This window comes from Pseudomonas sp. BIGb0164 (assembly GCF_024810135.1).
In the GTDB taxonomy this organism is placed as follows: domain Bacteria; phylum Pseudomonadota; class Gammaproteobacteria; order Pseudomonadales; family Pseudomonadaceae; genus Aquipseudomonas.
This window is the reverse complement of sequence record NZ_JANUEA010000001.1, coordinates 115,344-230,686: the sequence shown is the minus strand read 5'-3', so window position 1 is coordinate 230,686 and position 115,343 is coordinate 115,344. Positions and strand designations below refer to the sequence as shown.

91 protein-coding genes and 1 pseudogene (2 of these 92 cut by a window edge) are annotated in these 115,343 nt (G+C 63.1%); 50 read left to right on the top strand and 42 right to left on the bottom strand.

The window, feature by feature from the left end; genetic code table 11:
- On the top strand, window positions 1–357 hold the 3' end of the coding sequence (locus M2394_RS00920) for an ABC-F family ATPase (protein ID WP_259171301.1). The gene continues 1,230 nt to the left of window position 1, outside the view; 357 of the gene's 1,587 nt are visible here — the last part of the coding sequence; its start codon lies off the left edge, out of view; it ends in the stop codon at window positions 355–357.
- Window positions 358–597: 240 nt separating this feature from the next.
- Entirely contained in the window at window positions 598–1,773 is a 1,176-nt protein-coding gene (locus M2394_RS00915; protein ID WP_259171300.1) for an MFS transporter, read from the top strand.
- Here the strand turns inward: M2394_RS00915 and M2394_RS00910 are convergent.
- Both M2394_RS00910 and M2394_RS00905 read right to left on the bottom strand, forming a co-directional pair.
- Window positions 1,767–2,804, bottom strand: coding sequence for a dienelactone hydrolase (locus M2394_RS00910; RefSeq protein WP_178924555.1), 1,038 nt, complete (start codon window positions 2,802–2,804; stop codon window positions 1,767–1,769). The genes M2394_RS00915 and M2394_RS00910 overlap by 7 nt on opposite strands.
- Window positions 2,805–3,033: 229 nt before the next feature.
- On the bottom strand, window positions 3,034–3,645 hold the full coding sequence (locus tag M2394_RS00905; RefSeq protein WP_259171298.1) for an FMN-dependent NADH-azoreductase: 612 nt from the start codon (window positions 3,643–3,645) through the stop codon (window positions 3,034–3,036).
- A gap of 232 nt (window positions 3,646–3,877) precedes the next feature.
- Between M2394_RS00905 and M2394_RS00900 the strand changes: the two genes are divergently transcribed.
- The gene (locus M2394_RS00900) at window positions 3,878–5,068 is read left to right on the top strand and encodes an MFS transporter (RefSeq protein ID WP_259171297.1); all 1,191 of its coding nucleotides are present in this window, start codon (window positions 3,878–3,880) and stop codon (window positions 5,066–5,068) included.
- Here the strand turns inward: M2394_RS00900 and M2394_RS00895 are convergent.
- A complete protein-coding gene (locus M2394_RS00895; protein WP_259171699.1) occupies window positions 5,034–5,930 on the bottom strand; it encodes an AraC family transcriptional regulator in 897 nt (298 codons plus the stop codon). The two genes, M2394_RS00900 and M2394_RS00895, sit on opposite strands and share 35 nt — an antisense overlap.
- A gap of 188 nt (window positions 5,931–6,118) precedes the next feature.
- Here M2394_RS00895 and M2394_RS00890 point away from each other — a divergent pair, with 188 nt between their 5' ends.
- From M2394_RS00890 to M2394_RS00880, 3 genes are all read left to right on the top strand, one after another.
- On the top strand, window positions 6,119–7,492 hold the full coding sequence (locus tag M2394_RS00890) for an NAD-dependent succinate-semialdehyde dehydrogenase (RefSeq protein ID WP_259171296.1): 1,374 nt from the start codon (window positions 6,119–6,121) through the stop codon (window positions 7,490–7,492).
- Window positions 7,493–7,555: 63 nt separating this feature from the next.
- The gene (locus tag M2394_RS00885) at window positions 7,556–8,464 is read left to right on the top strand and encodes a LysR substrate-binding domain-containing protein (RefSeq protein ID WP_178924550.1); all 909 of its coding nucleotides are present in this window, start codon (window positions 7,556–7,558) and stop codon (window positions 8,462–8,464) included.
- Complete coding sequence (locus tag M2394_RS00880) at window positions 8,461–8,814, top strand: MmcQ/YjbR family DNA-binding protein (RefSeq protein ID WP_259171295.1); 354 nt, start codon at window positions 8,461–8,463, stop codon at window positions 8,812–8,814. The genes M2394_RS00885 and M2394_RS00880 overlap by 4 nt, the downstream gene beginning before the upstream one ends.
- 664 nt (window positions 8,815–9,478) lie before the next feature.
- Here M2394_RS00880 and M2394_RS00875 read toward each other — a convergent pair.
- A complete protein-coding gene (locus tag M2394_RS00875) occupies window positions 9,479–9,862 on the bottom strand; it encodes a DUF1294 domain-containing protein (protein WP_176998142.1) in 384 nt (127 codons plus the stop codon).
- Complete coding sequence (locus M2394_RS00870) at window positions 9,859–10,689, bottom strand: undecaprenyl-diphosphate phosphatase (RefSeq protein WP_178924546.1); 831 nt, start codon at window positions 10,687–10,689, stop codon at window positions 9,859–9,861. The genes M2394_RS00875 and M2394_RS00870 overlap by 4 nt, the downstream gene beginning before the upstream one ends.
- Window positions 10,690–10,899: 210 nt before the next feature.
- On the opposite strand from M2394_RS00870, the gene M2394_RS00865 reads away from it, so the two are divergent.
- From M2394_RS00865 to M2394_RS00850, 4 genes are all read left to right on the top strand, one after another.
- Window positions 10,900–12,534, top strand: coding sequence for a methyl-accepting chemotaxis protein (locus M2394_RS00865; RefSeq protein ID WP_178924544.1), 1,635 nt, complete (start codon window positions 10,900–10,902; stop codon window positions 12,532–12,534).
- Window positions 12,535–12,699: 165 nt separating this feature from the next.
- Window positions 12,700–13,263 carry a nicotinamide riboside transporter PnuC gene (gene pnuC, locus M2394_RS00860; protein ID WP_176998139.1) on the top strand — a complete coding sequence of 188 codons (564 nt, stop codon included), beginning with the start codon at window positions 12,700–12,702 and terminating at the stop codon, window positions 13,261–13,263.
- Window positions 13,260–13,793 carry an AAA family ATPase gene (locus M2394_RS00855; protein WP_178924559.1) on the top strand — a complete coding sequence of 178 codons (534 nt, stop codon included), beginning with the start codon at window positions 13,260–13,262 and terminating at the stop codon, window positions 13,791–13,793. The genes pnuC and M2394_RS00855 overlap by 4 nt, the downstream gene beginning before the upstream one ends.
- Window positions 13,790–14,920, top strand: coding sequence for an NAD(P)/FAD-dependent oxidoreductase (locus M2394_RS00850; RefSeq protein ID WP_259171292.1), 1,131 nt, complete (start codon window positions 13,790–13,792; stop codon window positions 14,918–14,920). Before M2394_RS00855 ends, M2394_RS00850 begins: the two co-directional genes overlap by 4 nt.
- Here the strand turns inward: M2394_RS00850 and ggt are convergent.
- Entirely contained in the window at window positions 14,914–16,638 is a 1,725-nt protein-coding gene (gene ggt, locus M2394_RS00845) for a gamma-glutamyltransferase (protein WP_176998137.1), read from the bottom strand. The genes M2394_RS00850 and ggt overlap by 7 nt on opposite strands.
- A gap of 159 nt (window positions 16,639–16,797) precedes the next feature.
- Between ggt and M2394_RS00840 the strand changes: the two genes are divergently transcribed.
- Complete coding sequence (locus M2394_RS00840; protein ID WP_259171290.1) at window positions 16,798–17,445, top strand: TetR/AcrR family transcriptional regulator; 648 nt, start codon at window positions 16,798–16,800, stop codon at window positions 17,443–17,445.
- A gap of 121 nt (window positions 17,446–17,566) precedes the next feature.
- On the opposite strand, the gene M2394_RS00835 is transcribed toward M2394_RS00840, so the two are convergent.
- The 4 genes from M2394_RS00835 to M2394_RS00820 form a co-directional block, all read right to left on the bottom strand.
- Window positions 17,567–21,091: a molybdopterin-dependent oxidoreductase gene (locus M2394_RS00835; protein ID WP_259171289.1), complete on the bottom strand. Its 3,525-nt coding sequence runs from the start codon at window positions 21,089–21,091 to the stop codon at window positions 17,567–17,569.
- Between the two features lie 5 nt (window positions 21,092–21,096).
- Window positions 21,097–21,579, bottom strand: coding sequence for a (2Fe-2S)-binding protein (locus M2394_RS00830; RefSeq protein ID WP_178924536.1), 483 nt, complete (start codon window positions 21,577–21,579; stop codon window positions 21,097–21,099).
- Window positions 21,580–21,722: 143 nt separating this feature from the next.
- A complete protein-coding gene (locus M2394_RS00825) occupies window positions 21,723–22,157 on the bottom strand; it encodes a MarR family winged helix-turn-helix transcriptional regulator (RefSeq protein ID WP_178924534.1) in 435 nt (144 codons plus the stop codon).
- 176 nt (window positions 22,158–22,333) lie between these two features.
- Entirely contained in the window at window positions 22,334–23,386 is a 1,053-nt protein-coding gene (locus M2394_RS00820; protein WP_178924532.1) for a 2,5-dihydroxypyridine 5,6-dioxygenase, read from the bottom strand.
- Window positions 23,387–23,693: 307 nt separating this feature from the next.
- Between M2394_RS00820 and M2394_RS00815 the strand changes: the two genes are divergently transcribed.
- The 6 genes from M2394_RS00815 (at window position 23,694) to M2394_RS00790 (ending at window position 29,678) form a co-directional block, all read left to right on the top strand.
- Entirely contained in the window at window positions 23,694–24,827 is a 1,134-nt protein-coding gene (locus M2394_RS00815) for an FAD-dependent monooxygenase (protein ID WP_176998131.1), read from the top strand.
- Entirely contained in the window at window positions 24,824–25,627 is an 804-nt protein-coding gene (locus tag M2394_RS00810; protein ID WP_259171285.1) for an alpha/beta fold hydrolase, read from the top strand. Before M2394_RS00815 ends, M2394_RS00810 begins: the two co-directional genes overlap by 4 nt.
- Window positions 25,628–25,638: 11 nt before the next feature.
- The gene (locus M2394_RS00805; RefSeq protein WP_259171283.1) at window positions 25,639–26,391 is read left to right on the top strand and encodes an Asp/Glu racemase; all 753 of its coding nucleotides are present in this window, start codon (window positions 25,639–25,641) and stop codon (window positions 26,389–26,391) included.
- 11 nt (window positions 26,392–26,402) lie between these two features.
- Window positions 26,403–27,035, top strand: coding sequence for an N-carbamoylsarcosine amidohydrolase (locus M2394_RS00800; RefSeq protein ID WP_178924528.1), 633 nt, complete (start codon window positions 26,403–26,405; stop codon window positions 27,033–27,035).
- Between the two features lie 228 nt (window positions 27,036–27,263).
- Window positions 27,264–28,574 carry an MFS transporter gene (locus M2394_RS00795; protein WP_178924527.1) on the top strand — a complete coding sequence of 437 codons (1,311 nt, stop codon included), beginning with the start codon at window positions 27,264–27,266 and terminating at the stop codon, window positions 28,572–28,574.
- 27 nt (window positions 28,575–28,601) lie between these two features.
- On the top strand, window positions 28,602–29,678 hold the full coding sequence (locus tag M2394_RS00790) for a nucleoside hydrolase (protein ID WP_259171280.1): 1,077 nt from the start codon (window positions 28,602–28,604) through the stop codon (window positions 29,676–29,678).
- 42 nt (window positions 29,679–29,720) lie between these two features.
- Here the strand turns inward: M2394_RS00790 and metC are convergent, their stop codons facing one another.
- From metC to M2394_RS00740, 10 genes are all read right to left on the bottom strand, one after another.
- Complete coding sequence (metC, locus tag M2394_RS00785; RefSeq protein WP_259171279.1) at window positions 29,721–32,414, bottom strand: cystathionine beta-lyase; 2,694 nt, start codon at window positions 32,412–32,414, stop codon at window positions 29,721–29,723.
- Window positions 32,415–32,441: 27 nt separating this feature from the next.
- Complete coding sequence (locus M2394_RS00780) at window positions 32,442–33,089, bottom strand: glutathione S-transferase family protein (RefSeq protein WP_259171277.1); 648 nt, start codon at window positions 33,087–33,089, stop codon at window positions 32,442–32,444.
- 214 nt (window positions 33,090–33,303) lie between these two features.
- A complete protein-coding gene (locus M2394_RS00775) occupies window positions 33,304–33,897 on the bottom strand; it encodes a cysteine dioxygenase (RefSeq protein ID WP_178924519.1) in 594 nt (197 codons plus the stop codon).
- 16 nt (window positions 33,898–33,913) lie between these two features.
- Window positions 33,914–34,738 carry an amino acid ABC transporter ATP-binding protein gene (locus M2394_RS00770; RefSeq protein WP_178924517.1) on the bottom strand — a complete coding sequence of 275 codons (825 nt, stop codon included), beginning with the start codon at window positions 34,736–34,738 and terminating at the stop codon, window positions 33,914–33,916.
- The gene (locus tag M2394_RS00765; protein WP_259171275.1) at window positions 34,725–35,408 is read right to left on the bottom strand and encodes an amino acid ABC transporter permease; all 684 of its coding nucleotides are present in this window, start codon (window positions 35,406–35,408) and stop codon (window positions 34,725–34,727) included. Before M2394_RS00765 ends, M2394_RS00770 begins: the two co-directional genes overlap by 14 nt.
- Entirely contained in the window at window positions 35,398–36,123 is a 726-nt protein-coding gene (locus tag M2394_RS00760; RefSeq protein WP_259171274.1) for an amino acid ABC transporter permease, read from the bottom strand. The genes M2394_RS00765 and M2394_RS00760 overlap by 11 nt, the downstream gene beginning before the upstream one ends.
- Complete coding sequence (locus M2394_RS00755; RefSeq protein WP_259171273.1) at window positions 36,120–37,322, bottom strand: aminotransferase class I/II-fold pyridoxal phosphate-dependent enzyme; 1,203 nt, start codon at window positions 37,320–37,322, stop codon at window positions 36,120–36,122. The genes M2394_RS00760 and M2394_RS00755 overlap by 4 nt, the downstream gene beginning before the upstream one ends.
- A complete protein-coding gene (locus tag M2394_RS00750; RefSeq protein WP_178924509.1) occupies window positions 37,319–38,740 on the bottom strand; it encodes an FAD-binding oxidoreductase in 1,422 nt (473 codons plus the stop codon). The genes M2394_RS00755 and M2394_RS00750 overlap by 4 nt, the downstream gene beginning before the upstream one ends.
- Window positions 38,733–39,539 (bottom strand): transporter substrate-binding domain-containing protein, encoded by an 807-nt coding sequence (locus M2394_RS00745; protein ID WP_178924507.1) that lies wholly within the window; start codon window positions 39,537–39,539, stop codon window positions 38,733–38,735. The genes M2394_RS00750 and M2394_RS00745 overlap by 8 nt, the downstream gene beginning before the upstream one ends.
- A gap of 2 nt (window positions 39,540–39,541) precedes the next feature.
- Window positions 39,542–40,363 (bottom strand): transporter substrate-binding domain-containing protein, encoded by an 822-nt coding sequence (locus tag M2394_RS00740; RefSeq protein ID WP_178924505.1) that lies wholly within the window; start codon window positions 40,361–40,363, stop codon window positions 39,542–39,544.
- A 243-nt stretch (window positions 40,364–40,606) separates the two neighbouring features.
- Here M2394_RS00740 and M2394_RS00735 point away from each other — a divergent pair, with 243 nt between their 5' ends.
- Window positions 40,607–41,458: a LysR substrate-binding domain-containing protein gene (locus M2394_RS00735; RefSeq protein ID WP_025858264.1), complete on the top strand. Its 852-nt coding sequence runs from the start codon at window positions 40,607–40,609 to the stop codon at window positions 41,456–41,458.
- Between the two features lie 804 nt (window positions 41,459–42,262).
- On the opposite strand, the pseudogene M2394_RS00730 reads toward M2394_RS00735, so the two are convergent.
- A pseudogene (locus M2394_RS00730) lies at window positions 42,263–43,616 on the bottom strand (PLP-dependent aminotransferase family protein).
- 133 nt (window positions 43,617–43,749) lie between these two features.
- On the opposite strand from M2394_RS00730, the gene M2394_RS00725 reads away from it, so the two are divergent.
- From M2394_RS00725 to M2394_RS00705, 5 genes are all read left to right on the top strand, one after another.
- On the top strand, window positions 43,750–44,226 hold the full coding sequence (locus tag M2394_RS00725) for a carboxymuconolactone decarboxylase family protein (RefSeq protein WP_178923014.1): 477 nt from the start codon (window positions 43,750–43,752) through the stop codon (window positions 44,224–44,226).
- On the top strand, window positions 44,219–44,659 hold the full coding sequence (locus M2394_RS00720; protein WP_259171271.1) for a GNAT family N-acetyltransferase: 441 nt from the start codon (window positions 44,219–44,221) through the stop codon (window positions 44,657–44,659). The genes M2394_RS00725 and M2394_RS00720 overlap by 8 nt, the downstream gene beginning before the upstream one ends.
- On the top strand, window positions 44,656–45,249 hold the full coding sequence (locus M2394_RS00715; RefSeq protein WP_259171270.1) for an FMN-dependent NADH-azoreductase: 594 nt from the start codon (window positions 44,656–44,658) through the stop codon (window positions 45,247–45,249). Before M2394_RS00720 ends, M2394_RS00715 begins: the two co-directional genes overlap by 4 nt.
- Window positions 45,250–45,308: 59 nt before the next feature.
- Window positions 45,309–46,460, top strand: a complete 1,152-nt coding sequence (locus M2394_RS00710) for a MalY/PatB family protein (RefSeq protein WP_178923020.1) — start codon at window positions 45,309–45,311, stop codon at window positions 46,458–46,460.
- Between the two features lie 87 nt (window positions 46,461–46,547).
- On the top strand, window positions 46,548–49,895 hold the full coding sequence (locus M2394_RS00705) for a hypothetical protein (RefSeq protein ID WP_259171269.1): 3,348 nt from the start codon (window positions 46,548–46,550) through the stop codon (window positions 49,893–49,895).
- A 66-nt stretch (window positions 49,896–49,961) separates the two neighbouring features.
- Here M2394_RS00705 and M2394_RS00700 read toward each other — a convergent pair whose 3' ends face one another.
- Both M2394_RS00700 and M2394_RS00695 read right to left on the bottom strand, forming a co-directional pair.
- Window positions 49,962–54,059: a hypothetical protein gene (locus M2394_RS00700; protein ID WP_259171268.1), complete on the bottom strand. Its 4,098-nt coding sequence runs from the start codon at window positions 54,057–54,059 to the stop codon at window positions 49,962–49,964.
- 462 nt (window positions 54,060–54,521) lie between these two features.
- Window positions 54,522–54,737: a molybdopterin-binding protein gene (locus tag M2394_RS00695; protein ID WP_003173733.1), complete on the bottom strand. Its 216-nt coding sequence runs from the start codon at window positions 54,735–54,737 to the stop codon at window positions 54,522–54,524.
- Window positions 54,738–55,069: 332 nt separating this feature from the next.
- Between M2394_RS00695 and M2394_RS00690 the strand changes: the two genes are divergently transcribed.
- Genes M2394_RS00690 through M2394_RS00680 form a run of 3 tightly spaced genes read left to right on the top strand, consistent with a single transcriptional unit; the run spans window position 55,070 to window position 57,577 of the window.
- The gene (locus tag M2394_RS00690) at window positions 55,070–56,026 is read left to right on the top strand and encodes an aliphatic sulfonate ABC transporter substrate-binding protein (protein WP_259171267.1); all 957 of its coding nucleotides are present in this window, start codon (window positions 55,070–55,072) and stop codon (window positions 56,024–56,026) included.
- 10 nt (window positions 56,027–56,036) lie between these two features.
- Complete coding sequence (locus M2394_RS00685; protein ID WP_259171266.1) at window positions 56,037–56,864, top strand: ABC transporter permease; 828 nt, start codon at window positions 56,037–56,039, stop codon at window positions 56,862–56,864.
- Window positions 56,861–57,577: an ABC transporter ATP-binding protein gene (locus tag M2394_RS00680; RefSeq protein ID WP_178923028.1), complete on the top strand. Its 717-nt coding sequence runs from the start codon at window positions 56,861–56,863 to the stop codon at window positions 57,575–57,577. Before M2394_RS00685 ends, M2394_RS00680 begins: the two co-directional genes overlap by 4 nt.
- A gap of 84 nt (window positions 57,578–57,661) precedes the next feature.
- Here the strand turns inward: M2394_RS00680 and M2394_RS00675 are convergent, their stop codons facing one another.
- From M2394_RS00675 to M2394_RS00660, 4 genes are all read right to left on the bottom strand, one after another.
- Window positions 57,662–58,588: a FecR domain-containing protein gene (locus M2394_RS00675; protein WP_259171265.1), complete on the bottom strand. Its 927-nt coding sequence runs from the start codon at window positions 58,586–58,588 to the stop codon at window positions 57,662–57,664.
- Window positions 58,585–59,103, bottom strand: a complete 519-nt coding sequence (locus M2394_RS00670; RefSeq protein ID WP_259171264.1) for a sigma-70 family RNA polymerase sigma factor — start codon at window positions 59,101–59,103, stop codon at window positions 58,585–58,587. The genes M2394_RS00675 and M2394_RS00670 overlap by 4 nt, the downstream gene beginning before the upstream one ends.
- A gap of 92 nt (window positions 59,104–59,195) precedes the next feature.
- Window positions 59,196–59,813 carry an LpxA family transferase gene (locus M2394_RS00665; protein ID WP_259171263.1) on the bottom strand — a complete coding sequence of 206 codons (618 nt, stop codon included), beginning with the start codon at window positions 59,811–59,813 and terminating at the stop codon, window positions 59,196–59,198.
- A gap of 42 nt (window positions 59,814–59,855) precedes the next feature.
- Window positions 59,856–60,932 carry a sigma-54-dependent Fis family transcriptional regulator gene (locus tag M2394_RS00660; RefSeq protein ID WP_178923036.1) on the bottom strand — a complete coding sequence of 359 codons (1,077 nt, stop codon included), beginning with the start codon at window positions 60,930–60,932 and terminating at the stop codon, window positions 59,856–59,858.
- Window positions 60,933–61,322: 390 nt separating this feature from the next.
- On the opposite strand from M2394_RS00660, the gene M2394_RS00655 reads away from it, so the two are divergent.
- The 6 genes from M2394_RS00655 (at window position 61,323) to M2394_RS00630 (ending at window position 70,215) form a co-directional block, all read left to right on the top strand.
- Window positions 61,323–62,390, top strand: a complete 1,068-nt coding sequence (locus M2394_RS00655; RefSeq protein ID WP_259171262.1) for an ABC transporter substrate-binding protein — start codon at window positions 61,323–61,325, stop codon at window positions 62,388–62,390.
- 14 nt (window positions 62,391–62,404) lie between these two features.
- Entirely contained in the window at window positions 62,405–63,631 is a 1,227-nt protein-coding gene (locus M2394_RS00650; protein ID WP_178923040.1) for a lipase family protein, read from the top strand.
- Between the two features lie 12 nt (window positions 63,632–63,643).
- Window positions 63,644–64,849, top strand: a complete 1,206-nt coding sequence (locus M2394_RS00645; protein ID WP_259171261.1) for an LLM class flavin-dependent oxidoreductase — start codon at window positions 63,644–63,646, stop codon at window positions 64,847–64,849.
- Between the two features lie 4 nt (window positions 64,850–64,853).
- Window positions 64,854–66,410, top strand: coding sequence for an ABC transporter substrate-binding protein (locus M2394_RS00640; RefSeq protein WP_178923044.1), 1,557 nt, complete (start codon window positions 64,854–64,856; stop codon window positions 66,408–66,410).
- Between the two features lie 141 nt (window positions 66,411–66,551).
- The gene (locus M2394_RS00635) at window positions 66,552–69,113 is read left to right on the top strand and encodes a TonB-dependent receptor plug domain-containing protein (protein ID WP_259171260.1); all 2,562 of its coding nucleotides are present in this window, start codon (window positions 66,552–66,554) and stop codon (window positions 69,111–69,113) included.
- Between the two features lie 19 nt (window positions 69,114–69,132).
- Window positions 69,133–70,215: an LLM class flavin-dependent oxidoreductase gene (locus M2394_RS00630; protein ID WP_259171259.1), complete on the top strand. Its 1,083-nt coding sequence runs from the start codon at window positions 69,133–69,135 to the stop codon at window positions 70,213–70,215.
- Between the two features lie 221 nt (window positions 70,216–70,436).
- On the opposite strand, the gene M2394_RS00625 is transcribed toward M2394_RS00630, so the two are convergent.
- The 7 genes from M2394_RS00625 to M2394_RS00595 form a co-directional block, all read right to left on the bottom strand.
- Entirely contained in the window at window positions 70,437–72,212 is a 1,776-nt protein-coding gene (locus tag M2394_RS00625) for an ABC transporter ATP-binding protein (RefSeq protein ID WP_259171258.1), read from the bottom strand.
- A complete protein-coding gene (locus M2394_RS00620) occupies window positions 72,209–73,018 on the bottom strand; it encodes an ABC transporter permease (protein ID WP_259171257.1) in 810 nt (269 codons plus the stop codon). Before M2394_RS00620 ends, M2394_RS00625 begins: the two co-directional genes overlap by 4 nt.
- Complete coding sequence (locus M2394_RS00615) at window positions 73,015–74,073, bottom strand: ABC transporter permease (RefSeq protein ID WP_259171256.1); 1,059 nt, start codon at window positions 74,071–74,073, stop codon at window positions 73,015–73,017. Before M2394_RS00615 ends, M2394_RS00620 begins: the two co-directional genes overlap by 4 nt.
- Window positions 74,066–75,622, bottom strand: coding sequence for an ABC transporter substrate-binding protein (locus tag M2394_RS00610; RefSeq protein WP_259171255.1), 1,557 nt, complete (start codon window positions 75,620–75,622; stop codon window positions 74,066–74,068). Before M2394_RS00610 ends, M2394_RS00615 begins: the two co-directional genes overlap by 8 nt.
- Window positions 75,623–75,625: 3 nt before the next feature.
- The gene (locus M2394_RS00605; RefSeq protein WP_178922649.1) at window positions 75,626–76,813 is read right to left on the bottom strand and encodes an LLM class flavin-dependent oxidoreductase; all 1,188 of its coding nucleotides are present in this window, start codon (window positions 76,811–76,813) and stop codon (window positions 75,626–75,628) included.
- Between the two features lie 138 nt (window positions 76,814–76,951).
- Window positions 76,952–77,683, bottom strand: coding sequence for a class II aldolase/adducin family protein (locus M2394_RS00600; RefSeq protein ID WP_259171254.1), 732 nt, complete (start codon window positions 77,681–77,683; stop codon window positions 76,952–76,954).
- A 15-nt stretch (window positions 77,684–77,698) separates the two neighbouring features.
- Window positions 77,699–78,742: an ABC transporter substrate-binding protein gene (locus tag M2394_RS00595; RefSeq protein WP_259171253.1), complete on the bottom strand. Its 1,044-nt coding sequence runs from the start codon at window positions 78,740–78,742 to the stop codon at window positions 77,699–77,701.
- Between the two features lie 302 nt (window positions 78,743–79,044).
- On the opposite strand from M2394_RS00595, the gene M2394_RS00590 reads away from it, so the two are divergent.
- From M2394_RS00590 to M2394_RS00525, 14 genes are all read left to right on the top strand, one after another.
- Window positions 79,045–80,277, top strand: a complete 1,233-nt coding sequence (locus tag M2394_RS00590) for an acyl-CoA dehydrogenase family protein (protein ID WP_259171252.1) — start codon at window positions 79,045–79,047, stop codon at window positions 80,275–80,277.
- Between the two features lie 156 nt (window positions 80,278–80,433).
- Window positions 80,434–82,200: an ABC transporter ATP-binding protein gene (locus tag M2394_RS00585; protein ID WP_259171251.1), complete on the top strand. Its 1,767-nt coding sequence runs from the start codon at window positions 80,434–80,436 to the stop codon at window positions 82,198–82,200.
- Complete coding sequence (locus M2394_RS00580; RefSeq protein ID WP_259171250.1) at window positions 82,193–84,019, top strand: ABC transporter ATP-binding protein; 1,827 nt, start codon at window positions 82,193–82,195, stop codon at window positions 84,017–84,019. Before M2394_RS00585 ends, M2394_RS00580 begins: the two co-directional genes overlap by 8 nt.
- A 1,072-nt stretch (window positions 84,020–85,091) precedes the next feature.
- Window positions 85,092–86,243 (top strand): LLM class flavin-dependent oxidoreductase, encoded by a 1,152-nt coding sequence (locus tag M2394_RS00575; RefSeq protein ID WP_259171249.1) that lies wholly within the window; start codon window positions 85,092–85,094, stop codon window positions 86,241–86,243.
- A 20-nt stretch (window positions 86,244–86,263) separates the two neighbouring features.
- A complete protein-coding gene (locus tag M2394_RS00570; RefSeq protein WP_259171248.1) occupies window positions 86,264–87,313 on the top strand; it encodes an ABC transporter substrate-binding protein in 1,050 nt (349 codons plus the stop codon).
- 108 nt (window positions 87,314–87,421) lie between these two features.
- On the top strand, window positions 87,422–88,480 hold the full coding sequence (locus tag M2394_RS00565; protein ID WP_176999103.1) for an ABC transporter substrate-binding protein: 1,059 nt from the start codon (window positions 87,422–87,424) through the stop codon (window positions 88,478–88,480).
- Between the two features lie 371 nt (window positions 88,481–88,851).
- Entirely contained in the window at window positions 88,852–91,092 is a 2,241-nt protein-coding gene (locus tag M2394_RS00560; protein WP_178923008.1) for a TonB-dependent receptor, read from the top strand.
- 212 nt (window positions 91,093–91,304) lie between these two features.
- A complete protein-coding gene (locus tag M2394_RS00555; protein WP_259171247.1) occupies window positions 91,305–93,770 on the top strand; it encodes a TonB-dependent siderophore receptor in 2,466 nt (821 codons plus the stop codon).
- 259 nt (window positions 93,771–94,029) lie between these two features.
- Window positions 94,030–94,782 (top strand): ABC transporter permease, encoded by a 753-nt coding sequence (locus M2394_RS00550; RefSeq protein ID WP_176999100.1) that lies wholly within the window; start codon window positions 94,030–94,032, stop codon window positions 94,780–94,782.
- A 9-nt stretch (window positions 94,783–94,791) separates the two neighbouring features.
- Window positions 94,792–95,553, top strand: coding sequence for an ABC transporter permease (locus M2394_RS00545; protein WP_259171246.1), 762 nt, complete (start codon window positions 94,792–94,794; stop codon window positions 95,551–95,553).
- An 11-nt stretch (window positions 95,554–95,564) separates the two neighbouring features.
- On the top strand, window positions 95,565–96,353 hold the full coding sequence (locus M2394_RS00540) for an ABC transporter ATP-binding protein (RefSeq protein ID WP_259171245.1): 789 nt from the start codon (window positions 95,565–95,567) through the stop codon (window positions 96,351–96,353).
- Between the two features lie 113 nt (window positions 96,354–96,466).
- On the top strand, window positions 96,467–97,426 hold the full coding sequence (locus M2394_RS00535; protein ID WP_259171244.1) for a threo-3-hydroxy-L-aspartate ammonia-lyase: 960 nt from the start codon (window positions 96,467–96,469) through the stop codon (window positions 97,424–97,426).
- A gap of 136 nt (window positions 97,427–97,562) precedes the next feature.
- Complete coding sequence (locus M2394_RS00530) at window positions 97,563–98,816, top strand: dicarboxylate/amino acid:cation symporter (RefSeq protein ID WP_259171243.1); 1,254 nt, start codon at window positions 97,563–97,565, stop codon at window positions 98,814–98,816.
- A gap of 7 nt (window positions 98,817–98,823) precedes the next feature.
- A complete protein-coding gene (locus M2394_RS00525) occupies window positions 98,824–99,204 on the top strand; it encodes a RidA family protein (RefSeq protein ID WP_176999095.1) in 381 nt (126 codons plus the stop codon).
- Here M2394_RS00525 and M2394_RS00520 read toward each other — a convergent pair.
- Window positions 99,192–99,818, bottom strand: a complete 627-nt coding sequence (locus M2394_RS00520) for a transcriptional regulator (RefSeq protein WP_178922998.1) — start codon at window positions 99,816–99,818, stop codon at window positions 99,192–99,194. The genes M2394_RS00525 and M2394_RS00520 overlap by 13 nt on opposite strands.
- Window positions 99,819–99,888: 70 nt before the next feature.
- Between M2394_RS00520 and M2394_RS00515 the strand changes: the two genes are divergently transcribed.
- Together M2394_RS00515 and M2394_RS00510 are read left to right on the top strand one after the other, a co-directional pair.
- Window positions 99,889–100,992, top strand: coding sequence for a DSD1 family PLP-dependent enzyme (locus M2394_RS00515; RefSeq protein WP_259171242.1), 1,104 nt, complete (start codon window positions 99,889–99,891; stop codon window positions 100,990–100,992).
- Between the two features lie 255 nt (window positions 100,993–101,247).
- On the top strand, window positions 101,248–102,642 hold the full coding sequence (locus M2394_RS00510) for a sodium:solute symporter family protein (RefSeq protein WP_259171240.1): 1,395 nt from the start codon (window positions 101,248–101,250) through the stop codon (window positions 102,640–102,642).
- Between the two features lie 135 nt (window positions 102,643–102,777).
- On the opposite strand, the gene M2394_RS00505 is transcribed toward M2394_RS00510, so the two are convergent.
- From M2394_RS00505 to M2394_RS00475, 7 genes are all read right to left on the bottom strand, one after another.
- Window positions 102,778–104,391 carry a GMC family oxidoreductase gene (locus M2394_RS00505; RefSeq protein WP_176999091.1) on the bottom strand — a complete coding sequence of 538 codons (1,614 nt, stop codon included), beginning with the start codon at window positions 104,389–104,391 and terminating at the stop codon, window positions 102,778–102,780.
- Window positions 104,392–104,417: 26 nt separating this feature from the next.
- Complete coding sequence (locus M2394_RS00500; protein ID WP_178922990.1) at window positions 104,418–105,635, bottom strand: mandelate racemase/muconate lactonizing enzyme family protein; 1,218 nt, start codon at window positions 105,633–105,635, stop codon at window positions 104,418–104,420.
- Window position 105,636: 1 nt separating this feature from the next.
- Window positions 105,637–106,947 (bottom strand): nitrate/nitrite transporter, encoded by a 1,311-nt coding sequence (locus tag M2394_RS00495; protein ID WP_259171239.1) that lies wholly within the window; start codon window positions 106,945–106,947, stop codon window positions 105,637–105,639.
- 76 nt (window positions 106,948–107,023) lie between these two features.
- On the bottom strand, window positions 107,024–108,448 hold the full coding sequence (gene aldA, locus M2394_RS00490; RefSeq protein ID WP_178922987.1) for an aldehyde dehydrogenase: 1,425 nt from the start codon (window positions 108,446–108,448) through the stop codon (window positions 107,024–107,026).
- Window positions 108,449–108,570: 122 nt separating this feature from the next.
- The gene (locus tag M2394_RS00485; RefSeq protein ID WP_259171238.1) at window positions 108,571–110,016 is read right to left on the bottom strand and encodes a mechanosensitive ion channel family protein; all 1,446 of its coding nucleotides are present in this window, start codon (window positions 110,014–110,016) and stop codon (window positions 108,571–108,573) included.
- Window positions 110,017–110,182: 166 nt separating this feature from the next.
- Window positions 110,183–111,049: a pirin family protein gene (locus M2394_RS00480; RefSeq protein ID WP_259171237.1), complete on the bottom strand. Its 867-nt coding sequence runs from the start codon at window positions 111,047–111,049 to the stop codon at window positions 110,183–110,185.
- Window positions 111,050–111,125: 76 nt separating this feature from the next.
- Window positions 111,126–112,331, bottom strand: a complete 1,206-nt coding sequence (locus tag M2394_RS00475; RefSeq protein WP_259171236.1) for a multidrug effflux MFS transporter — start codon at window positions 112,329–112,331, stop codon at window positions 111,126–111,128.
- Between the two features lie 101 nt (window positions 112,332–112,432).
- Between M2394_RS00475 and M2394_RS00470 the strand changes: the two genes are divergently transcribed.
- Entirely contained in the window at window positions 112,433–113,539 is a 1,107-nt protein-coding gene (locus M2394_RS00470) for an efflux RND transporter periplasmic adaptor subunit (RefSeq protein ID WP_259171235.1), read from the top strand.
- Window positions 113,540–113,541: 2 nt separating this feature from the next.
- A protein-coding gene (locus M2394_RS00465) for an efflux RND transporter permease subunit (RefSeq protein ID WP_259171234.1) crosses the window boundary here: on the top strand, window positions 113,542–115,343 show its 5' portion. It continues 1,282 nt past the right edge of the window; the window shows 1,802 of its 3,084 coding nt (coding positions 1–1,802); the start codon lies at window positions 113,542–113,544; its stop codon lies off the right edge, out of view.

Genomic DNA, 115,343 nt, shown 5'->3' with positions numbered 1-115,343 from the left:
GGCGAGCAGATGATCCGTGGCACCCTGGGCCGCATGTTGTTCTCCAACGACGAGATCCAGAAGTCGGTGAAGGTGATTTCCGGTGGTGAGCAAGGCCGCATGCTGTTCGGCAAGCTGATCCTGCAAAAGCCGAACGTGCTGATCATGGACGAACCGACCAACCACTTGGACATGGAATCCATCGAAGCGCTGAACCTGGCGCTGGAGAACTACCCGGGCACGCTGATCTTCGTCAGCCACGACCGTGAGTTCGTGTCGTCCCTGGCCACTCGCATCATCGAGTTGAGCGCCACCGGCGTGATCGACTTCAGCGGCACCTACGACGACTACCTGCGCAGCCAAGGCGTGGTGTTCTAAGCACCGCCCGCTGCACACAAAAAGCCCCGTCCATTGTGACGGGGCTTTTTATTGGCCATTTATTGGCAACATAAACCCCGTAGAAGCCCGCTTGCGGGCGATGGCGATCTTGCGGACGCCATCGCCCGCAAGCGGGCTGCTACAGGTTCAAGGTTTGCGCGAGTTTAATCGTTAGGCAGCTTCCTTTTATTTCCGCCCCTTGCCATCATGCCCTCACCGCCCGCCCGCGAACGAGTTCCCATGCCTGCCGCCGCCCCCAGCTCCCTGTCGATCACCCTGCAGATCGTTTCTATCGTCTTCTACACCTTCATCGCCTTCATCTGCATCGGCCTGCCGATTGCGGTGATCCCGGGCTACGTCCACGAGCAACTGGGCTTCAGTGCCGTGGTCGCCGGGGTGACCATCGGCTCGCAATACCTGGCCACCCTACTCAGCCGCCCGATGGCCGGGCGCATGTCCGACAACGTCGGCACCAAGCGCGCCATCGTGCTGGGCCTGGCGGGCATTCTGCTCAGCGGTGTGCTGACGTTCCTGGCAACGCTGGTGCAAAGCGCACCGACCTTGAGCCTGGGCATCCTGATCGTCGCCCGCCTGTTGCTCGGCGTGGCCCAAGGCCTGATCGGCGTGGGCACCATCAGTTGGTGCATGGGTGCGGTCGGCGCCGAGCACACCGCGCGCTCGATTTCCTGGAATGGCATTGCCTCCTACGGCGCCATCGCCATTGGGGCGCCGCTGGGTGTTGTGATGGTGGCCGAGTACGGCTACACCAGCCTTGGCATCGCGTTGTCGGTGCTGGCAGCCTTGGGCCTGATGCTGATCCGCAACAAGCCGTCGGTGCCGGTGGTGCGTGGCGAGCGGTTGCCGTTCTGGGCCGTGTTCGGACGTATTGCGCCGTTCGGGGCCAGCCTGTGCCTGGCCTCCATCGGCTACGGCACCCTCACCACCTTTATCACGCTGTACTACCTCAACCGTGGCTGGGCGGGCGCGGCGTACTGCCTCACGGTGTTTGGCGTGTGTTTTATCCTGTCACGGCTGGTGTTTATCTCGGCCATCAGCCGTTTTGGCGGGTTCAGGGCGGCGATTGCCTGCATGACCATCGAAACCCTGGGCCTGACCCTGCTGTGGCTGGCGCCGTCCACCGGCGTCGCGCTGATCGGCGCCGGGCTGACAGGCTTTGGTTTGTCGCTGGTATACCCGGCGCTGGGCGTGGAAGCCATCAAGCAAGTGCCCAACAGCAGCCGGGGCGCGGGGTTGAGCGCCTATGCCGTGTTCTTCGACCTCGCCCTGGCGATTGCCGGGCCGTTGATGGGGTTTGTGGCGCTGAACCTGGGTTACGGTTGGATCTTTTTCTGCGCTGCGGTGCTGTCGGTCACGGCATTGGCCGTGACCGTGCTGCTCAAGCGCCGCGCTTACTGATCGGCCGTCTGCAACCCGGCACGGGTCGATTGACCCAAGGTGTGAGTGAAGAAGCGCCCGGCCTCTGATACCAGGTCGCGGTGAATGCCTTCGCGGTCAACCCCGTCGGCATCGGTGCAGATCGCCGGCATCGCGGCCAGTTGGTCGCTGTCACACGGCGCCATGAACACGAAGTGCCCTGCCCCGGCCAGCAGTTTGAAATCTGGCGGCTCCGGCAGTTTGCGCGCCAGGGCGGCGGCGTTTTTATCCACGGCAACCAGCTTGTCGCCGTCGCCGCTGTAGAGCAGCACCGGCACGTGCACATCGGCCAGGGTGTGGCGGCCGAACATCAGGCTCAGCGGCGCCATCAGCATCAGTGCGTGAATGCGCGGGTCGGCTTGCGGTTGCAGGTCGTCACGGTCGACCACCAATTCGCCTTTGGTGGTGCAGGCATCTCGGTCTTCCGGGCGTTCCTGGCAATAGCGACGCAGGCGATCAAAGTCAGGCTTGGCCCCCGCCAGGATCAGCGCGGTTTCGCCACCGGCCGAATAGCCGATCACCCCCACCTGATCAACGTTGACGAAGGGTGAGAGCATCGGGTCGCCCAGGGTGGCGGTAATGGCTTCGGAAATCTGGATCGGCCGCCCGTACAGGTTGCTGACCGTGCCCAGGCGGCTGTGGTCCTTGTAGTTGTCGCCAGGATGCAGCACCGCCACCACCACAAACCCCTTGCGCGCCAGGGACGTGGCCAGGTCATGCAGGGCCAGCGGTGTACCGGTATTGCCGTGGGACAGCATCAGCATCGGGAAGCGCCCGATGGCGACCTTGGAGTCTTCAGTAGCCGCGACGTGGTAAGGGCCCAGTTGGGTGGAATGTTGATCGTCGGTGGACGGATAGAACGCGATGGCCTTCATCGGCTGCAAATCCAGCGGATCAAGGAACGTCATGCGGTGGAAGCCCACACTCCAATGCGGGTGCGGCGCTGGGGCGGCGTGCACTGAAATCAGGCCACCGAGCAAGGAAAGTACCAAAACAGCACAAAGACGCATCATGAGGATGTCCACCTTTGCTGCATTAAAACCGGCATGTCTGTTTGAAAAGTCCATGGTTCAAGGTGCTCGTACCGGGTGGTAAACCCATGACTGCATAACCTGGGCCAAAGTAGAGACAGCGGGTAAACGAAAAAACTCCGTACTCCGGTCGTGTTCAGGTGACCAGAATACAGAGTTTAGGCGCCCGGCTTCAGATTGAAACCGAGCAAAGGCGAAATTTACACAAGCCTTACGCGGCGGCGAACAATTGTTCGCTGATAAGTACGTTGGCGTCGCTCAGGGCTTTGCTGCGCACTTCATCACCGTAGGCCAGGCCTTGGGCGCGGACGAATTCGATGTCGGTGATGCCCAGGAAACCAAACACCAGCTTCAAGTACTCTTCATGGCCGACGTTGCTCGGCTGGCCAGCGTGCAGGCCACCGGCGGTGGACACGATGATCAGCTTTTTGCCACCGCACAGGCCTTCAGGGCCGGCTTCGGTGTAGCGGAAGGTCTGACCCGCCACCGCGATGCGGTCGATCCAGGCCTTGAGTTGCGAAGGCACCGAGAAGTTGTACATCGGCGCACCGATCACCACGGCGTCGGCGGCGATGAATTCGGCCAGGGACGAAGCGCTCAGTTCAGCCTCGTGCTTTTGCACGGCATCGCGCAGTTCGGCGGCAGTGCCCAGGGCGCCCAGGGTCAGACCGGAAAAGTGGCTGATACCTTCGTTTGCCAGGTCACGGTAAGTCACGCTCACACCTGGCTCTGTGGCTTGCCAGGCCTTGACCACGCCTGCGCTGAGCTGGCGGGACGCCGAGTTGTCGCCGAGGATGCTGGAATCGATGTGCAACAGTTTCATGCGGGATCTCCAAGTGAGGATCGCCACTGGGCGATCAATTGAGGTTGATCCTACACATGAACCCAATAAACGATTAGACCACTCAAACGCGACTGTTTGTCCTGCCAGCAGGACAATCCGATTTCAGCCCTGATCCAATCCCACCGGTTTCTTGCCCAATCCTCTGCGGCGCTGGATTTCACTCGCGCCACGCGGCATTCTCGCCGCACATTTGCCAGCCACCGGGCCTGCCATGCACGCGAACTCCCCCGTCCTGACCAAGGGCCTGACCCTGCTGCTCGCCATCTGCTGCGGGTTTTCGGTTGCGACCATCTACTACAACCAGGCGATGCTGCCGCTGATAGCCACCAGCTTCGACGTCACCACCGCCCATGTCGGCCAGATCGCGATGCTCACCCAGCTCGGCTACGCCAGCGGCCTGCTGCTGTTTGTGCCGCTGGGCGACCGCATCAGCCGGCGCACGCTGATCCTGGCCGTACTGTGCCTGAACTTCATCAGCCTGCTGGCCTCGGCCTCGGCGCCCTCGTTTACCTGGCTGCTGGTGGCGAGCGGGCTGTTGGGCCTGTCGGGCATCAGCGCCCAGGTGATCATCCCCGCCGCGTCCGACCTCAGCGAGCCGGCGCAAAAAGGCGCGGTCCTCGGCTTGATGGTCAGCGGGCTGTCCGCCGGAGGTCTGCTGGCGCGGACCGTCAGCGGCGTGGTCAGTGGCTGGCTGGGCTGGCGCGGCATGTTTGCCCTGGCGGCAGCCTTGGACGTGCTGCTGTTTATCGCAATCCTGACGCGCATGCCGGTGTCCATCTCCACCAGCAAACTGGCCTACGGCGCCTTGCTCAAATCGTTGTGGGGCCTGGCCCGGCAGCACCCTACCTTGCGCCTGTCGGCCCTCAAGGCGGGCCTGGTGTTTGGCGCATTGAACGTGTTCTGGGGCTCGATGGCGGCACTGCTGGCCTTGCCGCCCTATGGCTTCTCCAGTGCACAGGCGGGCTTGCTGGGGCTGTCGGCGATCGTCGGCATCCTCCTTGCCACCACCATCGGCCAACAGACCCGTCGCCACAGCCAGCTATTGGAATGGGTGGGCATCACCACCGTGCTGGTGGCCTTTGTACTGATCTACGCCTTCGGCCCCAGCGGCTGGTGGTGGCCGATCCTCATCGCGGCGACCTTCCTCGACCTGGGCAACCGCATCAACCAACTGGCCAACCAGACCCGCGTGCTGGCGCTGGAACCTTCGGCCACCAGTCGCCTGAACACCGTATTCATGGTGGTCTACTTCATCGGCGGCGCCCTGGGCTCCGCGGCCGGCGCCTTCGCGTCGCAGCACTACGGCTGGCAGGGCCAGGCGCTGACCGGCGCGGGGTTTGCCGGGCTGGCCCTGCTGATTACCCTGCTCAGTGGGACGACACGTAAATCGATGACGTCGTAGGCGCCGGCAGTGCGTAGGTGCGCTTCATCCACTGGATCTCGTCCAAGGGCGTTCGCCCGAAGAAGCGCTTGAACTCGCGACTGAACTGCGAGGCGCTTTCATAGCCGACCCTGGCACAGGCAGCGGCGGCCGTCATGTCGCTGCGCAGCATCAACAAACGCGCCTGGTGCAGGCGCGTGGACTTGAGGTACTGCATCGGCGACGTGTCGGTGACCGTGCGAAAGTGCGCGTGAAAGCTCGGCACACTCATCATCGCCTCAGCCGCCAGCGCTTCCACATCCAGGGGCTGGTGATAGCACGCATGGATCTTGCGGATCGCCCGCGCCACCTTACCGAACTGCCCCTGGCGATTGAGCGCAGCCCGCATCGAGCCGCCCTGCTCCCCCGTGAAAATCCGGTAGTAGATTTCGCGCATCAAGGTCGGCCCCAATATCTGCGCCTCCATGGGCACGCTCATCACCTCCAGAAAACGCAGCAATGACTCACTGAGTCGCTCATCCATGGGCGAGGAATACATACCCCGGGGCTTGGCCTGCGGGAGTTCGGGGAAGTCATCCAGCGCCAGCATCAACTCGGCCGCCAGGGTGAAGTCCAGCCGCAGGTACACCGCCAGCATCGGTTCCGCTTCACTGGCCTCGGTTTCCATGGTGAACGGCACCGGCACGGACACCACCAGGTAATGATGGGCGTCGTACAGGTAAATGTCGTCGCCCAAATAACCGCTCTTGCGCCCCTGGCACACGATCACGATGCCCGGGTCGTACAGCACCGGCACGCGGTGCAGCGGTCGGTTGGAGCGTAGGAAACGCACGTCATCCAATACGGTCAGGTTATAGCCTTCAACAGGCGCCAGGGCGCCCATCAGTTCGACAATTCGCTGTGTACGACCCACGGCGGCGGCTCCTCTGCAAAGCCACACAGTACTGCGCCAGAGGTGGCTGGCGCTACGCACTCATAGGAATAGGCAATCAGCACATTGGAATGGATATTCGCCCAGACCGCGCTTTTCCGTAGCCTGAAACAGCACTTTCAGCCCACGGAGATTCCCCCATGCTTATCGTCTACAACCCTGCAACCGGTGAAGAAATCGGCCGCGTGGCCAAGCACTCTGCGGCCGAGGTGAAGGCCGCCGTCGACCGCACCTGCGCCGCGTTCCCCGACTGGTCCGGCAAACTCGCCAAGGAGCGCAGCGACATCCTGCGCCGCTGGCACGACAGCGTGAAGGCCGACAAGGAAGCCTTCGCCGAACTGCTGTGCCGTGAAAACGGCAAATGCCTGAGCGAAGCCCGTGGCGAGATCGACTACGGCCTGGGTTTCATCGAGTGGTACGCCGAAGAAGCCAAGCGCGTCTACGGCGACACCATACCTACCCACGACCGCAACGCCCAGGTGATGGTCACCAAGGAAGCGGTCGGCCCGGTGGCGGCCATTACGCCCTGGAACTTCCCCTTCATGATGATCACCCGCAAGGTCGCCACGGCACTGGCGGCCGGATGCACCATGGTGATCAAGCCCGCCGAGGACACGCCGCTGACCGCGCTCAGGCTGCTGGAATACGCACGCAACGCCGGCATCGGCGAAGGCGTATTGGAAGTGGTGGTGGGCGACCCCAAGGAAATCGGCCCGATCCTCACCGGCGACCCGCGTATCCGCAAGATCACCTTCACCGGCTCCACCGCCGTGGGTAAGTTACTCGCCGCGCAATGCGCCGCCACCGTCAAGAAGATGACCCTGGAACTGGGCGGTAACGCACCCTTTATCGTGTTCGACGACGCCAACCTGGACGACGCCGTACAAGGTTTGGTGAGCGCCAAGCTGCGTAACTCTGGCCAGGTGTGCATCTCGCCCAACCGCATCTTTGTGCAGCAGGGCATCTTTGAAGCGTTCACCGAGCGCCTGAAGCAGGCGGTCGCCGCGATTGAAGTGGATCAGGGCCTGCGCGAAGGCTTTGTGGTCGGGCCACTGGTCAATCAGCTGGGTTTTGACAAGGTGGTGCGCCTGGTGGAAGACGCCAAGGCTGCCGGCGCCACCGTACTCATGGGCGGCAAGCCCCACGCCAAAGGTGGCCTGTTCTACGCGCCGACGATCATCACCGGCCTGGGGGATGACTCGCCGCTGGCCACCCAGGAGATCTTCGGCCCGGTGTTCGCCCTCTATTCTTTCAACGAGGAAGAAGAAGTGATCGAGCGTGCCAACAGCACCGAGTTCGGCCTGGTGGCCTACGCCTACACCTGCGCGCTGGGCCGTTCGTTGCGCCTGTCTCGCCGGCTTGAGGCGGGCATGGTGATTCTGAACTCGGGCTCCGTGGGCACCGCCTCGATTCCGTTCGGCGGCATCAAGCAGTCCGGTTATGGCCGCGAAGGCAGCTATTACGGGATCGAAGAGTACGTGCACGTGAAGTATGTGTTGATGGCCGGCATGTAGGGGCTGGATTTGCCCGTGCCACACGCGGATAGTTCGTCCCACTGACAGGACACTGGGTTGATCATGCAAGACCTCAACGACCTCTACTATTTCGCCAAAGTCGTGGAAGCCGGTGGCTTTGCCGCTGCCGGCCGCCTGCTGGGCATTCCCAAATCGCGGTTGTCGCGGCGCATTGCCGAACTGGAAGAACGCCTGGGCGCCCGCCTGCTGCAACGCACCACCCGTCAACTCACCCTCACGGCCGTCGGCGAACGCTACCTGCGCCACTGCCAGGCGATGTTGCTGGAAGCGGAAATGGCCGACGAGGCCGTGGCCAGCATGTCCAGCGAGCCCCGTGGACGGTTGCGGGTCAGTTGCCCGGTGGGTATGGCCCAGCACATGTTGCCGGAAATGGTCGCGGGTTTTCTCGCCGCCCACCCGCTGGTGCAACTGGAAATGACCCTGGTCAACCGCCGCGTCGACCTGGTCGCCGAAGGCATCGACGTGGCCCTGCGGGTTCGCGAGCTGGGCGATGAAGACCCGTTGCTGGTGACCAAGCGCCTGCGCCAGGCCCAAACCTTATTGGTCGCCAGCCCCGCGGTTCTAAAGGGACGGCAGATCAACACCCTGGAAGATCTCAAGCAACTGCCGGTGCTCGGCGCGCTGGAGGCCGACCGCCTGGTTCACCTGCGCCTGATCGACCCCCAAGGCAATGCCGAGGACCTGTCGATGGAGGCGCGCCTGGGCATCGACGACTTTATCGTGCGCAAGGCCTGCGCCCTCAAGGGCCTGGGGTTTACCGTGTTGCCGATGATGTACTGCGAAGAAGAATTGGCCAGCGGCGCGTTGGTACAACTGCTGCCCGAATGGTCGTCGCCGGGCGGCTGGCTACAGGCGGTGTACCCACATCGCCGTGGCGTGCTGCCGGCCATTCGCGCGTGGATCGATTACCTGGAAGAGGCCTTCAAGGGCTGTGGAGATCGCTTGTTATGAAAATGACCGAGACCCAAGTCGCGGCGTTCTGCCTGAGTTTGCCCGGTGCTCGGGAGGACTATAAATGGGGCGGTGTGCGGGTGTTTTCGATTGCTGGCAACAAGATGTTTGCCTTGCAGAACTTGCGGGGGGAGTCGTTGGCGTTCAAGGTGGACAAGGAGTTGTTTCTTGGGCATGTCGACCGGCCGGGGATTCATCCGGCGCCTTATTTGGCGCGGGCGCAGTGGGTGATTATGAATACGCCGTATCCGCTGGGGGCTGAGGAGTTGCGGGGGCTGTTGCAGCGGTCTCATCAACTGGTGGTGAGTAAGTTGCCCAAGCGGACGCAGGTGGGGTTGCGCCTGGAGTGAGGGGGGCTGACAGGCGATGGCTTTCCAACTGCCGCCCTGCGATCAAACATGTGGGAGCTGGCTTGCCTGCGATGGCGGTCTCACGGGGTACATATCCATTTCTTCGGTAACGGCGGCTTATGGTTCCGCTTTTACAGCGGCTCACTTTTGAAAAGCCCAAAAGTAAGCAAAAGGCTCTTGCCCCAACACTCGGCACCTCGCCTAGGCTCGGTGTGCCCGTAATCCGACAGTGATTTGGGGGGCCGCCGCCACGCGCCATCCATGGCGCGGGGCGGCTAAGCCGGCGTCCTGCCGGCTTACCCCCCAAATCCCTGTCAGATTCCGGCCAGCGTGTTTGACGGGGCGCCTAAGATCAAAATCAAGATCAAAAGCAAGAGCACAGCGGCCTGACAGCCGGCTTGAGTGGTGTGGAGCAAAGGCAAAGGCAAACGCGGTCCACTGTAGGAGCCGGCTTGCCGGCGATGCTCATCAACGATGACGCGAGCCCTCACTGTGGGAGCTGGCTTGCCTGCGATGGCATCAACCGGGTATGCCTGATTCACCGAGGTGCCTGCATCGCCGGCAAGCCAGCTCCTACAGGTATCTGCTTTAGATCCAACCACTCATCAAGAGCAGCTCGCTTCGCATCGTGGTTACGGTTGCGGTTGTGGTTGGGGGCTAGTGCCTAGAGGACTGACAGCAGCGTGCCGCCCAGGAACAGTTGGTCCAGCCAGAACACTTGGTGCAACAGCACGATCACCCAGAACAGCACTTGGTAAGACACTTTACGCGTCTTGTGCCGGAAGACTTGCTGGGCGAGCAGCGCGCCCGGCCAGCCGCCTGCCAGTTCGACGGCGTGCAGGATGTTTTCCGGGGTGCGGCGGCCTTCGGTCTGGGCCTTGCGCTTGTCGTTCCAGTACATCAGGAACGCCACCACGCTGACCACGCCGTAGGCCGCGAGCGGGATCAGCGTTTCGCCGCGATGCCAGAGCAAGGCTGAGCCCAGCAGCGGCGCGGCGCACAGCAGCACGAAGATCAGCGCCTTCAGGCGTGGGTGCTGGATGTTCATGGCTTGACCGCTGTCCAGTCGATCCAGCCGAACTGCCAGGTGGCCAGGATCACCAGGCCGAACGCGATGCGGTACCAGGCAAAGGCCGCGTAGCTGTGGCTGGCGATGAACTTGAGCAAGGCCTTGACGGCGATCATTGCGAAGATGAACGAGGTGACAAAACCAATGGCGAACACCGGCAGGTCATCGGGCTGGAACAGGTGGCGGTACTTGTAGCCCGAATACACGGCGGCACCGACCATGGTCGGCATGGCCAGGAAGAACGAGAACTCGGTGGCGGTCTTGCGCGACAGGCCGAACAGCAGGCCACCAATGATGGTCGCACCGGAACGCGAGGTGCCCGGGATCATGGCCAGGCACTGGGCAAAGCCCACCTTGACCGCGTCTTTCCAGGTGATGTCGTCCACGGTTTCGGCGTGTACCGCATGCTGGCGGCGCTCGGCCCACAGCATGATCACGCCGCCGACGACCAGCGCCGTTGCCACGGTGATCGGGTTGAACAGGTAGTGCTTGATCAGGTCGGCAAAAATCACCCCCAGTACCACCGCCGGCAGTACCGCGATGATCAGGTTGACCGTGAAGCGCTGGGCAGTGCGCTGGGTCGGCAAGCCGGTGACCACGTCGAAGATCTTGCGCCGGAACTCCCAGACTACGGCGAGGATCGCGCCCAGCTGGATGATGATATTGAACGCTTCGAAGCGTTCGCCGCCGAAGCCGATCAGGTCGGCGACGATGATCTGGTGGCCGGTGCTGGAGATCGGCAGGAACTCGGTCAGCCCTTCCACAACGCCCAGTATCAATGCCTGTATGGCGGTCCAAATGTCCATGTTTCTCCCAAAGGTGGTGCGTATTTCTAATGATTCAAAGAGGCGAGCGCTTCTTCAGGCGCGGCGTTGATAATCAACGCCGGCGTGCAAAAATTGCGTGAAAAATCAGGCGGTACTCAGGTTTTCCGATTGCAGGCCGAAAGCCTATCAGACAAGCCGGAAATGTCGATGCAGCACCCACAATTATAAAAAGCACGGAGTGACAGGACCATGAACAGTTTGCGCAGCATGTCGATCAGCCGTCGTCTCTGGCTGATCCTGATCGTCGCCGTGTTGATGCTGTTGACCCTGGGCCTGCTGATGCTCAAGCAGATCCACGGCGACCTCTACCAGGCCAAGCGCCAGCAGACCCAGCACGTGGTGCAGACGGCCAGCGGCGTCCTCGCCTATTACCAGAACCTCGAAAAGACGGGCGTGCTCACCCGCGAAGCCGCGCAGAAACAGGCGTTGAGCGCCGTGCGCGGCCTGCGCTACGACCACGACGACTACTTTTGGATCAACGACCTCACCCCCGTGATGATCATGCACGCCGCCAACCCCAAGCTGGACGGCCAGAACCTCTCGGCCATCCGCGACCCGGACGGGTTTGCGGTGTTCAACGAGTTCGTGATCCTGGCCAAGGCCAAGGGCGCCGGCATCGTCAACTACCGCTGGCCGAAGCCGGGCGCCGAAGCGCCGGTGGAGAAAACCTCGTACATCCAGCTGTTCGAACCCTGGGGCTGGATCATCGGCTCTGGCGTGTACGTGGACGACGTGCAGGCCGAGTTCAAGGGCCAGGTGTGGAAAGCCTCACTGATTGGCCTGGGCATTGCGCTGGTCATGGCCTTGCTGGTGACAGTGATCGCCCGCAGTATCGTCAACCCGTTGCAGGCGGCGGTGAATGCCATGGGCAATATCGCCAGCGGCGAAAGCGACCTGACCCGCAGCCTGGACACCCACGGCAATGATGAGGTGACCCAGCTGTCCCGGCACTTCAACAGCTTCACCGCCAAGCTGCGCCAGGTGGTGGGCCAATTGCAGGTGTGCGCCAACGCCCTCGGGCAGTCCTCTACCGAGCTGGGCACCAACGCCAGCCAGGCCCACGACCGCAGCCAGCAGCAGTCGCAGCAGATGGAACTGGTGGCCACCGCCATCAATGAAGTGACCTACGGCGTGCAGGACGTGGCGAAAAACGCCGAGCACGCCGCCAGCGAAATGCGTGACGCCCAGGCCCAGGCGCAGCAAGGCCAGGTGAACATCGACGGCAGCCTGCAGCAGATCGACCAGCTCTCGGGCACCATCAGCCAGGCCGTAGAGGTGATCCGCACCCTGTCCAGCGAAAGCACACAGATTGGCGGCGTACTCGAAGTGATCCGCTCCATCGCCGACCAGACCAACCTGCTGGCCCTCAACGCCGCCATCGAAGCGGCTCGCGCCGGCGAGCAAGGCCGGGGGTTTGCGGTGGTGGCCGATGAAGTACGCCTGTTGGCCCAGCGCACGCAAAAGTCCACCGCCGAGATCCAGGTGATGATCGAGCGCCTGCAGGGGCACTCGGAAGCGGCGGTCAAGGTGATCAGCGACAGCCACAGCGCGTCGCAACTGACCATCGAACAAGCCGGCCAGGCCGGGGCCAGCCTCAATGCCATCGGCCAGGCGCTGCGCAACCTCAACGGCCTGAATGCCTCGATCGCCAGCGCCACCTTGCAACAGGCCCACGTGGTCGAAGACATCAACCAGAACGTCACCCAGGCGGCGGGCCTGTCCCACAGCACCGCGTTGGCGGCAGAACAATCGAGCGTCGCCAGCGCGCACCTGCGCGGCCTCAGCGAACAACTCGATGGCCTGCTGCGCCAATTCAAAATCTAATCTGCAGTGAGCGGGCTTGCCCGCGCTGGGCTGCGTAGCGGCCCCAAAAAAATGGGAGCGCTACGCACTCCAGCGCGGGCAAGCCCGCTCACTACAAAGCCAATGCCTAAGCCTATCTTCTTTGGTTACAATCAGCGCCCTCTTCGTCTCCCCTAAGGAACCGCCATGTCCGGGCTTGAACTGTTCGCCGCCGCCCTGGGGGTGATCGCTGTCTGGCTGACGGTCAAACAGAACCCCTGGTGCTGGCCTATCGGCCTGGTGATGGTGCTGCTCTACACCTGGATATTCTTCGACGTAAAACTCTATTCCGACATGCTGCTGCAAGTGGTCTATGCCGCGCTGCAGGTTTACGGCTGGTGGCAGTGGACCCGCGCCGGCGAGGTCAAGCAGGGTCGCCAGGTGACCAGCCTCGGCTGGCCGGCGATCATGACCAGCCTGGCCGTGGGTGCGGCCGGCAGCCTGTTGTTGGGCGCGGCCATGGCCCACTGGACCGACGCCGCTCAGCCCTGGCTCGACGCCGCCCTCACCGGTTTCAGCCTGGTCGCGCAGATGTGGATGGCGCAGAAACGCGTGCAATGCTGGCCGCTGTGGATCGCGGTGGATGTGATTTTCGTCGGCCTGTTCCTCTACAAAGGCCTGTACCTCACGGCCGCGCTCTACGCGCTGTTCACCGTGATCGCCGTGCAGGGCTGGCGTGAATGGCGCGCCGACCCGGCGCTGCGCGCATGAAGGTGGTGGTACTGGCCGGCCCCGAGTCCAGTGGTAAAAGCTGGCTGGCGGCGGAACTGCAAGCGCATTTTGGCGGCGTGATGGTCGGCGAATACGTGCGCCACTTCATCGACCAACATCAGCGCGACACCACCCTGGCCGACATCCCTGACATTGCCCACGGCCAACTGGCCTGGGAAGATGCCGCCCGCGCCAGGCAGCCCGGCCTGCTGATCCTCGACACGCACTTGCTGACCAACAAGCTGTGGAGCCAGACCCTGTTCGGTGACTACCCGAGCTGGCTCGACAGTGAGCTGCTGGCGCGGCACTACGACCTGCACCTGGTGCTGTCCCCCGAAGACGTAGAGTGGACCGCCGACGGCCAGCGCTGCCAACCGGAGCTGGCGGACCGCCAGGCGTTTTTCCAGGGCAGCCTGGACTGGATCGAGCAGCATCAGCAGCCAGCGCTGGTCATTCGCGGCAGCTGGGAAGCGCGTCGCGCCACTGCGTTCAAAGCCGTTGAACAACTCCTTGCCGAGGCGCCTGCATGACTCACCCACTGCGTATCGCCATCGTCGGCGGCGGCCCTGGCGGCCTGACCCTGGCGCGTATCCTCAGCCGTCACGGTGTGGCCGTCTGCGTATTCGAACGTGAAAGCGGGCCGCTGGAGCGCCCGCAAGGTGGCACGCTGGATCTGCACGTGGAGTCCGGCCAGTTCGCGTTGCAACAAGCCGGCCTGGACGATGCCTTCATGCGCATCGCCCGCTATGAAGACCAGGGATCACGGCTGATGGACCATCACGGCCAACTGCTGTTTGAAGACCCGAACCCCGAGGCGGGAGACCGCCCGGAAGTCGACCGCACGCAATTGCGCCAGATCCTGCTGGATTCCCTGCCCGAGGGTTGCGTGAAGTGGGGCGTGAGCATCAACCATGCCAGCCAGGGCGATGACCAACGCTGGACGCTGCATCAAGGCGACCGCCATCACGGGCCTTTTGACTTGGTGGTGGGTGCCGACGGGGCCTGGTCGAAAATCCGCCCGTTGTTGTCGCCTTATCAGCCGCAGTACAGCGGGTTGACCTTTATTGAATTCAACATCGATGACGCCGACCTGAGGCACCCACTCGCCGCCCGCCTGGTCGGTCGCGGCACGCTGCAGGTGGCCGGCGAAGCCCGCTCGATCATCGTGCAACGCAACGCCAACGCGCACCTGCGCGGCTATGCGATCTTCCGCGTGCCTACGGATTGGGCGGCAAACACAATTGATTTGTCCCACGCGCCTTCGCTGAAAACCCAATTCCAAGGCTGGCACCCAGACGTGCTGGCGCTGTTTGACGCCGCCAGCCCCACCCTGCTCGTCCGTCACATCCACGCCCTGCCCGTCGGCCATCGCTGGGCTCATCGGCCCGGGTTGACGTTGATCGGGGATGCGGCGCACTTGATGTCGCCGTTTGGCGGCGAAGGGGTGAATGCTGCGATGCTCGATGCTGCCGAACTGGCGCAGCACCTGCTGGAGACACCTGACGGCTCGAAAGCCGTGCAGGCGTATGAAAACCACATGTTCGAACGGGTGATGCCGGCAGCCCAGGGCAGCGCCGAGGGCGCTGCCCTGCAGCTATCCCATGACAGCGTGGCGCTGTCCCTGGCCCACCTGCATCAACACCTCACGCCTCAGTAACCCAGGGACAAACCGGTGTTGCGACGCGGGTCGTTGGCGCCGTAAAAACGGTTGTTACCCACCGGCTTGCCACCCAGGGACGGTGCGCCCACCAGGATCGCGGCCAAGTGGTTAGCGTCCTGCGGGCCGGCGAACTTGTGGCCCCAGCTTTCGAGGATCTTCTGGGTGTCCGGGCTGACCGCGAAGGTTTCCAGGTTGGTGGTTTCAGGCATCCACTGCTGGTGGAAACGCGGCGCGTCCACGGCTTCCTGGATGTTCATCTTGTAGTCGATGACATTGAGGATGGTCAGCAAAGTGGCTGTGATGATGCGGCTGCCACCCGGCGTACCCACCACCATCACGGCCTTGCCGTCCTTGGTCACGATGGTCGGGCTCATCGACGACAGCGGCGCCTTGCCCGGGGCGATGGCGTTGGCTTCGCCCTGGACCAGGCCGTACATGTTCGGCACGCCGACCTTGACGGTGAAGTCGTCCATTTCATCGTTGAGGATCACGCCGGTCTTGCTCGCCATCACGCCTGCACCGAACCAGTCGTTGAGGGTGTAGGTGACCGAGACCGCATTGCCCCACTTGTCGACGATGGAGTAGTGGGTAGTGTTGTTGCCTTCATGGGGCGACACGCCGGGCTTGATGGCTTGGGAATCGCCGGCCTTCTGCGGTTCGATGGCGGCGCGCAGCTTGGCGGCGTAGTCCTTGTCCAGCAGGTGGGCAATCGGGTTCTTCACGAAGTCCGGGTCGCCGAGGTAGCTGTTACGGTCCACGTAGGCGTGGCGCATCGCTTCGATCTGGTAGTGCAGGCCTTGGGCCGAGTGGTAGCCCAGGTCGGCCATCGGGTAGCCTTCGAGGATGTTCATGATCTGGCAGATCACTACGCCACCGGAGCTCGGAGGCGGCGCCGAAACCACGTGGTAGCCACGGTAATCGCACTCGATGGGCGCCAGCTCACGGGTTTTGTACTTGTCCAGGTCAGCCTGGGTGATGATGCCTTTGCCGGCTTGGCTGGAATCCACCAGCGCCTTCGCTACCCAGCCTTTATAGAAGCCATCAGTGCCCTTGGCAGAGATTTCCTTGAGGGTCTTGGCCAGGTCTTTTTGCACCAGCTTCTGGCCCACCTGCATCGGTTGGCCGTTGTGCAGGAAGATCCCGCGCATGTCCTTGTCTTTTTCGAACTCGCCGGTGGCGGTGTGCAGCAGGTCGATATCACCCTGCTCCAGGGCGAAGCCGTTTTCCGCCAGCTTGATCGCCGGGGCAATCACCTGGGCGCGCTTGAGGGTGCCGTATTTGCTCAGGGCCAGTTCCATGCCGGACACGGTGCCAGGCACGCCCACGGCCAAATGGCCCTTGGCGCTCAGGCCGTCAATGACCTTGCCGTCCTTGTCCAGGTACATGTCGGCAGTCGCCGCCAGCGGGGCTTTTTCGCGGAAGTCGAGGAAGGTCTTGCGCCCGTCGGCCAGTTGCACGGTCATGAACCCGCCACCGCCCAGGTTACCCGCCGCCGGGTACACCACGGCCAGCGCATAGCCCACGGCGACGGCCGCATCCACCGCGTTGCCGCCGGCCTTGAGCACGTCCACACCCACATGAGTGGCCAAATGCTGGGCAGTCACCACCATGCCATTTTCACCGGCCACCGGGGCCTGGGAAGCGGCTTGCACACCACTGACCGTCAACACCAGGGCAGTGGCAATCAAGGTACGGCTGAAGGGTTGGTATTTCATCCATGGCTACTCTATTTATTGAGGTGCACCAAAATAGCCCGTTCAGGATCCAATCCCCAGCGCAATGGCGTTTTTATTACAGAACTTGTCGGTCACAGAACGGCCGAAAAAATGCCCATGCTATATTTCGCGCCCTGACTGTCGCGCAAGGCGTTCCCCATGGTGATCAAGAAGACCGGCATTCGTGCCCAACAGGCGGACCAGACACGTGCACGCATCCTGCAGGCGGCAGTCAAGGTGTTCGCCCGCGACGGGTATTCCGGCGGCCGTGTCGACAGCATTTCCAAGGCGGCCGACTCCAACGATCGCATGCTGTATTACTATTTCGGCAGCAAGGAACACCTGTTCGTCTGCGTGCTGGAACACATCTACGAGCAGTTCAACAAAGCCGAAAGCAAGCTCAAGCTCGACCTCAATGCGCCAGTGCAGGCCTTGCGTGATCTGGTGGGGTTTATCTGGAACTACTACGTCAAGCACCCGGAATTCGTGGCGATCCTGAGCATCGAGAACCTGCACCAGGGCAAACATGCGCAGCAGTCCGGCGAGATGCGTCGGTTGTCAGGTGAGGCGGTTGGCGTGTTGCGGCCGATCATCGAGGCCGGCCAGGCGCAAGGTGTATTTCGCCAGGACGTGGACCTCAAGCACGTGTATCTGATGATTGCCTCGCTCTGCTACTTCTATAACTCCAACCGCCACACCCTCAGCTCGTTCCTCGGTGAGGACCTGACAGACAAGGGGCAGCAGCAGGATTGGCTGGCCTTCATCACCGACCTCGTGCTGCGCGGCGTCACCCCGATTTCCCTGTAGAAACCGAATCCAAATGTGGGAGCGGGCTTGCTCGCGAATGCGGTGTATCAGTCTCTGGAGCTGTTGACTGACCCTCCGCATTCGCGAGCAAGCCCGCTCCCACAGTATTAACCGCGGCGTGTCAGTGAGTGCCGGGATTGGCCCGCAGGTGCGCCACCTTCTGCTCCAACCCCTGCCACTGCGGCGCATTCGGCGCAAATTGCCCGCGCAGGTACGCCGCCAGATCCGCCACCTGGCTGTTGGACAAGCTGTCCTTGAACCCCGGCATGTACCCCAGGTCCTTAGTCGCCGGGTTGCTGATGCCTTGCAGGATCACCTTGATCAGGTTGTCCGGCTGGTCGCTGTGCACGTTGGTGTTGGTGGCCAGTGACGGGCTCACCCCAAACAGTTTCGGCCCCAGGCCATCGGCGTGACAGGCCTTGCACGAGCCTTCGAACACGCGTCGGCCATTCGGGTTTGGCACCGTCGTCGCGACGCTTTGCGCTTGGGCTGTCGCTTCGCCATTGAGCGACGCCAGATACACCGCCATCGCCCGGATATCCGCCTTGGGCAGTTTCGACAACTCACTCACCACCGGCCCCATCGGCCCGGCCGCCACGCCATGGGCGTCCGAGTACCCCGTACTCAGGTACGTGAACAACTGATCCTCGGTCCACGGCGTCGGCGCCTTGGACAACCCGGTCAAGGCCGGCGCCTCCCACCCATCGACCATGCCACCGGCAAGGAACGCCTTGCCGCCCTTCTCCGCGCCCATCAGGTTGCGCGGCGAGTGGCACGCCGCGCAGTGCCCCAGGCCATTGACCAGGTAATTGCCGCGATTCCATTGCTCACCGCGCTCCGGCTGCACGGTGATTTCGCCGCGCCTTAAATTCAACGCGTTCCACCCTGCCATCAACGGCCGGATATTGAACGGGAAGCGCATGGCATTCGGCGTCGGCGCCTGGCTCACCGGTGCCTGGCTCATGAGGTAGGCATACAGCGCCTGCATGTCGGCATCGTTGATGTTGCGAAACGCCGTGTAGGGAAACGCCGGGTACAGGTTGCGCCCATCGCGGCCAATGCCGTCACGCATGGCCCGCTCGAAGGCCGGGTACGACCAGGCACCAATACCGGTCTTTACGTCCGGGGTGATATTGCTGCTGTATAGCGTGCCAAACGGCGTTTCCATCGCCAGCCCACCCGCATTGGTCGCACCACCCGGCGCCGTGTGGCACACCGCGCAATCGCCAACGGCGGCGAGCAAGCGGCCGCGTTCCAGGGTGGCCTTGGACCAGGTGCCGGCAGCGGGCGGGGCAATCGGCGCGATCTCACTGTGAAAGGGCCAGGCCGTGGCCGCCAAGGCGCCTAAGGTGGCGAACAGCGCCCCAAACCACCACTTCTTGCGTTTCTGCGGCGACTTGGCCGGTTCGCCCAACGTGCCGGCATTCAGCGCCGCCAATACCCGTTCCGGGGTGATCGGCAACTCACGAAAACGAATGCCGGTGGCGTCATAGATCGCATTGGCAATCGCCGCCGCACTGGGCACCGACGCCGATTCGCCCGCGCCCATGGGCGGCTGGTCCTGGCGCGGCATCATCAGCACGTCGATCTTCGGCACTTCCGGAAAGGTCAGGATCGGGTAACCGCCCCACTCCTTGCTCGCCACCGTCGACTCTTCAAAGGTCACCCGTTCCTTCAGCACGCGGCTGGTGGACTGGATCACATTGCCGTGGATCTGATGCTGCACCCCGGCCGGGTTGATCATCATCCCCGAGTCATGCCCGATCACCACCCGCGTCACCGACACGTCGCCGGTGTGCTTGTCGATGGCCACATCCGCCACCCAGGCCGCCCACGCCGCGCCAAACCCCGGGAACTTGCTGTGGATGTAGCGCGCATAGGCAAAGCCGCGACCGCGCAGCAGGTGGTCCTCGTTGGCGGTTTGCATCGGCGCGGTGCGCGGCGACCAGTTCGCACGCTCGGCGGTGGATTTCACCAGGTCGATGGCGCGCTCGTCCTTCAGATAGCGCAGGCGGTACTCCACCGGGTCGACGCCGGCGGCAAAGGCCAGTTCGTCGATATAGGATTCATGGGCAAAGGTATTGGGCAATGCCGACACCCCGCGCATCCACGACGCGCGCACGATGGGCGCCATGTCGTTGATGGTCACGCGCATGTGGTCGATGTCGTAGGGCGGGATCGAGGTGCGGTCGCCCATCTCGAACATCGCGGCGACTGGCTCTACCCGACCGGTCAGCAGCAACGCCAGGGTCGGCGCGCCGTTGGAGGGGTAGCTGGTTTCGAAGTCGTAGGCGGCGATGCTGCCATCAGCATTCAGCCCGCCGTCCACCTCCATCAATTGCGCCGTGCCCTTGGGCTCCCACAGGTGTTCCTGTTCGCGGGTCAGTTGCACGCGCACCGGTTTGCCGACGGCACGGGACAACAACAAGGCATCGGCGCACACATCATCGGCGCAGTTGCGCCCATAGCAGCCGGCCGCTTCCATGCGGATCACGTCGATCAGCCCTTCCTCGCACTCCAGCAACCACGCCAGGTCGGCGCGCAACAGGTGCGGGTTCTGACTGCCCGACCATACCCGACTGCCCGCCGGCGAATAGTCCGCCACGCCGCAAGAGGGCCCGATCGAGCCGTGCATCTGATAGGGCCACAGGTAACTGCGCGGCATGCGCTGGCTGGCGCCGGCCAGTGCCTCGTCGACATTGCCCTGATCGAGCACCGTGCGGCGGACCCGTGGGTTGTCGCGGATCGCCTGCTCCACGTCGCTCATGTCCGGCAAGGCGTGGTTCCAGGGCTTCCAGTGCACCTGCAGTTCATGGGCCGCCTTGATCGCCTGCTCTTCACGCAAGGCCACCACGCCGACAAAGTCGCGGATCACCACCACGGCGACGATACCCTGAATATGCGCGATGGAGGCCTCGTCCACGCTCAGCAGGCTATTGCCGACAAACGCCCCGCAATCAAGCCCCGCATACGGCGGGCGCACCACCCTGCCGTGGAGCATGCCGGGCACGCGCATGTCGTGCACATAGGTCAGCTCGCCGGTGGCCTTGCCGGGGATGTCCACTCGCGCAGCGCCCTTGCCGACCAAGCGGTAATCCTCGATGGCCTTGAGTGGCGCATCACCGCTGATACGCAGTTGATCGTGCTGGCCGCTGACCAACTCGCCATAGGTGGTGGTGCGTCCGTCTGCGGCGTGGATCACACCGGCTTCAACCTTGAGACTGCCCGTGCTCACGCCCCAGCGCCCTGCCGCCCGTGCCAATAGAAAACGCCGCGCTTCGGCTGCGGCGTTGCGCAACGGGATGGCGGAAATCTGCAAGGTCGCACTGGCAATAGTTGCCCCCTGGTTGGGCACGCGCTCAGTGTCGCCGAGCACCATCTTGACCTGCTCCAGCGCCAGGTCGAGTTCTTCGGCAACGATTTGCGCCAGCGACGTACGAATACCGGTGCCCAGGTCCACATGACCGTTGAAGGCATAGACCAGGCCGTCATCGTTCACGGCGATAAACAGCCCCAGTTCCTTGGGCTTCACCGTCGGCGTGCCGCCCTTGGCCACCGGCCCCGACGGCGGCAACACGTCATCGACGATCAACAACACACCGGCCTTAGCCAGCCACTGGTCACGGGAAAGGGTCGTGTCGGTCATGCTCATCAATCCACCGTCATGAGGCGAGCGGCACGCAGCACCGCACGCAGGATTTCGATATGGGTGCCGCAGCGGCAGAGGTTGCCCGAGAGTTCATTGCGCACCTCGGCCTCGCTGGGGTTGGGGTTGCGGTCGAGCAAGGCCTTGGCGGTCATGATCATGCCGTTGAGGCAGTAGCCGCATTGCGCGGCCTGCTCGTCGATAAAGGCCTGCTGCACCGGGTGCGGCGCGTGGCGTGTGCCCAAGCCTTCCAGGGTGACGATCTGGCGGCCCACCGCGCCCGACAACGGGAATACGCAAGCCCGTGCGGCTACGCCGTCGATGATCACGGTGCAGGCACCGCACTCGCCCAGGCCGCAGCCGTACTTGGGGCCGTTGAGTTCCAGGTCATTGCGCAGCACCAGTAACAGCGGGGTATCCGCCATGGCGCTGACTTCGCTTGTTTGGCCGTTGACCTCAAGCGCTACCGTGATGTGCTGGCTGATCATTCGCTTCGCCTGTGCCAATTGGTGAAGTGGTCACTACACGAAACAGCCAAAAAAAAGCGTCGCGGACCTGGGGCCTCGCGACACACTTGGCTGGTGAAGTGGCTACTACATCAACTCAGAGCAAAAACGGTGCCAGTACCGGCTTATTCCTGTGGGTCGTCGATCATTTTGCGCAGCAGGAACAGCATCGCCACGCGTTCGGCGGGGTTGAGGTTACTCAGGGTCAGTTCGCTGATCTGCGCAGCACGCGGCGCGGTCTGGCCCACCAGTTCGGCGCCGGACGCCGACAAGTCCACCACCACCTTGCGCTTGTCCTGGGGGTCAGGCTCCAGGGTAATCAGCTCCTTGGCCTTGAGCCGCTCGACGATGCCGCGAATGGTCGCCTGGTCGACGGCAGTGGCCTTGACCAGCTCGGTCAGCGAACTTGCACCGTGATCGCGCAGGGCACACAGGGTGACGAACTGCACGGCGGTGAGCTGGGAGTCACCGACATTCTGCTGGAAAATCGCGAGGTGGCGCTGGTAGGCCTTGCGCAGCAGGTGGCCAACTTGCTCGGAAAAGATGTAGGAATCAGGCACGGCGGGCTCGGGAGGTAGCGGGCGATGGGGAGGCATATTACCTCATACACCTGCCAGAACGCTTTTACTGTGGCGAGGGAGCTTGCTCCCGCTGGGCTGCGCAGCGGCCCCATCTTTTAGGGCCGCTTCGCGCCCCAGCGGGAGCAAGCTCCCTCGCCACAGAAGCAGGGGGATGTTTAGCGAGCCAGGGAGGCTGCGGGGGCAACGACGTCACCGGCGATTACCACAGCCTCGTCGTCCAGATACACATCGCAGTGACGCAGCGGAATGTCCATATGGCACGGCGTCTTGCGTGTGCCGCCGACTTCAGTGTTCGGCCCGGTGGAGAACAGGAAGTTGCCATAGAACGCCCGCGCGTCCATGCACATGCCGTCGTTCTTGTCGTGCAGGCCCATGGCCGTCCACTGCGCCCGTGGCTGCAGGCCCCAGCCAATATGGGAGATGCCGTACACCTCGGGATCGTTGAAGTACTTCATGTAGTCGCGCAGGTACTCGGCCTCGAAGCCGCCGTGGATCCTGGTGATAAAGCCCTTCTCGATCTCCAGGGTGATCTTCTCGCGGGTGTAGGTCTTGAACGGCAGCAGGATGTCGCCGATATCCAGCACCAGCACGCCCTCGGCGGTTTCCTCGTTGGGCCACGAGAACAGGAAGCCGCTGGGCCAGTGGTCCCAGCGCCCCGGCTCATCGGCAAAGCCGTACTCAGTCACCGACGGGTATTGCCCCAGGGCGGCGCGGAAATCACTGCCGGCGCGGGATTTGACGTGGATCGAGCGGGCCTTTTTCAGCAACTGCTCCGCCGCCAGAACGCGCACCTTGTCTTCCTCGGTGGGCAGCATGCGCGCCAGCACTTCCGGGGGTTCCACGGCCAGCAGGATGCGCGTGCCGGTCTTGAGGATCTGCTCCTGCTCCGGCGAGTGCAGCAACATCATGGTGTCGACGATCAGATCCGCCGCCTCCAGAGCACGCTGGGCGGCGAGGTTGCCGGTGAGCGCGGTGTCGCCGCAGTAGGCGGTCATGTCATTGCCCATCGCCTTGGGATGATTGAACGACGGCAGCTCCACCGCATACACCTTGGCCCCCAGCCGCTGGGCGGCGTCCATGGCGGCACGCACGGTGCGCGGGTCGGAGTAATGGCTCTTGAGCACGGCGACGCTCTGGGTCGGGTCGACCTTCGACAGCTTCAACACATGCTCGAACATCTGGGTCAGTTCGCAATCGCTTACCGGCATTTTCCTGTCTCCTGTGGGGCTGCACCAAGTTCAAGCACCGCGCTTCACTCTAGTGCACTTTTATAGCGTATACGCCAATTACTGACGATAAGACCTGAATTGCAGGCTGACTGCAAGCGCCGCGCCAAAACGTTACTAATCCACACAAACCCACTATTTAATGGCTACAACGCGTTACACAGGATAAATATGGCCAAAAAATAAATTTTCAGACGCGGGCTTCCCATTTCAAAAAATGAGCGTATACACTTTAAAAACCTTGCGGACAGACGCCGCCAAAAATCAAAAAGAGAGAGGATCACGCCCCATGGGAAGCACACAGAAAATCGCCATCGTCGGCGCCGGCCTTGGCGGTGCCGCAGCCGCCACCCTGTTGCAGCAAGCTGGCTTCGATGTGGACATCTACGAGCAAGCGCCAGAATTCTCCCGGCTGGGTGCGGGGATCCACATGGGTCCCAACATCATGAAAATCTTCCGCCGCATGGGCATCGAAAAGCAGCTGGACCTGATGGGCTCGCACCCCGAGCACTGGTTCAGCCGTTGCGGCGAAAGCGGTGATTACCTGTCACGCATCCCCCTCACCGGCTACGGCGCGTCCTACATCACCGTGCACCGCGGTGACCTGCATGCCCTGCAGATGTCCACCCTCAAGCCGGGCACCCTGCATTTCAACAAGCGCCTGGAAACCCTCGAAGAAACCGACACCCAGGTGCGCCTGACCTTCGCCGATGGCGAGGTGACCTACGCCGACATCGTGATCGGCGCCGACGGCATCAACTCCAAGATCCGCGAAGAACTGCTGGGCGTGGAAAAACCGCTGTACAGCGGCTGGGTCGCGCACCGGGCGCTGATCCGTGGCGACCAGTTGGCCAAGTACGACCTCAAGTTCGAAGACTGCATCAAGTGGTGGACCGAAGACCGCCACATGATGGTCTACTACACCACCGGCAAGCGCGACGAGTACTACTACGTGACCGGCGTGCCCCACGCCGAATGGGACTTCCAGGGCGCCTTCGTCGACAGCAGCCGCGAAGAGATGTTCGACGCCTTCAAGGGCTACCACCCCACCGTGCAGGCGCTGATCGAATCCACCGAAAGCGTGACCAAATGGCCGCTGCGCAACCGCAACCCATTGCCGCTGTGGAGCCGTGGTCGCCTGGTGCTGCTGGGCGACGCCTGCCACCCGATGAAACCGCACATGGCCCAGGGCGCCGGCATGGCCATCGAAGACGCTGCCATGCTCACTCGCTGCCTGCAGGAAACCGGCATCAGCGACTACCGCACCGCATTCCAGCTCTACGAAGCCAACCGCAAGGAACGTGCATCCCGCGTGCAGGCCGTGTCCAACGCCAACACCTGGCTGCGCACGCAAGAAGACCCGGCCTGGGTCTACGGCTATGACCTGTACGCCCAGGAGCTGAAATCGGGGGTGGCCGCGTGAGCACCTTCCTCTACGGCGGCAACGTCCAGGCCAATGGCATCCGCCAGCACTACCTGCGTTACGGCGGCAAGGGCCCGGCATTGCTCCTGATCCCGGGCATCACCAGCCCGGCGATCACCTGGGGTTTTGTGGCCGAGCGCCTCGGTGCGCACTACGACACCTACGTGCTCGACGTGCGTGGGCGCGGCCTGTCGTCCACCGGCCCCGAGCTGGATTACAGCGCTGAGACCTGTGCCGACGATATCGGCGCGTTTGCCCAAGCGCTCAACTTGGACAACTACCATCTGGTCGGCCACTCCATGGGCGCGCGCTTTGCCGTGCGCAGTGCGGTCAAGCACCCCCAAGGCGTGAACCGCGTGGTGCTGATCGATCCACCGGTGTCCGGTCCCGGCCGCCGTGAATACCCGAGCAAGTTGCCGTGGTACGTCGACTCCATCCGCCAGTCGCTGGTCGGCATGGATGCGGAGGCGATGCGCGCCTTCTGCGCCACCTGGACCGAGGAACAACTGCAATTGCGCGCCGAATGGCTGCACACCTGCTTCGAGCCGGCCATCGTGCGCGCCTTCAATGATTTTCACGACGTCGACTTCCATCAAGACCTGCCCCACCTCAAGGCCCCTGCCCTGTTGATGGTGGCCGGGCGTGGCGGCGTGATCCTCGATGAAGACGTCGCCGAGATTCAGGACCTGCAACCGGCGATCCACGTGGTTCGCGTGGCCAACGCCGGGCACATGATTCCGTGGGACGACCTCCAAGGCTTCTTCGACGCCCTGGGCGACTTCCTACCCACCGAACAATAAGGGAAACCACCATGCTCAAGCCTTACCGCATCGGCCAGATCGTGCCGAGCTCCAACACCACCATGGAAACCGAGATCCCGGCGATGCTTACCGCACGCCAGGCCATCCGCCCGGAGCGCTTTACCTTTCACTCCAGCCGCATGCGCATGAAGCAAGTGCGCAAGGAAGAGCTGGCGGCGATGGACGGCGAGTCCGACCGTTGCGCCGTCGAGCTGTCCGACGCCAAGGTCGACGTGCTGGGCTACGCCTGCCTGGTGGCAATCATGGCCATGGGCCTGGGTTATCACCGTAACTCCGAGCAACGCCTGCGCAAGGCCACCGCCGACAACGACGCCAACGCCCCGGTGATCACCAGTGCCGGTGCGTTGATTGAAGGCCTCAAGGTGATGGGCGCCAAGCGCATCGCCATCGTTGCGCCGTACATGAAGCCGCTCACCGAGCTGGTGGTGAACTACATCCGCGAAGAAGGCTTTGAGGTGGTGGACTGGCGCGCGCTGGAGATCCCCGACAACCTCGAAGTGGCCCGCCACGACCCGGCCAACCTGCCGGCCATCGTCGCTAGCATGAACCTGGAAGGCGTTGACGTGATCGTGCTGTCTGCCTGCGTGCAGATGCAATCGCTGCCGGTGGTGGCCAAGGTCGAGGCGCAAACCGGCAAACCGGTGCTGACCGCTGCCATCGCCACTACCTACGCCATGCTCAAGGCCCTGGACCTGGAGCCCATCGTGCCCGGCGCCGGCGCACTGCTCTCCGGCGCTTACTGAGGGGCTTTGTGATGAACGAACAATCCGCCGACGCCAACTACCAGGGCGTATGGGGTAATCGCATCGGCTTTGGCAAAAAGGCCGCGCTGCTGATGATCGACTTCATGCAGGGCTACACCACCGAAGGCGCACCGCTGTTTGCGCCAGGCGTGGTCAGTGCCGTGGCCGAAAGCGTCGAGCTGTTGGCCACCGCGCGTAAACATGGGATTGCGGTGGTGCACACCAATATCCGCTACCATCCCGGCCATTTCGTCGATGGCGGGATCTGGGTCAAGAAGGCCCCGGTCATGAAAGACATGGTCGAAGGCAACCCGCTCGCCGCGTTTTGCAGCGAGGTGTTGCCCCAGGCCGATGAAGTGGTGATCACCAAGCAGTATGCCAGCGCGTTTTTTGGCAGCAGCCTGGCCCCGATGCTGCACGCCCAAGGCATCGACACCGTGGTGCTGGCCGGCTGCTCCACCAGCGGCTGCATCCGCGCCACGGCGGTGGATGCCGTGCAACACGGGTTTCGCACCATCGTCGTGCGCGAGTGCGTCGGCGATCGACACCCGGCTCCCCATGAAGCCAACCTGTTCGATATCGACAGCAAGTATGGCGACGTGGTGAGCAAGCAGGAGGCGATGAGTAAGTTCAGGGAGCAATAAGACGCTATTAGGAACTGCGCCATAGAGCGTGGTCCTGAAAAAAACTGAGGGCCCATTGGAATGCAATCTAATGTGGGAGCGGGCTTGCTCGCTCCCACACTGGATCACCTCCAGCAGGACCCCCTCAGTCTTCTGACACTGCCTTTGGAAGTCGCTTCTACAGCACTCCGAAGTGCTGGAACAAAGCGGCCGTATAAAAACCATAAGTCACCGCCAGGAGACACCCCAATGCCCATTGCGAATGCAGCGCCCGCGACCACCGTCGCCGACCCCGTCACCACGCTCTATCACAAGATCACCTGGAAGCTGATTCCGTTCCTGTGTTTCTGTTACCTCGCGGCCTACCTGGACCGTATCAACATCGGTTTCGCCAAGCTGCAGATGCTCGACCAACTGCACTTCAGCGAAACCGCGTTCGGCCTCGGCGCCGGGCTGTTCTTCGTGGGCTACATCATCTTTGAAGTGCCAAGCAACCTGGTGCTGGAGCGGGTGGGCGCGAAGATCTGGATCGCGCGCATCATGATCACCTGGGGCCTGCTGTCGGCCTGCACCATGCTGGTCACCTCCACCACCCAGTTCTACATCCTGCGCTTTTTGCTTGGCGCCGCCGAAGCGGGTTTCCTGCCGGGCGTGCTGTATTACCTGACCACCTGGTTCCCCACCCACCGGCGCGGGCGCATCATCGCGCTGTTCATGATCGGCCTGCCGCTGTCCAGCGTGATCGGCGGCCCGCTGTCCGGCTGGATCATGGGCCACTTCGACCAGATGGGCGGCCTGCGCGGCTGGCAGTGGTTGTTCCTGATCGAGGCTGTGCCCAGCGTGTTGCTCGGCGTGCTGACCTTCTGGGCCCTGCCCAACACCTACCAGCAGGCCAAATGGCTGTCGGATGAAGAAAAAGCCCTTCTGGAAAGCGAACTGCGCAAGGACGAGGCCGACGCCACCGGCAGCAAGCACAGTTTTCGCGACGGCTTCTTCAACCTCAAGGTGTGGATGCTCGGCGGTATCGACTTCTCGATCCTGCTCAGCGCCTACGCCATGGGTTTCTGGATGCCGACTTTCATCCGCAATGCCGGCGTGACCGACACCTTCCATATCGGCGTGCTCACCGCGCTGCCGAGCATCGCGGCCTTGCTGGGCATGCTGCTGATCGGCGCCAGCTCGGACAAACACCGCGAACGCCGCTGGCACATCATCGTGCCGTTCTTCATCGGCGCGGCGGCCATGGCCACCAGCACCTTCTTTACCCATAACGTGGCGGCCACGGTTGCGCTGTTCGCCATCGCCTCGGCCGCGATCATCGGCGCGGTGCCCGTGTTTTTCAGCCTGCCGGCCACCTTTCTCAAAGGCACCGCGGCTGCCACGGGCTTTGCCCTGGCCTGTTCGGTGGCGAACATTGCCGGCTTGGTGAGCAACTCGTTGATGGGCGTTGCGATCGACGTCACAGGCAGCAGCGCCGGTGCCTTGTGGTTTTTCGCGGGCTGCCTGATCCTCAGCAGCTTCCTGGTCATCGCCTTGCCGGCGAAACTGGTGAACCGTTGACAACAATAATTTTTCGGATGAATCACCATGCAAGGCTTCCTGAAACGCTGTGCGCTGCTCGTTGCGGTCGGTTTATGTGCCGGTACCGCGCAAGCTGCTGAAAAGGTCATCTTCGACACCGACTTCAACGTGCTCAACGATGACGGCCAGGCCTTCATCATGCTCGCCCAGCTGCATGCGCAAAAACGCATCGAGTTGTTGGGCATGACCCTGGTCAGCGGCAATGCCTGGGTCGACCAGGAGCAGGTTGACGCCCTCAAGGCCGTGGAACGCATGGGCGTGGAAAAACAGGTGGGCGTCTATTCCGGCGCCGCCTACCCGCTGCTGCATGACTACGCCACCTACGAGGCAGAAAAAACCCTGTTCGGCGCGGGCTGGCCGGGGGCGTTCAAGAACCCTCGCCCGACCTCACCGTCGCAGTTGATCGCGCCACCGGACGGCCTGGCCACCCACACCCAACTGCGCAGTGAGACCGCCGCGCAGTTCATCGTGCAGAGCGTGCGGGCCAACCCGCACCAGGTGACGATCCTCGCGGTCGGCCCGCTGACCAACATCGCCCTGGCCATTCGCTCGGCGCCGGACATCGTGCCGCTGATCAAGCGCATCGTGTACATGGGCGGCGCGCTGGAGATCCCGGGCAACACCACGCCAGCGGCGGAGTTCAACTGGTGGTTTGACCCGGAGGCCGCGAAGATCGTGTTGCGCTCACCGATCGAACACGTGATTTTCCCCAACGACGTGTGCGAGAAAGTCACCTTCGACAAGGCGGTGTACCAGCGCGTGATCGCCAAGAAAGGCGCGATTGCCGACCTGTACAAACATGAGTTCGGACCGCTGTTCGACAAAGACCCGGGCTACCACAGCTTTACGTGGGACAGTTTGCCCGCGCTGTATCTGGTCAACCCGCAGATCGTCACCGAATCCCGCGACCTGTGGGTAGACGTGGACGCCACCTTCGGCGCTGACTACGGCCGCGCACTGGGCTACAAGAAAGGCGCGCCGGTGGGCACGCAAAAAGCCAAAGTGGTGTTCGGCGTAGACCAGAAGCAATTCTGGGATGGCTACGTCAACCTCGTGACGCTGCCAACACCGGTCAAACACTGACCGGCCTGATCGCTCCCACCGGGCGTGGGAGCGATCTTTTTTTCAGCCTGCCGCCGCAAACCCGCGCTGCAAATCCTCGATCAATGCCGCCACGTCCTCCAGCCCGATGTGCAGGCGCACCACCGGGTTCAGCCCGCGATCGGCTGCACTGTCGCGGTCCTGGGTATCGGCCACGGTGACCAGGCTTTCATAGCCGCCCCACGATGCGCCCAACCCGAACAGCTGCAAGCCGTCGATCAACCGCTCGACGTACGCCGCGTCTGCATTGGCCAGCTCAAACGACAACAACCCATTGCTGCCGGTGAAATCCCGTCGCCACAACGCATGCCCTGGGTGCTCCGGCAACGCCGGATGGAACACTCGCTTGACCTGCGGTTGCGCCTGCAACCACTGGGCGATCTCCACCGCGCCGCGCTCATGCACGTCCAGGCGTGACGCCAAGGTGCGCGCGCCCCGCAACACCAGGTAAGCATCGTCGGCACTCACCGCGTTGCCAAAGGTGTCACTCATGCGGCCCAACGCCGGCCAGGCCGCTGCGCTGGTGCACACGCTGCCCATCATCACATCGCTGTGGCCGCCGAGGTATTTGGTGAGGGCCATGATCGAGATGTCCGCGCCCAGCGCCAGCGGGCGATACAGGTAGCCCGCACCCCAGGTGTTGTCGACGGCCAGCAGGATATTGCGCGGTTTGCACAAGGCCGCAATCGCCGGCAAGTCGCACAATTCATACAACAACGAGCCGGGCACTTCGGCGTAGACCAGCCTTGTGTTGGCTTGCAATTGCGCTTCGAGCCCCTTTCCGTCCGGCGCAAAATAACTGACTTCAATGCCAAACGGCTGCAGGAACTCCCGGGCCAGCTTGCGCACCGGGGAGTACACCGCGTCGGTGATCAACACGTGATCGCCTGGGCGCAGATAAGCCAGGAATACCTGGGCTGCCGCAGCCAGGCCGGTGCCATAGAGACGCGTGCGATAGCCACCCTCCAACTCGGTGACCAGGTCTTCCAGGGCATGGGAGGTGGGGTTGCCCCGAGCACCGTAGGTCAGTACGCGTTCACTGTCGCGGCGGGCGCGGGCATCGCGCATCTGGGCGAGGTTGTCGAACAGCACCGTGCTGATACGCGTGACCGGCACGTTGACCGCACGGCCACCCTGGCCTTTTTCCGTGCGGGCGGCGTGGATCAACCGGGTACGCACACGGGACGTCGGCACCAGCGGCTTGAGGCTGGCGATTTCCGCCGGACTCATCTGTGCCAGCAAACCGATTTCCCAGGCCAGGTACTGGCGCGCGGCGTCCTTGTTGCCGCTGTGGCGGTCGTGGGTGAAAAACAGGAAGTCGATGCACTGCGCGTCCGGCGGGTTCTGCGGGTCTTCACTCACCGGCAGGCCGGCGGCAGCCCAGGCGGCAAAACCACCGTCGAGCAGTTTTGCGTCCAAGCCAAGGGCTGCAAACGCTGCCAGCGCCGGATCATCAGCCACCAGCACCAAAGGGCGCTGGTCGGCGTTGAGCAGTGAGCGGATCGACCAGCGCGAGCCTGGGATATGCCCCTTGCGGTACACCATGCTCGGGCGCAGGTCGATCAGGTTGACTTCACTCAGCTCAAAACCGTGTGCGCTGATCAGCGGCAAAGGCTCGTAAGCCACCGGCGCCTGCACCGGCAAGGCCAGGCCACTGTCGATCCCGCCGCTCAGCACATACGCCTCATGCCCCAACTGACGCAACCAACTGGCCACGATTGGCGCGCGAATACCATCGCTGTCGAACAGCACCACCCGGGCCTGGCGCACGCCGATGTACAGGTCGGTGGACTGGATCAACTGCCCGCCCGGCGTGTGTTGCGCGCCGGGCAAGGTGCCTGCGGCAAACTCCTCGGCGGTGCGCACATCACACAGGAACAGGCTGCGCCCGGCGTCATCGGCCCATTGCCGCACCTGCTCCGCCGACACGCTCACCACCCCCGCCCGCTGTGCCAACTGCTGCGCGGCGTGGCGCTGCGCAGCCAGATCGCTGCTGACCGCGTCGGCGTAGCGTCGGGTGCTGCCGTGCTCCAGCTGGAAATCTTCCAGGTACCAGCCCTGGGTGCCGTTTTCCAGGGCGTAGACCGGGTTCTTCACGCCCAGGTTGATCAGCGTCTGCGCGCCGATGATGCTGCGGGTGCGCCCGGCGCAATTGACCACGATGGGTGTGCTGTCGTCCGGCACCAAGTCGTGCACGCGGTAGCCCAGCTCACCGTTCGGGCAGCAGATGGAGCCGGGGATGGTCATCTTGCGGTATTCATCGAACGGCCGCCCGTCCAGCACCACCAACGGCTCACCACGGGCCTGCCACTCGGCCAGTTGCCGCGCCGTGACGTGGGGCGTGTGGCTGGCCTCTTCCACCAACTCGCCAAACGCCTTGGACGGCACATGCACGCCCGCAAACAGCTGCAAACCCGCCGCCTGCCAACCGTCTGCGCCACCCTCCAGTACATGCACCCGGCGGTAGCCCAAGGCGTGCAGGCGCTGTGCGGTACGTGTGGCCACTTCGCCCTGGTCCTGATCGTAGATCACCAGGCGCACCTGGGGGTTCGGCGCCAAACGGCGCACTTCCAGCTCCAGGCGGCTATAGGGCAGGTTCACCCCGTGGAACAGATGGGCTTCGCCGTACTGCCCGTGTTCGCGCACGTCGAATACGGCGATTTCCTGCCCGTCGAACAGCCATTGCTGCAGTTGACTCGGGGTGATGGTCTGGCTCATGGAAGTCCCAACAAAGTATGAAATGAGTTACTGCAACGCCAACGAGCGCTCGCCCGCCGCCACGTCGCGGCCCTTGGCATAGGCGCGCTGCACCGCCGGCCGCGCCTTGATGCGCTCACGCCAGGCCTGGATGTGCGGGTAGCCCGCCAGGTCCTGGCCTTGGCGCAGCGGCTGGATCCACGGGAAGATCGCCATGTCGGCCACCGAATACTCACCCGCCACGTAGGGCACTTCGCCCAGGCGCTGCTCCAGCACGCGGTACAAGCGGGTGGCTTCGGCATTGAGCAGGTCGAGGGCGAACGGAATCGGCTCCGGCGCCTTCTCCTTGAACAGCTGCAACTGGCTCAGGTATGGGGTGATGTGCCCCACCTGCCAGAACAGCCATTCCTGCACCTTCTGCCGCTCGGCAGTGCCGGCCGGAGGCAAGAACTGCCCGGCGCTGTCAGCCAGGTAATTGAGGATCGCGCCGGATTCGAACAGGCTCAGCGGCCCCTCGGGGCGATGGTCGACAATCGCCGGGATGCGCCCGTTGGCACTGATGCGCTGGAAGTCCGCGTGCTTCTGCTGGCCTTCGCGGATGTTCACCGGCACCAGTCGGTACTCGACACCCAGCTCTTCCAACAGGATGCCGACTTTCAAGCCGTTTCCCGTGGGCCAGTAATACAGATCAATCATAAAAACTCCCTCGGACGAACGCCGATCATGCTGTGGAAACGGGCTTTTGTGGCGAGGGAGCTTGCTCCCGCTGGGCTGCGCAGCAGCCCCAACACAGGCACCGCGTTTTTCCAGTTGAAAATCAATCGCAGGGTTCAGGGCCGCTACGCGCCCCAGCGGGAGCAAGCGCCCTCGCCACAGAAAGTGCTCCCACCGTTAATGGGTGGCATGCTTATCAATAGGCTTTGATGGACGGCGCCATTTGCGAGGCGTTGTAGTTGAGGATGCGTCCGTCCGCTTCCACGCCATACCGGCCGTTCAGCGATTCCAGCGGCAAGCCGTACAAGTGGAAATGCAGGGTCGCCTGCTCGCCTTCCACCTTGATGCCGTGCAGGTCTTCACCGAGGAACGAGATCGACGTACCGGGCTGCACGATCACTTCCTTCTCCAGGCTCAGGGTGGTGAAACCAGGCTCGCGACCTTCGTCACTGCGGGTGTAGACGTAGTTGATCTCCTGGCCTTCGATGGCACTGATGATCGCCCAGGTCTCGTGGTTGTGCGGGATCGTGCTTTTGCCCGGCAGCAACGAGTTGAGGTACAGGGTCGGCGTGTCGCCGTCGTCATTCAGGCGATAGCGAAAGGCCGTGCTGCCCTGCCCCGGCACCGGCGCGGGGAATTCGTCGAAGTTGAACAGGTCACGGCGTTCGGCCAGGGCTTCCAGCAGACTGACGATTTCCACCAGGGCCGCACGGTCTACGCCGCGCTGATTGATCACGCGGATCTGCTGCAAGAACGCTTCGATCACGTCGGCACGGTTTTCGGTACTCATCACGCATTTCCTCTTATCAGACAGACAGGCTGTATCGGCTCAAATTGGTCAACAGGTACGGGTCGTGGGCGATGGGGCCACGGCGCCCCGAATCGCCCAGGGCATGGCGCAGGAACGTCTGGGTGCGTTCGCTGGCCGGGTGCTGGAAGATCTGCTGCGCGCTGCCATGCTCGACGATCACGCCGTTTTCGGTGAAATACACCACGTCGCTGATCTCTTCGGCGAAGCGCATTTCATGGGTGACCAGCACGCAGGTCATGCCCTCTTCAGTCAGTTCGCGGATGACGGTCAGCACTTCGCCGACGGTTTCCGGGTCCAGGGCAGAGGTCACTTCGTCGAACAGGATCAGCTCCGGGCGCATCGCCAGGGCACGGGCAATCGCCACGCGCTGTTGCTGACCGCCGGAGAGCTGGCCCGGGTAGGCGTCGGCCTTGTGTTCCATGCGCACTTTGGCGAGCAACGCCCGTGCGTCTTTCTCGGCATCGGCACGGCTGCACCCCAGTACCTTGCGCGGGGCGATCACCAGGTTTTCCAGCACCGACAGGTGCGGGAACAGGTTGTACTGCTGGAACACAAAGCCCACGCGCTTGCGCAACTCGATGCGCTGGGCTTCCTGGGCCAAGGTGTCGACCTGGGTCTGACCCACGCGAATGCTACCGCGCTGGGGCTGCAACAACCCGGTGATGCAACGCAGGATCGTGGATTTGCCCGAGCCCGACGGGCCGATGATCGACACCGCCTGGCCGCGCTGCACGTCCAGGTCGATGCCCTTGAGCACCGGGTTGGCGCCGAACGACAGGTGCACATCCCGCAGGCTCACCAAGGGTTCAATAGAAGGCATAACGGCGCTCCAGGTGTTGGGTCAGGCGGGAAATCGGGTAGCAGTAGGCAAAGAACAGCACCAGCAGGCTCAGGTAGATCACCACGGTGAAACCGGTCATGTTCACCGTGTTGCTGGCGATCTGCGCGGTGTCGATCACGTCATGCACGCCCACCAGCGAAGCCAGCGCGGTGCCCATGGTCACCACCGCATACAGGTTCATCCACGGCGGCAACATGCGCTTGAAGCACTGCGGCAGGATGATCGAACGGAACAGCTGGCCCCGGGTGAACGCCAGTGAACGCGCAGCCTCCCACTGGGTACTGGGGATCGAGCCGATGGCGCCGCGAAAGATCTCCGCCACGTTGGCGCTCGCCGGCAAGGCCAGGCCGAGGGTGACCTTGACCCAATCGGGGAACGACACATAGCTGCTGCCAATGTGGACCTCGAACGGGAACACGTAAGTGGTGAAGTAGATCAGCACCAGCCAGGGCGCATTGCGAAACACCTGCACCCACAACCGCGCAACACCGCCCAACGGCGACAAGGCCAGCGCGCCGATCAACAGGCCGAGCACCGAGCCCAGCCCGATCGCCACCACGCTGATCAAGATGTTCTGGCCAAAACCGGCCACCAGTGCCGGCGACCATTGCAGCAATGCCGACAGCACCGGGAATGAATCAATGGCCATAGCCGGGCATCCTCAGGCGCGCTTCCAGCCAGCGCCCCACACAATTGACGGTAAAACTCAGCAAGCCGAAAAAGCTCAGGATCAGAATCATCAGCTCCAGCACGTTGTCACTCTGGGTCCAGATCATGATCGCCGCGTAGGTGATGTCGCCCACCGCAATCGCCGAGGCCACGGCGGTCATCTTCACCAGGTCGATCAGGTTGTTGATCAGCGACGGCAAGGCAAAACGCAGGGCCAGCGGTAACTGCACGTTCCATAGCAACTGGCGGTTGCTGAAGGCCAGGGAACTGGCGGCCTCCAGGGTTACGGCGGGCACCGCTTCAATACCGGCGCGCAAGGCTTCGGCATGGAACGCGCCCTTGTGCAGCGAGATCACGATGACCACCCAGGCGAACGGCGTGAGTGGGTTGGCGGCGCCGACGGCCTGGGTCAACAGCATGTTCAACACCAGGAACGCGCAGTACAGCTGCACCAGGGTCGGCGTATTGCGCGTCACCTCCACGAACACCCGCGCAGGCTTGGCCAGCCACGGGTTGCCCGACGTCAGCATCGCTGCCAGGCCGGTGCCCGCCAGCAGGCTGCCGATGATGGTGAACACACAGAGCAAGCCGGTGGTCCACGCGCCCTGTACCAGCGTGCCGCGCTGGTAGGCGTCGAGCAGGAAGTTGTAGTTCAGGCCAATGCTTGCAGCCCAGTGGACGAACGCCTCCATCATTGCAATTTCTCGCAGGCAGCGGCGATGCGCCGCCCGGCTTCGGCCACGCTGTCGGTCGCGGTGGCAATGGACAGGCGAAACCACGGCGACAGGCCGTAGGCACTGCCCGCCACACCGGCCACACCCTCTTCCAGCAGCCAGGCCACGACATCCTCATCGTTGTCGATGCGCTCCCCGTCGGGACGATGACGCCCCAGCAGCCCGGCGCAGCGCACGAACACAAAGAAGCCGCCCTGGGGTTCCAGCACCTCCAGACCTTCGACGGTTTCAAGGGTGTTGACCAAGATGTCACGGCGCAACTGGTAAGCCGCAACTTGCTCAGCGAGGAAACCCAGCCCACCGTTGTAGGCGGCCAACGCCGCCGCCTGCCCCACCGATGAAGCCCCGGAGGTGGATTGGGATTGCACCACGGCCATCGCGTCGGTGAGGTGTCTGGGCCCGGCACCGAAGCCGATGCGCCAGCCGGTCATGGCGTAGGTCTTGGACACACCGCCCACCAGCAAGCTGCGCGGCAGCAGGTCCGGCGCCACGTTCAACAGGCTTTGGGGTGGATGCCCGTCAAAGCGAATGTGCTCGTACAGCTCATCCAGCAGGACCAGCACCTGGGGATGGCGACGCAGTACCTGCGCCAACGCGCGCAACTCGGCTTCGCTGTACACCGCGCCGCTGGGGTTGCCCGGGCCGTTGAGGATCAGCCAGCGCGTGCGCCCGGTGATGTGCTGTTCCAACTGGGCCGGCCGCAATTTGCAGCCCTGCTCCAGCCCGCATTCGATGAACACCGGCTCGCCGCCGTTGAAGCGCACGCTGTCAGGGAACGACGGCCAGTACGGGGTGGGCACCAGCACTTCATCGCCGTCATCCAGGGTGGCGGCAAACGCATTGAAGATGATCTGTTTGGCGCCGTTGGCGATCACGATGGACGACAACGGATAGTCCAGGCGGTTTTCCTCGGCCAGCTTGCGCTGCACCGCCAGGCGCAACGCCTTGACGCCCGGCGTGGGCGTGTATTTGGTCGCGCCCGCCGCGATGGCCGCATAGGCGGCCTGTTTGATGTGCTGCGGCGTATCGAAATCCGGCTCGCCGGTGGTGAGGTCGAGGATATCGCGCCCGGCCTCACGCAATTCGGTGGCACGGGACTTGGCGGCCGCGTTGGCCGACAGCGACACCCGCTGCACGCGCCGGGACAGGCGTACGGTCATGGCTGCACCTCAAGGACTTTGCCGGGATTGAGCAGGTTGTGCGGGTCGAGGGCCTGTTTGATGCGACGCATCAGATCCAGCTCCACCGGGCTTTTATAACGGCTGAGCATGCCGACCTTGCGCTGGCCGATGCCGTGCTCGGCGCTGATCGAACCACCATGGGCATGGGCGCTGTCGTGCACCAGGGCGCTCAGCTCGGCGTAGTGAGCCATGTGCGCCTCCACCGTCGAATCCAGCGGATGGGCCACGTTGTAGTGCAGGTTGCCGTCGCCCAAATGGCCGAACGTGAAGTTGCGCACACCGGGGAAATGTTGCTGCAGCAACGCGTCGGTATGCGCGACGAACGCCACCACCTGTGAAATCGGCACCGAGATGTCGTGCTTCATATTGCGCCCGGCGCGCTTCTGCGCCTCGCTCATGTTCTCGCGCAACAGCCACAGGGCTTCGCTCTGGGCGAGGCTTTCGGCGATCAGTGCGTCGCTCAACAGGTTGTTTTCGAAGGCATCGCCCAGCACCCGCTCGAAGGCTTCCCGTGCCTGACTTTCGCCGTGGTTATCCGAGAGTTCGATCAAGGCGAACCAGGGTTGGCCGGCGTTTTTGAACGGTTGCGGGCCGTCGGGGAACTGCTCGCGCAGCAACGCCAGGCAGTCTGCCGTGAGCAATTCGAACGCTGTGAGGCTCGCGCCAAACCCCGCCCGGGCATGGGACAGGAACGCCACGGCCTGGGCCAGCTCATCAAAGGCCAGAAACGCCGTGGCCTGGGCCTTGGGCAGCGGGAACAGCTTGAGGGTGGCCGCCGTGATAATGCCCAGGGTGCCTTCGCTGCCGATGTACAGGTCACGCAGGTCGTAGCCGGTGTTGTCCTTGCGCAAGCCGCGCAGGCCGTGCCAGATCTCGCCTTCGGCGGTCACCACTTCCAGGCCCAGGGTCAACTCGCGGGTGTTGCCATAGCGCAGCACGCCGGTGCCGCCTGCATTGGTGCCAAGGTTGCCGCCCAGGGTGCAACTGCCCTCGGCGCCCAGGCTCAGCGGGAACAGGCGATCGGCATCACGGGCCACCTGCTGGACGTTTTGCAGGATGCACCCGGCCTCCACGGTCAGGGTGTCGTTGTCGGTGTCGATGTTGCGCACGCGGTTCATGCGGTCGAGCAACAACAAGACCGAACGCCCGCTGGCATCCGGCGTGGCGCCGGCCATCAGCCCGGTATTGCCGCCCTGCACCACGATGGGCGCTTTCAACGCCACGCAGGCGCGCACCACCGCCGCGACTTCTTCGGTGTTGGCCGGATGCACCGCCGCGATCACCTGGCCGGTGTAGCGGCCTTGCTTATCGGTGAGGTAATGCGCGGCCTCTTCAGAGGTTTGCACATGGGCCGCGCCGAGCAGGTGTTGCAAGGTGGCGAACAACGCGTCACTCATGGCTGTACTGCTCGTGCAAATCACGCAGGGCCTGGGACGGTGCCATGCCGGTGCGCTCGCCCAGGGCGATCAGGAAACCGCTCTTGTGCCAGTCACGCACGATGGCATCGAGCTTGGCCTGGGTGTCGTGTTCGCCCTTGCGAATCCAGATCACCGATTTGGACGGAATCAGGTCCCCCGGCAGCGGGATCTCATAACCGGACCATTCGGCATCACTGAGCAACGCATGCAGGGTCGGGCTGACGTGCACCGCCGCCACGCACCCGTTGCCGCGCAACGACAGCAGCGATTCGGACTGGCTGCGGAACGCCTTGATCTGCGCGCCGTAGGTCTCTTGCAGCGGCTTGATGAAGTTGCTGCCCTGGGACACGCACACCGGCTTGTCCTTGAGGTCGGCCCACTGCGTGATCCCGGCGCCTTTGCGAATCAACGCCGCGCCGCCGACTTCTTCATACGGCGTGGGCACGTAGTCGAGGATCTCGGCGCGCTCTTCGGTGAACTGCATGTTGGCGATCAGGATGTCGACCTTGCCCTGCTGCAGGAACTGCACGCGGTTGGGCGCCAGCACGGACACCGTCTTGGTCTCGACGCCCAGCGCCTGGCCGATGCCCTTGGCCAACTCCACGTTGTAGCCCAGGTGTTCACCGGTCTTGGGGTCGAGGGTGCCAAACGGCGGGCCGCTGAGGATCACGCCCACGCTGATGGCGTGACGCTGCTGAATCTTGTCGAGGGTGGCATCGGCGTGGGCGAAGCCGGCGCACAAGGCCAGGCCGAGTGCGGCGAAGGTTTTGAAGTGCATGCTCAGGCGCCCTTGAACTGTTTTTGCAATTCCACCAGCGCCGGCGACGCGGGGCTGATGCGGTTACGGGTCTGGGCTTCGATCAGCCAGCCGCTGCGGTGCAGTTCCTTGACGATCGGGTCGAGCCTGGCCTGGGTGTCGCTCTCGCCGCGACGGGTCCAGATCACCGACGGCGCCGGGTTCAGCTCCGGGCTGATGGCGCGGTAGTCCTTCCATTCCGGGCTGTCGTTGATCAGCGGGTTGACCAGGGTGGAGTCATGCACGGCGGCCACGCAGTTGTTGCCACGCAGGGCCAACAGCGATTCGGACGAACTCTTGAAGGCTTTGATCTGGGCGCCGAATTCGGTCAACGGCTTCACGTAGCTGCTGCCCTGGGACGTGCACACCGGCTGGTCCTTGAGGTCTTCCCAGCGAGTGATCTTGCTGTCCTTGAGCACCGCGGCGGTGCCCCCGATGCGGTAGAACGGCGTGGGCACAAAGCCGAGAATTTCACCGCGCTCGGCGGTCCATTCCATGTTGGCGATCAGCAGGTCGACCTTGCCCTGTTGCAGAAACTGCACGCGGTTGGCCGGCAGTACCGGTACCAGTTGCACCTGCGCCTTAAGCTGACGCCCCAATTCATTGGCCAGGTCGACGTTCAAGCCCTTGGGTTGCTGGGTGCTCGGGTCGATGCTGCCGAACGGGCCACCGGACAGCAGCACGCCAACCACCAACACATGGCGTTGCTCGATCTTGTCCAGGGTCGCATCGGCCTGCGCCGCCACACTCGCCCCCAAGGCCACTGCCGTGCCCAGGACCCTCGGCAACCATTTCTTGAACATCATTGGACTTCCCCCAGGCTAATGATCGGCGTACCCCGACCTGATGAAGGGGCATGCTAGGGAGAGTGCGGGGGCAACGGAAATGCAAATATCTCATATCGTTATAACTTGCCGTGTATGGGCAACCTCGTATTCAGGCATAACCCATGTTTTATTGGACGCTGTAAAAAACCGCTTCAACAACACATTAAAATCTGTAATGTTTAACTTCACGCCCTTGATATAAAAACGCCTCTGGAAATGGCCATGTCGACCCTCGATCTCGAACTCCTGCGCACCTTTATCGCCGTGGTCGACCACCACAGCTTCGCCGAAGCCGGCACGCACTTGGCGCGTACCCAGTCTTCCGTGACCCAGCACATGCAACGCCTGGAACAGCAAGTGGGCGTGAGCCTGTTTGAAAAACGCGGCCGGCAGAAACAACTGACCGAACCGGGTTTGCAGCTGTTGCGGCATGCGCGGCAGATGCTGTCGCTCAATGACGACGCGTTGAATTCGTTGCGTGAGAGCAGCTTGAGTGGGGTGCTGCGTATTGGTTCGCCCCATGACATTGCCGACACGATTTTGCCGCCGATCCTCAGCCACATCGCCCGCTCGGCACCGCGCTTGCGGCTGGAGATTGATGTGGGGCGCAGTCCGTTTTTGATGGATGACTTGCACCGGGGCAAGGTGGACATGGTGATTTCCACGCGCTCGGATCCGAACCTTGAGGGGTTTGCGTTGAGGACGTCGCCGGTGTGGTGGATTTGTTCGGCGCAGTACATTCACCAGCCGAGTGAGCCGTTGCCGCTGATTCTGGTGGATGAGCCGAGTATTTATCGGCGGTATGCGTTGGAGGCGCTGGAGCGGGCGAATATCCCGTGGCGCCAGGCGTATCTGGCGTCGAATTTGATCGGGATTAAAGCGGCGACTCGGGCGGGGTTGGGGGTGACGCCGCGGAGTATGGAGATGCTGGGGCCGGATATGCGGGTGTTGGGGGAGACGGATGGGTTGCCGCGGTTGCCGGAGGTCACGTATTACCTTTGGATTCGGCCGAATACGGCGAATCCGATTGCGCGTAAGGCTTATGATTTGATTCGGGGGAGTCAGGGGTTGTGATTGGGGGTATATCCGTTTCTTCGGTAACGGCTACTTATGGTTCCGCCCTTACGGCGGGTCACTTTTGAAAAGAGCCCAAAAGTAACCAAAAGGCTCTTGCCCCAACACTCGGCACCTCGCTCACGCTCGGTGTACCCGTAATCCGACAGTGATTTGGGGGGCCGCCGCCACGCGCCATCCATGGCGCGGGGCGGCTAAACCGGCATCCCTGCCGGTTTACCCCCCAAATCCCTGCCGAATTCCGGCCAGCGTGTTTGACGGGGCGCTTAAGATCAAGATCAAGAGCAAAAGCACAGCGGCCTGACAGCCGGCTGGAGTGGTGTGGAGCAAAAACAAAGGCAAACGCGACCCACTGTAGGAGCCGGCTTGCCGGCGATGGTCGTCAACGATGACGCAAAAAAACCAGGCAAAACGCTGAGCCTCACTGTGGGAGCTGGCTTGCCTGCGATGGCATCAACGCGGTGTACCTGTTTCTCCGAGGTGTCTGCATCGCCGGCAAGCCGGCTCCTACAGGGGAATGCGATCAACAAACGCTACCGGTCGGCTACCAGGCCGCCGCGTCTGCTCTTGATTTTGATCTTAGGCGCCCCGTCAAACACGCTGGCCGAACGCAGGCTTGAATCCGTGGGTAACCCGGCAGGACGGCGGCCCACGGATTCAAGCCGGAGTGAGGGCATGCCGAGCCTAGGCGAGGCACCGAGTGTTGGGGCAAGAGCCCTTTTGGTTACTTTTGGCTGGGCCGGCATTCCGGGCTCTTTTCCAAAAGTGACCCGCCGTAAGGGCGGAACCAATAGCGGCCGTTACCTAAATTCCGGATATACACCCCCCAATAACCCCCTTCAAAACCAAAACAACCGAATCAGCCTCCCCAGCCGTACACAAATTGGTAAACCCCATCAACACCCCCTGCCCACCCCGACAACGCCTGCACCCCCAACCCCGCCTTACCCGCCGCCCGGGCCACCACCTCATCGGGCACGTCCACCAACAACCGCGCCAGCAAGTTAATCCCGCCCGCCTGCTCATCCACCCGCAGAAACTCCGCACAATGCGCCTGCAACGCCGCCACCAACCACCCGCGCCGTTGCGCATACAACTGACGCATCTTCTTCAAATGCCGCGTGAAATGCCCCTGCTCCAGAAAGTCCGCCGCCGTCAGCTGCAGCAATTGCGCACTGCGCTGCTGCAACACCCGGGCGCTGCGTTCAAAGGGTTCGACCAGCGCCACCGGCACCACCAGATACCCAAGGCGCAACCCCGGAAACAGCATCTTGCTGAAGCTGCCCGCGTAGATCACCCGGTCATCGGCATCCTGGCTCTTGAGCGCCGCCAGCGGCTGGCCGCGGTAGCGGAACTCACTGTCGTAGTCGTCCTCCACCACCCAACTGCCCTGCTCCCGCGCCCAGCCAAGCAGGGCCTGACGGCGCGCCGGACTCAGCGCCACGCCCAGGGGGCTCTGATGCGCCGGTGTGACAATCGCCAGCCGCGCCTGACGCTCACGCTGCAGACCCTGCTCAACATCCAGCCCGTCTTGATCCACGGGCACCGGCACCAGCGCTACGCCTTTGTGCTGGAGCAACTGTCGCGCATGCAGATACCCCGGGTCTTCGAACCAGCAACGCTGCCCCGCCATCTCCAGTGCATCGCACAACAAGGCCAGGCCGCCCGAATACCCCGCGCACACGAACACCTGGGACGGCGCGCACTCCACGCCGCGGTACAGCGCCAGGTAGCTGGCGATGGCCACGCGCAGGGCCTGCACGCCACACACATCGCCCATGGCCAAACTGTCGGCGTCGGTGCGCCGCACTTGCTGGGTGACCAGCCGCGCCCAGAGTTTGCGCGGGAAGGCATCCAGTGCCGGCAGGCCCATTTGCAGGGGGCGCGGGCCGGAGGTGACAGGTGCCGACACCGGCACGCTTTTCAATGCCACCTGCGCCAGCGATTCGGCAACCACCGTGCCGGCCTGCCCACGGGCTTCGAAAAACCCTTCGCTGACCAGCAACTGGTACGCCGTTTCCACCGTGCCTCGCGCCACCTTGAGTTCCTGGGCCAATGCGCGCACCGACGGCACGCGCTCGCCGGGGCGCAGTTGGCCCTGGTCGATGGCCAGGCGAAAACGCCGGTAGATTTCCTGGTACTTGGGCAGTGACGACATCGCAATCGGGCTCGGCGGTAAGACAAGGCGAAGTCTGATCATGTCCCAACCCACTTGTCCAATCATGCCCCTGTCGAGCACCGCACCGGCCACCGAAAATGGCGCATCCCCTGACGAACACAAGGATCGCACCATGAAACACCGCCTCGATTACGCCCTGGCCGCCCCTGCCGGCTACAAAGCCCTGGGTTCGGTACACAGCTATGTCCACGGCTGCGGCCTGGAAAAAGAACTGATCGACCTGGTGTACCTGCGCGTCTCGCAGCTCAACGGCTGTGCCTACTGCCTGGACGCCCACTCCCGCGACTTGCTCAAGCTGGGCGTGAGCCTGGAAAAAATCATGCTGCTGGCGGCCTGGCGCGAAGGCTTGCCGCTGTTCACACCGCGTGAACAGGCCGCCTTGGCCTGGGCCGAAACCGTCACCCACGTGGCACAGACCCAGATTCCCGATGCCGACTACGCAGAGGCCACGGCAGTGTTCAGCGAGAAGGAAATCGCCGACCTGACCCTGGCGATTGCCCTGATGAACGCCCTGAACCGCGTCGCCATCAGCTTTCGCAAAGTGCCGGCGGCGATCAAGGCGCACCTGGAGAACCTGAACGATGAATGAGCACGTCAAATTCACCCCCATGGAAACCGAAGCCGACTGTCTCGCCAGCTTCGCCGTGATGCAGCAGCTGCGCCCGCACCTCACGGATGCGCCAGCATTTGCCAAGCAAGTCCAACGCCAGCGGGAGAACGGCTATCACCTGCTGGCCGCCTGCGAGAACGGCAAGGTCATCGGCCTGATCGGCTACCGGCACACCGAGAACACCCTGTATGGCCGCTTCATCTATGTGGATGACCTGGTGGTAGACGCCGCGCTGCAACGCCGGCGCCTGGGGGAACAACTGCTCGAGCGCGTACGCGAGGAAACCCGCGCCCTGGGTTATCGCTACCTGGTCCTGGACACCGGCCTGCACATGGTCCTGGCGCAGCGTTTCTACTTCCGCCAGGGCTTGTTGCCCAAGGGCCTGCATTTTTCCCAGGACCTGAACCAATGACCCGCGCCCTGCTCCTCAGTTTCAGCCCCCACGGCAAGGCCGCGCACACCTTCAAGCTGGCTCGGGCCTTTTTAAGCGACTTGGTGCCCGGGGCTGCGGTCATCGAGCGCGACTACGGCGGCCAAGCGCTGCCACCGCTGACCCGCGAGTACGCCAATGCATTGACCAGCACGGGCGGGCTGAGTGGAAACGCCACGGCCTTGTCAGAGCAGTTGATCGTTGAACTGGAGGCCTGCGACCTGCTGATCATTTGCACCCCAGTGCACAATTTCACCGTGCCGGCCGCGCTCAAGGCCTGGGTCGACCATGTGGTGCGCATCCAGCGCAGTTTCACGGTCAACGAACAGTTTGAAAAAGTCGGCCTGCTGGACGACCGGCGCACCTTTGTGCTGGTCAGTTCCGGCAATTCGCGCAAGGGCCATGAACCGGACTTTCTCACGCCCTACATGACCGCCATCCTCGCGACGGTAGGCATCCGCAGCGTGGAGTTCGTTTACCTGGGCGCCATGGTGCGGGGTGAAGATGCGGTCAAACGGGCCGTCGAGCAGGCCCATCGGCAACTGTCGGAGGCAATCAGCACTGGCCTATAAAATTAATGGCGCTAGAATCGGCGCCATTCTTTGCCCGCCTCCCTGACACGAGCCCCTCCATGAGCTTTGATTTCGACACGATCCACCCTCGCCTCGGCACCGGCAGTACCAAGTGGAACCGTTACCCGCAAGACGTTTTGCCGATGTGGATCGCCGACATGGACATCGCCGCGCCACCCGCCATTCTGCAGGCACTGCACGCGCGCCTCGACCAGCAAGTGCTGGGCTACAGCGTGGCCGGCCCGGATGTGCGCGACGCCATCGTCGCGGACCTGTGGGCCAAGTACGCCTGGCGCGTGTTGCCCGAGGAGCTGTTGTTCCTGCCCGGGGTGGAGCCCGGTTTCAACATGGCCCTGCATGCCTTTGTGCAACCGGGCCAGCCCGTGGTGCTGCAAACCCCCAACTACCGTCCGATCCGCCTGGCGCCCGGTCACTGGAACCTGCCGCGCATCGAAGTGCCGTTCGAGTTGATCGACGGCGAATACCACACCCCGCTGCCCGCAATGCGCGAAGCACTCAAGGGCGCCGGCGCGCTGCTGCTGAGCAACCCGCACAACCCCATGGGCAAGGTTTTCCCCCGCGAAGAGCTGCAAGCCGTGGCCGATGCGTGCCTGGAAAACGGCGCACTGATCATCAGTGACGAAATCCACGCCGAGCTGTGCTTCGACGGCCGTCGCCACATTCCTACCGCCAGCCTCAGCCCAGAGATCGCCCAGCGCACCATTACCCTGATGTCGGCGAGCAAGGCCTACAACGTGGCCGGCCTGAAGACCTGCTTTGCCGTGGTGCAGAACGCTGAAATTCGCGAGCGCTTCAACAACGCACGCTGTGGCATGGTCGACAGCGTCAGCCCCCTGGGCCTGGAAGCCACCCGCGCCGCCTACAGCCAGTGCGGCGAATGGCTGGACGCGCTGGTGCAGTACCTGCAAGCCAACCGTGATTACCTGTTGAACGCCGTGCAGACCCGTTTGCCAGGCGTGGTGATGCACGCGCCACAAGGTACTTACCTCGCCTGGCTCGATTGCAGCGCCCTGGGCCTGGACGACCCGCAGCAGTTCTTCCTCGAACAAGGCAAAGTCGGCTTGAGCGCCGGTATCGAGTTTGGTGATGACAGCCAACAATTCGTGCGCCTGAACTTCGGCTGCCCACGGGCGATGCTCGAAGAAGGCCTTAAACGCATGGAGCAGGCCCTGCGCCACCGCCAGGCCTAATTCACAACTTTTCGCAACGAGTGCCCAACCCCTGCTGTTACTGTTTTTACCGCTACGTCCCACCGGTAACAGTAGGAGTTCCATGGCATGACGACACAGCCCCTCGATCGCGCGTCCGACCCCAAAGCCCTTCCCCGCACGCCGCCCAAATCCGGCGCGGCGTTCCATGTGCTGCTCAAGAACAGCGCCAACAAGAAGGTCGAGGCCCAGGACAAGACGCCGTCGGGGCTCGATGCCAGCAAGCAGCAAGGCTATGAGCTGGCCGCCAAGGACGCCACGCCACCGCCGGCCCTCGCCGACTACAAGGCCATCGGCCCACCCGACGAAGTCGGGCCCGGGCTGATCCGCTATGAAACCCAGGACGGCAAGAAAGTCATCGTCAGCGAGCACGACAGCCCGGAACTGTTCAAGCAGGTCAGCGAAGACTTCAAGGCGCTCTCCGGCGTGGTCGCCAGCCAGAATGCCGGCTATCAAAGCCTGGGCGGCGATGCCACGGCCCCGGAAAAACTCGCCGACTACAAATCCCTCGGCCCACCGGATGAAACCGGCCCGGGCGTGATCCGCTACGAGACCCAGGACGGCAGCAAGTTCGTCGTCAGCCAGCGCGACAACCCCGAAGCGTTCCAGAAAGCCAAGAACGACTACGAAAGTTTCATGGGCCTCTCCAGCAGCGAAGATGCCGGCTACAAGCGCGCCAGCGACAACGAAGTGTGGCCGCCCTACGCCGGCACCACCGTTGGCCCCGAAGACGAAGTGGGCCCGGGCCTGATCCGCTTTGAAAGCAACGGCCAGAAAATGGTCGTGGCTCGCGACGACAACCCCAAGCTGTTCGACTACCTGGCAGGCCTGCACGAGGTCTACACCCACCCGGACAAAAAAGCCGTGGTCGAAGGCGAACTCAACAACGGCGCGGTGCTCGCCGATGCCAACACCCCGGTTCCAGGGCTGAACGACTACAAGACCTTCAGCTGGAACAACGACCAGAAAGACAGCATCCTCACCTACGAACTGCACGACGGTACCAAGGTGGTGGTGTCGTCCGACGTCAGCCCCGAGCTGTTCAAGAGCGTCGCGACTGCCCATGACACCTGGGACAAGATCCACACCAGCGAAGACGCCGGCTACAAGCTGGCCGGGCCGAATGACTTCCTGAAAAACACCGACATCACCTTCGGCTCACCGGATGAGCTGGGTGACGGCCTGATCCGCTATGAAACCAGCGAAGGCAAGGTCATCGTGTCCAAGGAACTCAGCCCGCAGCTCTACGACGACGTCAAGGCCAAGTGGGACGCCTTCAGCGCCGGCGCGGTGGACGACACCCGCAGCAAGCACAACCTGCCCAAGGCCGGCGACCTCGATGTGCTGAACATGGACACCGGCGTGCACGCCGATGAAAAGGACGACAAGTCGCCAACCCTCAGCGTCAGCGAACTGGCCACCACCCAGTTGATCGACACCTACCGCGCCGGCGTCAAGGACGGCTCGATTCCCAAGGACGACCCACGGGCCAAGCTGGTCCGCGCCCTGGAAGCCCAGGCCGCCTACCAGAACGGCCATGGCATCACCGGCTATGAAGAAGCGCGGCGCCCGTTCAACACCACGTGGCGCGAGTTCGATGACAAGCAGACCGAGCTGACCTCGGCCGACATGCACGACATCATCGATGGCAAGGCAGTGCAGCAACAGATCGGCGAGCTGTTCAAAGACCCGACGGTGCAGGCCGACTACAAGGCAAAGATGGACGACGCCATCAACAAGCTGCCGAACAAGGACGAGATCAAGCAGAAGCTGCTGGACCTCACCGCCAACCCGGACTACGTGCTGTACCTCAAGGACCTGCAAGACCAGGGCAAGACCTCCGAGGCGCAAAAGGACCTCAGCGACACCCTCACCTCGCTGTCGCTGTTCGACCCCGAAGCCGCGAGCAAGGCCGCACAGAACATCCAGGCCGACGGCTTGACCACCGACCTCAACGCGATCCTCTCGGACCCGAGCAAGATCTCCGACGAGAACAAGGAACTGGCGACCAAGGACCTGTTCGGCCTGCTCAAGGGCGTGCTCAAGGGCACCCTGCTCGACCTGCCGCGCCGCTCCCAGGAAACCCTGGAGAAATTCCTCAACGAAGGCCTGCAAGGCAAGGAGAAATCCGCCGCCGTCACCAAGGCCCTGGAAGAACTCGGCGAGGTGTACAAGAACAACGGTGCGATCAGCGAAGCCGACCTCAAGACCGCCCTGAGCAAACCCTATATCCCGGTGGCCGATCGCGGCATGCTCGGCGAGGTGTTCCACACCCTCAACAGCAAGGGCATCCTCGGCTCCCTCGGCGCCGGTGTGACGATGTTCTCGGCGATTTACCAACTGGTGGGCAAAGGCGGCAAGCTGGGTGAGACCCCGGCCCAGCGCATGACCATCGCCAAGGACTTCCTCAGCTTTGCCGGCGGCTCCAGCCACTTTGTGCGCCTGGGCGACAAGATCGGCGAAACCCTGGGCAAAGGCGGCCTGGTGGACTTCCTCGGGCTGGACAAGACCCTGCCGGAAATCTGGGGCAAGAACGGCCTGCAGGAGCCGAACTTCGAATTCCGCACCAGCGAACTGCCCACCGAGGTCAAGAACAAGATCGCCACCGCCCTGGACGCCGTGCCCGACAGCCAGTACGACGGCATCTCCAAGCTGTTCGGCGAAAGCGACAAGGCCGTCACCGAAGCCACCGAAGGCCTGGCCACCCACCTGGATGACGGCCTGGCCGCCGCGGGCGCGGCCAAGCTGGGCGCGTCCAAGTCAGCCAAGATTGCCGGTTCGGTGATCAAGGTACTCGGCCCGGCCACGGACATCGCCGGGGGGTTTGCCGATATCGTGTTGGGCGCCCTGGCGATCAAAAGCGGTGTCGACAGCAAAGACCCATTGGCCCAGGCGGCCGGCGGCCTGCAAGTGGCGGGCGGTGCATTCGGCGCCTCGGCCGGGGTACTGGGTGCCGCCGCACTGTTTGGCGCAGGCACGGCGGCGGCGCTGACCGGGCCGTTGTTCCTGGTGGGTGTGGTACTGGCGGTGGTGGGTGGGATCATCGGCTACTTTGTCGATCACAACAAAAAGCAGAAGGCCACCGAGAAAGAAAACGACTGGTACCGCGACCTGGCCGGCGACGGCCTGCTGCAGGACAACTGGGCCGATAAGGTCGAGTACGCCCACTACGAAATCCACCACTACGGCGGCCGCGACGCGCCGACCGACGACAGTATCTTTCGCTTCCAGCAATCGGAATGGGAACACTTCGACGAAACGCCGCAAAAAGGTGGCTCGTCGAGCAACCGGTTGGACGGGGGCTTGCACAAGCACTACGAAGACCCGAACACGCCGCCCAAGCAACTGCCGTCGGACGCTCCGCCGGAGAAACCGCAACCTCACCCACCGGGGGGCAGCGGCGCAAAAATCATCTGACCGGCCTGCACATGGCCATTGACTGGCTGGCACCTTGGCGAGGTGGCCAGCCAGCTGATGGAGCTATCAGGCCGCTGGCAGCGACTCAGGCTTAGACGTATCAGCCTGGATTGTAAGGCTGTTCACCTGCAGCGTTCGGTCCGCGGAGCCGTCTCGACGCGGTGCGTTGATCACCATCATCACCCCGTCGTTGGTGATGAACACAGGTCGGGCCTTATTGTCCTTTGCATCACTGGAGAACGCCCTCGTAAAAAGCAGCGTTCGGCTGTTCCCCGGCGTGCCGTCACTCACATCAACCGACAAATCACCCGTACTCGACACACGCCATCCGGAGATCTGTGCCGCGCTGTAGTCGAGTTTGACGACACTGCTGGCGGGGTCGTCGATCACCACCTTCCTGTACCCTTTGTTCACGATGTAGGTGTTGTGCCCGCCTTCTCCCGTAATGTGGGCACCGCCCTGCACACGCACAACGTTCGCGCCTTTGCCGGTGAACACCACATCCTTTTCACCGTTGAGGGTGAACAGGTTGTTCTCATCATTGCCCTGGATAAAGCTTTCCCCGCCCTCCACCGTACTCACGCTGGAAAACGATTGAAAATGCGCGATTTTCTTCACCCCCTCCGTATTCGAATCCTCGGTTTTGACCGAGATCGTATTCGTCTTGAAGTTAATCACGTGGCCTGCGTATCGAGCGGTTTTATCCTGCCCGTCTTCCTTGTACGACGTTGTTAATGCACCGGAAAATGCCAAGGTATTACGACCACCGTGACCATCGAGTGATGTTTGCCTTGGGCTGGTGCCGTCCTTGGCGGTCGTCGAACCCACTTGCTCGGCCTGCGACAACGTCTGACGGGCATCGGCGTTAAACACCACCGTATCGTCGGCGTCCCCGCCGTTAATGGCCTTTTTGCCGCCGCCCATCAAAAAGTAATTGGGCTTGGACTTGATACCCGTCACCCAATCATCGCCACCACCCAGATCCCACAGCGTGGTCTTATGCTCTCCGGGCACACCCTCTACGGCAATGACAGACTTGCCGTTCCATGAGTTGAACGTACCTGAAATATGGTCATTCCCGCCCGCGGCTTCAACCTTAGTGACTTGGCCCGGCACACTGATCTGGTGCAGCAACCAGGTAATGGGCGAATACCAGAGCGCCGGCGTCAGCGGGACCGTACCCGGCACCTGCTTGGCCTCGACATCTGTTGAGCCGATCACCACCCGCTCAAACTGTTCTTTGCCCGGGCCGTCCAGAAACGCTTGGTAGCGGGCCCTGTTCTGCTGCTCGTATTCGGTGCTGTATTTCTTTTCCAGGTAGGGTTTCATCACATCGAATCCTGGCTCAAAACCCAGGAATGATTTAACGCCGGTGACGAATTTCTGCCCTCCCGTCAGCGGTGTGTATTTCTCAATGTCTTCTACGGTACGCACAGCCGTATAAATCATCTGCGCAGTCATCAAGACCCCCGCCACAATCAGCCCCGCCGGCCCTGCAGCACTGGCGCCCGCCAGAAACGCAGTGCCCAGGACGATCGATGTCGTCGCGCTGGCAATCGAAAATGCACCGTTGACGTAATGGTCTTGAGCCTGTTTCCCGGTGCTTTCACCTGCATCTTTAAAGGATTTGACGGCCTGGTAGATGTCAAAGGGAACACTGATGACCAGGCCGGCCCCACCCCCGACCTTTCCTATCATCTTGCCGACGCTGGACGCTTTGAAGCCAAGTACCGAAGGCCCCATCTTGCTGGCGGTATGTTGCGCCACCTTGTTCAGGCCAGCTTCGACCCCCATCCCGACATAATCGGATGCCACCGCCCCAAGGCCGATTGCACCCCCTGTTGTATCGCCTTTCTGAAGGCTCTCGATAGAACTGCGCAACCCTTGATACGTGCTGAAAGCCCGAAATCCAAGCCCGGCGGCATTCGTTTTTGCCCCGGGCTTGCCAGTCGCTGGCGGGGAAAAAAAATCGGCGGGCATTGGTTTCCCGCTACGCACCAGATCACGTACTGCCGCGGATCGCTGTGATGTTTCAGCGACAAACTTCTGAAGCGTGTCAGGAACGAGCCCGCCATCGCTGCGAGTCATCAAAGGGGCGTCAGTGGGACTGCGATTGGCCGCCAGTTCGCTGACAATGTTTGCCATGCGTTCAGCGTCTTCAGGCGGCGCCGATTGCAGGTACGCCAGGAGGCGGGTGTAGTCGATCTGCACCTTACCGGTTGTATGTCCCTGCGAATCAGGGACCATTGCACCTACTACCGGCTTGCCGCCAACCTGTACCCCCATTTGGTAAAGCTCGGCGCGACTGACGTCCATCTCGCCAACGCGGATTGGCGGTTGGCTGGCGTCCTGGGCTTGCAGGCGCTTGAGTTCAGCGTCGCCCTCTCTGGAGAATGTATTGCGTCCTTGGGGTGCGGCCGGCGCTGACTTATCCGTGCTTGGCAACAACAAGTTTTCGACCGCGTTTCGGGTATTGCTGTGCAAACGCACCCCATAGAGACGCGCGGTATAGGCGCCCTCTACCACTTGGCGTGGATTGGCGTGCGAACTGACCGGCGCGCCATCCACCAACTTCAGAAACCCGCCGGAATCACCGTTGTAATGACCCAGCATGCCGAGTTTTCCGAGCAGCAACGCCGCTTGTTTTGCGGTGATTGGAGCGTCGCCGTTGCGTTGAGCCTGGCGACCCACTTGATCCGCGACAGTGCCGCCTTTGGCCGCAGGAGGGTTGAAGAAATCATCACCGACAATCAAAACAGGAGGACGCTTCATAAACAACTGCGTTTGCGGTCGACTACCGGGTTTGGCAATGATGACATTGATGGTCGAACCCAGTGACTTCACCACACCTGGATCACTTTGCTGAAGCTTGAGCAACGCGGCTGTTATTGCGTCGGTCACGTGCTGTGACTGGTCAGGCCCCATACTGAGATCGCGAGCCATATTGAACTCGATGCCCTGAATAACAGCGCTCTCAGATTTCTTGTATTTCCCCAGTTTATCGATAACCAGATGAGCCCGCTTTTGTTCCATACGCTCAAAGGCATAGGGGTAGTCAGCCGGCCCGCGCGCCTCATTGATTGCAGCGATCAACTTCTGCTCCAGTTCGATCATACGAGGCGAAAGCGCGCTGCCTGGATGATGGCGCATAAAACGCCTTACAGCGGCCACCGCCTCTATCGCTTTATGAAACTGCGACATCCCCTTGGAGCTATGCACGTGTTTCAACTCATACGAAACTCTGTTGTAGTCGGTCATCTCGGCAGAAGATGGCCCTGCTCCCTGAAACGTCAGATTTTCCGCCGTTGGAACATGTGAAACATTGATAATATTGAGAGTATCCAGCCCACTGAGAGGAGCGTTGTACATAAATCTTATATCGTTTGACGCGCCAGAAAGGGCTGGCAGGTGATCAGGATTAAATACACTTATTTTGTACAGAGGTTTTCCGCCACTCTGAAATTCTGTCTCCAAAGAACCCTTCAGCGCGGGGTGTTCAAATATCTTTTTCAGTCCTTTTTTAAAGCTTTCTTTGGAAGAGAACATAGTAAAACCAAAGTTCGGATCGAAGAAGTAGTAGGCGTGCTGTCCTTGGGGATTGACAATGACACCTGCTGTCACACGGTGACCGCCAGTGCTGATCAAGAGTGTCTTGGTGGTGGGCGAGTTGATCAGTTCCGAGGCGATGGCGGCAGGAGGCACAAACTTCGTGGTCTTCGAATCATGCGCAACATCGGGATCTGTAACGACCGCGTGTACTTGAGCCAGTTTCTTGAAAAACGCCAGGGACTCAGGCGCATCCGGATCCGCAAGCGCCTGATAGATGTTACCCAGAAAGATATGCTCTTTTCCCTCGGCTATCGCCAGCGACATTAAGTGAGATATCCCTGCACATTGCCCTGGGGACAACTGGTTGATGACCCGCAGATAGAATCCCTGGGACATCGGCGTTACTTTTACACCCTCACCCGTCATTATTTTCGTAAACAGATTGACATCTTCAAGTCTTTCGTTACCCAGTCGCTTTTCAATCATAAACTTCAAAGCACCCATCTGCTCCGGAGTGAACGACGGGGCCAGGCTCAGCCGCATAAGCTGAATATTGCTCATGTCCTTGAAATAACCCGGCAACACGACAGCAAAAGGGTTGTTGTAACCGTTCATGAACGACTCATAGTTGAGCCCCGACTTAGCCTGGCTGACCTTGCTGATAAAATTCGCAGGCACGTCGTGATCCGGTATAAAAACAGGGGGCGGAGTAGCCGGCAGGTCGGCAGTATTAGGAAGTTGCCTGCGCGTACGCTTATGGGTGGCGTCACCCGCGTGTTCATTGGGGGGAAAAATGGGAATATGACGCGAGCCGGTTGCCGAGGGGTTTAGGTGCATAAGTGTCCAAACTAAAGATATATAACCTTGCCCTCCCTGCAACATGAATCCCTGGCCTAAACATACAAAATGGCAAAGGGCGTCAATGTAAGGATTATCTGAACAATGCTATTTACAACGCGCCCAATAAGTTCCCAGTTAATTTATTATCAAGCATTGCGCTTGTGAGCATGATGCAGAAGGTAATAACTTTGGAAAAGAACAGCGGGAAACCGGCTGGCCGGCTCCCTGTTCAGATACCTACAACTTGGCGATGGACACTTCAGTGGACTTCACAAAGGCAATCACCTCACTGCCCACCTTCAATTCCAGGTCACGCACCGAGCGGGTGGTGATCACCGAGGTCACGATCCCGGACGCGGTCTGCACGTCGATCTCAGACACCACCTCCCCCAGCAGGATTTCCTTGATCACGCCCTTGAACTGGTTGCGCACATTGATCGCTTTGATGGTCATGTCGGCTTTCCTTTTGGCTGTTGGGTCAATCCGCACGAATGCGCAGGCCCTCAAAATGCGCCAACGCTGAAGACATTAAAAGGAATATATAACTCTTTATTTATTCTTAATGGATATATAAGCACTGTTCGCCTATCAACAGTGGATCAACACTCTGCCCTGTTCCATCACAGTACGTTCAGCGTAAAACCCCGCAAATGCGCCTCCGCGCGAGCTGGCACAGAGACTGCATATTCCTATAAGGCATGATGGAACATGCCGTTTCAGTTTTCTGAATATAAGAAAAGCCTTCTCTCAACGCCTTGTTCGCTTATGTAACCCGGAGCTGTTCCATGACCCTCTTCACCACACGTTTACTCGGCGCGTGCGCCCTCGCCCTGTGCCTTCAACCCCAGGCATTTGCCGCAGAAACCGACCCGGCCCAAGTCAATCTGGATTACGCCTACTACTCGCCCGTGAGCCTGGTGCTCAAGCATTTCGGCTGGCTGGAGCAGGCGCTGCCGCAGACCAAAGTCGGCTGGGTACTGAGCCAGGGCAGCAACCGCTCGCTGGAGTACCTCAACAGCGGTGGCGTGGACTTCGCCTCGTCGGCCAGCCTGTCGGCGGTGTTGAGCCGCGCCAATGGCAGCCCGATCAAATCGGTGTACGTCTACAGCCGCGCCGAATGGACCGCGCTGGTGGTACGCAAGGACTCGCCACTCAAAAGCGTCAACGACCTCAAGGGCAAGAAAATCGCCGCCACCAAGGGCACCGATCCGTACCTGTTCACCCTGCGCAGCCTGCAAAAAGCCGGGCTGAAAAAGGACGACGTGGAACTGGTGCACCTGCAACACCCGGACGGCCGTACCGCGCTGGAGAAAGGTGACGTGGACGCCTGGGCCGGCCTCGATCCGCACATGGCCGCCAGCGAAATCCAGGCCGGTTCGCGCCTGCTGTACCGCAACAAGGACTTCAACAGCTACGGCGTGGTCAGCGTCACCGAGAAGTACGCCAAGGAGCACCCGCAGACCATCACCAAAGTGCTCGGTGCCTACGAAAAAGCCCGCGACTGGGCGGTGAAGCACCCGGATGAGTTCGCCAAACTGCTCGCCGACGAGTCCGGCCTGCCGCTGGAAGTGGCCAAACTGCAGTTGTCGCGTACCGACCTGAGCACGCCCTTCCTGAGCAGCAAGGATGTGGTGGCGTCCAAGGCCGCCGCGCCGATCCTGGTGTCCGAAGAATTGGTGCGCAAAGGCGTGAATGTGGACCAGGTGATCGACCAGTTGATCGACACCTCGTTCGGCCATTAAGGAGCGCGTGATGACAGGCAAAACCCAAGCACTGCCGCTTGCCGCGTCGGTGGTGATTAACCGCAGTGCGTGGCCGCGCCGCCTCAAGGGCCTCGTGTTGCCGGCATTGATCCTGCTGGTGCTGGAGGTGGTGGTGCGTGTGGGTTGGCTGCCGTCGTACCAGATGCCGGCGCCCAGTGAGGTCGCCACGACACTCACTGACCTCGCCGAAGGTGCGTTGTGGAAACACATCAGCGCCAGTCTGTTACGGGTGTTGCTGGGCTTTGTCATCGGCGCAGGGTTGGCCCTGGTGTTTGCCGCCTGGGTCGGCCTGAGTCGCGAGGCCGAAGCCTACCTGGAACCGACCTTCGCCGGGCTGCGCTCGATCCCGAGCCTGGCCTGGGTGCCGTTGTTGCTGCTGTGGCTGGGGATCGATGAAACCTCGAAGATCGTGCTGATCGCGATTGGCGCGTTTTTCCCGGTGTACCTCAACGGCGTGGCGGCGATCCGCGACATTGATCGCAAGCTGGTGGAGGTCGGGCAGATGTACGGTTTCAGCAGACGCCGGCTGGTACGGCGGATCCTGCTGCCGGCCGCCCTGCCCGGCCTGTTTACCGGGTTGCGCAGCGGCTTGAGCCTGGCGTGGATGTTCCTGGTGGCCGCCGAGTTGATCGCGGCCACCAAGGGCCTTGGGTATTTGCTCAGTGACGGGCGGGAAACCTCACGGCCAGACATCGTCCTGGCAGCCATCATCGTGTTGGCGGTACTCGGCAAGATCACCGACGGCCTGCTGGCAGCGCTGGAAAAACGCTGCCTGGCCTGGCGCGACACCTTCAATGGCCAAGGAGCAGAGCAATGAGCAGCCAACCGTTGTTGCAGATCCATGTTCAACGCAAAAGCTTCGCCACCACCACCGTGCTCAAGGATGTGCGCCTGGCCTTGCAACCGCGTGAGGCCGTCAGCCTGCTAGGCCCCAGTGGCTGCGGAAAAAGCACACTGTTGCGGATCGTGGCCGGGTTGGAGCAGGACTATCAGGGAGAACTGCACAGCCCCGAGGGCGAGGTCGCGTTTGTGTTCCAGGAACCCCGGCTGATGCCTTGGCTCACGGTGGAACAGAACATCGGCTTCAGCGACGACGACCGTTACGACAAAGCCTGGGTCACCCAACTGATCGAGGAAGTCGGCCTCACGGGCTTCGCCCAGGCGCTGCCCAAGGCGTTGTCCGGTGGCATGGCGCAACGGGTAGCCATTGCGCGCGGCCTGTATTCACGCCCGCAGGTGTTACTGCTGGATGAGCCGTTCAGTGCGGTGGATGCGTTTACCCGCATGAAGCTGCAGGACTTGCTGCTGCAACTGGCGGCGCACCATGCCATCGCGTTGTTGCTGGTGACCCATGATGTGGATGAGGCGCTGTATTTGAGTGATCGGGTGCTGGTGATGGACAACCGACCGAGCAGCATTCGTCAGGAACTGGCGGTGGACCTGCCACATCCGAGGGATCGGCGCGACCCGTTGCTGGCCCAGCTCAAGGCATTGTCCCTGACCGAGCTGCAACGTGCCCACGTCATCTGACCCACCCCTGTAGGAGCCCGGCTTGCCGGCGATGGGGCCCTTGAGGACACCATCGCCGGCAAACCGGGCTCCTACGAGGTTGTATCAGGCCAGGGATTTGCGGGGGGTCAGGGTGACCCAGTAGCGGGTACGTGCGTGCACTTCCAGGCCGAGGGTAGAGGCCAATAAAGTGAGAATGCGATCCGTGTCATCCAGGCGAAAGCTGCCCGTCACCCGCAGCGTTTCCAGGCTTGGGTCCCAGCGCAACACGCCCGGGCGATAACGCTCCAACTCGCGCAGGAAGTCACCCAGCGTCTGGTTCTGCGCCGTCAGCACACCGTCACGCCAGCCCAGTTGCGACAGGTCAAACGGTGCCCACGCGCCCAGTCCGCCGGCATTCAGCGACGCCTGCTGCCCCGCCTGCAACGTTGCCATTTGCCCATTCAAGTCGCGCACCTGCACGGAACCCTTGAGCACTGACACCCGGCAACCCGCAGCCAGTTGCCGCACGCAAATGTCGGCCTCCCTCACCTCCAACTCGCCGTAGCGCGTGCGCAGCGTCATCGCTGTTGGGCCCGGCACGGTCAGCGCCAGTTCACCGTCCACCAGGGTGATACGGCGCTGCGCCAAATCCACATCCACCGCCGTCGCGGTATTGAGCTGCAAGCTGGCCCCATCCGCCAATGGCAGGCGCTTGCGCTCGCCGATGGCGGTATGCAGGTCGGCACGCCAGGTCTCGATGGGCAATTGGCGGCTGATCAACCAGGCTGTCGGCACCAGTGCCGCCAGGCCCAGCGCACGCTTGAGCACGGCGCGACGCCCAGGTTGCGGGCGGTCGAGGCTGGCCATCGCCAGCGCCGGGGGCAAGTCGTTGAAACGCTGGCGCAAGGACTGGGCTTTCTGCCAGGTCTGTTCGTGCTGGGGGTGGCTGTCGCGCCATTGCTGCAAGTTGGCGTGATCGCCTTCGGTGGCTGCGCCGGATTCCAGCAGTGCCAGCCATTGCGCAGCGGCGCGGGCGACGTCGCGGCTCACAGGTCCACCAGCAAACAATGCTCGTAGGCCTGGGCCATGTAGCGTTTTACCGTGCGTTCGGACACCTCCAGCCGCTCGGCAATCTCGCGATAGCCCAGGCCTTCCAGTTGGCTCCACAGGAACGCACGGCGCACCAGGCTCGGCAAGCCGTCGAGCAATTCGTCCAGAGCTTGCAGTGTTTCCAGCACCAGCCAGCGTTGTTCCGGCGACGGCACGCAGGCATCAGGAAGGCTCGCCAGGGCGTTCAGGTAAGCCTGTTCGAGACTGCGCCGTTGATGAAAATTCACCAGCAAACGCTTGCCGACTGTCACCAGGTACGCCCGGGGCTCCTGCATCTGCGCGACCGGTTGAGCACTGGCCAGCACCCGCAGGAACGTATCTTGGCTCAGGTCCGCCGCATCCCAGGCGTTGCCCAGGCGGCGTCGCAACCAGCTTTCCAGCCAGCTGCGATGGTCGCGGTACAGGCTCGACAGCGTATGTTCCGGAGCGTGGGTCGAGGCAACAGCATCATTCATGGCAACAGACCTGCGCGGCGCGAGTGAGTCTCAAATGAGATTCATTCTATTTAATAACGCGCCGGCACACCATGCCCTTTTCAACATTGCGTTTAGGCAGACACCTCTGCATCGAACACTTGCCCGCGTCCCACCACACGTTCAGGCGCCAGCACGGCACCGGGCGCCAACACCGCATTGGCGCCGATGCGGCATTGATCACCGAGCAACGCGCCAAACTTGTCGCAACCGGTACGCTGCAAGTGCCCGTCGACGCGCACCAGCACTTCCTTGTCTGCGCGCTCATTGCGGTAGTTGGCAACGATGCTCCCGGCTTCCAGGTTGATGCCATGGCCCAGCACCGAATCGCCGACAAAGTTGAAATGCGCCAGCTTGCTGCCACGGAAGACAAAGGAGGTTTTCAGTTCGGCGCCAGGGCCGATGATGCACTGCGCGTCCAGCCAGCAGCCGCCACGCAACAACGAGCCACTGGCGATAAAGCACTCGGCGCCGATGATCAACGGTCCCTTGAGCAAGGCACCCGGCTCCACGATGGCCGTGCGGTGAACCGCCACGTCGCCGTCGATGTGGTAGTCATCAGCGGGCAACTCGGCGAGCAGTTGGCGAACGATCACCGGTGCCTGGGTGACCAGCGCCCAGGGCGCAAGGTCTGCCCACGGCGCCAGCGCAGAGGTGGAAAAATCGGCAATAAAGTCACTCAGTCGGATCAACGTTGAACCCTCCAGTGGTGAGAGAAGTTCGAAAACCTAGCATTACTGGCCGTCGAGTAATACCGGCTTGCCCAGCTCGCCGATTTTTTCCAGGCGGGCGCGCACGATGTTGCGGCTGATATTGAGCAGGCGCCCCGTCTGCAATTGGTTGCCGTGGCAGTAGCGATAGGCCGCGCGAAAGATCGTCTCTTCGATGTGCTCGTACAGGTCCGGGATGTTCTGTTCGAACAACGCATTCAATGCGCCTTCCAAGTCCACCGGGCCGCTTAACGCCAGCGGGGCATGACTGGCCTCCTCCTGGCGAATGCCCGAAGAACGCATGTCCACCAGGTGCAAATCCGCTGGCTGCACCCACTGGTTACGGCACACCAACAGTGCGTGGTGGATCGCGTTTTCCAGCTCGCGAATATTGCCCGGCCAACTGTGTTCGAGCATCTTGCGCTCGGCCTCAATACTCAGGCTCGCGCGGTTGTAACCCAGGCGCTGGCAGTGTTCCTCCAGGAAGAATTCAGCCAGGGGCAGGATGTCCCCTGGGCGTTCGCGCAAAGGTGGCAGGCGGATGGTTGCGACGTGCAAACGGTAGAACAAGTCCTCGCGAAAATGCCCCGCTACCACGGCGTCGGCCAGGTTGACGTTGGTCGCGGCCACCAGCCGTACATTGATCGGAATCGGCGTGCGCGAGCCCAAGCGCACCACTTCGCGCTCCTGCAACACGCGCAGTAACTTGACCTGCATGTTCAGGGGCAAATCGCCGATTTCATCGAGAAACAAGGTGCCGCCATTCGCCGCTTCGAACCAACCGGCCTTGTGGGTGGTAGCGCCAGTGAAGGCGCCCTTTTCATGGCCGAACAGTTCACTTTCCACCAGGGTTTCGGCGAAGGCGCCACAGTTGACCGCCACAAACGGTTCGCGTCCGCGACGGCTCAGGGTGTGGATGTGCCGCGCCACCAACTCCTTGCCGGTGCCGGTCTCGCCGATGATCAAGGTGTTGGCTTCGCTGGGGGCCAGGCGCTCAATGCGCGCCAGCAATTCCTGGGAGCGCGGGTCCTTGAAGACCAGCACGGTGGCACGCACCGACTTGGTCAATTCACGGGCATTGGGATGGGTGATCAGCGACATGGTGCATTCCTGGCAGTAAAAGCGCGTGCTCAATAGTGCATGAACTTTTCTAGACCATTTAATTATAAATTAATATTTATATATTCCCTGATCGAATATACCAACAACCCAACACCCCGCTGCTGCTGGAGCAGCAATCAGCCAGCACTTGCGTGTTTGCTCACCAGCAACACGGGTGGGGCGGCCCCCTGTCCGAATCGCTGAAACCCTTGCCCTACACGGGCTAGAGCGGTTGTGACAGCGCCTGGCATGCAATCTGCTCTCTCCCTCCCAACACGATTCCCCCTGTAGGAGCCGGCTTGCCGGCGATGAGGCCCTTAGGCCTTGCAGCCTCATCGCCGGCAAGCCGGCTCCTAGAGGGGATCGCTCATTCAGGTAGGGAGAACACCCATGAAAAACGTTTGGCGCAAGAGCATCGCGGTGCTGTTCGGGGTGCTGGCATTCAGCGCAGTCCACGCAGACCCGGCCTCAGTAAAAATCGCCATCGTCGCCTACACCCAAGGTGGCAAACCGGTGTTCGGCGGCATCGCCGGGCGGGTGATCGAGGACGGTTGGCTGGAGGCGCAACTGCGTGAACGCGGGGTGAAGCTCGAATGGATCGCCCTGCCCCACGCCGGCGCCGGCCCGCAGATCAACGAAGGCTTCAGCAACAACAGCCTGGACTTCGCCGTACGCGGTGACTTGCCGTCTGTGATCGCCGGCGCCGGCGGCGTGCCGGGCAAGTTGATCGTGCCCGGTGGCAGCGGCAACAACATCTACCTGGTGGTGCCCGAAGGCTCCAGCGCCAAGACCATCGAAGACCTCAAGGGCAAGCGCCTGGCGCTGCACCGTGGCCGGCCGTGGGAGTTCGCGTTCAGCAACTTCCTGGCGAGCAAAGGCCTGACCCTCGACGACTTCAAGATCGCCAACCTCAACCCGCAGGTTGGCGCCGCTGCCGTGTCGGCAGGCAAGGTCGATGCCGCCGTGCTGCTCAGCGAGGCTTATGCCCTGGAAGACAAGGGCGTGGGCAAGATCATCTGGTCGACCAAGCAAGGCAGCAACGACTGGCGCCTGGTCTCTGACCTGTGGGGCACCGAGGCGTTCGTGAAGCAGCACCCGGACATCACTCAGTTGCTCGCCACCGCCTGGGTCAAGGCGGCGTGGTGGATTTCCCAGCCGCAGAACCAGGACGCCTATTACCAACTGTCTTCCCGCGCCGGCACCGCCGAAAGCGTGCTGCGCCGTGACGATCAAAACGACCCGGTGGCCTGGAAGGAACGCTGGGCACCGAAAAGCGATGCGCAGCTCAAGGCCCACTACCAGGCGCTCACCACCTATGCCCTGGCCAACCACCTGATTCGCGACACCTACGACATCGGCCCGTCACTGGCCACCGGCTTTACCCATCAGGCGCTGATCGACCTGAAACTCACCGACTACTGGCCGGCCCTGCGTGGCCAGGTCAGCACCCATCCGTAATAGGGAATTCGATAATGAAACTGCCGCACTCCTTTGCCTTCGGCCTCAGCATCCTGGCCTTGTCCATGGGCGTCTTCGCCGCCGACGCCTACGCGCCAAAACCCGACCCGCTGCAGGGCGATGGCCGTGTCTCAGCGTTCTACACCTGGGACAAAGCCATCCCGGCCACCCCCGGCAAACTGCTGCGCAGCGAGCCGCTGGACAAGACCATCAGCCTGGCCAACGCCGCCAGTGCCCAGCGCATTCTGTACACCTCCACCAACGGCATCGATAACAAGACCCCGGTCGTGGTCTCCGGCGCGCTGTTCCTGCCCAAGGGCACGCCGCCCAAAGGTGGCTGGCCGGTGGTGAGCTGGGGCCACGGCACCGTAGGCGTGGCCGACGTGTGCGCCCCGTCGTGGCAAGGCCGTTCGTACCGCGATGTGGAATACCTCAACCGCTGGCTGGCCGAAGGCTTCGCCATTGTCGCCACCGACTACCAGGGCCTCGGCGTTCCCGGCGGCCACCCGCTGCTGAACAGCCGCATGGCCGCCTACGGCATTCTCGACGCCGCCAAAGCGGTGGTCGCCGGCGTACCGGGCCTGGCAGACAAAGTGCTGATCGTCGGCCAGTCCCAAGGTGGTGCCGGTGCCTTTGCCGCTGCCGCTTACGCGGCCACCTATGCACCCGACCTGGGCGTGAAAGGCAGCGTCGGCACCGGCGTGATCTACACCCTCGACTACGCCAAGAACCCCAGCGAAGAAGTGCGCAACAAGGTCGACCCGACCCTGGCCTACGGCTTCTACACCTTGCTCGCCGCCCAGCAGTACGACCCGAGCATCAACCCGGCCGACTTTTACACCGACAAAGCCCTGCCGATCTTCGAACAGGCCCGCACCAGTTGCCTGTTTGCCCTGGAAGGCGACGTGGAAGGCCTCGGCCTGAGCATTGCCAATACCAAGAAAGACTACAAAGGCAAACAGCTGGCGCCGTGGCTCGCGCAGGTGTCGTACCCCACCCTGAAAACCTCCAAGCCGATCTTCATCGGCACCGGCGCCGAAGACACCACCCCCGCCGCCGCGACCCAGACCAAGCTGATGCAGGACGCCTGCAACGCCGGCTCGGTGGTCGAGGGCCATCTCTACAAAGGCCTGGGCCACAGCGCCACGGTCAATGCCTCGCTCAGGGATTCGATCCCGTTCGCCCACAAGGTCATCAACGACCAGCCGATCACCCCGATCTGCGCCCCGACCGCCCAGTAAGCAGGAGGCTTCATGAGCATCGAATTCTTCACCCGCCTGCCCTTGCACGGCGAAACCCAGTTTTTGCCCGGCGACCCGCGCAACCGGGGCGACTGGCATCGCGGCGGCGCCAATAGCACCGGCGCCGTCTCGGGGTTCAGCGTGGGCGACCCCTTCACCTATATCGACTACCTGGGCCAGATTGCCAAGGCGGCCGAAATCAATAAATTTGGCGGCGCATTGATGGTCAACGCGCCCACCGGCGAAGAACCCTGGACGGTCTGCTCGCTGCTCGCCCGCGAGACCCGCACCTTGCAATTCGTGACCGCCTTCCAGCCCTACCACTACACCCCATGGGTGGCGGTGCAACAGGCCGCCACTTACCAGCGCGCCACTGGCAACCGTCTGGTGTGGAACATCATCAATGGCGGTTCGGACGTGATCCAGCGCCAGGTCGGCGACTACAGCGATCACGATGAACGCTACGAGCGCGCCACCGAGTTCATGGACGTGGTCAAGGGTTATTGGCACAACGAAACCTTCCACTACGACGGCAAGTTCTACAAAGCCGACGGCGGTGGCCTGCGCGGGCCGCTGAAGAAGGCGCAACTGCCGCTGATCTGCACAGCGGGCTCTTCGGTGGCGGCACGAGAGTTTGCCGCCAAGCACGCCGACTTCTACCTGATGCGCGCCGAGCACCCGGACGAAATCGCCGCGTTGATCGCCGACCTGCGCCAGCGCGCATTGAAATGGGGGCGCACCGACATTCGCTTTGGCCTGTCGATTGATGTGATCACCCGCGAGACCGAAGAGCTGGCGCTTACCGAAGCCAAGCGCTTCTTCGACGAAGGCATCGCCCGTGGCGCGGTCAAGGCAGTGGCCGCCCACGCCGGGCTGCGCACTGCGCGCAAACTCAGCTACGAACATGGCTTTGCCGAGAAGAACGAAACCCAGGGTTTTGATGACTTCTTCATCCATCCCAACGTGTGGACCGGTTTCGGCTACATCGGCATCCCACCGGGCTGTGCGCTGGTGGGCAGCTATGAAAACGTGGTGGCGCGGATCCGCGAGTACAACAGCATCGGCATCGACCTGTTTTTCCTCGCCGGCTACCCGCACCTCGAAGAAGCCTATCGCCTCGGCGAGCACATCCTGCCGCACTTTCGCAGCGAGCGCGCCGAGCTGAGCCGCAGCACCGAGCCGCTGCGCGAGCTGCACTCAGCCAACGGCGGAGCCTGATGCCATGACCTTACTGCTGAGCCGCCGAGACTTTCTCGGCTACAGCGCAACCGTCGGCGGCGGCCTGCTGCTGGCCGGTTGCGGCCCAAGTGACGCGCCCACCGCCACCGCCGGCAACAACCAGCCGCGCTATGGCGGGCGCCTGCGCCTGGGCATTCTCGACGGCAACCAGAGCGGCAACCTGGATGCGCACAAGCCGGTGGGCAGCGGTATCGTTCGCGGCTTTGCGCTGTACAGCAAGCTGTGGGAATGGGACGAGCAGATGCAACCGCGCCTGGCCCTGGCCGAATTCGCCGAGCCGAATGCCGACGCCAGTGCCTGGACCTTGCGCCTGCGCCCGGGCCTGGAGTTCCACAACGGCAAGACCATCGACGCCGACGACCTGATCTTCTCGATTCGCCGCCTCACCGACCCGCAACTGGCGTCACCGTATGCCGCGCTGCTGCACTGGGTCGACCGCGACAACCTGGTCAAGCTCGACAACCGCACCGTGCGCCTGGGCTTTCGCGAGGGGCGCAGCTACATGCCGCTGGCAGAAACCTGGGTCAACTTTGGCGGCATCGTGCCGGTGGACTACCACCCGGTGACCAACCCCGTAGGCGCCGGCCCCTACAAGCTCAAGAGTTTCACCCCGGGGCAACGCTCGCTGTTCACCCGCTTCGAGAACTACTACAAGGACGGCAAGCCCTACGCCGATGAGCTGGAGATCATCGACTTCAAGGACCAGGTCGCACGCCTCGCCGCCTTGCGCGCCGGGCAGATCGACATGGCCAATGTGATGCCCACCGAGCAACTGCCGATCCTGCAAAAGGACCCGCGCCTGCAGGTGATCAAGTCGGTGACCGGCAATTGGCTGTCCTTCGACATGAACCTGGACAAGCCGCCGTTCAACGACCCACGGGTGCGTGAAGCGTTTCGCCTGCTGGCCGACCGCGATGAGCTGGTACGCCGTGCCCTCAACGGCCAGGGCCGCGTGGCCAACGACCTGTATGCGCCCAGCGACCCCACCTTCAACCACAGCCTGGGTCCGCGCCCCCATGACCCGCAACGCGCCGCGCAATTGCTCAAGGAAGCCGGCCAGGAAAACCTCGAAGTCGAGTTGGTCACCACGCCGGGGCCGGGTTTGAGTTCGGCGCTGGTGCTGGCCGAGCAGGCCAAGCGCATTGGCGTGACCCTCAAGGTCAAGCAAGTGGACCTCGCCACCTTCCAGGGCCCGCTGAAGAACGACTGGACCCTGAGCACTGGCGGCAGCATTGGTGCGCCGTTTTTGGCCAGCGCGATTCATACCGATGCGCCGTTTGCGGTGTCGAACAAGACCCACTTCAACGACCCGCAATTCAGCGAGCTGTTCCTCGCCGCCATGGCTCAGCCCGACCTGGAGAAACGCAAGGCCCTGGTGCATCAGGTGCAGCAGATCCAATACGAGCGCGGCGGCATGTTGATCTGGGGCTACGCCGACCTGCTCGACAGCGTGTCCACACGCGTCGGCGGTGCCAGTGCCGAAGCGTCGCTGTTCAGCACCTGGCGCTTCGAGAAGCTCTGGCTCAAAGACACCGCCTGATCCCCCACGCTCTGTAGGAGCCCGGCTTGCCGGCGATGGCGTCCTTGAACGTTGCGCCGGATTCGAGGGCCCCATCGCCGGCAAGCCGGGCTCCTACAAGGGATCTGCGTTTTCAATTCTTTTTAATGGGGCATTTCTGCCATGCACGCTATCGCCTTGCGTTTACCCCTGCTGCTGGCCGCCACCCTGCCACTGCAGGCTTTTGCCGCCGACACCCAACTGCAAACCGTGACGGTGCAAGCCAGCACCGCCGAGTCCGATGACGACGCCCTGCCCACCCGCCCGCCGACCTCGGTGTACGGCGGCACCGAGGCCAAGGTGCTCGACACCCCGCGCTCGGTGGTGCAGATCAACGCCGAGCAGTTGGCCAACGGTTCCATCCACAGCGCCGATGACCTGGTCAAATACGCCCCCGGCATCACCCGGGGCGGTGGCCAGAACGCCGGTATTGCCCCGCAGTTCCGTGCCCAGGGCTCGGAGATCTTCCAGGACGGCCAGCGCGGTTACGCCGTGCGCCACCCGGCCAACTTCAACGCCTACGAGGGTGCCGATATCGTCGCCGGGCCGTCCTCGGTGACCTACGGCTCGGTGTCCGGCAGCGGCGGTTATGTGAACTACCTGAGCAAAAAGCCGGACTTCAATCAGTTCAAGACCAAGCTCAGCGGCGAACTGGGCTCGTGGGTACCCGACGGCACCTCGCGCAGTTCCAACAAATTCAGCATCGACAACACCGGCCCGCTGACCGATAACCTGGCGTATCGCGTGAGCATCACTAAGCAGCGCCAGCAGGATTTCTACGACAACGTCGACAACAACTTCGACGCGTTCTACGGCGCCCTCGCCTGGCGCAACGACAACGTGCGCGTGGACTGGAACGCCAGCTACGACAACTACTACGACTACAACATCACCCACGGCTGGAACCGCGCCACCCAGGACCTGGTGGATCACGGCAAGTACTACGCCGGGAGTGCCACGCCGATCATCCAGAACGGCAACACCCTGTGGTCGCCGGTCCTTGCTTCCGGCGCTGCCGATGCGCCAACCCTCGGCTGGGTGCAGCGCCAGCGCAATGCACAGGGCCAATACAGCGTGGTCGATGGCAGCTTCCAGACCGCCTCGCCCAACACCCAGGCCAACCCCGGCAGCCTGCGCGGCTGGGTGTACGACCCGACCCTGGCGGGCAATGGCGAGCAGTCGTTGTCGTCACAGACCGGGCAACGCAAAGAGGATGAAAGCAGCTCGCGGCGCTTCACCACGCAACTGCGCATCGAGGCCGATCTGTCGCCGACCATCACCCTGGCCAACAGCACGTTCTACGAGCGCTCCAAGGACATCACCGACGCCGTGGGTGCCTTCCAGGTGCAATCCAAAGACACCATTTTTGATAACCGCTTCGAGTTCCGCTCGCGCAACGAAACCCAAGTGGGCGGCTGGACCCTGCGCGACGAGAGCAACACCGGCCTGATCTATCGCCGCGAGTTCAACCAGTCGATTGCTGCCAACAACAGCTTCGGCTCGACCATCAACGCCTATGACCTGACCCAGAATCCGTCCGGCAAAAACCCGGGCGACCTGCTCGGCCTCGACGGCAGCAACCCGGCCGGGGGCAACGGCGCGTGGATCGGCCAACCGGGCGTGCCGCAGTATTCCAACTATTACGGCTGGCTCAACCTGCCACCGATGTATGCGGCCGGGCATGGCCTGTATGCGGAATCGGTGGCGCCCTACACCGCCGAAAGCACTTGGACCACCAAGACCCTGTTCAGCCAGCACAACCTCAAGTACGGCGATTATTTCGGCCTGAACATCGGCGCCAGCCGCAGCTGGATCGAGGCCGAGATCCACAACCCCTTCGCCCTGGCCAGTGGCAGCCGACGCCAGGACAGCGACAACTACAGGCTCTTCGCTTTCCAGGTCAGCCCCTATGTGAAACCCACCGAAAACACCACGCTGTACTACACCTTCGACCGCTCGCTGGCGGTGAACACCGGGTTCTTTTCCAACGGCCTGGGCTGGGGCAGCGGCAGTGGCGCCAACAGCCTCAACCCGCTGGCGTTCCAGAGCCTGAGCGTGCTGCACGAAGTGGGCGTGAAGGTCGAGGCGGTGCCAAACCAGCTGTTCATGACCCTGGCCGCATTCAAACAAGCCCGGGATCAGGCGCCCGACAGCAATAACAACATCGCGCGGCTGATGATCAAGGGCGTGGAAGCCACCGTGCGTTATCAACCGGACGATCACCTGCGCAGCGGCCTGAACCTGTCCAAGCTCAACGCCTACAACGAGTTCACCTCCCAGGCCGGGTTCGCTTCGGCGGGATTCATCCCCGACAACGGCACGGTGTTCGGCGACAACAACAGCCTCAATCAGCGGCCGTCCGGGCGCTATGACGCGGTGCAGATTCCCGAATACACCGCCAGCGGCTACGTGGACTACCGCTTCGATTCCGGCTTTGGCGCCGAGCTGTCCGGCTGGTGGACCAGCAGCTGGTACTTGAACCTGAGCAAGACCGTGAAGATTCCCAACGAATACAACCTCGACCTCGCCCTGTACTACCGCCAGCCGCAATGGAGCACCACGTTGCGCGTGCTCAACCTGACCAACGAACTGAACTTCGTCAGCGGGCTGGCCGGTTCCACCAACACCTTTTTGCAACCCATGCCTGGCCGCACCTTGCTGGCCCAGGTCGACTATCAATTCTGATCCGCACCAGGAGCGCTCCATGTCCATTGAATTTGTCGGCATGATCTTCCCCCGCCAATGGTCCGAGACCCGTGGCGTTCGCAGCCCGGACTTCGACCTTGACTTCATCCGCCACCACGCCCGCGCCCACGAGCACGCCGGCTTCGACCGCGTGCTCATTGCCAGCGGCCCCGGCAGCGCCGACAGCCTGCAGATCGCCGCCTACGCGGCCGCGCACACCGAGCGCCTGGGGTTCATGATCGCCCATCGCCCGGGCCTCACCGCGCCGACCGTGGCCGCCCGTTCCTTCGCCACCCTGGACCACACCACCGGCGGCGGGCGCATACGCCTGCACGCCATCACCGGCATCACCGCCGAACCCCAGGAAGGCGATTTCCTGCTGGACAAGACCGAACGCTACCAGCGCACCGACGAATACCTGGAGATCGTGCGCCGCACCTGGACCGCCGAGGAACCGTTCGATTTCGAGGGCAAATACTTCAACATCAAGGGCGCGTTTTCACCGGTCAAGCCGCTGCAACAGCCGCATATCCCGATCTCGTTTGGCGGGTCTTCCGACATTGCCTACCAGATCGCGGTCAAGCATGCGGATTTGTATGCGCTGTGGGGCGAGCCGTTGAATGGCGTGGCGGAACAGATTGCCAAGCTCAAGGCCGCCGCGGCGGCGGCCGGGGTTGATGCGCCACGGGTGAGTTTGTCGGTGCGTTTGATCTTGGGCGCTACCGAGGAATTGGCCTGGCAGCGGGCGGAGCAGATCCTGGCGCAAATCAAGGCCAACCCACAGTTTGCGGCGGGCAGTCCGTGGAGCAAACGCATCAAGGGCACCGGCTCGGAACGCTTGCTGGCGGCGGCCGCCTTGGGGGACCGCCATGACCGCGCGTTGTGGATGCCAACCGCCACGGCCGTGGGAGCGTATGGCGACACCACGGCGCTGGTGGGCACACCTGAAACAGTGGCGCAGGCCTTGTTGGATTACGTCGATCTGGGCGTGACCACGTTTTTGAATCGGGGCTATGACCCGTTGTACGACACCGTGGATTATGGGCGGTGGATCATTCCGGCGGTGCGGGAAGAGGCACGGCGCAGGCAGGCAAACGCCTAACCTGTGGCGGGGGAGCTTGCTCCCGTGAGGACCTCACAGCCAACCATGAATCACCAGGTTCACCCCTACCTTAACTGTGGGAGCGGCGGTTCGACGATTCGACTTGCTCGCGAAGGCGGTGTGTCAGTTGAAAAAAGGGTGACTGACGCACCGCCTACGGGAGCAAGCTCCCTCGCCACAGGTTATGCAGCACTCGTTCGATCACCGCGCAAATTTGCCCTTCACCCCAACGACGGCGAATGCGCAAGAAGCGTACGCGTATACGCCGCCTGCGGCCGGTCCAGCACCTCATCCACCGCGCCCTGCTCCACCACCCTGCCCGCCTTGAGCACCAGCACCCGGTCGGCAATCGCACGGACCACGCCGAGGTCGTGGGTGACGAACAGCAAGGTCAGCCCTTCGCGCTGCAACTGGCGCAGCAGGTCAAGGATCGAGGCTTGCACCGACACATCCAGCGCCGAGGTGATTTCATCGCAGATCAGCAGCCTGGGCTCGCACAGTAGCGCACGGGCGATGGCCACGCGTTGGCGTTCGCCGCCCGACAAACTCCCGGGGTACAGGTCGGCGACCGAGGCCGGCAGCGACACCCGCATCAGCACCGCTTCCACCCGTTGCCGCGCCGCTGCACCCTTCACGCAGAAGAAGTGTTCCAGGGGCGCACTCAGCGTCTGGTACACCGTTTGCCGTGGGTTCAACGCCCGGTACGGGTTCTGGAAGATGTACTGGATCGGGTGCCGCTGCCCCGCCTCACGCCGGCGTGCCTGCAAAGGTAAAGCCTGCCCCGCGTAACTCAATGCGCCGGTGGCGTTCTCGCCAAGGCCGGCAATGGCCCGGGCCAGGCTGGTCTTGCCTGAGCCGGACTCCCCCACCAACGCCAGGCATTCCCCTGGCTGCACCTGCACGTTGATGTCGAACAGCACTTGGCGGTCGTAGGCGACATTCAACGCGCTGACCGTCAGCAACGGCGCCTGGGTGTGCGCGGCGACGCTTGCAATCGGTGTCAGTGCGACCGCTTGCAACGGTTGCTCATGGGGCACCCAACAGGCCACGGCATGGGCGACGTCCACCGGCAAGGTGGGTTCCACCCGCGAACACGCGTCGGTAAACCGCTCGCAGCGCGGCCCGAAGCTGCACCCCGTTGGCCGCTGCCCCGGTGCTGGCGCATGCCCGGCAATCGCCTGCAATTCACGCCGCCCCGCCACATCCGGGATCGCCGCCAGCAACCCTCGGGTGTACGGGTGGGACGGCCGGCTGAACAGCGCCTCCCGCGTCGCCGTTTCGACGATGCGCCCGGCGTACATCACCATCACCCGGTCCACCAGGTCCTTGATCACCGCGAGGTCATGGGACACATACACCGCCGCCACCCCCTGGCGTTTGCACAAGCGGCGCAGGGTGTCGAGGATGTGCGCCTGGGTAGTGACGTCGAGGGCGGTGGTCGGTTCGTCCAGCACGATCAGGCATGGACGCAGCACAAACGCCAGCGCCAGCATCACCCGCTGTTGCTGACCACCGGACAGTTGATGGGGAAAGCGCCGCAGGAATTCCGGCTCATCCGGCAGGCCGACATCCTGCAGCGTCTCGCGGATACGCACCTGTTGCGCCTCGCGATCCAACCCCAAAGGATGCACCGCCAGGGTTTCGCGCAACAGGTGGCCGATGCGCAGCGCCGGGTTCAGCGCCGTGGCCGGGTCCTGGGCGACATAGCCGATCAGGCTGCCTCGGGCACAGCGCAGGGCTTCACCCTCTAGGCTCAACAGCGCTTGGCCGCCCACATTTACTTGGCCGCCGACAATCTGCGCACCACGCCGCGCATGGGCCAACAACGCGGTGGCCAGGGTGGTCTTGCCCGAGCCGGACTCACCCACCAGTCCCAGGATCTCCCCCGCTTGCAGGCTGAACGAAATGCCCGACACCACGTCCACTTCGCCGGGTAATTCAACCCGCAGGTCACGCACCTGCAGCACCGCGCTGTCGATTTCGGTCATGGCGTTCATGGCTGTTTTGCTCCCGTCCCTGCGCTGCTGCGGCCGATGCCCTCGGCCAGGATATTAGTGCCGTAGGCAAACACACCGATCAGCACGGCCGGGGCCAGCACCGCCCAGGGTTGTACCAGCAGGCCGGCCTGGTTTTCGTTGATCATCAAGCCCCAATCCGCCGTCGGTGGTGCCACGCCGTAGCCGAGAAAACTCAGGCCCGAAAGCATGCCCACGCCCCAGGTCAGCAGGTTGCCGAAGTGCACCAGCAACGGCGTGAGGATGTTCGGCAGAATCTCCTTGAACAGGATGCGCCGGCGCGAATACCCCATCATCTGCGCCGCTTCGACAAACTCCTGCCCCGCCACCGCCACCGCGCTGGCGCGTGCCAGGCGGATCACGCCGGGGATGAACGCGATCGACACCGTCAACACGATCAGCCACGGCGCACGCCCGAGCATCGAGACGATCAGCAACACCAAAATCAGGTCGGGAAACGCCAGGGACACGTCCGCCGACCAGGTGATCCACTGGTCCAGCCGTCGCCGCGACAAGCCGGCGAGCAAACCGAGGGTGGTGCCCACCGCCAGCGCCAGGCTCGCCGCCGCCACCGACATCCACAGCACCGACACGCCACCGCTGAGCAACCGCGACAGCACGTCGTGCCCCAGAAAGTCATACCCCAGCCACGCCGCGCCCGTGGGGGCGCCGTACACCGGGCCGACCATGTCCGTCGGCCCGTGGGGCGCCAGCCAAGGGCCGAGCAACGCCACGGCCACCACCAGCAGCGTGATCAACAGGCCCTTGCGGGTTTGCGGCTCGTTCATGCGTCACCTCGGGAACGGCGCCACCAGGGCGTAATGCCACGGCGGTTGCGTTGGATCAGGGTCACCCGCCGCGCCGTGCGCAGCTTGGGTGTCAGCAGCACAGTCAACAGGTCGGCCAGCAGGTTGATCAGCACCACGGCCAAGGTGATCACCAGCACAATCGCCTGCACCATCGGCAGGTCGCGCATCTGGATCGCGGCGTTGAGCGCGGTGCCAATGCCGGGGTAGCTGAAGATCACTTCGGCCAGCACCGCGCCGCCGATCAAGGTGCGCAAAGTCAGCGCCACCCCTTGGATGGCCGGCACCAGGGCATTGGGCAAGGTGTGGCGCCACACGATGCGCCGCTCGGGCACCCCACGCAGGCGGGCGGCAATCACGTAGTCGGATGCCAGCGCCTCGATCATTGCGGCGCGCACCATGCGGGTCAGGTACGGCAAGGCGGTGAGGCTCAGGGCCCACACCGGCAGCACCAGGAACCTGAGTTGACGCAGCAACGACTGGTCCGGGTCGAGGATCGACACCGCCGGCAAAAAATCCATATGGGGCATGGAAAACAACAGCACCAGGCCAATCGCCAACAGGAACCCCGGCGTTGCCTTGAGGAAGATCAGCAACGACAGGCCCCAGCGATCCAGCCGGCTGTCGCGCCGCAACGCCAACGCCACGCCCAGGGCCAACGCAGTGGGCACCACCACGGCGATGACGCCCGCCAGCAACACCAGGGTGTAGCCAAACCGCCCCCACAGCAGGTGACTGACCGGCACGTTGGAGTCGAGCGACACACCCAGGTCACCCCGCAAAGCCGAGCCCAACCAGCGCAGGTATTGCCAGGCAATCGGCTGATCGAGCCCAAGTTGATGTTGCAGCGTGAGGATGCTGTCGAGCGGCGCGTCCGGGCCGAGGATCACCCGCGCCGGGTCCGACGGCAGCGCCTGGGTGGCGATGAACACCACCAGGCTGATCACCCAGGCGGTCAGCAGGCCATAGCCTAGGCGCCCGACAAACCAGGACAGCCACGCCGGTGTGCGTGGGGTGTTGCAGTGCGGCTCAGACATGGTTCAACCACAACTCATCAAAGCGCCAGGAGGCGAAGGTGGTCTGTTCCGGCGTGAGGCCACCGACCTTCACCGAGGCCGCGTCCAGCACGTCGCTGAAACCCCAGATCAACAGGCTGCCCCGCGCGTGCTGGATCTGCTGCGCTTCATGCACCAGGCCTTTGCGCAACGCCAGGTCGGGCTGGGCCAGGGCCTGGCGGTACAGGTCGTCAAAGCGCGGGTCATGGAAGTTGCTGCGGTTATAGATCGCCAACGGTGCATCGTTATGCAACGCCGACGCGAGGAAACCACGGGCCGGTGTGGAGCCCGGCGACACTTGCCATTGCTCGCGTTGCGGGCCGTTGAACACGGCGCCGTCGACTTGGCTGACGCGCACCTCGACACCGGCCTTCTTCGCCTGCTGGGCAAACACCAGCGCGGCGTTGACGCCCGGCCCCGGCGTGGTGGTCAGTTCCACGCGCAGGTCGGTCTGGCCGGCCTGGCGCAACAACGCCCGCGCCTGCTCCAGGTCATACGGGCGCTGGGCAATCCCATGGTTGTAGGTGGGGTCGTGGGGCGAATAGAGATCGTTGGCGATACGGCCAAAGCCGTTCAGGCCTCGGTCCACCAACTCTTGCCGGTCGGCCAGCAAGCGAAACGCCTGGCGCACCCGCACATCGTCGAACGGCGGCTTGGCCAGGTTCAGGTTGAAGCCGGTAAACGAGGTGGTCGGCGATACGCTCAGTTGCAGCCGCGAGTCGGCCTTGAGCAATGCACTGTGCTCGGCCTGCACGCCGCTGGCGACGTCGATCTGCCCGGCGCGCAAGGCGGCAACCCGGGACACCTGGTCCTTGAATTCGATGATTTCCAGCTCGTCGGCATACGGCTGGCCGGGCTTGTAGTAGTTCTCGAACCGCGTATACAGCGAGCGCTGGCCGGGTACAAAACGCTTGAGCTTGTAGGGGCCGGCGCCCACCGGATTAGTGATCGGGTCATAGTCGGTGGGCACGATGCCGCCGAAGCTGATCAGGGTTTCATCCAGCGGGAAGAAGCTCTGACCGTGCTTGAAGCGGATTTCGATCGTGCGTTCATCCAGTTTGCGCAAGGCATTGCGGTCGATGGCCCCCACCAGCCCGGCAAACGGCGAAGCCAGCTTCGGGTCGGTGAGGCGCAACAACGAAAACAGCATGTCGTCGGCGCCGATGGTCTTGCCGTGGTGAAACTCCAGGCCCGGCTTGATGCGGATGGTCCAGGCGCTGGCGTCGGCGTTCGGCTCGGCGAATTCGGCCAGGGCCAGGCGCGTGCTGACGTCGGTGTTCCATTCCCAGAACTTGCTGTACAGCGCCCAACCGCGAATGATCCCGCCGCCCACCGGTTTGTGGGCGTCCAGGTTGCCGGACTGGTCACCGTCGATAATGCCGACACGCAAGCGCCCCCCGCTGACGGGCTTGCCGGTAAGGACGGCCGCGCCCTGGGTCGCCGCACCACTGTCACAGCCCCCCAGCAGCAAGCCGCCGCCGATGGCCAGGCTATTGCCGAGAAACACCCGGCGGGAAAATCCGTCACTCATCACTCAAGCCTCTTCGCGCTGCACAACCGTGTGGGTGACGCCCAGGCGTGGCACGTCAAAACCGTGGTCCAGGTCGAGCAGCGGGAACAACAGGTCGGCCACGCGGTGGGCTTCGTCGATCAGCGGGAAGCCCGACAAGATGAACGCCGACGTGCCCTGGGCCTCGTATTCACGAATGCGCTCGGCCACTTGCTCGGCGCTGCCCACCAGGTAGGTGCCGGCTGCCGGGCCAAGAATGTTGAAGCCGAACAGGCTAGGCCCGAGCCACACATTGGGGTAGATCTCCAGCTCGCGTGCGGTGGGCAAGCGCCCGCTGCGAACAGTGTCGACATTGCGCTGGATGTGCGGGTCGTCGCTGTGGAAATCATCCAAGCTCACCCCCGGCGGCAGCTGGCGTTCGATGGCATTTCGTGCAGTCTGCAGCGAGGTGCGTTGCAGCAGTTTTTCGGCGTGGGCCCAGGCTTCTTCCTCGGTCTCGCGCACGATGATCTGCAAGCGCGTGCCGAAGGTCAGCTCGCGGCCAATTTTCGCGGCCTCGGCGGCCACCTTGCGGAACTTGTCACCGAGCTTCGGCGGGGTATTGGCGAAGCTCAGGTACACGTCCAGCAATTGCACCGAATGCTCGACACCCGGCCCCGATGTGCCTGCGCCCCACAGCGGGATGCCGGGCTTCTGGTACGGCGGGTGCCAGCCGCCCAACGGATGGCTGGCCGCGCCCGGCGAACGGGGGGCGAGCTTGACGTAGTCGCCGTCATAGCCACGGGTATCGCCGGCATAGAAGCCCTGGAACGCCCGCCAGTATTCGAGGCTGAAGGCGTAGCGTTCGTCATGGGGGTAATGCACACCCAGTGTCGCCAGGCCCGCGTCATTGCCGTTGACCACGTTGAACAACAGGCGGCCGTTGGAAAACTGGTCGAAGGTCAGCGCCCATTTGGCCAGAACGGCCGGCGACAGCTCCCCCGGGTGTTGGGCCACCAGGAAGCGCAGGCGTTGGGTGGCGTCGATCAACGAAGCGGCCACGGCCAGGCTTTCATTCGGGCTGGAGCCGAGCAAAGAGCCGTAGTAACCCAGGCGATCACTGGCGACGGCCAGTTGCTTGAGGTGGTGGAAATCGGTTTTCCAGCGGCCTTCGGGCTCCCACGGATAAGGGCCATCGGGCGTGGTGAGGTACCAGAGAATTTTTACGGCCATGACAACACATCCTTGAATTAAAAAATCCCCCTGTAGGAGCCGGCTTGCCGGCGATGGCGGCGGCACATCCGACATTGATGTCGCCTGGTACACCGCTATCGCAGGCAAGCCAGCTCCCACAGTTGGACCGAGTGAACCTTAGCTACGACGGTCAATCGCCGGCACCAGGCCCAGCGCCGTGGCCTGCTCGAACAACCCGCTCATCTTCCATTGCTGGGTCAACACGCCCGGGCCGTAGGCGCGCGAGCCGCCCAGTGCGTCGGCGAGCAATTGCAGTTGTGCGCCCTCCTCCAGCAACAGGATGAATTCCGCCGTGGCGCGAAGCCCTTGCTTGCCCCACACCGTGGAGCCGCCGTTGGCTTCGAGGATCGCCAGGTTGAAGGGGTTTTCGGCGATCTTGTCGAGGATGAAATCCACCTCTTGCTGGCGGCGGTCGATGTACACCGGCAGCTCACGCGCCAGCTGGTAGCGCTGCACCGGCACGTAATGAAATGGCAGGGTGCGGTGGGTCTGCGCCCAGGCGCCCAGGTACGGCGAATGCACGTGGGACACGGTGGTCACGTCCGGGTGCTGCTGGAACAGCTTGGTGTAGCGCCCCAGGCCGCCCTTGCCCTTGCCGAAGATCACGTTGCCGGCAAAGTCGGTGACGGTGGCCTGCAGCGGCTTGCGGTAGTTCCACGGGCCGCCGTAGTTCACCGACACCAGCAGCTCCTGGCCGGGGACGCGCTCGATAAAGCCAACGGTGCCGTTGGCGGTGATGGTGTTCGTTTCGCGGAACACGGTGAAGGCTTCTTCAGCTTCCAGCAGGACCTTGTCGATAAAGGCCTGCAACTCCTGGCTGATGGGTTGTGCGTGGACGATGGCAGTCATGGGGTGTCTCCAGGTTCAGGCGCGGCGCGTGGCCAACAGTTCATGGGCAGCTTGCAGGGGGCGCGGGTCGACCCAGTCGGCGATGGCAAAATCGCGCTCCAGGAAGCCGTGCAGGTAAAGGAAAGTCTTTTGGGTGTCGAGGAACGCCAGGCGCTGGGCCGACAGGTCCGGTGCCAGGGTGGTGTGGAAGTCGCCGCGATAAGCCTCGGCCACACCGGCACTGCCCGCGCGGGTTTCTTCTTCAAGAATCGCGTTGAGGCTGTCGCGGTTGTTCGCGGCCCACTCGGCGGCGCTGAGGGTTTGCGCGAGGAAGCGCACCACCAGGTCAAAGTGGTTGTCCAGCAGGCTCTGGTGGACGGTGATCGGCCGCGGCGTGCCGTTGTTGATGCGATAACGCGGCTCGGCGATCAGGTCCAGGTCGATGCCCACCACCAAACCCAACCGGCGTGCCGCGTCGGCGGCCGAAGCGCCCTTGACGTACACCGCGTCCACCTCACCACGCACCAGGTAATCCAGGCCCGACCACAGGCGCTGCAAACCACGCTGCGGGTCGGGGGCCTGTTCCTGATCCTGCAACGCCACTTCGACCAGCGTCACGTCATCAAAACCCAGGCCGGCCAGGCTCAGGGCGCCCTTGTATCCGTGCAGGCTCATGGCCCGGGCAATGCTGCCCGGCCGGCTCTCGCCCCACGCTGGCAGGGCCAGGCGCTTGCCTTTCAAGTCCTCGGGGCGGGTGATGCCGGAGTCCGGGCGCACGAGGATGGTTTGCCATTCCTCGATCCAGGTCAGGCCGATCAGCCGACTCGGCGCACCGGCTGCACGGGCGGCCAATGCCGGCACATTTCCGCCTTCGCGAAACAGCCCTGGCAGGTCGTGATCGTAGTGATGGCGGCCCAGCTGGCGCGCCTCCTGCAAGGTGGACACCGGCAGGCCATCGGCGGCGAACTCTTCGGTGAGCCAGCCCAGCTTGTAGGCGATGCCGGACGCGGTCGGCACCGGGCAACGGGTAAACCAGATCTGCTCAAGCTCAGGCGTGGGCAGGACAGCGGAAAGGGTCATCGGCAGCTCCATTGAATTGGGCGGGTTCAGTGGAGGGGGTATTGCAGAGGCCGTGCCAAACGGCCAAAGCCCCGGTTTACGGGGCTGATGCCCGGGGCTATGCAACGCGATTGCTGACCTGCCAACAGCACTGCTGCTGCGCCAGCAGTCGCTTGGGGGTGTTGCTTCTCCAGCAGCACCCCGTGTGCCTCAGCCCCCGTGCCATGGAGTTTCAGGCGTTGGCTTGGAACTTGCTCAAGCCCCTTCAGACACCGCTCGCTCTTGTAGGAGCCCGGCGCGAACCAAACCAGAAGGATGAATGCATGACTACGTTTGAACAGGCCCCCATACGCCAGCTGCACAGCGAAGCCGAGGCCATCGCCGCCGCCCATGAAATCGCCGTGGAGATCGCCGCCATTGCCGCCGACCACAGGCAAAACGGCCAACTGCCGTGGCGCCAGGCGCAGCTGTTATCGGAGAGCGGCATCACCGCCATCGGCGTGCCAGAGGCCTTCGGCGGGCTTGGCGCGTCGGTGCAAACCATCGTCGAGACCGTGCGCATCATCTCGGTGGCCGATGGCGGTGTGGGGCAACTGCTGCAGATCCATAACGTGATGCTGCGCGGCATCTTCAACGGCTACCCCGACGCCGTGCGTGATCGCCTGGTCAGCGATGTGCTGGCCGGCAAACGCTTCGGCAATGCGCTGGCCGAGGTCGGCGGCAAGAACAAATTCGCGCTCAAGACCCGCGTCGAGCGCCGTGAGGACGGCGCCCTGGTGCTCAACGGCAGCAAGTTCTACTCCACCGGCTCCTACCTGGCCGAATGGATCTCCCTCACCGCCGCCTCGGAGGATGGCGGCGCGGGCGTGCTGCTCAACCGCAACGCGCCGGGCCTGACCCTGGTAGATGACTGGGAGGCGTTCGGCCAGAAAAACTCGGTGAGCGGCACGGTGAATTTCGACAACATCGTGCTGGACGAAGACTACGTGTCACGGCGCAAAGGCCCGATGAAACGCACCGGGCTGACCTTCCCGCAGATCCTTCACGCGGCCATCGACACCGGCATCGCTGCGGGCGCGCTGTCGGCCGCCGTGGATTACCTCAAGCACAACGCACGCCCGTGGGTGGAAAGCGGCGTCGATCACGCCAATGAAGAGCCGCACATCATCAAGCAGATCGGCGAATACGCGGTGGCCTTGCGCGCCGCCGAGTCGCTGTTGCGCGATGCGGCACGGGTGTTTGATGCCCATGAGCTGGACCCGGAGAACAAGGCACTGCAAGACGAACTGATCCTCTCTGTCGCCACCGCCCGCGCCCACTCCGACAGCGCTTCGCTGAAGATCTCCAGCGACATCTTCTCGCTGCTCGGCGCCAGCGCATCCCTGAGCAAATGGAACCTCGACCGCTTCTGGCGCAACGCCCGGGTGCACACCACCCACGACCCGATCCGCTGGCGCCTGCACCACGTGGGCAACTACTACCTCAACGACGTGGACCCCGGCGAATACACCGCAATCCTCAACGCCAAGGAAACCCAGGGCGCCACCCAAAAATAACCACACAACTCTGTAGGAGCCCGGCTTGTCGAAACGTCGCACCGCGGCGATGGCGGTGTGTCAGGCGACATCTGTAATGGATGTGCCGACGCCATCGCCGGCAAGCCGGGCTCCTACACGGGGACGCGTGAATTCCTTTTTGCCGATGAGCTTTTCATGATCGAAAGACACCCTCTTCTGCGCAGCCTGGCGATCTACCGGGAAATGCCCTGGCGGTTCAGCCTGGTGGCAGCGCTGTACATCGCCATCAACCTGGGGCTGGTCTGGCAGCAATGGCTGATCGGCCACGCGGTCAACGACGTCAGCGCCGGCCGCGCCGTGGTGCATCACGCCGACGGCAGCCTCGACGCCAGCCTGGGTTGGTACTGGCTGGGCCTGATGCTGGCCGTAGCCCTGGGCCGTGGCGTGCTGCAATACGTCGCCAGCGTGCTGTCGCTGGTGATCAGCCAAGAGCTGCTGACACGCCTGCGCGAACGCATCCTGGCCCAGGTGCAAAGCCTGCACCTGGGCTACCACTGGCAGCACGGCATGGGCGAGATGATCACCCGCACTACCCGCGACGCCGACAAGGTACGCGACGCGCTGATCACCTTCTGGCGCCAGTTGGTGGAAACGCCCTTAGTGGTACTGGCCACCGTGGGTTTGCTGAGTTGGTACGACCCACTGCTGGGCCTGGTGCCGCTGCTGCTGACGGTCACGGGCCTGGGGATTTTCGTGTTGCAAACCGAACGGCTGGTGGGCCTGGACCGTGCCGTCGGCAACGCCTATGACCGCGTCAACCAGGACCTGAGCGAAGGCATTGGCGGGGTGCGGGTGATCAAGTCATTTGCGCTGGAGCAACCGCGTATCCAGGGTTTTGCCGACCAAGTGGCGGTGTTTGCCGCGTTGGCCCGGCAGGCCCTGGCCTATTCCAGTTCACGCATCCCACTGCCCCAGGCGGTGGTCGCGCTGGGGCACGTGTGGATCCTGGTGTACGGCGCGCATCTGGTGGCGGCCGGTCAGTTGGGGATTGGTGAGCTGGTCACCTCCCTGCTGATCGCCACCACGCTGGTGTTCCGCATCGAAGGCATCGGCCGGGTGATGCAGACGTTCGCCGACGCCCGCGCCAGTGCCGAGCGCATCTGGCAATTGCTCGATGCTCCGGCCGCGATCCGCAGCGGTACGGCCACCCTGCCCGCCAGTCCCTTGGGGCTCAAGCTCGATGCGGTGAGTGTCACGGCGCCTGGCGGTGGCCGTGACATTCTGCAGGGCTGTTCGCTGACCTTGCAGCCCGGCGAGATCGTCGCATTGGTCGGCGCCACGGGCACTGGCAAGAGTTTGCTGGCCAGCCTGTTGCCACGCTTGAGCGATGTGACGGCCGGGCGCGTCTTGCTGGGATCGGACCGTCATGGCTGGCAGGACATCCGCGCTCTGCAACTGGGCCCATTGCGCCAACGGGTGCACGTGGTGCCGCAGGAGAGTTTCCTGTTCGCCGGTACCCTGGCCGCCAACCTGCGCCTCACGGCACCCGACGCCAGCGACGAACAACTGCGCGACGCCCTGCACCTGGCCGCCGCCGAAGATGTGTTGCAACGTCTGCCCCACGGGCTGGAAACGCCCCTGGGCGATCGCGGCGTCACCCTGTCCGGCGGCCAGCGTCAACGCCTGTGCCTGGCCCGCGCGTTGCTGGGCAAACCGGACATCCTGTGCCTGGACGACGCCACCAGCGCCCTCGACGCCATCAGCGAACGCCAGGTGCTGCACAACCTGCGGCAACTGCAGGGCACGACGGTGCTGGTGATCTCCAGCAAGCTCTCGACCATCCTGCTGGCCGACCGCGTGCTGATGCTCGACGCCGGCCGCATCGTCGCCCAAGGCACCCACACCCACCTGCAATCCACCGACGCGGCTTACCGCGACCTGCTGGGGATCGACCATGGCTAACCCGCTGCCAGGCAAAGCCTTGAGCGACATCGAAATCGAAGAAATGCTGGCAAAAAAAGCCCTCGACCGGGGCATGTTCAAGCGCCTGCTGCCGCTGCTGTGGCCGATCCGACGTCAGATCCTGGCGGTGATCGGCATCGAGATCCTGCTGGTATTTACCGTGTTCCTGCGCCCGTGGTTCGTGCGTGAACTGCTCGACCGCGGATTGGTGCAAAGCGCCGATCACTGGCTGCTGGATGAACGCCTGGTGCTGTGGCTGGGCCTTGGCCTGGCGGCAAGCTGGTTGGCGCGCTTTCTGTTGGCCGGGGTCTCGCAGTTCGTGGCCGGCAGCGCGGCGATCCGGGTACTGAACGCCTTGCGCGTGCAGGTGTTCGCCCATGTGCAGGGCCTGAGCGTGAGCTACTTTGACCAGACCCGCGCCGGGCGCATCATTTCCCGGGTCGACCGCGACGTGGACGCCCTTGAACCGCTGGTGATCCAGGGCCCACCGGAATTACTCGGCGCCGTGCTGCGTTGCGGCCTGGCGTCGGTCATGCTGTGGCGCATCGACCCCCGCTTCTTTCTGAGCCTGGTGGCGACCGTGCCGCTGCTGGTCATAGCCACCTGGAGTTTCAAGCGCATATCCCAGCGCAACTGGGCCAAGGTCGCGGAAAACCGCAGCCGCTTTACCGCGCACCTGGTGGAAAGCGTCAGCGGCGCACGCCTGCTGCAACAATGCGCCCAGGAAACGCCCAACCTGCAGCGTTATCGCGGGCTGCTGGATGACTTCAACCACGCACTGATTCGCGGCAGCTTGCGCTCGTCGTGGTTTGCGCCGTTTACCGCCCTGCTTAGCTCGGCCGGCATCGCCCTGTTGTTGCTGGTGGGCGCCTATGGCCTGGCAGCGGGCGACGTGAGTGTGGGCCAGGTGGCTGAAAGCCTGTTCTACGTGTTTCTGTTCCTCGGGCCGCTGCAGGAACTGTCGGACCTGTTCGAGCGTTACGCCACGGGCTCGGCGTCGGCGCAGCGGATCTTCCTGTTGCTCGACACCCGCCCGCAGATCGTCGACAGCCCCGCGCCTCAACCACTGCCGCTGGCACGCGGTGACGTGCAGTTTGACCAGGTGGGATTCAGCTACGGGCAGACGCCGGTCCTCACCGGGCTGAACCTGCATATTGCGGCGGGTGAAGTGCTGGCGATTGTCGGCCCGTCCGGGCATGGCAAGAGCACGCTGGTGCAGTTGCTGACGCGTTTCTACGAAGCCCAGACCGGCGCGGTGCGGCTTGACGGTATCGACGTGCGCGACCTGGCGCAACACACCCTGCGCCGGCATGTGGGGGTGGTGTTGCAGGACAACGTGTTGTTCAGCGGCAGCATTCTCGACAACCTGCGCCTGGCAGCGCCCCAGGCGTCTGATGCGCTGCTAATTGCCGCGGCCCGTGAGTTGGGGGCGGATGAGGTGTTGGAGCGGCTGCCCCATCAGTACCACACCGAGGTGGGGCCGCTGGGCGCGCATTTGAGCCATGGGCAGCGGCAGTTGGTGTGCCTGGTGCGCGCGTACCTGGCGGACCCGGCGGTGCTGGTGCTGGATGAGGCGACGTCGGCGGTGGATATTCATACCGAGCGGCGGATTCAGCGGGCGTTGCGACGGCTGTGTGAAGGGCGTACGGCGATCATTATTGCCCATCGGCTGGCGACGATTCGGGATGCGGATCGGATCGCGGTGGTGAGGCATGGGCAGGTGGTTGAGGTGGGGGGGCATGGGGAGTTGATTGAGAGGGATGGGGTGTATGCGGGGTTGTATCGGAGTTATTTGTTGAGTGCGGAGGTGGTGGTTTGACGTCGTGTACATATCCGTTATTGGAGTAACGGCTGCTTATGGTTCCGCCCTTACGGCGGGTCACTTTTGGAAAGAGCCCAAAAGTAACCAAAAGGCTCTTGCCCCAACACTCGGTGCCTCGCTTAGGCTCGGCATGCCCTCACTCCGGCTTGAATCCGTGGGCCGCCGTCATGGGCCATCCTTGGCCCAGGACGGCTAACCCGGCGTCCTGCCGGGTTACCCACGGATTCAAGCCTGCGTTCGGCCAGCGTGTTTGACGGGGCGCCTAAGATCAAGATCAAAAGCAAGAGCACGGCGGCCTAGTAGCCGACCTGAGTGGTTGGATCAAAAGCAGATACGTGTAGGAGCTGGCTTGCCGGCGATGCAGGCACCTCGGTGAAACAGGCATAACCAGTTGATACCATCGCAGGCAAGCCAGCTCCCACAGGGTGTTGAGTTCGCCGGGATTTTTGCGTCATCGTTAACGACCATCGCCGCGGTGCGACGATTCGACAAGCCGGCTCCTACAGTGGACCGCGTTTGTCTTTATCTTTGTCTTTGCCTTTGCTTTTGCTCTACACCACTCAAGCCGGCTGTCAGGCCGCTGTGCTCTTGCTCTTGCTTTTGATCTTGATCTTAAGCGCCCCGTAAAACACGCTGGCCGGAATTCGGCAGGGATTTGGGGGGTAAGCCGGCAGGACGCCGGCTTAGCCGCCCCGCGCCATGGATGGCGCGTGGCGGCGGCCCCCCAAATCACTGTCGGATTACGGGCACACCGAGCCTAAGCGAGGTGCCGAGTGTTGGGGCAAGAGCCCTTTGGTTACTTTGGGGCTTTTCCAAAGTGACCCGCCGTAAGGGCGGAACCATAAGCAGCCATCCCCCAAAAAACGGATATGTACTCCCCCCCAAAAAAACAAGCCACTGCTTCACCCCCAACACCCACTGCTGCCCCACTGCTGCTCCAGCAGCACCCCCACCCCAAATCCCCCCGCCAACCCAAGCCCCCACGGCGCCCAGCCCCCATGGCATGCCCGTTGCACACATCCCCTCCATCAGGTCCCTCGCACCTCGCACGACCGAATCAGGAGCACCCATGAGCACTGAATTTTTCTGGCGCCTGCCACTGGGCACCGACGGCCCGCAACTCACCACCGACAAACACAACCGCGGCAACCCCCACTACCGCCCCGGCCACATCGCCCCTGGCCGCCTGCCCAACGGCGAGCCCGACGACTTCACCTACATCGACTACATCGCCCAGGTCGCCAAGGCCGCCGAACTCGCCGGGTTCGAAGGTGCGCTGCTGCCCACCGGCCCCGAGCCCTGGATCGCCGCCGCCGCGCTGGCCCGGGAAACCCGGCGCATCAAGTTCCTGATCGCCTTCCAGGCCACCTGGACCCTGCCCGCCTACGCTGCCCAGCAGGCCGCGATCCTGCAGAACCTCAGCCGTGGCCGCCTGGACTGGAACATCATCACCGGCGGCAACCCCGCCAGCCAGCGCGCCAATGGCGACTTCCTGGAACACGACCTGCGCTACAAACGCACCGGCGAATTCCTCGACATCATCCAGGGCCTGTGGACCCACGAAAAATTCTCCTACGACGGCGATATCTACCAGCTCGAAAACGGCGCCCTGCCCCACGACCTGCAAAACGAGCGCAAGCCCGGGGTGTATTTCTCCGGCTTCTCGGACGCCGCCCTCGGCGTGGCCGCCAAGCACGCCGACGTGTACCTGAACTGGGCCGAGCCCATCGACAAGCTCAAGCCGCACATCGACCGCGTGCGTGAACTGGCCGACAAACAAGGACGCAGCGTGCGGTTTGGCCTGCGGGTCGACCTGTTCGCCCGCGAGACCGAAGAGCTGGCCTGGAAAGACCTGCGCCGCCAGTTCGACAAGCTCGAAGGCAAGCCCAGCGCCGTATCCAAAGGGTTTACCAGCGGTTCGGACTCGGTGGGTGCCGCGCGACAAACCGCCTACCACCAAAACGTCGACCGTTTTGACGACCTGATCATCGGCCCCAACCTGTGGGCCGGTTTTGCCAAGGCCAAGCCGGGCCCCACGGTCGGCCTGGTGGGCAGCCACGAAAACATTGCCGAGCGCCTGGTGGAATACCGCGACGCCGGCTTTTCGACGTTTATCCTCGCCGGCAACCCGCACCTGGAAGAAGCCCTGCGCATTGGCCAGGAAGTCTTGCCGCTGGTGCACCAACGCCCGGCCCTGCAACCCTTGAAAGCCAGCGCCTGAGCGCTGCGGGAGAACCTGTGATGACGCAACCCCTCGACACCCTCTGGTACACCCGTTGCCCCGTGCCCACTGGCCTGGGCATTGCCGTGCAGAAAGGCTGGCTGCAAGACACCGTCGGCGCCCTAGGCACCGAGGTGCAGTCCCTGCGCGAGTCCAACGACAAGACCGTACGCGAGTCGCACTTCGACCACACCCTGCAAAACTCGGTACGCCACGGCGGCAATATCCCGGCGATCTGGGCCCGTGCCCAAGGCCGCGAAACCCGTGTGATCGGCTTGTCCTGGGCCGATGAGGTGCAACTGATCCTGACCCGCCAGGACAGCGGCATCAAGACCGTCAAGGACCTCAAGGGCCGCACCTTCGGCCTGCCGGACTGGGCCGGCGCGCAGATCGACTTCACCCGTGCCCAGGCCTTGCGCGGCCTGGAAAACGCACTGTCGCTGGAAGGTTTGAAGGTCGGCGATGTGAAGCTGGTCAACTTCCGCTACGGCGGCACGTTCAGCGACAGCGCGGTGCGCAATGTGGCTGGCACGCCGGTCAATACACAGGTGAGCGAACGCAACCTGGAACTGATCGGCCTGTTGCGCGGCGAGGTCGATGCGATCTTTCTCAAGGGTGCCAGCGCGGCCCAGCATGCCCATGATTTCGGCCTGCACACGGTGATCGACACCGGTTCCCACCCCGACCCGCTGATCCGCAGCAACAACGGCACGCCGCGCACCCTGGCGGTGGACCTGAACCTGCTGGAGCAGCATTACGACGTGGCCACCGGCATCCTCGACTCGGTGATGCGTGCCGAGCAATGGGCCCACACCCACCCCGAAGACACCCGCCGCTACCTGGCGCGGGAAACCAACAGCAGCGAGTACTGGGTGACCGCCGCCTACGGCGAGGATGCGCACCTGCGCCTGCGTACCGAACTGGACGAACAAGCCATTGCCGCCCTGCAGGACTTCACGAACTTCCTGCACCGTTGGCGCTTTATTCCCAACACCTTCGACGTGCGCGAATGGATCGATGCACGGCCGCTGCATGCGCTGCAAGACGGCAACACCGCACTCGCCAGCTAACCCTGTAGGAGCCCGGCTTGTCGAATCGTCGCACCGCGGCGATTCGACAAGCCGGGCTCCTACAGGTCGGGCAGCGTTGAAAATTCATGGAGTTGAACGAAGACCGTTATGAGCAAACCACTCGATACCCTCTGGTACACCCACAGCCCGGTGCCCACCGGGCTTGGCATTGCCGTGCAATCCGGGCGGCTGGCCGAAGCCTTCCTGCCCTACGGCACCAACATCCAATCGTTGCGCGAATCCACCGAACGGGAAGTGCGCGAAGCCCACTACGACCATCACCTGCAGAACTCGGTGCGCCATGGCGGCAACATCCCGGCGATCTGGGCCTATGCCAGTGGCGTCGAGACCCGCGTGCTGGGGCTGTCGTGGAGCGACGAAGTGCAGTTGATCCTGACCACCGCCGAAAGCGGTGTGAAGAGCGTGCGCGACTTGAAAAACCGCCGCTTCGGCCTGCCCAAATGGGCCAACGTGCAGATCGACTTCACCCGCGCCCAGGCCCTGCGCGGCCTGGAAAACGCCTTGAAGCTGGAAGGCTTGAACGTCAGTGATGTGGAGCTGGTGGACTACCCCTACGGCGGCACCTACAGCGACAACCAGACCTCTTACGTGTACGGCCCCGAAGTCAGCCTGGGCGTCAGCCGTTTCAGCCGGCGCAATAACGAGCTGATCGGCCTGCTGCGCGGCGATATCGACGCGATTTTCCTCAAGGGCGCCCACGCCGTGCACCTGGCCAACGAGTTCGGCCTGCACGTGGTGGTCGACACCGGCTCCCACCCCGATCCGCTGATCCGCAGCAACAACGGCACGCCGCGCACCCTGACGGTGGACATCAACCTGCTGCAGGAACACTTCGATGCCAGCGTGAAAATCGTCGACACCGTGCTGCGCACCGAGCAATGGGCCTGGGCGAATCCGGATGAGACCCGGCGCTTTCTGGCCAAGGAATTGAACACCAGTGAGTACTGGGTGACGGCGGCGTATGGCGAGGATGCGCATCGGCGGTTGCGTACCACCCTGGACTCGCGGTCGATTGAAGCGTTGCAGGATTTCACGGACTTTCTGTTTCGCTGGCATTTCATTCCAAGGCGCTTCGATGTGCGTGACTGGATTGATTTCAGTGTGCTGGAAAAGGTCATTGGTTCTACCTCCCGCGTTGCCGTATAACCCCGCCCGCCACACAGACCCTGTAGGAGCCGGCTTGCCGGCGATGGCGTCATTGAAATCGCCATCGCCGCGGTGCGACGATTCGACAAGCCGGGCTCCTACAAGGTAGGTGTGAACCAAGAAGAAATGTGTTGATCTGGCAACACTTCTCTTGCTGCTCCAGCAGCACCCTCCAAGCAACTTCTGCTGAATCCTCGACAGGCTGTTTTCACGGCCTACACACGTGCCGAATTTCTTCGTTAAAAGGTGTCACCTATAATTATTTATCCGTTAAATAACAGTAGGTTATGCATCTGTATCCATCCTGAAATCCTCTTGGCACGATCTCTGCTCTACCCCCTTCAAGGACACATTTTCCGGGGGAGACTTTCATGCATACCATCAATCCAATCACCAAGGGCTTATGGCTCGCGTTACTCGTTGCAGGCAGCGCTCACGCCGCTGAAGATGACACCACTCAAACCGAACCGGCACTCAAGACCGTGACCGTCACTGCACAACACCGCGAGCAAACCCTTCAAGAGGTGCCAGTGGCGGTGTCGGCGGTACAGGGCACCAACATTGTGGCCGACGGCGTGCGCAACATGGGCGACATCACCACCTTCATTCCCAACGCCTCAGCGAAGAACCCGGACGGCGATGGCCGCCCGCGCTGGTACATCCGTGGGTTGGGCACCGGCGACACCGGCGCGGCCACGGTGTACCCGGTGGGTATCTATGCCGACGATGTCTACCTCAACGCGCCGATTGCCGGGGGCGGGCCGCTGTGGGACCTGGAGCGCATCGAGATCCTGCGCGGCCCGCAAGGCACGCTGTACGGCAAGAACACCACGGCGGGCGCGGTGAATATCATCTCGAAAAAGCCCACCTTCGATACCGACGGCTTCGGCACCATCGGTTTTGGCAGCAAGAACGAACGCATCTTGAGCGGCGCCCTGGGCGGCACGTTGGTGGACGAGAAACTCGCCGCGCGGATCTCCCTGTATTCGGAAGAACGCGACGGCTTCCAGAAAAACCTGGTGGACGACCACACCTACGGCGACGTGAATAAAAAGGCCGTGCGCCTGCAGTTTTTCGCCCAGCTCAACGACGACCTCGACGCCCTGTGGAAGATCCACAGCCGTGAGTTCAAGGGCGACGGCGCCAACGGTGCGCTGACCCTGGGCCGCTACTACAACGTGGGCTACCAGCGCCCGGCCGGGCGCAATATCGCGCTGAACGTGGATGACGACTCCAAACTCAACCACGACGGCACCTCGCTGACCCTCAACTGGCACCTGGGCGACTACACGCTCACGTCGATCACGGCGTACGACTACATTCGCGGCCAGTCCAGCAGTGACGCCGACTACACGCCGTACGAGGTCAACGGTACCTCCACCGCCGACAACAAATACACCCAGTATTCCCAGGAAATCCGCCTGGCCTCGCCCCAGCAGGAGACCCTGCGCTGGCTGGCCGGCGCGCACTATTTCCATGAGGACCTCGACAGCCAGGCCGGGCGTTTCATCGTGCCGGGGCCGACACCCAATGGCACCGGCTCTAACCAGATCGGCGGCGCCACGGACTTTCGTGACCTGAGCTACGACCACAAGACCGACAGCTACGCGCTGTTCGGCAACCTGACCTACGACTTCACCGACAACTTCAGCGTTACCGGTGGCCTGCGCTGGACCCAGGAAAAGAAAGACATCGACCTCAACCTCACCCAGTTGACCCGCGCCACGGCCAACGGCCCGTTGATCCCGCTGGCCGGTGTCGGCACCAACGGCAACCGCCAGGAAGACAAGACCTGGGAAGCCTGGACCTACGACCTCACCCCGGAATACCGCATCAACGACAACGTGCGGGTGTTCTTCCGTTATGCCCACGGTTTCCGTTCCGGGGGCTTCAACACCGGGCTGTCCACCAGCTTGTCGCAGCTGACCACGGTGGACCCGGAACAACTCGACGCCTATGAGTTCGGTGTGAAGTCGGAGTGGTTCAACCACCGCCTCACGGCCAACGCGAATATCTTCTACTACGACTACTCGGATATTCAGGTGAACCTGCTGACGGTCAACAACGGCGTGCTGACCACCGCGCTCACCAACGGCGCCAAGGGCAAGGTCAAGGGCGCCGAGCTGGAGCTGGAAGGCCAACCGACCGACTACCTGCACCTGCGTGCGGCGATCTCGTTCCTGGACACCGAATACACCGACTTCAAGAACACCAACCCCAACACCGGTGCGGTCACCGGCGACTACAGCGGCAACAGCTTCGTGCGCTCGCCGCGTAACGTGGTGTCCCTGGGCGGCGACTACACCTTCCCGCTGGCCATCGGCGGCAAGTTGGTGGCCGGTGCCGACGTGAGTTTCCGCGACAAGGAATACTTCCTCGCCGACCGCCAGAGCAGCGCCGACAAAGACCTGAGCCAGCCCCACTACACCTTGGCCAACAGCCGGCTGACCTGGTACAGCGCCGACGAAAAACTCAGCGTCACCGGTTTCGTCAACAACCTCACCGACCGCCGCTACCAAGTCCATGGCCGGCCCAACGGTGGCCTTGGCCAATACGTGATCACCTATGGCGACCCCCGCACCGTGGGCCTGAGCGTGACCAGCCGCTTCTAACCCCCTGACTCACTGCCAAAACCGGCTCTCCCAAACGACACCGATCAACTGTGGGAGCTGGCTTGCCTGCGAAGGCGATTGCATAGCCGACAAGGTCATCGTCTGACCCACCGCTATCGCAGGCAAGCCAGCTCCCACCTTTGATCTCATCGGCACGGCAATAGAGCCCGGCGCGCAGACGCCAACGTTCAACTGTTGAAAGGACCACTTTTATGTTCCAACGCACTCCGTTGGCCGGCGCCATTGCGCTGGTCATGGGCAGCCTTGCCGTGCCTGTCTATGCGGCAGACACCACCCAGCCCACCGCCAAAAATGATCACCTGGACACCGTCGTGGTGCTCGGCACCCGCCGCAGTGACCTGACCGCCCTGCAGAGCGCAGCGCCCATCGACGTGCTGTCCGGCGAGCAATTGCAGCAGACCGGCGCCACCGATTTGTCCGGTGCGCTCACCGCCCTGTCGCCGTCGTTCAACTTCCCGCAATCGCCCCAGGGCGCCTTCGCCGGTTCCATCGCCCAAGGCGCGTCGCTGCGGGGCCTCGCCTCGGACCAAGTGCTGGTGCTGGTCAACGGCAAGCGCCGTCACAGCAGCGCCAACATCACCCGCCAGAGCCTGGTGAACGGGCGCGGTGCGGCCGCCGTCGACTTGAGCCTGATCCCGCTGAGCGCGATCCAGCGCGTGGAAATCCTGCGCGACGGCGCCGCCGCTCAATACGGCTCCGACGCCATCGCTGGGGTGATCAACATTGTGCTCAAGGAAAACGACGACGGCGGCAACCTCGGCTACCGCTTCGGTGGCTATGACAAAGGCGACGGTATCCAACGCAAGCTCAGTGGCTGGAAAGGTTTTGCCCTGCCCAACGACGGCTTCCTCACCCTGAGTTTCGACGCCGGCAGCCAGGATCCGGCCAGCGACACCAACCCCGACAACCGGATCTTTTATCCCGGCGACACCAGCGTCAACACGCCACGCGAGCAGAACAACCGCTACCGCACCTGGCGCTGGGGCTCGGGCAATGTCTCGGACCAATACAACGTCGTGGCCAACAGCGAGATCGGCCTCGGCGAGGGTTTCACCGCCTACGGCTTCGCCACCTACGCCCACAAGAACACCGACGCCGAAGGCTTCTTCGACCCGCCCACCACCTTGCGCAACAACTACGGCAGCACCGCGTTGCAACGCTACCCGGACGGGCGCTTGCCGGTGACCCGCTACGGCCTGGAAGACTATGCCCTGACCGGTGGCCTGCGCTTCGAGGACGACCGACTGGGCAAGTTCGACCTGGCGTTGAACCATGGCAACAACACGCTCACCTCCGATGACCGCAACGCGATCAACCCCAGCTATGGCGTGAACAGCCCGTCGAACATCTACACCGGCAAGCGCGAGAACGACCAGACCAACCTGACCCTGGACTGGGTGCGGGACTTCCCCACCGACTTGCTGTTCAAGCCGCTGACCCTGTCGGCCGGCCTGGCCTGGCGCAAAGAGAACTACCAACTCAGTGCCGGCGAGGCGGCCGGCTGGCAGAACGGGCCGTTGTTCAATACGGTCGATCCGATCACCGGGCGGCGCATTCCCGGCTATTACTCGGGTATCACCCAGGTGGACGCAGCGTCCCTGGAGCGCAAGGTGCTCGGCGCGTACATCGACGTCGAAGGCCAGATCACCGAGAAATTCCAGGCCGGCGTGGCGGTGCGCACTGAGCACTATTCGGACTTCGGCGACACCACCAACGGCAAGCTGTCGCTGCGTTATGACTTCACCCCGCAGATTGCCGCACGAGCCACGGCCAGCACCGGCTACCGTGCGCCCTCGCTGGTGCAAAGCGGCATGTCGTCGTTCAGTGTGCAGGTGGTGGAGCAGCCGCCGGGCAGCGGCAACTACGTGGAGGTGCAGCAACGTACGCTGCGCGCCAACAGCCCCGAAGCCCAGGCCCTGGGCGGCAAGGCGCTCAAGCCGGAAGAGTCGACCAACTACTCCCTCGGCCTGGTGTGGCGCCCCCTGGAAAACGCCTCGGTGACGGTGGACGCCTACCGCATCAACATCGACAACCGCATCACCCTCTCCGACCAATTGCCAGCCAGCGTGGTGACGCCGATCTTTGCCGGCACGCCCTACGCCAACATCCAGAGCGCGGCGTTCTACACCAACGTGGCCGACACCCGCACCGACGGCATCGAGCTGACCGGCAACTACCAGTGGGACCTGCAGCAATGGGGCCGCCTGAACCTGAGCAGCGGCTTTGCCAAGACCAATACCACCATCACCGGCTTGCGCGACGTGGGCAATATCAAGGGTTCGCAGATTGTCGGGCGCAACACCCAGGGCCTGATCGAAGACGGCACGCCGGACTCCAAGCTGACCCTGAGCGCCAACTGGCTGTATGAGAACTGGGGCCTCACCGTGGCGCAGCGTCGGTATGGCGAATGGAAAAGCCTCAACGCCACCAACCCCAACCTGGACCAGACCTTCAGCCCGCAATGGGTGACCGACGTGGACCTGTCGTACACCTTCCACAAGGGCATCAAGGTCTCGGTGGGCGCGATCAACCTGTTCGACACCCACCCGGACAAGGCCGACGGCGCGCAGTTGTACGGGGTGCCGAAGTACTCGATCACCAGCCCCGAAGGGGCCCAGGGTGCGTTCTACTACACCAGTGTGAGCTACGACTTCTGAGGCGATTGCTGAATAGGTGCTGCTCCAGCAGCACCCTTCTGCTGCCCAGGCATCAACCCGCTCTCCCTGAAGGAACAAATATCCACTGTAGGAGCTGGCTTGCCCGCGATGGCGGCGACACAGCCAACCATGATGTCGACCGGAACATCGCTATCGCTGGCAAGCCAGCGCCTACAGGAGATCTTCAGGGTGTTCGGAGTTCATACATGGCACATGTCTTGCGATAGCCAGCGGGTACTTAGTCCAATTAAGACCCGCCATGCGCCTCCTTCGACTGCTCTCCTGGCTTATCTCACCCCTCGCCCTCCTCGCCACCTGGGCGCTGGTAGCCCATCTCGGCATTTTCCCGCGCAACCTGCTGGTGCCACCGGCCCAGGTGCTGCAAACCTTTGAAGAACTGCTCGCCAGCGGCGAGCTGCTCGACCACTTGGGCAACAGCCTGTCACGCCTGGGCCTGGGGTTTGGCATCGGCTCGCTGTGCGGCCTGGCCTTTGGCGTGCTGATGGCGCTGTCCAAGAACGTCGAGGCGTATTGCGGCCCACTGTTCCACACCCTGCGCCAGATCCCCAGCATCGCCTTGATCCCAATGTTCGTGCTGCTGTTTGGTATCGACGAAACCTTCAAGATCATCATCGTCGCCAAGACCGCGTTTTTCCCCGTGGCCCTGGCGGCCGGCGAAGGCGTGCGTGGCATCCCGCGCAGTTATTTTGAAGTGGCCGATGTGTACCGCCTGCGCTGGCCGACGTTTGTGCGCCTGGTGGCCCTGCCCGCCGCCGCGCCGCCGATCATCACCGGTTTTCGCATCAGCCTGACCCGCGCCTGGGTGGTGCTGGTGGCCACCGAATTGCTGGCGGCCGACAGCGGCCTGGGACAGATGATCGAAATGGCCCGGCAGATGCTGCGCATCGATGTGGTGATGGTTGGCGTGGTGGTCACCGGAGTGATCGGCTTCGGCCTCGACTACGGCTTTCGTCGCCTCGAACAACGCCTGTTCCGTTGGCAGACCCGCTAGGAGTTCCCCATGCTGCCCTTGTTGAGAAAATCACGCGGCCTGTTGCTGCCACTGCTGTTGATCCTGGCCTGGGAATACGCCTCGCGCCAGGACGCGGCAGGCGCGTATGCGTTTGTGCCGCTGTCGGCGATCGGCGCCGCGCTGTGGGAAATGCTCGGCAACGGCGAGTTGCTGGTCAACCTGCTGGCCAGCCTGGCGCGCACCAGCACCGGCCTGGTGCTGGGCATCCTGTTCGGCGTGACGCTGGGGGTGCTGATGGCGCTGTCAGGCGTGGCCAACCGCTTGATCGGCCCGCTGTTCCATTCGATTCGCCAGGTGCCGATGCTCGGCTGGATCCCGCTGATTGCCATGTGGTTCGGCAACGGCGAGTTCTCCAAGGTGCTGATCGTCAGCCTCGCGGCGTTTTACCCGATGGTGCTCAACACCTATCAAGGCTTCAACCATGTGGAGCGCCGCTACCGTGAAGTCGGCCAGGTGCTGGTGCTGACGCCGCTGCAACAGTTCACCCAGGTGCTGCTGCCGGCCGCGCTGCCGAGCATTGCCACCGGCGTGTTGCACGCCCTGGCGTTTGCCTGGGTCACGGCGATCGGCAGTGAGCTGTTCCTGTCCTCCGGCGCCGGCCTGGGCAATTTGATGATGAACGCCGAAGCCGGCTCACGCATGGAAGTGATCGTGCTGAGTGTGCTGTGCATCGGTTTGCTCGGCTACTTGATGACGCTGTTGTTCACCCTGCTGAGCCGCCACCTGTTGCGCTGGCGCAACCTCCGTTGAAAGGTCCCGATATGAATGCCATTGCCCACCACGCCCTCCACCAGCACGTGCAGACCGGCGCCCTGCAGATTCGCGGCCTGAACAAGGCCTATCGCATCGAAGGCCGCGACCTGCCGGTGCTGCAGGACATCCACCTCGACGTGCGCCCGGGGGAATTCATCAGCATTGTCGGCGCCAGCGGCTGCGGCAAGTCCACCCTGCTGCGCCTGATCGTCGGGCTGGAAGCCGAGTACCAAGGCGACATCCTGTTGGACGGTAAACGCATCGCTGCCACAGGGCTGGAGCGCGGCATCGTGTTCCAGGACCACCGCCTGTTCCCGTGGATGACCGTCAGCGAGAACATCGCCCTGGCCCTGAAAAACCACACGCTGCCCCAGGCCGAAAAAAGCCGTTTGGTGACCGAGCATATTGCCTTGGTGAACCTCAGCGGCTTCGAGAACGCCTACCCCCATCAACTCTCCGGTGGCATGGCACAACGTGCGGCAATCGCGCGGGCGCTGATCAACAAGCCCAAGGTGTTGCTGCTGGATGAGCCGCTGGGCGCCTTGGACGCCCTGACCCGCGTGCACCTGCAACGGGAGCTGCAACGTATCTGGGTGCAACAGCGCTGCACGGTGATCATGGTGACCCACGACATCGAAGAAGCGCTGTACCTGGGTGACCGGGTGATTGTGATGGACGCCCACCCTGGGCGGATCAAGCATGAAATCCGCGTCGACCTGCCCCACCCACGGGACCGAACCTCGCCGGTACTGCAAGCCTACAAGGAGCAGTTGCTGGAGGAACTCGTGGGCCACTGATGCCAAAGCGCATGTGACAGACGGAACTTTACAATTTGTCTTGATATGGATATTTTATCCAGACATAGACAACAGGGCTTCCGTGCCCGGGTACTTTTCCAGAGGTCCGTCCCATGCAACTGTCCATCTACCACGACGTCGCCGCCGCCGCCCAGCGCCTGGAAGGCTTTGCCCATCGCACGCCGGTCTTCACCTCGCGCACCCTCGATGCCGAGACCGGCGCCCAGGTGTTCATCAAGTGCGAGAACCTGCAACGCACCGGCTCGTTCAAGTTTCGCGGCGCGTTCAACGCCCTGTCGCGCTTTGACGAGCAGCAGCGCAAGGCCGGGGTGGTGGCGTTCTCTTCCGGCAACCACGCCCAGGGCATCGCCTTGGCCGCGCGCCTGCTGCAGATGCCGGCGACCATCGTCATGCCCACTGACGCGCCGGCAGCGAAGGTCGCGGCCACCCGTGAATACGGTGCCAGCGTGGTGTTCTACGACCGCGTCACTGAAGACCGCGAGCAGATCGGCCGGACCCTGGCGCTAGAGCACGGCATGACCCTGATCCCGTCCTACGACCACCCCGACGTGCTCGCCGGCCAAGGCACCGCCGCCAAGGAGCTGCTGGAATTCACCGGGCCCCTGGACGCGCTGTTCGTTGGCCTGGGCGGTGGCGGCATGCTCTCGGGCACCGCGCTGTCGACCCGCGCCCTGGCGCCGGATTGCCTGCTGTACGGCGTCGAACCCGAGGCCGGCAATGACGGCCAGCGCTCGTTCCAGACGGGTAGCATCGTGCACATCGATACCCCGGCCACGATTGCCGACGGCGCCCAGACCCAGCACCTGGGGGAGCATACGTTTCCGATCATCCGTGACCAGGTGAACGACATCCTCACCGTGTCCGACGCGCAACTGGTGGAGGGCATGCGCTTCTTCATGCAGCGCATGAAGATGGTGGTGGAGCCCACCGGTTGCCTGGGCCTGGCGGCCTTGCGCAATGCCAATGGCCGGTTCAAGGGCCAGCGCGTGGGCATCATCGTCACCGGTGGCAACGTCGACATCGAGAAATACGCGAGCCTGCTCCAAGGCTGACCCGCGCCCCGCACACACCAGATTAATGGCCGAAAAGCGCCCGCCGAGGCGCTGACGGCCCCGCTTTGCCTGCTGAAAACTGCCGCCGATAAAAAACGCCCGGGCCCGCCCCGGGCCTCAACAACAAGAGGTGCTTATGAAAAACCGTTACCTGGCCCGGGCCATCGTGATTGCGATACTCCTGGGTGTACTGGTGGGAGCCGTGTTGCATGCGCAACTGGATGCCGACACCGCCAAGACCCTCGCCGGTTACTTCAACCTGGTGACCGATGTGTTCCTGCGCCTGATCAAGATGGTGATCGCGCCGCTGGTGCTGGCCACGCTGATCAGCGGGGTCGCGAGCATGGCCGACAGCGGCGCCATTGGCCGTGTGGGCCTCAAGGCGATGAGCTGGTTCTTGCTGGCCTCGGTGGTGTCGCTGCTGATCGGGCTGTTGCTGGCCAACCTGTTCCAACCCGGCGTAGGGCTTGGCCTGAATACGCCCACCAGCGGCGCCAGTGGTTTGAACACCGCCAGCTTCAACCTCTCGGGCTTTTTGTCCCATGTGTTCCCGCGCAGCATCGTCGAGGCCATGGGCAATAACGAGGTGCTGCAGATCGTGGTGTTTTCGCTGTTCTTCGGTGCGGGCCTGGCGTTTGTCAAAGGCCAGGGCAAGTCGAGCATCCTGAGCGTGCTCGAAGAGCTGACCCAGGTGATGTTTCGCATCACCGAGTACGTGATGTGGGTGGCGCCGCTCGCGGTGTTTGCCGCCATCGCCGCCACCATCAGTCTGTACGGGCTGGGCATGCTGGTGAGCTTCGGCAAGTTGATCGCGCAGTTCTACCTTGGCCTGGCGCTGCTCTGGCTGGTGATCGGCGGCGCTGGCTACATCGCCCTGGGCGCACGTTTCAAGCACCTGCTGCATCTCCTGCGAAGCCCGGTGTTGTTGGCGTTCTCCACGGCCAGCAGCGAGGCGGCCTACCCCAAGACCATCGACGCCCTCGACAGCTTCGGCTCGCCCAAACGCGTGACCAGTTTTGTATTGCCCCTGGGTTACTCGTTCAACCTCGACGGTTCGATGATGTACCAGGCCTTTATCGTGATGTTCATCGCCCAGGCCTACGGCATCGACATGAGTTTCGGCCACCAGGTGATGGTGCTGCTGACCTTGCTGGTGATCAGCAAAGGCACGGCCGGCGTGGCCCGTGGCTCGCTGGTGGTGCTCGCGGCCGGCTTGCCGATGGTGGGCCTGCCGGAAGCCGGTTTGCTGCTGATCCTGGCAGTGGACCCGATCCTGGACATGGGCCGCACCGCCACCAACGTGTTCGGCTGTGGCGTGGCCACGGCAGTGATCGGCAGCACTACACCCGACGAACAGCCTCAACCGGCTCCCCTTCCCTCCCTTGCTTGAGACCACTATGACTCTGCATCACACCCCGAACGCGTCGCCGCCTGCCGGCCATTATTCCCAGGCCGCCAGCCACAACGGCACGCTGTACATCTCCGGGCAATTGCCGGTGAGCCCCGACGGGCGCCATAACCTGTCGGCGCCTTTTGCCGAGCAGGCGCAACTGGCGCTGGACAATTTGCTGGCGATTTTGCAGGCCGCCGGCGGCACGCCCCAGGACCTGGTGAAGGTCACGGTGTATGTGGCCGGGGTTCGGCACTGGCCGGAATTCGATCGCGTGTACGCCGCCGCGCTGGGCGAGCATCGGCCGGCACGGGCGGTGGTGCCGGTGCCGGAGCTGCATCACGGTTATCTGGTGGAGATTGAAGCGGTGGCGCGCTACTTGGCGTAGGTGTAGACCGCCGCGCGCGACACGCCCAGGTGCGAGGCCACGGTCTCCATGGCCCGGCGCACGTCCATGCAACCGGAGTCCTTGAGCTCCTGCATGAGCAGGCGCCGATCCGCGGCCTTGAGGGCGCGCGGGGTGGTGGCCAGGCGTGCGGCGAACTGGTCGATGCGCGCACGGATGGCGTCGGCCCCGGACGGGTCCAGGGATTCACCGGGCTTGTCGCCGCTCACCGAGCCGAACTGTTCGAGCAGGCTCTGCAAACCACGGAACAACGACAGGTCGACGTTCATGCACAGGGCCGCCACGTATTGGCCGCTGGCGTCCTTGATGCCAATGGAGGTGCTTTTCACCTGGCGGCCATCGCTGAACTGGTTCTGGTAGTTGGCAATGATTTGCGGGTACTCGGGGTCGGCGATGCGCGCCAGGCCCAGTTCGGTGGCCGGGTCGCCCGGCGCACGGCCCGAAAGGTTGTTGTGGATGGCCAGAATCGCGTGCTGCGGGTCGCGCAAATCGTGCAGCACCACTTCGCAGAACGGGCTGAAGGTTTGGCTCAAGCCTTCGGCGATCTGTTCGAGCTGGCTGATCAGGGTGGTTTCTTCAAGCGAGGTCTTTTTCATGCAAGACAACATATCCAGTCCTGGACAGGGCGTCAATTTCGACCCTGCCCCCTATCGTGGAGCTTCAACCATGGACACCCCTGCCGCACTGATTGATACCGTGAAAATGCAGCGCAACATTGAGCGCATGCAGCAAAGGGCCGACAGCCTGGGCGTGCAACTGCGTCCGCATGTCAAAACCCATAAGTGCGCCCAGGTGGTGGCGGCACAAATCGCGGCGGGCGCCCGTGGCATCACGGTGTCGACCCTCAAGGAAGCCGAGTACTTTTTTGCCCAGGGCATCCACGACATCCTGTACGCCGTAGGCATGGCACCGCACAAATTGCCTCAAGCGCTGGCGTTGCGGCGCCTGGGCTGTGGATTGACGCTGATCACCGACAGCCTCGCCGGGGCCCAAGCGATTGTCGATTTCGGCCGGGAACAGGGCGAAACCTTTGCGGTGATGATCGAGATCGATTGCGACGGTCATCGTTCCGGGGTCAAGCCGCAGGATCCCGCCTTGCTGGAGATCGCCCGGGTGCTTGGCGACAGCCTGGTGGGCGTGCTGACCCATGCCGGCGAAAGCTACGGCCTGGACACGCCCGAGGCCTTGCAAGCCATCGCCGAACTGGAACGCGCCCGCTGCGTCGAGGCGGCCGAACGTATTCGTGCAGCCGGGATGCGTTGTGAACAGGTGAGCGTGGGCTCCACGCCAACCGCACTGTCAGCCGTGAGCCTGGAAGGCGTCACCGAACTGCGTGCCGGTGTGTATGCGTTTTTCGACCTGGTGATGCACAACATCGGCGTGTGCCGCACGGATGAACTGGCCCTGAGCGTGCTGACCACTGTGATTGGCCATCAGCCGGAAAAAGGCTGGATCATCACCGACGCCGGCTGGATGGCGATGAGCCGGGACCGTGGCACGCAAACGCAGAAGCGCGACTTTGGTTATGGGCAAGTGTGCGATGAGGCCGGTGAACTGATCGATGGACTGCTGTTGAGCAGTGCCAATCAGGAACACGGTGTGGCGCGGTTCCAGGGGCACGAGGTGAAGGTGGTGGCACAGTTTCCATTGGGGACACGCCTGCGGATTTTGCCTAACCATGCGTGTGCAACCGGGGCGCAGTTCGGCAGTTACCATGCGGTGTTAGAGAGTGGTGACGTAGAGGTGTGGGAACGCTTACGCGGCTGGTAACCCATGCACAGAACATTTTAGGAGCCCGGCTTGTCGAATCGTCGCACCGCGGCGATGGCGTCCACGAGGCAAGTGCATGGCTCAAAGGCCCCATCGCAGGCAAGCCAGCTCCCACAGGAGGAGGTGATGCGCCGGCTTCTACGGGGCTTTCTAGATACCTGGTGGGTATCATTTGATACTCACTTGATATTAGACGCCAACAAAACAGAGGGGTGAAACTAGCGCCAACTATAAAAATACCTAAAGAGTATAACCATGCCCTCCCATTCCTCCTGGATCGTCCTGTCCATCACTGGCCTGTACATGTTCAGCCTCGCGCTGATCAGCTACGGCGTGCGTCGGCACTCGCGCAGTGCCACCAACTACACCACCGGTGGCGGGCATTTTCCGGCCTTTTTGATTGGCTTCCTGATGCTCTCGGAGTTCATCGGCACGGCGGTGAGCATTGGTACCGCACAAACCGGCTTCAAGGTCGGCTTGTCGGCCGCGTGGAACCTGTTTGCCCTGGCCCTGGGCTTTGTGCTGTTCGCCTGGCTGCTGGCGCGCAAGTACAAGGAGCTGGGCGACAACACCATCTCCGGCGTGCTCTCGCGCAACTACGGCCAGCGCACGCGCTTTGCCACGTCCATCATCACCATTTTTGCCCTGGAGATCGTCGCCGTGTCGATCTACGCCAGCGGCGGCGCGGTGTTGGCGAGCGTGATGCAAGTGGACCGCACCCTGGCCATCGTCATCGTCGGCGTGGTCTCGGTGGTGTACGTGAGCATCGGCGGCATGCGTTCGGTGATCTACACCAACTTCGTGCACGCGGCACTCAAATACCTGGGGGTTGGCCTGGCGCTGTGGTTCGGCCTCAAGCAGGTCGGCGGCATTGGCCAGTTGCAGGCGCACTTGCCGGCCAGCATGTTCGAATGGACCACCGTAGGCTGGGGCCAGATCATCGCGTGGATGATCGCTGGCATCGGTTCGATTTTCTCCACCCAGTACGTGATCCAGGCGGTCAATACCGTGAGCCATGCGGGCAAGGCCCAGCGCGCGTGTTTCTACGTAGCGGTGCTGATGGTGCCGTTTGGTATCGGCGCGGCGTTGATTGGCATGTGCAGCGCGGTGCTGTTTCCCCAGGTGGATTCGCTGCAAGCCTTTCCCAGCCTGATCGCGAGCATGGACCAGCTCACCGCAGGTCTGGTGGTCGCGGGCCTGGCCGGCTCGCTGTTCGGCACCATTTCGGCGGTGAGCATGGGCTCGGCGACGTTGCTGCTGCGCGACTTCTACGAGCCGTGGTTCAACCCGGAAAAAAGCGACGTGAAGAACCTGCGTTTCGTGCGCCTGGCGACGATTGCGGTGGGTTTGCTGCCCATTGCCCTGGCGCTGACCTCGGACAAGGTGCTGATGATCGCCTTCCTCGGCAAAGCCCTGCGCGCGTCCCTGGCGGTGCTGGTGTTGCTGGTGTTCTATGCACCACGGTTTGGCACAGCGACGGGGGCGTTTTTGAGCATCATTGCGTCATTGGTGGCAACGGTGGGATGGTTTCTGGCGGGGAACCCGTGGGGGGTTGATAACGCCTACGTGGCGTTGCTGACGCCGTTGATCATCATGAGTTTGAGCCATGTGATGCAGCGCCCAACCCCGCTGGCCACACAAGCCACCTGATCTGTAGAGGCTGAGACCACCATCCTGTAGTGAGCGAGCTTGCTCGCGCTGGGCTGCGAAGCGGCCCCACAAAAGCGGGAGCGCTGCGCACTCCGGCGCGAGCAAGCTCGCTCACTACAGACGATGGCGACAGGGTTAGCCGGCGTCTTGCAGGATCAGGTCGGCGCCCTTCTCTGCCACCATCAACACCGCCGCGTGGGTGTTGCCCGAGGTCACGTTGGGGAAGATCGACGCATCGACAATGCGCAGCCCTTCCAGCCCATGCACCTTCAAGCGCTTGTCCACCACCGACACCTGCGGGTCCGAGCCCATGGCGCAGGAGCCGCACAGGTGGTAGATCGAGCCGCTGTTCTCGCGGAAGTATTGCAGCATCTCTTCGTCGGTCTGCACCGCCGCGCCCGGCAAGACTTCGGCCACGGTGATGCCCTTGAGTGCCGGCGCCTGCATGATCTTGCGCATCAACCGGCTGCCCTGGATCACCTCATCGATGTCCTTCTGGGTGCTCAGGTAGTTGGGGTCGATCAGCGCCGCATCACGCGGGTTTTTCGAGGCGATGCGGATGGTGCCCCGGCTGGTCGGCCGGCACGGGTTGAAGCACAGCAGGAAGCCGGAATACGGCTCGGGCTTGAGGCTGGCCTTGTTGTTTTTCGGGATCTGGTACGACAGCGGGTTGAAATACAGCTGCAGGTTCGGGTCTTTCTGCTCTTCGTTGCCGCGAAAGAAACCACCGGCCTGGTTGACGCTCATCGCCAGTGCGCCCTTGCGGGTGAACAGGTATTTGAGGCCCAGCTTGAACTGGCCGAACAGTGAGCTGAGTTCGTCATTCAGCGTCGGGATATTGGCCTTGTAGTAATAACTGGCGCACAGGTGGTCCTGCAGGTTTTCACCCACGGCCGGCAGGTGCTTGACCAGCGGGATATTGTGCTCGGCCAGCAGCTGCTGATCGGCCACGCCGGACAGTTGCAGGATCTTCGGCGTGTCCACCGCGCCGGCGCAGAGAATCACTTCCTTGCGCGCAGTGAAGGTGCGGCTCACGCCGTGCTGGGTCACGGCAATGCCGGTGGCGCGCTGCTGGTCGTCGAACAGCACGCGGTCGACCAGGGCATGCAATTCCACCGTCAGGTTGGAGCGCCCCAGCGCGGGGTGCAGGTGCGCAAAGCTGCTGGAACTGCGCTCGCCGTTGCGGGTGTTGACGTCATACAGGCCGGCGCCTTCGAAGTTCGGGCCGTTGAAGTCGTCGCTGTGGGCATAGCCCAGTTGCTCGCAGCCCTTGAGGAATACGTCGCAGATCGGGTGAGTCTGGCCCTTCATCGGCGTGATGCTGATCGGGCCGCTGCTGCCGTGGTACTCGGTGTCGCCCAGGGGGTGGTTCTCCAGCTTGCGAAAGTACGGCAGTACGTCTTTGAAGCCCCAGCCGTCGTTGCCGTTGGCCGCCCAATCATTAAAGTCATGGGCCTGGCCACGCACGTAGATCATCGCGTTGATCGAGCCCGAACCGCCCTGCACCTTGCCCCGTGGGGCGTAGATGGCACGGTCGGCCAACTGCTTTTGCGGCTGGCTGTAGTACATCCAGTTGAAGGTCGGGTTGTAATACATCTTGGCGAAACCGACCGGGATCTTGAACCACCAGGAGCTGTCCTTGCCGCCCGCTTCCAGCAGCAACACGGAGTGTTCGCCCGAGGCGGACAACCGGTTGGCCAGGACGCAGCCTGCGGCGCCAGCCCCGGCGATGATGTAGTCATATGTCATTCACGGTTACCGCGTAGTCGTTTTTTTTAGCCCTTGGCGGGCGAAGTGTCTTTCACGTCAGCCGGTGTCGGCGCCATTTGCAGGTGCAGGCGCTCACCGGTGTACGGCGTGTGTTTGCGCACCACGTCCATGTTCAGCTCCACCCCCAGGCCCGGCTCGGTGGACGGGATGATGTAGCCGTCCTCCCATTGCAGCGGCTTGGTGAGGACTTCGGCATGGAAACCGCCCCAGGTCATGATGCTTTCCTGGATCAGGAAGTTCGGCGTGCAGGTGGCCAACTGGAAGCTGGCAGCCGCGCCAATCGGCCCGTTGTACAGGTGCGGGGCGATCTGCGCGTAGTAGGCCTCGGCCATGCTCGCGATCTTCTTGGCTTCCAGCAGCCCGCCGCAGCGCGCCACGTTCATCTGCAGGATCGACGCGCCACCGGCTTGCAGCAGCTTGAAGAATTCGTACTTGGTGGTCAGGCGCTCGCCCGTGGCAATCGGGATGCTGGTCTTCGCCGCGACCTGGGCCATGGCGTCCTCCTGGCCTGGCGGCACCGGCTCTTCAAACCACAGCGGGTCGTATTTTTCCAGGCGCTTGGCCAGGCGGATCGCCGACGACGGCACCATCTGCCCGTGGGTGCCGAACAGCAGGTCGCACTTGTCGCCCACTGCTTCGCGGATCTTGCGGCAGAAGGTTTCGCAACGCTCCAGCACTTCCAGCGAGACCTGGTGACCGGAGTACGCGGTGTACGGGCCGGCCGGGTCGAACTTCACGGCGGTGAAGCCCTTGTTCATGTTCTCGATGGCGCACTCGGCCGCCAGGTCCGGGTCGTCGTAGTCGTACTCGCCCTTGCTGTTGACCGGGTACAGGTAGGTGTAGGAGCGCAGGCGCTCGTTGACCTTGCCGCCAAGCAGTTCGTAGACCGGTTTGTTCGCCGCCTTGCCGATGATGTCCCAGCAGGCCATTTCCAGGCCGCTGACCACACCCATCATGGTCAGGTCCGGGCGCTGGGTGAAACCGCTGGAGTAGGCCTGGCGGAAGAAGCGTTCGATGTGGTGCGGGTCATGGTTGAGCAGGTAGCGCTCGAACACGTCCTCGATGATCGGCAGCATGGCCTTGGGGCCGAAGGTGGCAGCGTAGATCTCGCCGACGCCTTCGATGCCGCAGTCGGTCTTGAGCTTGACGAACAGCCAGTACATGCCGCCGATGTGCGGCGGTGGAACGGCAACGATATGGGTTTCAAGGGCGACGATTTTCATCTCAGGCACCTGTCTGGTTGAATTTTTTACGGTTGATTCGGGCGCGCAGGGTCAAGGCCGCGAGGGTGCCAAGCACGCCGATGAAGGCGATGTAGCCGAAATACAGGTTGTAGCCGGCCTTGCCTGGGTAGGTGTCGGTCAGGTAGCCGTTGATCAGCGGGATAAAGGTGTCCGGCAGGTAACCCACCACCGAGACGATGCCGATGGCCAGCCCGGTGATGCGCAGCGGGATGTCACAGCTGTCGAGGATCGCCCAGTACAGGCCACGGATCGCGTAGGTCATCAGGCCGATGAAGATCACCGTGCCGATCAGCAGGCCCAGGCTGTTGAACGCCGGGAACACGATCAGCCCGACCATCGCCAGGGTCACCAGCGCCAGGGCGACGATCAGCACCGAGATGTTCGAGAACTTGTCCCCCAGCCAGCCGCCACCAATGCCGCCGATGGGGCGCATCCACAGCTTGATGGTGGTGATGGTGCCGGCCATCACGGCGGTCATGCCGCTGCCTTGCAGGTAGTCGGAGAAGCTATAGGTGGCCCAGAACATGTGGTAGCCACAGAACACGATGGCGGTCACCAGCCACAGCTCGGGGATCTTCACCAGGGTGGTCAGGTCGGCGATCAGGTTGAACTTGCCCTTCTCCACCGCTGCGGTTTCAGCCAGGGACTTGGGGTCCTTGAGCAGCACCAGGCCGCAGCCGATGGCGATACAGATGAACGAGTACATGTACACGACGTGCTTGAAGCCTTCGGCGGCCGACTCGCTACGGGTCTCGGTGGCGTAGGCGAACAAGCCCAGGGCGACGGTGGCGAGCAAGGCTTCCACCAACCCACGGCCGCCGTCGAGGATGCCGAAGAAACGGCCCTGTTCGGTGTGGTGGGCAATCATCTTCACGCGCTTGAGCACCGAGGCCCAGAACGTCAGGCCGGTGGTCAGGCCCCAGCTGCCGAAGATGATCATCAGGCCGGTCATCGACGGCACGCTGGCGTACCACAGGCCCAGTGCGCCGGTGGCGACCAGGGAGAAGAAGATCAGGAAACGCGGTGGCAAACGGTCGGCCAGCCAGCCGCTGGGCAGGTAGCTGAGCAGGAAGATCGTGCCCAGCATGGAGTACAGGTAGCCCAGCTCGCTGTGGTTGATGTGGAACACCTCCAGCATGGTGGTCTGGTAGACCTGGCGCAGGTAGAGGATCGGGTAGATCGCCCCTGCGGCCAGTACCAGCAACAGCAATTGGAAGTAGCGACTGGCTTTGTCGCTGTTTGCCGCGGACACGGCAACGGAAACCTGGGCAACGGGTGCAGGCTTGGACATCGTGTGGACCTCAGGCACCCGATGCGCGGGTGCCCTGATAATTGTTTTTATTGAAGGTGCAGCAGGTGTTCGTGGATCAGTACTTCATGACCACCAAGCGGGTCTGGGTGAATTCAAGCATCCCGTGCTTACCGTCATCGCCGCCCAGCCCCGAGCGTTTCCAGCCGGCGTGGAACCCTTGGTAAGGGTCAGCCGGGGTGCGATTGACGTACAACTCGCCGGCTTCAATGGCATTCGCCACTTTCATCGCCGTGCGGTAGTTCTCGGTGTAGAGCACCGACGACAGGCCGAACTGATGGTCGTTGGCCATGGCCAGCGCTTCATCGATGTCGCGGTACTTGAGCACCGGCAACACCGGGCCGAAGATTTCTTCCTGGATGATTTCCATGTCCTGGCGGCAACCACTGAGCAGGGTCGGCGGGTAGAAATGGCCCGGGCCTTCGGGCAGCACGCCGCCTGTTTCCAGTACAGCACCGGCGGCGACGGCGCGCTCGACCATGGCGTGGATATTCTTTTGCGAACTGGCGTTGACCAGCGGGCCCATCAGGCTGGCGTCGGTTGCGCGATCACCGAACTTCACCGCGCTGATCTTTGTTTTGAGCAAGGCCAGGAACCGGTCGTAGACAGCCTCGTGCACGTAGACACGCTCCACCGCCGTGCACAGCTGGCCGCAGTGGGTGGTCTTGGAGGCGACAATGGCGCTGGCGGCCTTTTCCAGGTCGGCGTCGGCTTCGATGATCGCCGGGGTCTTGCCGCCCAGTTCCAGGGACGGCTTGGCGATGTTGGCCTTGCAGTAATCGAGCACGATGCGCCCGGCATTCACGCTACCGGTGAGGGTAATCAGGCCGACGGCCTTGTGGGTGCAGACGCTGGCAGCGGTGCCGTGGTCCATGGTCAGGATGTTGATCACACCCGCCGGAATGCCGGCCTTGACCACCGCACGGGCGATCTCGAACGCCGACAGCGGCGTGTTGTTGCTCGGACGCACCACCACGGTGTTGCCCGCGATCAGCGCCGGGGCGATCTTGCGCAGCAGGGTGTAGACCGGGTAGTTGAACGGGATCAGGCAGGCCACGACACCAATCGGCTCGCGTTGCAGGAACAGGTTTTCGTCCGGGGTATCGCTGGGAATGATCTCGCCTTCGATACGGCGCGCCCATTCGGCGTGGTAACGGGTGATCTGGGCGGCGTAGCGCGCTTCGTTGCTGGCGTCGCTGACGCTCTTGCCCGACTCGCTGGCCAAGGCCGTGCCAATGGCTTCGGCGCAGGCGTCGAGGGCATCGGCAAAGGCCCGCAGGTGTTCGGCGCGTTCGATACTGGTGAGCTTGCCCCAGGTTTTCTGGGCGATCGCGGCGGCGTCGACGGCGGCAATCGCCTCATCGGCGGTGGCCGCGCTGACGTGGCCCACCAGGGTTTCGGTGGCCGGGTTGTAGACGGCGATCAGCGCGTCGCTGGCAGGTTCGACAAATTGACCGTTGAAAAAATTGCGCTCGAGTTGCATGTGGTTCGCCCAACGTTGTTGTTATCCGAGTGACATGCAGTTTTGTCATCGGCCAGCCGTTGGACAAACGATTTATTGCGTAGGGTAACGTGCGAAAAATGCAGGTTAGTCGGTTTGGGCCCTCACAAGCCGCGTTGGCGCAGCCACTGCAGGAAGCCCTTCTTCACCGGCACCACCGGCGCCTCCTGGGTCAGGGCCTGCGCGGCGTGCACGCGGAAATCGAGCAACGCCTTCATCGCCTCGCTGATGTCGTGGCGCGCATCCAGGCACGGCTTCAAGTATTCCTTCTCGATGCGGTACAGGGTGCAAAAGGTCTTCGCCGAAAAATCCGCCAGCGCGGCCTGGTCCGACAAGATCCCCGCCTCGCCAATCACCTCCCCCGGCCCCATGCGCCCGGCCTCAAACTTATGGCCGCCCTTGATCAGCATCACCGAGACCACGCCGGACTCGACGATGAACAAGTGATCGCTGACCTCCCCGGCCGGCAGGATCATCTCGCCGGTGCGGTAGGTGTGCAGGGTCATGTTCTGGCTGAAGGTGTCTTTTTCTTCCTGGCGCAAGGTGGAGAAGATCGACGAACGCTCCAGCAGCGCTCGCGCGGCGGACATGGCCGGTGGGGCGCTGCTTTCGGTGGCCGACAACAGCCCCACCCCCGCCGCTTGCAAGTGCCGGAACGCCAGGTCGTACAGCTGATTGCGCACTTCGCGCTTGAGGGTCATGGTCGGCACAAAACCACTGATTTCGTACTCGACGCCGCCACTGGCAGAGGTCTTGAACGCCACGCTGGGTGCCGGTTTGGCCAGCAGCGGTCGGCACCCCTGCATCGCCCGCTCCAGCGCCTCGATCACGGTTTGCGGGCGCGCGTGGGGGCTGACTTGCAGGCTGACCGCCAGGCCAAACATATCGGCCGGGCGGGAGAAGTTGATGATCTTGGCCTTGGCCGCCAGGGAGTTGGGGATCACCGCCAGGCTGCCCTGGGAGGTTTGCAGGCGCGTGGCGCGCCAGTCGATGTCGGTGACCCGGCCTTCGGTGCCGTCGATGGAGATCCAGTCATCGATCTGATAGGGCTTGGTGGTGTTGAGGACGATCCCGGAAAACACGTCGCTGAGGGTGCTCTGCAACGCCAGGCCGACGATGATCGCCACCGCACCGGAGGTGGCGAGCACGCCCTTGACCGGCAGGTCGAGCACGTAGGCCATGGCGGCGATGATCGCGATCAGGAAGATCACCGCGCCCACCAGGTCCTGCAACAGCCGCCCGGTGTGGCCGACCCGCTGCATCATCAGCGTGCCGAGCAACACCGTAAGGGTACGCGCCGCGAACAGCCACCAGCCGATCTGCAAGGCCGTGGCGGCCAGGTGCAAGGCGGTGTTGTCGGCATAGGGCGCCATTTGCATGGGGTTCATGCCGTCGTTGAACAGTACGGCGCTGTACACGGCGAAGATCGCCAGGCGTGCGGCGAGTTTCCAGCTGGCGAGGTTGACGGAGATGAGGCGCCACACGGCGATGTCGATAAAGATCAGCGCCAGGGCGCACAGCATCGGGTGTTCAGCGATAAATGAGGGCATCCAGGCGGCTCCAGGGGACATGCCGAGAAGATCGCATGAAATGAAAACGCTGGAAACAAAATGTGGGAGCTGGCTTGCCTGCGATGCAGACGCCTCGGTATATGAGTTACACCGCGCTGATGCTATCGCCGGCAAGCCGGCTCCTACAGGGTTTTGCGGTGAGCGGTCAGGCGTGCATCTGGCCGAATTTGCCCGAGTGGAAGTCCTCGAACGCCTGGTGGATCTCCTGCTCGGTGTTCATCACGAACGGGCCGTGGCCGACAATGGGCTCGTCGATCGGCTCGCCGCTGAGCAGCAGCACCTTGGCGTCATCGTTGGCTTCCAGGGTGAGCTGGCGGCCATCACGCTCGAACAGCGCCAATTGGCCTTGGCGTGCGACTTCTTCACCGTTGACCAGCACCGTGCCGCGCAGGATCACCAGCGCGGTGTTGCGGCCGGCGTGCAGGTCCAGAGTGACCGGTTTGCCGGCGTTGAGGCGCAAGTCCCACACGTCGATAGGCGTAAAGGTGCGCGCCGGGCCCTGGGCACCGGCAAATTCACCGGCAATCAGGCGCAGGTGCCCGGCGCCGTCGGCCAGGGGCAACACGGGAATGTCGCCGTCGACAATCGTCTGGTAACCGGCGTCGGCCATTTTGTCCTTGGCGGGCAGGTTGACCCACAGTTGCACCATCTCCAGTGCGCCGCCGCGACGGGCGAAGTCCTCGGAATGGAACTCTTCGTGGAGGATGCCCTTGGCCGCCGTCATCCATTGCACGTCGCCAGGGCCGATTTTGCCGCCTGCGCCGGTGGAATCGCGGTGTTCGACCTCGCCGTCATACACGATGGTCACGGTTTCAAAACCGCGATGCGGGTGTTGGCCGACCCCGCGACGCTGTTCGGTGGGTGTGAAATCGGCCGGGCCGGCGTGATCCAGGAGCAGGAATGGGCTGATGTGCTTACCCATCGAGTCGTAGGAAAACAGCGTGCGCACCGGGAAGCCGTCACCGACCCAATGGGCGCGGGGGCTGGTATAGATGCCGATCAATTTTTTCATGGTGTACCTCCAAAGTGAGTACACCTTAAGTCGGTTGGCCGGTGAGCACTAGCCGGCAAAAGCGGCCTTGATCGTTCTATGTATAGGACAATCCCTTGGCTTGGCGCTGACGCAGCAAGTGAAACGCGATAAAGGCCGTCACCGCAAAACAGGCCTGGATGATGATCATCGGCGCGGCACTGCCATCGCGCAGCTGGCTTAGCAATACACCGCTGCAGGTGGCGCCGAACATCTGCGCAAACCCCATCAAGCCTGCGGCCAGACCCGCGCGGTGCGCGTTAGGCATGACGGCACCGGTGACCGAGCCCGGTAACACCAGGCCACCGCCAAGGGTGACCAGCGCGATCGGCACATCCAGGCCCAGTACCGACAAGCCGAACAGCTTATAAATGGCCACGGCGGACACGCCGCCGACAGCCACCATCGTCACACCGATCGCCACAATCCGCTGCGGGCCCAGGCGCATGATGTTGCGCCGGGTATAGGTGGAGCCAACGATGAGCATCGACACGATCAGGCCGAAATTGATGCCGTACTCCAGACTGCTGAAGCCCAGCAGATTGATGAACACGGCTGAAGAACCGGCAATCACCGCAAACATGGCGCCATAGGTGCACGCCAGGGCCACGGCGAATGCGCGGTATTGGCGGCCCTTGAGCAGGTCCAGGTATTGCCCGCCCAGCGTGCGCCAATGGCCGGCTTTGGGATCGAGGAAGTGGTTGCTCTCGCGAAAGAACAGCAGGGCCAGCAGTAACACCACGCTGCCAATCACCAGCGCCAGGATGATCGGCGCGTGCCAACCGAACAGCTTGATCAACAGGCCACCGACCATCGGCGCGACCACAATGGCGTAGAGCATGCCGATCATGGTCAGGGCCAGTGCAGGCCCCGCCTCGGCTTTCCACACATCCCGCACCACGGTGCGCGCCAGTACCAACGCGGCGCAGGCGCCCAGGCCTTGCAGCACACGGGCGGCGATGAACTGACCAATATCGTTGACCAACAGCATCGACAGCGTCGCCAACACATACAGCGCCAGGCCACCGATCAATACCGGGCGGCGGCCGATGCGGTCCGACAGCGGCCCGAACAGTAATTGGCCAAGGCCGAATGCCGCGACGAAGGCCGACAACGCCAACAGCGCCGAACCCGCTGGCGCCGCCAGTGCGTGCTCGATGGCGCCAAGGCCGGGAATGATCAATTGGGTCGAAACCTCACCCAAGGCGGTAAGGGCAACCAGTAGAAACAACAAGCGGCGTGACGGTGCCGGGGCGTTTGCCATGGGGAATATCCGAGGGCTGGATTAATTTATATTTCGACCATAATATGCGTAAAAAATTATGTCCATAATTTTTTGCCCAATGGTTACCCCCGGAGCCCGTCATGAACCTTCTCCCCCTGCGTCTTCTCACGCCCCTGGCCCTGTTGATCACCCTCAGCGGCTGCAACAGCAAGGCCGACACCGCCGCCGAAGTGCCCCTGCCCCGCCCGGTATTGGCGGCCAATGTCGAAGCCGCCGGCACCCAGCAAAGCGCCTACACCGGCGTGGTGGCGGCGCGCACGGAAAGCGATTTGGGCTTCCGGGTCAGCGGCAAGGTCATCGAACGCAAGGTAGACCCGGGCCAGCACGTGTCCCGTGGCGACACCTTGCTGGTGCTCGACATCGGCGACTTCGAACTGGCCCTGCGTTCGGCCAAGAACCGCGTCAGCGCCGCCCAGGCGCAGTTGCGCCAACGCCGCGACGATGAAAACCGCTACCAGCGCCTGGCCAGCACCGGCGCCGTGTCGCGGCAGATCTTCGATCAGTCGGCGACCAACCTGCGGGTGGCCGAAGCCGAACTGGCCGCCGCGCAATCCGACGCCAGCCAAATCGAAAATCGCCGCACCTATTCCGTCCTCAAGGCCGACGGCGACGGCATCATCACCGACGTGCGGGTCGACCGTGGCCAAGTGGTCGCCGAGGGGCAGATCGTCGCGCGCCTGGCCCATGACGGCGCCCGTGAAGCCATCGTCAACCTGCCGGAAAACAGCCGCGACCAGGCTTCGCAGAAAGCCCTGGCCTTCCCCTTCGGCGCCCCGGACCAGGCCGTGACCGCCACCTTGCGCGAGCTGTCTGCGAGTGCCGACCCCACCACCCGCACCTACCGCGCCCGTTACGTACTGCACGGCGCCGTCGACCGCTTCGCCCTCGGTTCCACCATCACCGTACGCCTGCAAGGTAACGGCCAGGCCCAGCAAACCCGCGTGCCCATCGGCGCATTGCAGGATGCGGGACAAGGCACCGGCGTGTGGCTGATCGGCGTGGACGACAAGGTCACCTTCGCCCCGGTGAAAGTCGCCAGTCTCGGCCAGGAGGACGCCCTGCTCGACAGCGGCGTGGCCCCCGGCCAGACCATCGTCGCCCTCGGCGCGCACCTGCTGCACAACGGCGACAGCGTGCGCCTGCTGCCGGCCCAGCAATTGGCCCTCAACCGTAAACAGGACCACTGAGCATGCGCGGCATCAACCTCTCGGAACTGGCGGTCAAGCACCGCGCCGTCACGCTGTTCCTGATCATCGCGATCCTCGCGGCCGGGATCTTCTCGTTCGGCAAACTGGGGCGCGCCGAAGACCCCTCGTTTACCGTCAAGGTCATGACCATCACCGCCGCCTGGCCCGGGGCAACCGCCCAGGAGATGCAGGAGCAAGTGGCCGATCGCCTGGAAAAACGCCTGCAGGAACTGGACTACTACGACCGCGTCGAGACCATCGCCCAACCGGGCTTTGTCTCGATGCGCATGACCTACAAGGAGTCCACGCGGCCCAGCGAAATCCAGGACCTGTTCTATCAGACCCGCAAGAAGCTCAGCGATGAAGCCTCGAAACTGCCCAAGGGCGTGATCGGGCCGTTCTTCAACGATGAATATTCCGACGTGTACTTTGCCCTGTACGCCCTGGAAGCCGAGCACCTGCCCCATCGGCAACAGGTGCAGATGGCCGAGGACCTGCGCCAGGGGTTCCTCAACCTGCCGGGAGTGAAGAAGGTCAATATCCTCGGCGAGCAAGCGCAGCGCATCTTTGTCGAGTTCTCTTATGAGCGTTTGGCAACCCTGGGCATCAAGCCCGACCAGATCTTCGCCGCCCTCGCCGCCCAGAATGCCGTGGCCCCTTCAGGCTTCGTGGAAACCGCCGGCGCCCGCGCCTACATCCGCATCGACGGCGCCTTTGACAGCCTGGCGCTGATTGAAAACGTGCCGCTGGAAGTCAACGGCCGTCTGCTACGCATCGCCGATGTGGCCAGCGTGAGCCGAGGTTATGAGGACCCACCCAGCTATCGGATTCGCCATCAGGGCGACCCGGCGTTGATGCTCGGGGTGATCATGGAGAAGCACTGGAACGGCCTCGAACTGGACAAGAGCCTCAAGGCCCAGGAAGCCAAAATCCAGGCCGACCTGCCCCTGGGCGTGAACTTCGCCAAGGTGTCCGACCAGGCGAAGAACATCAGCCTGGCGGTGAATGAATTCATGCTCAAGTTCTTCGTCGCCCTGGCCGTGGTAATGGTTATCAGCCTGCTGGCCTTGGGGTTTCGTGTGGGCTTGGTGGTGGCCGCAGCGGTGCCGCTGACCTTGTCGGTGGTGTTCGTGATCATGCTGCTCACCGGGCGCGAGTTCGACCGTATTACCCTGGGCGCGCTGATCATTTCCCTGGGTTTGCTGGTGGACGACGCGATCATCGCCATCGAAATGATGGTGGTGAAACTCGAAGAAGGCTTCGACCGGATTCATGCCGCGACCTTTGCCTGGAGTTCCACCGCGGCGCCGATGCTCACCGGCACGCTGGTCACGATCATCGGTTTCCTGCCCGTGGGCTTTGCCCGCTCGGGCGCCGGGGAATATGCCGGCAATATCTTCTGGATCGTCGGCTTTGCGCTGATTTCGTCCTGGTTGGTGGCGGTGGTGTTCACGCCCTACCTCGGCGTGAAATTGCTGCCACAGATCAAACCCGTGCCCGGTGGCCACGACGCGATCTATGCCGGGCGCTACTACCAGAAGCTGCGCAGCCTGGTGGAAGCCTGCGTGCGCGGCCGTTGGCTGGTCACTGGATTGGTGGTGGCCGCGTTTGTGCTGTGCGGGCTGGGCATGGGCGTGGTGAAGAAGCAGTTTTTCCCCAACTCCGACCGCTCCGAGCTGATCCTGGAGGTGTACATGCCGCCTGGCAGTGCGTTCAAAAGCACCGAGACGGTGGCGGCGCAACTGGAAAAAGCCCTGTTGGAAGAACCGCAAACCAGCTTGGTGGACACTTATGTGGGCGGCGG

Excerpts from the sequence above, each read along its gene's own strand:
- M2394_RS00885 (WP_178924550.1), top strand. The coding sequence starts at position 7,556 with ATGCAAGACCTCAACGACCTCTACTATTTCGCCAAAGTCGTGGAAGCC.
- M2394_RS00635 (WP_259171260.1), top strand. The coding sequence starts at position 66,552 with ATGCACGCTATCGCCTTGCGTTTACCCCTGCTGCTGGCCGCCACCCTG.
- M2394_RS00835 (WP_259171289.1), bottom strand. The coding sequence starts at position 21,091 with ATGACCGACACGACCCTTTCCCGTGACCAGTGGCTGGCTAAGGCCGGT.
- ggt (WP_176998137.1), bottom strand. The coding sequence starts at position 16,638 with ATGAAATACCAACCCTTCAGCCGTACCTTGATTGCCACTGCCCTGGTG.
- M2394_RS00495 (WP_259171239.1), bottom strand. The coding sequence starts at position 106,947 with ATGTCCAAGCCTGCACCCGTTGCCCAGGTTTCCGTTGCCGTGTCCGCG.
- M2394_RS00575 (WP_259171249.1), top strand. The coding sequence starts at position 85,092 with ATGAGCACTGAATTTTTCTGGCGCCTGCCACTGGGCACCGACGGCCCG.
- M2394_RS00760 (WP_259171274.1), bottom strand. The coding sequence starts at position 36,123 with ATGATGGAGGCGTTCGTCCACTGGGCTGCAAGCATTGGCCTGAACTAC.
- metC (WP_259171279.1), bottom strand. The coding sequence starts at position 32,414 with ATGAGCCAGACCATCACCCCGAGTCAACTGCAGCAATGGCTGTTCGAC.
- M2394_RS00895 (WP_259171699.1), bottom strand. The coding sequence starts at position 5,930 with ATGGGCGCCCTGGCGCCTGTTGAAGGCTATAACCTGACCGTATTGGAT.
- M2394_RS00485 (WP_259171238.1), bottom strand. The coding sequence starts at position 110,016 with ATGCCCTCATTTATCGCTGAACACCCGATGCTGTGCGCCCTGGCGCTG.
- M2394_RS00555 (WP_259171247.1), top strand. The coding sequence starts at position 91,305 with ATGTTCCAACGCACTCCGTTGGCCGGCGCCATTGCGCTGGTCATGGGC.
- M2394_RS00480 (WP_259171237.1), bottom strand. The coding sequence starts at position 111,049 with ATGAAAAAATTGATCGGCATCTATACCAGCCCCCGCGCCCATTGGGTC.
- M2394_RS00735 (WP_025858264.1), top strand. The coding sequence starts at position 40,607 with ATGTCGACCCTCGATCTCGAACTCCTGCGCACCTTTATCGCCGTGGTC.
- M2394_RS00740 (WP_178924505.1), bottom strand. The coding sequence starts at position 40,363 with ATGATGTTCAAGAAATGGTTGCCGAGGGTCCTGGGCACGGCAGTGGCC.
- M2394_RS00510 (WP_259171240.1), top strand. The coding sequence starts at position 101,248 with ATGCCCTCCCATTCCTCCTGGATCGTCCTGTCCATCACTGGCCTGTAC.
- M2394_RS00565 (WP_176999103.1), top strand. The coding sequence starts at position 87,422 with ATGAGCAAACCACTCGATACCCTCTGGTACACCCACAGCCCGGTGCCC.
- M2394_RS00880 (WP_259171295.1), top strand. The coding sequence starts at position 8,461 with ATGAAAATGACCGAGACCCAAGTCGCGGCGTTCTGCCTGAGTTTGCCC.
- M2394_RS00755 (WP_259171273.1), bottom strand. The coding sequence starts at position 37,322 with ATGACCGTACGCCTGTCCCGGCGCGTGCAGCGGGTGTCGCTGTCGGCC.
- M2394_RS00550 (WP_176999100.1), top strand. The coding sequence starts at position 94,030 with ATGCGCCTCCTTCGACTGCTCTCCTGGCTTATCTCACCCCTCGCCCTC.
- M2394_RS00710 (WP_178923020.1), top strand. The coding sequence starts at position 45,309 with ATGAGCTTTGATTTCGACACGATCCACCCTCGCCTCGGCACCGGCAGT.
- M2394_RS00610 (WP_259171255.1), bottom strand. The coding sequence starts at position 75,622 with ATGAGTGACGGATTTTCCCGCCGGGTGTTTCTCGGCAATAGCCTGGCC.
- M2394_RS00620 (WP_259171257.1), bottom strand. The coding sequence starts at position 73,018 with ATGAACGAGCCGCAAACCCGCAAGGGCCTGTTGATCACGCTGCTGGTG.
- M2394_RS00765 (WP_259171275.1), bottom strand. The coding sequence starts at position 35,408 with ATGGCCATTGATTCATTCCCGGTGCTGTCGGCATTGCTGCAATGGTCG.
- M2394_RS00905 (WP_259171298.1), bottom strand. The coding sequence starts at position 3,645 with ATGAAACTGTTGCACATCGATTCCAGCATCCTCGGCGACAACTCGGCG.
- M2394_RS00590 (WP_259171252.1), top strand. The coding sequence starts at position 79,045 with ATGACTACGTTTGAACAGGCCCCCATACGCCAGCTGCACAGCGAAGCC.
- M2394_RS00535 (WP_259171244.1), top strand. The coding sequence starts at position 96,467 with ATGCAACTGTCCATCTACCACGACGTCGCCGCCGCCGCCCAGCGCCTG.
- M2394_RS00715 (WP_259171270.1), top strand. The coding sequence starts at position 44,656 with ATGACCCGCGCCCTGCTCCTCAGTTTCAGCCCCCACGGCAAGGCCGCG.
- M2394_RS00690 (WP_259171267.1), top strand. The coding sequence starts at position 55,070 with ATGACCCTCTTCACCACACGTTTACTCGGCGCGTGCGCCCTCGCCCTG.
- M2394_RS00790 (WP_259171280.1), top strand. The coding sequence starts at position 28,602 with ATGCAAGGCTTCCTGAAACGCTGTGCGCTGCTCGTTGCGGTCGGTTTA.
- M2394_RS00470 (WP_259171235.1), top strand. The coding sequence starts at position 112,433 with ATGAACCTTCTCCCCCTGCGTCTTCTCACGCCCCTGGCCCTGTTGATC.
- pnuC (WP_176998139.1), top strand. The coding sequence starts at position 12,700 with ATGTCCGGGCTTGAACTGTTCGCCGCCGCCCTGGGGGTGATCGCTGTC.
- M2394_RS00515 (WP_259171242.1), top strand. The coding sequence starts at position 99,889 with ATGGACACCCCTGCCGCACTGATTGATACCGTGAAAATGCAGCGCAAC.
- M2394_RS00700 (WP_259171268.1), bottom strand. The coding sequence starts at position 54,059 with ATGAACGGTTACAACAACCCTTTTGCTGTCGTGTTGCCGGGTTATTTC.
- M2394_RS00745 (WP_178924507.1), bottom strand. The coding sequence starts at position 39,539 with ATGCACTTCAAAACCTTCGCCGCACTCGGCCTGGCCTTGTGCGCCGGC.
- M2394_RS00530 (WP_259171243.1), top strand. The coding sequence starts at position 97,563 with ATGAAAAACCGTTACCTGGCCCGGGCCATCGTGATTGCGATACTCCTG.
- M2394_RS00705 (WP_259171269.1), top strand. The coding sequence starts at position 46,548 with ATGACGACACAGCCCCTCGATCGCGCGTCCGACCCCAAAGCCCTTCCC.
- M2394_RS00870 (WP_178924546.1), bottom strand. The coding sequence starts at position 10,689 with ATGGACATTTGGACCGCCATACAGGCATTGATACTGGGCGTTGTGGAA.
- M2394_RS00580 (WP_259171250.1), top strand. The coding sequence starts at position 82,193 with ATGGCTAACCCGCTGCCAGGCAAAGCCTTGAGCGACATCGAAATCGAA.
- M2394_RS00545 (WP_259171246.1), top strand. The coding sequence starts at position 94,792 with ATGCTGCCCTTGTTGAGAAAATCACGCGGCCTGTTGCTGCCACTGCTG.
- M2394_RS00475 (WP_259171236.1), bottom strand. The coding sequence starts at position 112,331 with ATGGCAAACGCCCCGGCACCGTCACGCCGCTTGTTGTTTCTACTGGTT.
- M2394_RS00775 (WP_178924519.1), bottom strand. The coding sequence starts at position 33,897 with ATGAGTACCGAAAACCGTGCCGACGTGATCGAAGCGTTCTTGCAGCAG.
- M2394_RS00815 (WP_176998131.1), top strand. The coding sequence starts at position 23,694 with ATGGGAAGCACACAGAAAATCGCCATCGTCGGCGCCGGCCTTGGCGGT.
- aldA (WP_178922987.1), bottom strand. The coding sequence starts at position 108,448 with ATGCAACTCGAGCGCAATTTTTTCAACGGTCAATTTGTCGAACCTGCC.
- M2394_RS00805 (WP_259171283.1), top strand. The coding sequence starts at position 25,639 with ATGCTCAAGCCTTACCGCATCGGCCAGATCGTGCCGAGCTCCAACACC.
- M2394_RS00680 (WP_178923028.1), top strand. The coding sequence starts at position 56,861 with ATGAGCAGCCAACCGTTGTTGCAGATCCATGTTCAACGCAAAAGCTTC.
- M2394_RS00600 (WP_259171254.1), bottom strand. The coding sequence starts at position 77,683 with ATGACTGCCATCGTCCACGCACAACCCATCAGCCAGGAGTTGCAGGCC.
- M2394_RS00660 (WP_178923036.1), bottom strand. The coding sequence starts at position 60,932 with ATGTCGCTGATCACCCATCCCAATGCCCGTGAATTGACCAAGTCGGTG.
- M2394_RS00830 (WP_178924536.1), bottom strand. The coding sequence starts at position 21,579 with ATGATCAGCCAGCACATCACGGTAGCGCTTGAGGTCAACGGCCAAACA.
- M2394_RS00820 (WP_178924532.1), bottom strand. The coding sequence starts at position 23,386 with ATGCCGGTAAGCGATTGCGAACTGACCCAGATGTTCGAGCATGTGTTG.
- M2394_RS00630 (WP_259171259.1), top strand. The coding sequence starts at position 69,133 with ATGTCCATTGAATTTGTCGGCATGATCTTCCCCCGCCAATGGTCCGAG.
- M2394_RS00670 (WP_259171264.1), bottom strand. The coding sequence starts at position 59,103 with ATGAATGATGCTGTTGCCTCGACCCACGCTCCGGAACATACGCTGTCG.
- M2394_RS00605 (WP_178922649.1), bottom strand. The coding sequence starts at position 76,813 with ATGGCCGTAAAAATTCTCTGGTACCTCACCACGCCCGATGGCCCTTAT.
- M2394_RS00900 (WP_259171297.1), top strand. The coding sequence starts at position 3,878 with ATGCACGCGAACTCCCCCGTCCTGACCAAGGGCCTGACCCTGCTGCTC.
- M2394_RS00655 (WP_259171262.1), top strand. The coding sequence starts at position 61,323 with ATGAAAAACGTTTGGCGCAAGAGCATCGCGGTGCTGTTCGGGGTGCTG.
- M2394_RS00725 (WP_178923014.1), top strand. The coding sequence starts at position 43,750 with ATGAAACACCGCCTCGATTACGCCCTGGCCGCCCCTGCCGGCTACAAA.
- M2394_RS00865 (WP_178924544.1), top strand. The coding sequence starts at position 10,900 with ATGAACAGTTTGCGCAGCATGTCGATCAGCCGTCGTCTCTGGCTGATC.
- M2394_RS00595 (WP_259171253.1), bottom strand. The coding sequence starts at position 78,742 with ATGACCCTTTCCGCTGTCCTGCCCACGCCTGAGCTTGAGCAGATCTGG.
- M2394_RS00850 (WP_259171292.1), top strand. The coding sequence starts at position 13,790 with ATGACTCACCCACTGCGTATCGCCATCGTCGGCGGCGGCCCTGGCGGC.
- M2394_RS00685 (WP_259171266.1), top strand. The coding sequence starts at position 56,037 with ATGACAGGCAAAACCCAAGCACTGCCGCTTGCCGCGTCGGTGGTGATT.
- M2394_RS00875 (WP_176998142.1), bottom strand. The coding sequence starts at position 9,862 with ATGAACATCCAGCACCCACGCCTGAAGGCGCTGATCTTCGTGCTGCTG.
- M2394_RS00750 (WP_178924509.1), bottom strand. The coding sequence starts at position 38,740 with ATGAGTGACGCGTTGTTCGCCACCTTGCAACACCTGCTCGGCGCGGCC.
- M2394_RS00570 (WP_259171248.1), top strand. The coding sequence starts at position 86,264 with ATGACGCAACCCCTCGACACCCTCTGGTACACCCGTTGCCCCGTGCCC.
- M2394_RS00625 (WP_259171258.1), bottom strand. The coding sequence starts at position 72,212 with ATGAACGCCATGACCGAAATCGACAGCGCGGTGCTGCAGGTGCGTGAC.
- M2394_RS00855 (WP_178924559.1), top strand. The coding sequence starts at position 13,260 with ATGAAGGTGGTGGTACTGGCCGGCCCCGAGTCCAGTGGTAAAAGCTGG.
- M2394_RS00645 (WP_259171261.1), top strand. The coding sequence starts at position 63,644 with ATGAGCATCGAATTCTTCACCCGCCTGCCCTTGCACGGCGAAACCCAG.
- M2394_RS00520 (WP_178922998.1), bottom strand. The coding sequence starts at position 99,818 with ATGAAAAAGACCTCGCTTGAAGAAACCACCCTGATCAGCCAGCTCGAA.
- M2394_RS00500 (WP_178922990.1), bottom strand. The coding sequence starts at position 105,635 with ATGAAAATCGTCGCCCTTGAAACCCATATCGTTGCCGTTCCACCGCCG.
- M2394_RS00650 (WP_178923040.1), top strand. The coding sequence starts at position 62,405 with ATGAAACTGCCGCACTCCTTTGCCTTCGGCCTCAGCATCCTGGCCTTG.
- M2394_RS00915 (WP_259171300.1), top strand. The coding sequence starts at position 598 with ATGCCTGCCGCCGCCCCCAGCTCCCTGTCGATCACCCTGCAGATCGTT.
- M2394_RS00560 (WP_178923008.1), top strand. The coding sequence starts at position 88,852 with ATGCATACCATCAATCCAATCACCAAGGGCTTATGGCTCGCGTTACTC.
- M2394_RS00720 (WP_259171271.1), top strand. The coding sequence starts at position 44,219 with ATGAATGAGCACGTCAAATTCACCCCCATGGAAACCGAAGCCGACTGT.
- M2394_RS00795 (WP_178924527.1), top strand. The coding sequence starts at position 27,264 with ATGCCCATTGCGAATGCAGCGCCCGCGACCACCGTCGCCGACCCCGTC.
- M2394_RS00780 (WP_259171277.1), bottom strand. The coding sequence starts at position 33,089 with ATGATTGATCTGTATTACTGGCCCACGGGAAACGGCTTGAAAGTCGGC.
- M2394_RS00615 (WP_259171256.1), bottom strand. The coding sequence starts at position 74,073 with ATGTCTGAGCCGCACTGCAACACCCCACGCACACCGGCGTGGCTGTCC.
- M2394_RS00770 (WP_178924517.1), bottom strand. The coding sequence starts at position 34,738 with ATGCCTTCTATTGAACCCTTGGTGAGCCTGCGGGATGTGCACCTGTCG.
- M2394_RS00890 (WP_259171296.1), top strand. The coding sequence starts at position 6,119 with ATGCTTATCGTCTACAACCCTGCAACCGGTGAAGAAATCGGCCGCGTG.
- M2394_RS00840 (WP_259171290.1), top strand. The coding sequence starts at position 16,798 with ATGGTGATCAAGAAGACCGGCATTCGTGCCCAACAGGCGGACCAGACA.
- M2394_RS00910 (WP_178924555.1), bottom strand. The coding sequence starts at position 2,804 with ATGATGCGTCTTTGTGCTGTTTTGGTACTTTCCTTGCTCGGTGGCCTG.
- M2394_RS00640 (WP_178923044.1), top strand. The coding sequence starts at position 64,854 with ATGACCTTACTGCTGAGCCGCCGAGACTTTCTCGGCTACAGCGCAACC.
- M2394_RS00800 (WP_178924528.1), top strand. The coding sequence starts at position 26,403 with ATGAACGAACAATCCGCCGACGCCAACTACCAGGGCGTATGGGGTAAT.
- M2394_RS00525 (WP_176999095.1), top strand. The coding sequence starts at position 98,824 with ATGACTCTGCATCACACCCCGAACGCGTCGCCGCCTGCCGGCCATTAT.
- M2394_RS00540 (WP_259171245.1), top strand. The coding sequence starts at position 95,565 with ATGAATGCCATTGCCCACCACGCCCTCCACCAGCACGTGCAGACCGGC.
- M2394_RS00695 (WP_003173733.1), bottom strand. The coding sequence starts at position 54,737 with ATGACCATCAAAGCGATCAATGTGCGCAACCAGTTCAAGGGCGTGATC.
- M2394_RS00585 (WP_259171251.1), top strand. The coding sequence starts at position 80,434 with ATGATCGAAAGACACCCTCTTCTGCGCAGCCTGGCGATCTACCGGGAA.
- M2394_RS00505 (WP_176999091.1), bottom strand. The coding sequence starts at position 104,391 with ATGACATATGACTACATCATCGCCGGGGCTGGCGCCGCAGGCTGCGTC.